The 115,343-nt window shown below is 71.2% G+C and carries 78 protein-coding genes and 2 riboswitches (1 of these 80 running past the window's edge); of the genes, 38 read left to right on the forward strand and 40 right to left on the reverse strand.

Features of this window, described 5'->3' with window-relative positions; all coding sequences use genetic code 11:
* The 3 genes from AB0F17_RS04985 to AB0F17_RS04995 form a co-directional block, all read left to right on the forward strand.
* Positions 1-167: the final stretch of an AraC family transcriptional regulator gene (locus tag AB0F17_RS04985; protein ID WP_358016393.1), read on the forward strand. 706 nt of this gene lie to the left of the window's left edge; only the last 167 of its 873 coding nucleotides appear in the window; the start codon falls outside the window, past its left edge; it ends in the stop codon at positions 165-167.
* A 126-nt stretch (positions 168-293) separates the two neighbouring features.
* Positions 294-1,568 carry an ABC transporter substrate-binding protein gene (locus AB0F17_RS04990; protein WP_358016396.1) on the forward strand — a complete coding sequence of 425 codons (1,275 nt, stop codon included), beginning with the start codon at positions 294-296 and terminating at the stop codon, positions 1,566-1,568.
* Positions 1,569-1,682: 114 nt separating this feature from the next.
* Entirely contained in the window at positions 1,683-3,125 is a 1,443-nt protein-coding gene (locus AB0F17_RS04995; protein WP_358016399.1) for an N-acetylmuramoyl-L-alanine amidase, read from the forward strand.
* Positions 3,126-3,237: 112 nt separating this feature from the next.
* Here AB0F17_RS04995 and AB0F17_RS05000 read toward each other — a convergent pair whose 3' ends face one another.
* On the reverse strand, positions 3,238-4,008 hold the full coding sequence (locus AB0F17_RS05000; protein ID WP_358016402.1) for a FadR/GntR family transcriptional regulator: 771 nt from the start codon (positions 4,006-4,008) through the stop codon (positions 3,238-3,240).
* A 97-nt stretch (positions 4,009-4,105) separates the two neighbouring features.
* Between AB0F17_RS05000 and AB0F17_RS05005 the strand changes: the two genes are divergently transcribed.
* From AB0F17_RS05005 to AB0F17_RS05020, 4 genes are read left to right on the forward strand one after another with little or no spacing between them, the layout of a single operon-like run.
* Positions 4,106-5,467, forward strand: a complete 1,362-nt coding sequence (locus AB0F17_RS05005; protein WP_358016405.1) for an extracellular solute-binding protein — start codon at positions 4,106-4,108, stop codon at positions 5,465-5,467.
* Entirely contained in the window at positions 5,464-6,363 is a 900-nt protein-coding gene (locus tag AB0F17_RS05010) for a sugar ABC transporter permease (protein WP_358016408.1), read from the forward strand. Before AB0F17_RS05005 ends, AB0F17_RS05010 begins: the two co-directional genes overlap by 4 nt.
* Complete coding sequence (locus AB0F17_RS05015) at positions 6,353-7,243, forward strand: carbohydrate ABC transporter permease (protein ID WP_358016411.1); 891 nt, start codon at positions 6,353-6,355, stop codon at positions 7,241-7,243. Before AB0F17_RS05010 ends, AB0F17_RS05015 begins: the two co-directional genes overlap by 11 nt.
* Before the next feature lie 14 nt (positions 7,244-7,257).
* A complete protein-coding gene (locus AB0F17_RS05020; RefSeq protein WP_358016415.1) occupies positions 7,258-9,174 on the forward strand; it encodes a hypothetical protein in 1,917 nt (638 codons plus the stop codon).
* Positions 9,175-9,184: 10 nt separating this feature from the next.
* Here AB0F17_RS05020 and cobF read toward each other — a convergent pair whose 3' ends face one another.
* A complete protein-coding gene (cobF, locus tag AB0F17_RS05025) occupies positions 9,185-9,928 on the reverse strand; it encodes a precorrin-6A synthase (deacetylating) (RefSeq protein WP_358016418.1) in 744 nt (247 codons plus the stop codon).
* A gap of 62 nt (positions 9,929-9,990) precedes the next feature.
* Here cobF and AB0F17_RS05030 point away from each other — a divergent pair, with 62 nt between their 5' ends.
* The 4 genes from AB0F17_RS05030 to AB0F17_RS05045 are packed head-to-tail and all read left to right on the forward strand — an operon-like array spanning position 9,991 to position 13,138.
* Positions 9,991-10,386 carry a pyridoxamine 5'-phosphate oxidase family protein gene (locus tag AB0F17_RS05030; RefSeq protein ID WP_358016421.1) on the forward strand — a complete coding sequence of 132 codons (396 nt, stop codon included), beginning with the start codon at positions 9,991-9,993 and terminating at the stop codon, positions 10,384-10,386.
* 40 nt (positions 10,387-10,426) lie between these two features.
* The gene (gene cbiE / locus AB0F17_RS05035) at positions 10,427-11,635 is read left to right on the forward strand and encodes a precorrin-6y C5,15-methyltransferase (decarboxylating) subunit CbiE (protein ID WP_358016424.1); all 1,209 of its coding nucleotides are present in this window, start codon (positions 10,427-10,429) and stop codon (positions 11,633-11,635) included.
* 31 nt (positions 11,636-11,666) lie between these two features.
* On the forward strand, positions 11,667-12,422 hold the full coding sequence (gene cobM, locus AB0F17_RS05040) for a precorrin-4 C(11)-methyltransferase (protein WP_358016427.1): 756 nt from the start codon (positions 11,667-11,669) through the stop codon (positions 12,420-12,422).
* Positions 12,407-13,138, forward strand: coding sequence for a cobalt-precorrin-6A reductase (locus tag AB0F17_RS05045; RefSeq protein WP_358016430.1), 732 nt, complete (start codon positions 12,407-12,409; stop codon positions 13,136-13,138). Before cobM ends, AB0F17_RS05045 begins: the two co-directional genes overlap by 16 nt.
* Here AB0F17_RS05045 and AB0F17_RS05050 read toward each other — a convergent pair.
* From AB0F17_RS05050 to cobG, 3 genes are read right to left on the reverse strand one after another with little or no spacing between them, the layout of a single operon-like run.
* Positions 13,129-14,607, reverse strand: coding sequence for a precorrin-2 C(20)-methyltransferase (locus AB0F17_RS05050; RefSeq protein WP_358016433.1), 1,479 nt, complete (start codon positions 14,605-14,607; stop codon positions 13,129-13,131). The genes AB0F17_RS05045 and AB0F17_RS05050 overlap by 10 nt on opposite strands.
* Positions 14,608-14,612: 5 nt before the next feature.
* Entirely contained in the window at positions 14,613-15,233 is a 621-nt protein-coding gene (locus tag AB0F17_RS05055) for a precorrin-8X methylmutase (RefSeq protein WP_358016435.1), read from the reverse strand.
* Positions 15,230-16,417 carry a precorrin-3B synthase gene (gene cobG / locus AB0F17_RS05060; protein WP_358016438.1) on the reverse strand — a complete coding sequence of 396 codons (1,188 nt, stop codon included), beginning with the start codon at positions 16,415-16,417 and terminating at the stop codon, positions 15,230-15,232. The genes AB0F17_RS05055 and cobG overlap by 4 nt, the downstream gene beginning before the upstream one ends.
* Before the next feature lie 13 nt (positions 16,418-16,430).
* A riboswitch (cobalamin riboswitch) is annotated at positions 16,431-16,638 on the forward strand.
* A 30-nt stretch (positions 16,639-16,668) separates the two neighbouring features.
* Here cobG and cobN point away from each other — a divergent pair.
* Positions 16,669-20,286, forward strand: coding sequence for a cobaltochelatase subunit CobN (gene cobN, locus AB0F17_RS05065; protein WP_358016441.1), 3,618 nt, complete (start codon positions 16,669-16,671; stop codon positions 20,284-20,286).
* On the opposite strand, the gene AB0F17_RS05070 is transcribed toward cobN, so the two are convergent.
* From AB0F17_RS05070 to AB0F17_RS05125, 12 genes are all read right to left on the reverse strand, one after another.
* A complete protein-coding gene (locus tag AB0F17_RS05070; protein WP_358016444.1) occupies positions 20,241-21,677 on the reverse strand; it encodes a cobyrinate a,c-diamide synthase in 1,437 nt (478 codons plus the stop codon). The two genes, cobN and AB0F17_RS05070, sit on opposite strands and share 46 nt — an antisense overlap.
* Positions 21,671-22,273 carry a cob(I)yrinic acid a,c-diamide adenosyltransferase gene (gene cobO, locus AB0F17_RS05075; RefSeq protein ID WP_358016447.1) on the reverse strand — a complete coding sequence of 201 codons (603 nt, stop codon included), beginning with the start codon at positions 22,271-22,273 and terminating at the stop codon, positions 21,671-21,673. The genes AB0F17_RS05070 and cobO overlap by 7 nt, the downstream gene beginning before the upstream one ends.
* 1 nt (position 22,274) lies before the next feature.
* Entirely contained in the window at positions 22,275-24,395 is a 2,121-nt protein-coding gene (locus AB0F17_RS05080) for a magnesium chelatase subunit D family protein (protein ID WP_358016450.1), read from the reverse strand.
* Entirely contained in the window at positions 24,392-24,892 is a 501-nt protein-coding gene (locus AB0F17_RS05085) for a histidine phosphatase family protein (protein ID WP_358016453.1), read from the reverse strand. Before AB0F17_RS05085 ends, AB0F17_RS05080 begins: the two co-directional genes overlap by 4 nt.
* Before the next feature lie 57 nt (positions 24,893-24,949).
* A complete protein-coding gene (locus tag AB0F17_RS05090) occupies positions 24,950-25,699 on the reverse strand; it encodes a CbtA family protein (protein WP_358016455.1) in 750 nt (249 codons plus the stop codon).
* Positions 25,700-25,707: 8 nt separating this feature from the next.
* Positions 25,708-25,896, reverse strand: coding sequence for a CbtB domain-containing protein (locus tag AB0F17_RS05095; protein ID WP_214640246.1), 189 nt, complete (start codon positions 25,894-25,896; stop codon positions 25,708-25,710).
* A 44-nt stretch (positions 25,897-25,940) separates the two neighbouring features.
* Positions 25,941-26,025, reverse strand: a riboswitch (adenosylcobalamin (AdoCbl) riboswitch).
* A 125-nt stretch (positions 26,026-26,150) separates the two neighbouring features.
* Positions 26,151-28,022 (reverse strand): cytochrome c oxidase assembly protein, encoded by a 1,872-nt coding sequence (locus tag AB0F17_RS05100; RefSeq protein ID WP_358016459.1) that lies wholly within the window; start codon positions 28,020-28,022, stop codon positions 26,151-26,153.
* Positions 28,023-28,106: 84 nt separating this feature from the next.
* Positions 28,107-29,684, reverse strand: a complete 1,578-nt coding sequence (locus AB0F17_RS05105; protein ID WP_358016462.1) for a M28 family metallopeptidase — start codon at positions 29,682-29,684, stop codon at positions 28,107-28,109.
* Positions 29,685-29,844: 160 nt separating this feature from the next.
* Complete coding sequence (locus tag AB0F17_RS05110) at positions 29,845-30,651, reverse strand: DeoR/GlpR family DNA-binding transcription regulator (RefSeq protein WP_358016465.1); 807 nt, start codon at positions 30,649-30,651, stop codon at positions 29,845-29,847.
* 36 nt (positions 30,652-30,687) lie between these two features.
* Positions 30,688-31,473: a triose-phosphate isomerase gene (locus tag AB0F17_RS05115; protein WP_358016468.1), complete on the reverse strand. Its 786-nt coding sequence runs from the start codon at positions 31,471-31,473 to the stop codon at positions 30,688-30,690.
* Positions 31,470-32,981: an FGGY-family carbohydrate kinase gene (locus tag AB0F17_RS05120; protein ID WP_358016470.1), complete on the reverse strand. Its 1,512-nt coding sequence runs from the start codon at positions 32,979-32,981 to the stop codon at positions 31,470-31,472. Before AB0F17_RS05120 ends, AB0F17_RS05115 begins: the two co-directional genes overlap by 4 nt.
* Positions 32,982-34,619, reverse strand: coding sequence for a glycerol-3-phosphate dehydrogenase/oxidase (locus AB0F17_RS05125; RefSeq protein WP_358016473.1), 1,638 nt, complete (start codon positions 34,617-34,619; stop codon positions 32,982-32,984).
* A gap of 275 nt (positions 34,620-34,894) precedes the next feature.
* Between AB0F17_RS05125 and AB0F17_RS05130 the strand changes: the two genes are divergently transcribed.
* From AB0F17_RS05130 to AB0F17_RS05175, 10 genes are all read left to right on the forward strand, one after another.
* A complete protein-coding gene (locus tag AB0F17_RS05130) occupies positions 34,895-35,551 on the forward strand; it encodes a DUF2291 family protein (protein WP_358016476.1) in 657 nt (218 codons plus the stop codon).
* Positions 35,551-37,134 (forward strand): sugar ABC transporter ATP-binding protein, encoded by a 1,584-nt coding sequence (locus AB0F17_RS05135; RefSeq protein WP_358016479.1) that lies wholly within the window; start codon positions 35,551-35,553, stop codon positions 37,132-37,134. The genes AB0F17_RS05130 and AB0F17_RS05135 overlap by 1 nt, the downstream gene beginning before the upstream one ends.
* Complete coding sequence (locus AB0F17_RS05140; RefSeq protein WP_358016482.1) at positions 37,127-38,233, forward strand: ABC transporter permease; 1,107 nt, start codon at positions 37,127-37,129, stop codon at positions 38,231-38,233. The genes AB0F17_RS05135 and AB0F17_RS05140 overlap by 8 nt, the downstream gene beginning before the upstream one ends.
* A 65-nt stretch (positions 38,234-38,298) precedes the next feature.
* Complete coding sequence (locus AB0F17_RS05145) at positions 38,299-39,306, forward strand: D-ribose ABC transporter substrate-binding protein (RefSeq protein ID WP_358016485.1); 1,008 nt, start codon at positions 38,299-38,301, stop codon at positions 39,304-39,306.
* A 102-nt stretch (positions 39,307-39,408) separates the two neighbouring features.
* A complete protein-coding gene (locus AB0F17_RS05150; RefSeq protein ID WP_358016488.1) occupies positions 39,409-41,124 on the forward strand; it encodes a glycerol-3-phosphate dehydrogenase/oxidase in 1,716 nt (571 codons plus the stop codon).
* Positions 41,125-41,162: 38 nt separating this feature from the next.
* The gene (locus AB0F17_RS05155) at positions 41,163-41,927 is read left to right on the forward strand and encodes a DeoR/GlpR family DNA-binding transcription regulator (RefSeq protein WP_358016491.1); all 765 of its coding nucleotides are present in this window, start codon (positions 41,163-41,165) and stop codon (positions 41,925-41,927) included.
* Entirely contained in the window at positions 41,924-42,610 is a 687-nt protein-coding gene (locus tag AB0F17_RS05160) for an HAD family phosphatase (RefSeq protein ID WP_358016494.1), read from the forward strand. The genes AB0F17_RS05155 and AB0F17_RS05160 overlap by 4 nt, the downstream gene beginning before the upstream one ends.
* Entirely contained in the window at positions 42,607-44,358 is a 1,752-nt protein-coding gene (locus AB0F17_RS05165) for a dihydroxyacetone kinase family protein (protein ID WP_358016497.1), read from the forward strand. Before AB0F17_RS05160 ends, AB0F17_RS05165 begins: the two co-directional genes overlap by 4 nt.
* A gap of 38 nt (positions 44,359-44,396) precedes the next feature.
* On the forward strand, positions 44,397-44,876 hold the full coding sequence (locus tag AB0F17_RS05170; RefSeq protein ID WP_358016500.1) for an RpiB/LacA/LacB family sugar-phosphate isomerase: 480 nt from the start codon (positions 44,397-44,399) through the stop codon (positions 44,874-44,876).
* A gap of 32 nt (positions 44,877-44,908) precedes the next feature.
* Positions 44,909-46,450 (forward strand): FGGY-family carbohydrate kinase, encoded by a 1,542-nt coding sequence (locus AB0F17_RS05175; RefSeq protein WP_358016503.1) that lies wholly within the window; start codon positions 44,909-44,911, stop codon positions 46,448-46,450.
* Between the two features lie 4 nt (positions 46,451-46,454).
* Here AB0F17_RS05175 and AB0F17_RS05180 read toward each other — a convergent pair whose 3' ends face one another.
* Positions 46,455-47,393 (reverse strand): methionyl-tRNA formyltransferase, encoded by a 939-nt coding sequence (locus AB0F17_RS05180; protein WP_358016506.1) that lies wholly within the window; start codon positions 47,391-47,393, stop codon positions 46,455-46,457.
* 81 nt (positions 47,394-47,474) lie between these two features.
* Between AB0F17_RS05180 and AB0F17_RS05185 the strand changes: the two genes are divergently transcribed.
* Genes AB0F17_RS05185 through AB0F17_RS05220 form a run of 8 tightly spaced genes read left to right on the forward strand, consistent with a single transcriptional unit; the run spans position 47,475 to position 79,279 of the window.
* A complete protein-coding gene (locus AB0F17_RS05185) occupies positions 47,475-48,800 on the forward strand; it encodes a SidA/IucD/PvdA family monooxygenase (protein WP_358016509.1) in 1,326 nt (441 codons plus the stop codon).
* Positions 48,800-49,858 carry an iron chelate uptake ABC transporter family permease subunit gene (locus AB0F17_RS05190; RefSeq protein WP_358016512.1) on the forward strand — a complete coding sequence of 353 codons (1,059 nt, stop codon included), beginning with the start codon at positions 48,800-48,802 and terminating at the stop codon, positions 49,856-49,858. Before AB0F17_RS05185 ends, AB0F17_RS05190 begins: the two co-directional genes overlap by 1 nt.
* Positions 49,855-50,913 carry an iron chelate uptake ABC transporter family permease subunit gene (locus AB0F17_RS05195; protein ID WP_358016515.1) on the forward strand — a complete coding sequence of 353 codons (1,059 nt, stop codon included), beginning with the start codon at positions 49,855-49,857 and terminating at the stop codon, positions 50,911-50,913. The genes AB0F17_RS05190 and AB0F17_RS05195 overlap by 4 nt, the downstream gene beginning before the upstream one ends.
* An 11-nt stretch (positions 50,914-50,924) precedes the next feature.
* Positions 50,925-51,830 carry an ABC transporter ATP-binding protein gene (locus AB0F17_RS05200; RefSeq protein WP_358016518.1) on the forward strand — a complete coding sequence of 302 codons (906 nt, stop codon included), beginning with the start codon at positions 50,925-50,927 and terminating at the stop codon, positions 51,828-51,830.
* The gene (locus AB0F17_RS05205) at positions 51,779-52,048 is read left to right on the forward strand and encodes an MbtH family protein (RefSeq protein ID WP_358016521.1); all 270 of its coding nucleotides are present in this window, start codon (positions 51,779-51,781) and stop codon (positions 52,046-52,048) included. Before AB0F17_RS05200 ends, AB0F17_RS05205 begins: the two co-directional genes overlap by 52 nt.
* Positions 52,049-52,101: 53 nt before the next feature.
* Positions 52,102-53,802 (forward strand): ABC transporter ATP-binding protein, encoded by a 1,701-nt coding sequence (locus AB0F17_RS05210; protein WP_358016524.1) that lies wholly within the window; start codon positions 52,102-52,104, stop codon positions 53,800-53,802.
* Entirely contained in the window at positions 53,799-55,754 is a 1,956-nt protein-coding gene (locus tag AB0F17_RS05215) for an ABC transporter ATP-binding protein (RefSeq protein WP_358016527.1), read from the forward strand. Before AB0F17_RS05210 ends, AB0F17_RS05215 begins: the two co-directional genes overlap by 4 nt.
* A 5-nt stretch (positions 55,755-55,759) precedes the next feature.
* A complete protein-coding gene (locus AB0F17_RS05220; RefSeq protein ID WP_358016530.1) occupies positions 55,760-79,279 on the forward strand; it encodes a non-ribosomal peptide synthase/polyketide synthase in 23,520 nt (7,839 codons plus the stop codon).
* 10 nt (positions 79,280-79,289) lie between these two features.
* Here the strand turns inward: AB0F17_RS05220 and AB0F17_RS05225 are convergent, their stop codons facing one another.
* Positions 79,290-80,306: an iron-siderophore ABC transporter substrate-binding protein gene (locus AB0F17_RS05225; RefSeq protein ID WP_358016532.1), complete on the reverse strand. Its 1,017-nt coding sequence runs from the start codon at positions 80,304-80,306 to the stop codon at positions 79,290-79,292.
* 129 nt (positions 80,307-80,435) lie between these two features.
* Here AB0F17_RS05225 and panD point away from each other — a divergent pair, with 129 nt between their 5' ends.
* Positions 80,436-80,852 carry an aspartate 1-decarboxylase gene (gene panD / locus AB0F17_RS05230; RefSeq protein ID WP_358017357.1) on the forward strand — a complete coding sequence of 139 codons (417 nt, stop codon included), beginning with the start codon at positions 80,436-80,438 and terminating at the stop codon, positions 80,850-80,852.
* A 27-nt stretch (positions 80,853-80,879) separates the two neighbouring features.
* Here the strand turns inward: panD and ugpC are convergent, their stop codons facing one another.
* From ugpC to AB0F17_RS05260, 6 genes are all read right to left on the reverse strand, one after another.
* Entirely contained in the window at positions 80,880-81,989 is a 1,110-nt protein-coding gene (ugpC, locus tag AB0F17_RS05235; RefSeq protein ID WP_358016535.1) for a sn-glycerol-3-phosphate ABC transporter ATP-binding protein UgpC, read from the reverse strand.
* 22 nt (positions 81,990-82,011) lie between these two features.
* The gene (locus AB0F17_RS05240; protein WP_358016537.1) at positions 82,012-83,025 is read right to left on the reverse strand and encodes an NAD(P)-dependent alcohol dehydrogenase; all 1,014 of its coding nucleotides are present in this window, start codon (positions 83,023-83,025) and stop codon (positions 82,012-82,014) included.
* Between the two features lie 7 nt (positions 83,026-83,032).
* The gene (locus AB0F17_RS05245) at positions 83,033-83,977 is read right to left on the reverse strand and encodes a carbohydrate ABC transporter permease (protein ID WP_358016540.1); all 945 of its coding nucleotides are present in this window, start codon (positions 83,975-83,977) and stop codon (positions 83,033-83,035) included.
* Positions 83,974-84,906 (reverse strand): sugar ABC transporter permease, encoded by a 933-nt coding sequence (locus AB0F17_RS05250; protein WP_358016543.1) that lies wholly within the window; start codon positions 84,904-84,906, stop codon positions 83,974-83,976. Before AB0F17_RS05250 ends, AB0F17_RS05245 begins: the two co-directional genes overlap by 4 nt.
* Positions 84,907-86,256: an extracellular solute-binding protein gene (locus tag AB0F17_RS05255; RefSeq protein WP_358016546.1), complete on the reverse strand. Its 1,350-nt coding sequence runs from the start codon at positions 86,254-86,256 to the stop codon at positions 84,907-84,909.
* Positions 86,257-86,509: 253 nt separating this feature from the next.
* Positions 86,510-87,997 carry a mannitol dehydrogenase family protein gene (locus AB0F17_RS05260; protein WP_358016549.1) on the reverse strand — a complete coding sequence of 496 codons (1,488 nt, stop codon included), beginning with the start codon at positions 87,995-87,997 and terminating at the stop codon, positions 86,510-86,512.
* A 148-nt stretch (positions 87,998-88,145) separates the two neighbouring features.
* Between AB0F17_RS05260 and AB0F17_RS05265 the strand changes: the two genes are divergently transcribed.
* Positions 88,146-88,943 carry a hypothetical protein gene (locus AB0F17_RS05265; protein WP_358016552.1) on the forward strand — a complete coding sequence of 266 codons (798 nt, stop codon included), beginning with the start codon at positions 88,146-88,148 and terminating at the stop codon, positions 88,941-88,943.
* Here AB0F17_RS05265 and AB0F17_RS05270 read toward each other — a convergent pair.
* The 6 genes from AB0F17_RS05270 to AB0F17_RS05295 all read right to left on the reverse strand — a co-directional run bounded on the left by AB0F17_RS05270 (position 88,924) and on the right by AB0F17_RS05295 (position 98,686).
* Positions 88,924-89,211, reverse strand: coding sequence for a hypothetical protein (locus AB0F17_RS05270; RefSeq protein ID WP_358016555.1), 288 nt, complete (start codon positions 89,209-89,211; stop codon positions 88,924-88,926). The two genes, AB0F17_RS05265 and AB0F17_RS05270, sit on opposite strands and share 20 nt — an antisense overlap.
* Complete coding sequence (locus tag AB0F17_RS05275; protein WP_358016558.1) at positions 89,204-96,481, reverse strand: hypothetical protein; 7,278 nt, start codon at positions 96,479-96,481, stop codon at positions 89,204-89,206. Before AB0F17_RS05275 ends, AB0F17_RS05270 begins: the two co-directional genes overlap by 8 nt.
* A gap of 99 nt (positions 96,482-96,580) precedes the next feature.
* Positions 96,581-96,934 carry a hypothetical protein gene (locus AB0F17_RS05280; RefSeq protein WP_358016561.1) on the reverse strand — a complete coding sequence of 118 codons (354 nt, stop codon included), beginning with the start codon at positions 96,932-96,934 and terminating at the stop codon, positions 96,581-96,583.
* Positions 96,921-97,337 carry a YbaB/EbfC family nucleoid-associated protein gene (locus AB0F17_RS05285; protein ID WP_358016564.1) on the reverse strand — a complete coding sequence of 139 codons (417 nt, stop codon included), beginning with the start codon at positions 97,335-97,337 and terminating at the stop codon, positions 96,921-96,923. Before AB0F17_RS05285 ends, AB0F17_RS05280 begins: the two co-directional genes overlap by 14 nt.
* A gap of 99 nt (positions 97,338-97,436) precedes the next feature.
* Positions 97,437-97,829 carry a hypothetical protein gene (locus tag AB0F17_RS05290; RefSeq protein WP_358016567.1) on the reverse strand — a complete coding sequence of 131 codons (393 nt, stop codon included), beginning with the start codon at positions 97,827-97,829 and terminating at the stop codon, positions 97,437-97,439.
* Positions 97,826-98,686, reverse strand: a complete 861-nt coding sequence (locus tag AB0F17_RS05295) for an SseB family protein (protein WP_358016570.1) — start codon at positions 98,684-98,686, stop codon at positions 97,826-97,828. Before AB0F17_RS05295 ends, AB0F17_RS05290 begins: the two co-directional genes overlap by 4 nt.
* A 136-nt stretch (positions 98,687-98,822) precedes the next feature.
* On the opposite strand from AB0F17_RS05295, the gene AB0F17_RS05300 reads away from it, so the two are divergent.
* Positions 98,823-99,437: a zinc-binding dehydrogenase gene (locus AB0F17_RS05300; RefSeq protein ID WP_358016573.1), complete on the forward strand. Its 615-nt coding sequence runs from the start codon at positions 98,823-98,825 to the stop codon at positions 99,435-99,437.
* Between the two features lie 51 nt (positions 99,438-99,488).
* Here AB0F17_RS05300 and AB0F17_RS05305 read toward each other — a convergent pair whose 3' ends face one another.
* Positions 99,489-99,773, reverse strand: a complete 285-nt coding sequence (locus AB0F17_RS05305) for a luciferase family protein (RefSeq protein WP_358016576.1) — start codon at positions 99,771-99,773, stop codon at positions 99,489-99,491.
* A 160-nt stretch (positions 99,774-99,933) separates the two neighbouring features.
* Positions 99,934-101,337 carry an alkaline phosphatase PhoX gene (locus AB0F17_RS05310; protein ID WP_358016579.1) on the reverse strand — a complete coding sequence of 468 codons (1,404 nt, stop codon included), beginning with the start codon at positions 101,335-101,337 and terminating at the stop codon, positions 99,934-99,936.
* Positions 101,338-101,539: 202 nt separating this feature from the next.
* On the opposite strand from AB0F17_RS05310, the gene AB0F17_RS05315 reads away from it, so the two are divergent.
* On the forward strand, positions 101,540-102,727 hold the full coding sequence (locus AB0F17_RS05315) for an esterase-like activity of phytase family protein (protein ID WP_358016582.1): 1,188 nt from the start codon (positions 101,540-101,542) through the stop codon (positions 102,725-102,727).
* Positions 102,728-102,922: 195 nt separating this feature from the next.
* Entirely contained in the window at positions 102,923-103,276 is a 354-nt protein-coding gene (locus AB0F17_RS05320) for a luciferase family protein (protein ID WP_358016585.1), read from the forward strand.
* Positions 103,277-103,315: 39 nt separating this feature from the next.
* Here the strand turns inward: AB0F17_RS05320 and AB0F17_RS05325 are convergent, their stop codons facing one another.
* The 6 genes from AB0F17_RS05325 to AB0F17_RS05350 form a co-directional block, all read right to left on the reverse strand.
* On the reverse strand, positions 103,316-104,830 hold the full coding sequence (locus AB0F17_RS05325; RefSeq protein WP_358016588.1) for a CYTH and CHAD domain-containing protein: 1,515 nt from the start codon (positions 104,828-104,830) through the stop codon (positions 103,316-103,318).
* A gap of 63 nt (positions 104,831-104,893) precedes the next feature.
* Positions 104,894-105,985 (reverse strand): hypothetical protein, encoded by a 1,092-nt coding sequence (locus tag AB0F17_RS05330; RefSeq protein ID WP_358016591.1) that lies wholly within the window; start codon positions 105,983-105,985, stop codon positions 104,894-104,896.
* The gene (locus AB0F17_RS05335; protein ID WP_358016594.1) at positions 105,982-106,308 is read right to left on the reverse strand and encodes a hypothetical protein; all 327 of its coding nucleotides are present in this window, start codon (positions 106,306-106,308) and stop codon (positions 105,982-105,984) included. The genes AB0F17_RS05330 and AB0F17_RS05335 overlap by 4 nt, the downstream gene beginning before the upstream one ends.
* A 70-nt stretch (positions 106,309-106,378) precedes the next feature.
* Complete coding sequence (locus AB0F17_RS05340; RefSeq protein ID WP_358016597.1) at positions 106,379-106,762, reverse strand: YbaB/EbfC family nucleoid-associated protein; 384 nt, start codon at positions 106,760-106,762, stop codon at positions 106,379-106,381.
* Between the two features lie 132 nt (positions 106,763-106,894).
* Positions 106,895-108,724 (reverse strand): glycoside hydrolase family 15 protein, encoded by a 1,830-nt coding sequence (locus AB0F17_RS05345; RefSeq protein ID WP_358016600.1) that lies wholly within the window; start codon positions 108,722-108,724, stop codon positions 106,895-106,897.
* Between the two features lie 133 nt (positions 108,725-108,857).
* Complete coding sequence (locus tag AB0F17_RS05350; protein ID WP_358016603.1) at positions 108,858-110,975, reverse strand: DUF1996 domain-containing protein; 2,118 nt, start codon at positions 110,973-110,975, stop codon at positions 108,858-108,860.
* A 417-nt stretch (positions 110,976-111,392) separates the two neighbouring features.
* Between AB0F17_RS05350 and AB0F17_RS05355 the strand changes: the two genes are divergently transcribed.
* The 3 genes from AB0F17_RS05355 to AB0F17_RS05365 all read left to right on the forward strand — a co-directional run bounded on the left by AB0F17_RS05355 (position 111,393) and on the right by AB0F17_RS05365 (position 114,660).
* Positions 111,393-112,469, forward strand: a complete 1,077-nt coding sequence (locus tag AB0F17_RS05355; RefSeq protein ID WP_358016606.1) for a dihydrodipicolinate reductase — start codon at positions 111,393-111,395, stop codon at positions 112,467-112,469.
* Complete coding sequence (locus AB0F17_RS05360; RefSeq protein ID WP_358016608.1) at positions 112,466-112,972, forward strand: carboxymuconolactone decarboxylase family protein; 507 nt, start codon at positions 112,466-112,468, stop codon at positions 112,970-112,972. Before AB0F17_RS05355 ends, AB0F17_RS05360 begins: the two co-directional genes overlap by 4 nt.
* 65 nt (positions 112,973-113,037) lie before the next feature.
* Entirely contained in the window at positions 113,038-114,660 is a 1,623-nt protein-coding gene (locus tag AB0F17_RS05365) for a GMC oxidoreductase (RefSeq protein WP_358016611.1), read from the forward strand.
* A 121-nt stretch (positions 114,661-114,781) separates the two neighbouring features.
* Here AB0F17_RS05365 and AB0F17_RS05370 read toward each other — a convergent pair whose 3' ends face one another.
* Positions 114,782-115,276: a hypothetical protein gene (locus tag AB0F17_RS05370; RefSeq protein ID WP_358016614.1), complete on the reverse strand. Its 495-nt coding sequence runs from the start codon at positions 115,274-115,276 to the stop codon at positions 114,782-114,784.
* Positions 115,277-115,343 lie beyond the last annotated feature (67 nt).

The raw sequence follows: 115,343 nt of genomic DNA on the forward strand, positions 1-115,343 counted from the left end.
CGACGACGGAGGGCATCGGCCGGATCGCCCAGCGCTGCGGCTTCTCCGGCCAGTCGTACTTCGGCCGGCTCTTCCACGACAAGTACGGCATGGCGCCCCGCGACTATCGGGAGGCCACCCGGCGTGCGGTGGTTCCCGCGGCCCTGGACACCCCAGATATCAAGTGATTAGATGACTTCACTTGAGCGAAGGACGCAAAGTGCGGCGGCCCGCTCCACCTCAGCGGACGCGATCATGCGCTCCCCCCAGACGTTCAGGTAAGTCACCCCCCAAGATCGAACAGGAGGCCGGGCATGATCCGGTCGCGTCTACTGCGTATGGCCGCCATCTGCGCCACCGTCACCCCTCTCGCCCTCACGGGATGCTCCTCCGGCGACACGCCGAAGGGCGCCGCCAAGACCGAGCTGAAGCTGTACAACGACAAAGGCGCCTGGAGCAAGTACTTCAACGAGATGGGCGCCCTGTCCAAGCAGCAGATCGGCCTGTCGATGAAGCCGGTCGGCTATACCGACGAGCCGACGTACCAGGCGTTCATCAAGGCGTCCTTCCGCACCGACGTGAAGCCCGACCTGTTCACCTGGACGACGGGCGGCAGCCTGGCCGAGGTCGTCGCCCAGAAGCAGCTCGCGGAGACGACCCCGCTCTGGCAGGAGGCCATCAAGAACGGCGACCTCTCGGCGGACCTGGCGAAGTACTACACGGTGGGCGGGAAGCAGTACTGCGTGCCGCTGAACGCGGCCTATTGGGGGATGTTCTACAACAAGAAGGTCTTCGACACATACGGCCTGCAGCCCCCCACCACGTGGGACGAGCTGATCAAGATCGCCGACACGCTGAAGAAGAACGGCGTGCCCGCGTTCTACCACACCTCGGTGCTGTTCTCCTTCGTCTGGTTCGAGCAGCTCCTCGCCGGTACCGACCCCGACCTGTACGACCGCCTCTCCACCGGTCAGGCGAAGTACACCGATCCGGGCGTGGTCGAGGTGATGAAGCGGTGGAAGTCGATGATCGACGCCGGCTACTTCAACAACCCCGGCGACAAGACCGACCCGGGCGACGTCCTCAAGACCGGCAAGACCGCGATGGTGTCGTTCGGCACGTGGTTCAACACGAGCATGACGCAGCGTGAGATGAAGGCCGGCACCGACTACGGCTTCTTCACGATCCCGAACGTCACCGCCACGCTGCCCAAGACCTCGATGATCTTCGAGAGCGGCCCGCTGTGCTCGCTGGCCAAGGCGCCCGACCCCGCGGCCAGTACGAAGTACCTCAAATGGTGGGTGACCCCGGCCGCGCAGGAGAAGTGGGCCACCGCCAGGGGAGACGTCTCGGCCAACCCCAAGGTCACCATCACCGACGCGGCGATCGCGGAGGTCAGCAAGGCAGCGGGCAGCGGACAGTACCGCCTGGTCAACCGCTACTTCGAGGCCACGCCGCCGCCCGTGCTCACCGCCGCGCTGGACGGTTTCGGCGCCTTCGTCGTCAAGCCGGACAGCTACCAGAAGGTCCTTGAGGACATCCAGCGCGCCGCCGACGAGTACTGGAGCACCCACCAGCCGGGCAGCTGAGATCCGGGCCGGCCGGTCCTTGTACGAATTCTGTACGCCGAAGTCGCAGGCTTGATCAACAGCGGATGCCGCACGCGGCCTCCACTCCTTTCGCTGCCCCCCGAGGAGATTCCGTTGGTCCGACTCCGCCGTTCAGCCGCGCTGCTCGTCGGCGCGCTCATCCCCCTCTCGATGCTCACCGGGCAACCGGCCGGAGCCGTGTCCGCCGATCCCATGACCGACGCGTTCGCCCGCGCGGCCACCACGTACGACGTGCCTCGCGACCTGCTGGTGTCGCTCGCCTACTCCGAAACCCACCTGGACGGGCACCGCGGCGAACCCAGCGCGAGCGGCGGCTACGGGGTGATGCACCTGGTCAGCAACCCCGTCACGCACACGCTCGAGCGGGCGGCCACGCTGACCAAGCAGCCCGTCTCGGCCCTGAAGGCGGACGACGCGGCCAACATCACGGGCGGCGCCGCCGTGCTGCGCGCCTACGCCGACGAGCTCGGGCTGGACGCCGCGGCCCGCAAGGACGCCGGCAAGTGGTACCAGGCGGTGGCCAAGTACGGCCACGCCTCCTCGGCGGACGTCGCCCGGTTGTACGCCGACACCGTCTACGACCTGCTGTCCCAAGGGGTTCGCGCGACCACGCCGGCCGGCGAGACCCTCACGGCGGCGCCGCGGACCGTCCAGCCCGACCGTGGCGCCTACGCCAAGGCACAGGAGCTGGGCAAGACCAGTACGCTCGCGGCGGCGGTGGACTACCCGGGGGCGGCGTGGGCGCCGGCGCACAGCACCAACTTCGCCGTCTCCAACCGTCCGACCAGCGACGCGATCGACCGCATCGTCATCCACGTGGCCCAGGGCACGTACGCGGGGACGATCGACTGGTTCCAGACCGGGCCCAGGGAGAAGCCCACGTCGGCGCACTATGTGGTCCGTTCGTCGGACGGCGCCATCACTCAGATGGTCAGGGAGAAGGACCGGGCCTTCCACGCGGGCGACTACAACAGGCGCTCGGTCGGCATCGAGCATGAGGGATGGATCGACCAGGCCTCCTGGTTCACCGACACGATGTACCGCTCCTCGGCCGCGCTGACCCGCAACATCGCCGGCCGGTACGGCATCCCCCTGGACCGTACCCACATCCTCGGCCACAGCGAGGTGCCCGGCGCCGACCACACCGACCCCGGTCCGAACTGGAACTGGACCAAGTACATGCAGTACGTCACCCAGGGCGGCGGTGGGGGCAACCCGCACACCCCCGAGTCGGTGTGCGGCGCCGGCTTCACGGTGATCGACTCGGCGGCTCTGGGGACGGCGGGCACGGTCTACCTGACCTACAACTCGGCCACCGGCGTCAACTGCGTGGCCACGATCAAGCTGACCAACCTCGGCACGGCCACGGCCACCAGCGCCTACCTGGAGGTGGAGGACCAGACGCGCATCACCGACAGCGGTAACTTCAGTTACTACGCGGGCCCGGTGCGGGCCAGCGCCGCCGACAAGTGCGTCTATTGGGGCGGTAAGGCCGGTACGTCCACCTACGACAGCCCACTCGAACACTGCGGATAGCCGCGACCAGCAGCGATGACGATGGCCCCGACGTGCGATGCGCGTCGGGGCCATCGCGCTGTTCGCACTGCGCGGGACTTGCACTGCGCGGGACTTGCGCGGTGCGGGACTTTCACTGTGCGGGACGCCGGCGGTTCCAGGAGTCGAGGATGTGCGTGCGCATCGCCGCCGCCGCGGCCGCCGGATCGCCGGCCGAGATCGCGTCGCTGATCGCCTGGTGCTCGTCCAGCGTCTGGCGCATGACCGCCTCGTTGTACTCGCCGTGGTAGCGCATGCTGGTGCGGGCCTTGTCATGGATGCTGTTGACGATGGCCCGCCCGAGCCGGATGCGCGAGGCCGCCATGATCGCGTCGTGGAAGCGGACGTCCGCGGCGCCGAAGTCGGGGGCGGAGGCCAGGTTGGCCCGCATGACGCCCAGCGCCTCGGCGACGCGTTGATCGTCGTCGGGGGTGTGGGCCAGGGCTGCGGCAGCGGCCATCTCGGCTTCCAGCGCGGTGCGTACCGTGACCAGCTCGTCGAGGAAGGTCACGTTCTCGTCGTGCGCGATCACTGAGGTGAGCACGACGTCGTCGAGGAGGTTCCACTGCCGCGGGTCGGTGACCTGGGTGCCGCGGCCGTGCTCGATCCGGACGAGGCCCTTTTCCTGGATCACCTTGACGGACTCACGGATCACCGTGCGGCTGACGCCGAACTCCTCGCACAGCTCGGCCTCGGGCGGCAGCGTCGAACCGGGTCTCAGTGCGCCGCGGACGATGTCGTCGACCAGTTGCTCGACGACGGTCGTGCCCAGTTTGGGGGCCCGGACGCGGCGTGGCCGCTTCGCGGGTAGGTGTGGCCGCACCGGGTCGTCCGTCCATGGACCTTCCGCGTGCTGAGTCAACATGCCCTCCGCTGATTGCGACGGCTTCTGAGTATAGACCATTGTGAAGACGTCATAGGTATGATGTCATATCTCGAAACGTGGCGTTAACGGAGGCCCCATGAGACGACGCAGCCATGCCACCTACCTGTCGGTGGCAACCGCAGCCGCGGTGCTTCTCACCGTCGCGGCCTGCGGTCCCCCGAACCCCACGGCTTCTTCGAAGCCGACCAGTGCCGGCTCCCCGTACGGGTTCACCACCGCCGAGCAGAAGAAGGACGGCAAGCTCGTGGTCTGGGTGGACTCCACCCGGCTCGACGCCGCCAAGGCCTACCAGGCCGCGCACGCCGGCGTACCGCTGGACATCGTCACCTACGACGGCAACGCGAACGGCTCCAACACCCTCAAGACCAAGGTGCAACTGTTCAACCGGGCCGGCGAGGGCTGGCCGGATGTCGTGTTCACCACCGACAACAACACCGCCTCCTGGGCCTCGCAGGGTGACGACGCCTTCGTCGCCCCGCTCAACAAGGGCCTGCTCGACGACGCCACGCTCGGCGGCTTCGCCAAGGGCGCGCTCGACGTGTGCGCCGTCGACGGCACCGTCTACTGCCTGCGCAACGACCTGGCCCAGGTGGTGCTCTGGTACAACAAGAAGCTGCTCGACAAGTTCGGCTACACGCTGCCCACCACCTGGGAGGACTACCAGGCGCTGGGCGAGAAGGTGGCCGCCGAGCACCCGGGATACATCGTCGGCACGGCCGGTGACGCGTGGGCGCCGGAGATCTACATGTGGGGCGGCGAGTGCCCGGCGAACCAGGTCACCGGCGCCAAGGCGATCACCGTCAAGGCGACCGACGCCAAGTGCGTACGGACCGCGCGGATGCTGGACAAGCTCGTCGCGAACAAGACGATGTCCATGCTGCCGCTGTTCGGCCCCGACTTCGCCAAGAACCAGGGCGACAAGGTGCTCATGCTGCCCGGCCCGGCCTGGTACGGCGGGGCGGTGTTCCAGGGGACGCTCAAGACCCCGAAGGGCGAGCTCGCGGTCGGCGACGCGCTGCACTGGGCGGACCAGAACCCGCCGGTGACCGGCAACGTCGGCGGCGGCACCTGGTGGCTGTCGCGGCACAGCGCGAACCTCCAGGCGGCCAAGGACTTCATCAGCTGGGTCGCCACCGCCGACGAGTACCAGGTCGCCCTCTCGCCGGGCTACCCCGCCTTCTCGGCCGCGGCGACCAAGTGGATCAAGAAGCAGCAGGACAGCGGCTACTACGCCGGCGACATCGCCGCGCCGATCGCCGCCGCGGCCGGGCAGGTCTGGTCCGGCTGGGGCTCGCCCGAGTTCAGCCCGGAGGCGGTGTGGGCCAAGACCGTCATCCCCGGCCAGACCGCGGGCAAGACGATCGAGTCCCTGCTCCCGGACTGGCAGACGGCGATTGAGCAGCAGGCTCAAGTGTCCGGATACCAGGTCACCAAGTGAGCGTTGTTGCCACCCATGCCAGGGGCCGGTCCGGCCCCTGGCGGCCGGCCGCCGGGCACGTCTTCGTCTCCGGGTACGTGGTGCTCCTGATCGCGTTCGGGGTCGCGCCCACGGTGTACGCGCTCTACCTCGCCTTCACCGACGGCGACGGGCGCTTCGCCGGCGTCGCCAACTTCATCCGCACCGCCCAGGACTACCGGTTCCTGTCCGCGGTCGGGCATGTGGCCACCTACCTCGTGTTGTGGCTGGTCACCCTGACCGTGCTCGTCCTGGTGCTCGCGCTCGTGGTGCACCGGCTCACCTCGCGCTGGTCCCGGGCCGCGCTGCGGTTCGTCTACTACGTGCCGGGCGCGCTGGCCGGCGCGTCGAGCGTGCTGCTGTGGCTGTTCATGCTGGACCCGTCCGTGAGCCCGGTGAACGGTCTCGTCCGCTCGCTGTGGGGCGACACGCTGGTGCACGTGATCGCGCCCGGACACCTGCCGTGGATCTTCACCGTCATCGCGTTCTGGACCGGCGCGGGCGGCTGGATCGTGGTCATGTACGGCGCGTTGAACAGCATCCCGAACACGGTGATCGAGGCGGCCAAGGTGGACGGCGCCGGGCCGGTGAAGACGGCGTGGCGGGTGCAACTGCCGATGCTGCGCAAGTGGATCGTCTACATGCTGATCCTGTCCCTCGCCGCGGGCACCCAGCTCTTCGTCGAGCCGCAGCTCGTCTCGCAGGCCAGTTTCGGCGTGGTCGGCACCGACTACTCGCTCAACCAGCTCGCCTACCTGTACGCCTTCGACCAGAACGACTTCAACGGCTCGGCGGCGATCGCGATGGACCTGCTCATCGTGGCGCTGTGCTGCGCCGGACTGTTCGTCGCGAAGGGAGGTCTTTTCGATGCGGACTGATCCCACCGCCGGCGTCGCCCGTGTGGTGGGCCGGGGACTCATCGCCGTGCTGCTGCTGGCCTTCGCGCTGTTCTTCGTCCTGCCCATGGTGTGGCTGCTGCTCGCCTCGACCAAGAGCCCGGCCGACCTGATCCACGGAAACCCGCTGTCACCGGGCTCGATCGGCTCGCTCGTCACGAACTGGCAGCACCTCATGTCCTTCCAGGACGGGGCGGTGCTGACCTGGATGACGAACTCCGTCGTCTACTCCGCGCTCTCGGTGGCGCTGACCCTGCTGGTCGGCATCCCGGCCGGGTACGCGATGGCGCTCATGCGCTTCAAGGGCCGGCGCCTGCTGCTCATCGTCACCCTGGTCGTGATGCTGATGCCGGCGACCGCCCTGGTGCTGCCGATCTTCCTGGAGCTCAGCTACCTCGGGCTGGTCAACAAGATGGCCTCGGTCGTGCTGCCGATGTCGTTCTTCCCGTTCGGGGTGTACCTGACCTACATCTACTTCTCCACCAGCGTCCCCGGCGAGCTGCTGGACGCGGCCCGCCTGGACGGTTGCAGCGAGTCGGCGACCTTCTTCCGGGTGGCGCTCCCGCTGGCCAAGCCGGTGGTCGCGCTGGTCGCCTTCTTCAGCTTCGTCAACAACTGGAACAACTTCTTCCTGCCGTACGTGATGCTGCCCAACAGCGCCAACTACCCCATGCAGGTCGGGCTGACGCAGATGCTGGCCGCGACCCCCACCTTCAATCCCGTCGTCGGGGCCAACGCCGAGGTGCAGCCGCCCGAACTGGTGCTGGCCACCCTGGTCTCCATCGCCCCGGTGCTGCTCGTGTTCCTGTTCTCACAGCGCTTCCTGGTCGCCGGGCTGACCGCCGGCGCGACCAAGGGATGAGGAGTACGCATCCAATGACCAGTTCCGCCCGGCGCCCGCCGGTTGTTACGGCGAGCGTCCCCGTCATCGACCCCCCGGCGTGGGCGCTGTCCCAGCGCGCGCTGCTGGACCTGCTGGACAGCGGGTGGCGGCTGTTCGCCGACCGGTACACCCGGCCTGACGGCTCGCTGCGCTACACCGGCCGGCTGTCCACCCGTGACGGCGCGGACGACTTCTTCGAACCGTTCTTCAACTGGCCCCAGCTCTACCTGCTGGGCGGCGCGGACGACCTGCTACCGGCCTCCGCCCACCACTGGCACGGCGTGGTCGCCCAGATGACCGAGCTCGGCATGTTCGCCGAGGAGTTCGAGATCGGCTACGACTGGTTCCATCAGGGGGAGAGCCTGCTCTTCACCTACTTCCTCACCGCCGCCGACCCGGCGGCCTGGGCGGACCGGGCGACCCGGTTCGCCGACCTCTACCTCGGCCCGGCCAACTACGACCCGGCGCACCACATCATCAAGGCCCCGCACAACGGCAGCGGGGGAGCCCGGGAAGGGGTGTCCGACACCCCCGCCTATCCCTGGACCGAGGCGGAGGCCGCCCAGTACGGCTATCCGCTGGACTGGCTGCTGCCGGCCGGCGCGCCGGTCCCGGCACTGGCCGACGATCCGCGACTGGGCACGGAGATGCGGGAGCGCCTGGGCCGGGGCGACGCGGCCGGCAACCTGAGCGTGGCCGGCCTGGTCTGCAACGCCTTCCTGGTCTCCGGCGACGAGCGGTACGCCGGCTGGCTGCGCGAGTACGTCGGAGCCTGGCAGCACCGGGCCCAGGAGAACGGCGGCGTCATCCCGGACAACGTCGGCCTGGACGGTGTGGTCGGCAGCCAGTTGGACGGGCGCTGGTACGGCGGGCACTACGGCTGGACCTGGCCGCACGGCATGTACAGCGTCGGCCAGGCGACCGCCGTCGGCGCGCTCAGCGCCGCGCTGGCCACCCGGGACGACGGCTACCTGGACCTGGTCCGGTCGCTGCTGGACGCGGTCATCGGCCTCGGCGTCAAGCTGCCGTTCAGCCAGAGCGACTCGGCCAACCAGGGCCGCTGGCGCGCCCATCTCGGCCCCGAGGTGGACACCCCCACCCTTCTCGTGCCCTACCGGCACAGCGACAAGGGCTGGTTCGACTACAACCCGATCCAGACCTCGGTCCCGCTCGCCCTCTGGCACCACACCGGCGCGGCTGAGGACCGAGCCCGCCTGGACGCACTGCGCGCCGCGACCGGTTACGACTGGGCGACGGTACGGCCGTTCCGCGACAAGGAGGAAGCCGGGCACGAGGAGCCCTGGTACGCCTACCTGTGCGGCGACAATCCGGACTACCCCCAGCAGATCCTCGCCGCCGCGCACGCCCAGGCCCGCCGCCGCATCGCCCTGCTGGTCGCCAACGCCGACCGGGACCTGCCGGAGGAGGCGATCCACCTGTGGCAGAACGTCAACCCGGTGGTGACCGAGGCACTGGCCCAGTTGATGTGGGGCGGCCCGCAGGTCATCTACAACGGCGGCCTGCAGCAGGCGAGGGTCCGCTACTTCGACGCCGTACGCCGCCGTCCCGGCGTGCCTGACCAGGTCGCCGCCCTGGTCAGCGCCATCGAGCCGGAGGCCACCGTGGTCACGCTGGTCAACCTCTCGGCCACCGACGACCGCGTGATCGTCGTCCAGGCCGGCGCGTTCGGCGAGCACGAGATCGTCGCCGCCACCGCGACCGGCGCCGAGCCCGGCTGGACCGGCCGCGACACCGAGTACATCCACCACGAGCCGGTCCCGACGAGCACCGAACTCGCGGTGAACGGGCCGCACCTCACGGTGGAGCTACCGGCGGGCACGACCGTCACGCTGACCCTGCGGCTGCGGCTGCGGGCCTACCAGCCGTCGTACCGGCAGCCGTGGGAGTGAGGCGCTTCGCTCACGTGCGCCGCAGCAGGTAGGTGTCCATGATCCAGCCCTTGCGCTCCCGCGCCTCGGCGCGCAGGGCGCGGATGCGGTCGCCGACCTCGGCCACCGGTCCGGCCACCAGGATCTCGTCGGGCGTGCCCAGGTAGGCGCCCCAGTAGATGGTGAAGTCGTCGAGGCCGGCGAAGGAGCAGTGGGCGTCCAGCATGACGACCACGTCGTCGGCGGTGGCGCCCTCCTGGGCCAGGCGGCGGCCGGTGGTGAGATGCACGGGGCGGCCGACCTGGGTGAGGCTGGTGCGGTGGCGCGCGGTCAGCGCGGAGACGCTGCTGATGCCGGGGATCACCTCGTAGTCGAAGGCGACGTGCCCGCGCTCCAGGATCTGCTCGACGATGGCCAGCGTGCTGTCGTACACGCCGGGATCCCCCCACACGAGGAACGCCCCGGTCTCGCCGTCGGCCAGCTCGTCGCGGATGAGCGTCTCGCACGCCAGCGCCCGGCGTGCGCGCCAGTCTTCGACGGCGGCGGCGTAGGCGGGTGTGGTCCGGTCCCGCTCGGGGTCGCGGGCCTCGGCGATCCGGTATGGCGCCCGGCCGTGCTCCCGGATCAGCTCCTGCCGGAGCTCCACCAGGTCGTGCTTGACCTCGCCCTTGTCCACGATGAAGAAGACGTCGGCGGCGGCGATGGCCTTGGCCGCCTGAAGCGTGAGGTGATCGGGGTCGCCTGCGCCGATGCCGATGATGAGTAGCCGCTTCACCCGTAAGAGTGTGCCAGACCAGCCGCTATACGATGTTCATCGCCTATCACCCAAGGAGCCTCGTGAACCTGGTCGAGCAGGGCGAACCGTTCGCCGAGTTCTGGCAGGAGCGGCACCTGTGCACGCTCGCCACCGTCCGTCCCGACGGCTCGCCGCACGTGGTGCCCGTCGGCGCGACCCTGGATCTCGCCACCGGCACCGCCCGGGTGATCACCTCGGCGACCTCGTACAAGGCCCGGCTCATCGCGGCCTGCGGGCCGGACGGCGCGCGGGTGGCGCTGTGCCAGGTCGACGGCCGCCGCTGGTCGACGCTGGAGGGCCGGGCCGTGCTGCGCACCGAGCCGGAGCAGGTCGCCGACGCCGAGCGCCGCTACACCGCCCGCTACAAGCCGCCCCGGCCGAACCCGTCACGCGTCGTCGTGGAGATCCAGGTGCTACGCGTGCTGGGGAACGTGTGATCACCGTGGAGATCCAGGTGCTGCGTGTGCTGGGGAACATGTGATCACCGTCGTGGGAGTCGGCGCGGACGGCTGGGCCGGGCTGGCCCCCGACTCGCGGCGGGCGCTGGAGGCGGCCGAGGTGCTCATGGGCGGCCCCAGACAGCTCGACCTCATCCCTCCCTCAGCGGCCGAACGAGTCGCGTGGCCGTCACCGATGCTGCCCGCGCTGCCCGCGCTGATGGACAGCCACGCGGGCCGGGAGGTGTGCGTGCTGGCCAGCGGCGATCCCATGTTCTACGGCGTCGGCTCCACGCTGGTGCGCCTCCTTGGCACGGCCCGGGTACGGGTGCTGCCGCATCTGTCGTCGCTGTCACTGGCGTGCGCCCGGCTCGGCTGGCCCGCCGAACAGGTGACGGTGGTCAGCCTGGTGGGCCGTTCCCTGGCGACGCTGAACGCCGCCGTGCTGCCCGGACTGCGGGTCGTCGTGCTGGGCTCCGGTCTCGACACCCCGTCGCGGGTGGCCGGGCTGCTCGTGGAGCGCGGGTACGGCCCGAGCCCGATGACCGTGCTGTCGGACCTGGGCTCGGCGGCGGAGTGCGCGCAGGCGGGGACGGCCGAGAGCTGGACGGCCGCCGCCCGGTCCAGCCTGCACGTGATCGCCGTCGAGTGCGTGGCGGGGCCGGACGCCGAACCGCTCGCGCTGGTCCCCGGGTTGCCCGACACGGCGTACGAGCATGACGGGCAGCTCACCAAGCGCGAGGTCCGCGCGGTCAGCCTGTCGCGGCTCGCGCCCCTGCCCGGAGAGCTGCTGTGGGACGTGGGAGCGGGTGCGGGCAGCATCGCCATCGAGTGGCTGCGCGGCCACCCGTCGTGCGCGGCCGTGGCGGTCGAGAGCCGGGCCGACCGGGCCGCCGCGATCCGGCGCAACGCCGACGTCCTCGGGGTGCCCGCGCTGCGGGTCGTCATCGGCAGTGCTCCGGCGGCGCTGGAGGGACTGCCCGCGCCGGACGCGGTGTTCGTCGGTGGCGGCGCCACCGTGCCGGGGCTGCTGGAGCGCTGCTGGGCGGCGCTGCGCCCCGGCGGCAGGCTCGTGGTGAACGCCGTCACCCTGCAGTCCGAGGCCGTCGTCGGGGAGTGGTACGGCCGGCTCGGCGGCGATCTGGTGCGCCTGGCCGTACAGCGGGCCTCGCCCGTCGGCGCCTTCACCGGGTGGCGGCCCGCGATGCCGGTGACCATCTGGTCGATCACCAGGAAGGACATGCCATGAGCGGGTACTTCATCGGGGCGGGTCCGAGGCCATGACCGTGTACTTCATCGGGGCCGGCCCCGGAGCCGCCGACCTGATCACGCTACGCGGGGTGCGGCGGCTGGAGTCCTCGCCGGTGTGCCTGTACGCCGGTTCGCTGGTGCCCCGCGAACTCCTGGAGTCCTGCCCGCCGTCGGCCAGGCTGGTCGACACCGCGAACCTGACGCTCGACGAGATCATCACGGAACTGGTGACCGCGCACCGGGCCGGGCTGGACGTGGCGCGGCTGCACTCCGGCGACCCGTCCGTCTTCAGCGCCGTGGCCGAGCAGATGCGGCGGCTGGACGCGCTCGGCGTGCCGTACGAGGTGGTCCCGGGGGTGCCGGCGTTCGCGGCGGCCGCGGCCTCGCTCGGCAGGGAGCTGACCGTGCCCGGGGTCGGCCAGACGGTCATCCTGACGCGCGTCTCGGGGCGCGCCACGCCGATGCCCGACGGCGAGGACCTGGCGACGCTCGGGGCGAGCGGCGCGACGCTGGTGCTGCACCTGGCCGTACAGCGGATCGACGCGGTGGTCGCGGAGTTGCAGCCGTCCTACGGGCCGGGCTGCCCGGTCGCGGTGGTGGCGCGGGCCAGCAGGGCGGACGAGGTGATCCTGCGCGGGACGCTGGCCGACATCGCCGACCAGGTCAGGGCGGCCGGGATCCGGCGTACGGCGGTCATCGTCGTGGGCCGGGTGCTGTCGGCGTCGGAGTTCCCCGACAGCCACCTCTACAGCGCCGATCGGACGAGAACATGCGACGGGTCCTGATCCTCGGCGGCACGGCCGAGGCCAGGGCGCTGGCCGCGGAGCTGGCCGCCGACCCGGGCGTGCGCGTCGTGTCGTCCCTGGCCGGGCGGGTCACCAACCCGCGGCTGCCGGTCGGCGAGGTGCGCGAGGGCGGGTTCGGCGGCCCTGAGGGGCTGGCCGCCTGGCTGGTCGCCGAGGGAGTCGACGCGGTGGTGGACGCCACTCATCCGTTCGCGGCGCGGATGACCGCCTCGGCGGCCGTCGCGTCGGCGAGCACGGGTGTGCCGCTGCTGGTCCTGCGCCGGCCGGGCTGGCAGGAGGGGCCGGGCGACGCCTGGCAGCGGGTCGGCTCCCTGGGGGACGCCGCCGACCTCCTGACCGAGCCTGTGCGGGTGTTTCTCACCACTGGGCGCCGGAGCCTGCCGGTCTTCAGCGGGCTCGCCGGGGTGTGGCTGCTGGCCAGGTCGGTCGATCCGCCTGAGCCGCCCGTCCCCGCCAACGTGTACGTGCTGCTCGACCGTGGGCCGTACACGGTCGAGGGCGAACTCGCGCTCATCCGCGAACACCGCCTCGACGTGCTGGTCACCAAGGACAGCGGTGGTCAGCTGACCACCGCCAAGCTCACCGCGGCCCGGCGGCTCGGGCTACCCGTGATCATGGTGAACCGGCCGCCGCTGCCCGAGGGTGTCCGGCTGGTGGACACCGTGGCGGCGGCCGTGGAGTGGGTTCACGGGTAGCGGCGCGGGGTGTAGACGGTTCCGCTCTTCGTCACGCGGGTGGTCGAGGAGCCGACGATCAGCAGGCAGCGCATGTCCACGCGCGCGGGATCCAGTTCGCCGAGCGTGGTGACGGTGACGCTCTCGTGCGCGCCGCCGACGTCGCGGCCGACCACCACGGGGGTGGCCGCGTCGCGGTGCTCCAGCAGCACGTCACGGGCGGCGGCGAGCTGCCAGGTACGGCTGCGCGAGGCCGGGTTGTACAGCGCCAGCACCAGATCGGCCCGGGCCGCGGCGGCCAGCCGCTCGGCCACCACCTCCCACGGCTTGAGCAGGTCCGACAGCGACAGCACGCAGTAGTCGTGGCCCAGCGGCGCGCCCACCCGGCTCGCCACGGCCTGCGCGGCGGTCAGCCCGGGCACCACGCGTACGGGCACGTCGGGGAAGTCCGCCGCCGCCTCCAGCACGGCGCTGGCCATCGCGAACACGCCGGGATCGCCGGAGGAGACCACCGCCACCCGCGCCCCTTCGCGCGCCAGATCCAGCGCGTGCCTGGCCCGCTCGGCCTCGACCCGGTTGTCGGTGCGGTGGCGGCGCTGGCGCGGGTTGGGCGCCACCCGGTCCACGTACGGGCCGTACCCGACCAGGTCGGTGGCCGCCGCCAGTGCCTCCTGCGCTTCCGGCGTCAACCACGGCCGTCCGGCGGGGCCGAGCCCCACCACGGTGACCTCGCCGGCGACCTCGGCCGGCGCGGGCGTGGGGACGAAGGTCCGTTCGGCCGGGCTGGTGAGCAGGGCCAGCGAGAAGTACGGCACGTCACTGGGGTCCACGTCCTTGAGCGGCGCCACTCGCTCGGCCCCCATGGTGGCGCGCTCGACGTACCAGGCGTCGTCCAGCCGCCCGGCCTCGGCCAGCGCGTCGCGTACCTTCCCGAACGTCCTGCCCAGCTTGAGCACCGCGGCCGAGTCGGTGGCGCGCAACCGCTCGGCCAGCGCCTCGGCGGGCAGCGTGCCGGGCAGCACGGTGAGCACCTCGTCGCGTTCCACCAGCGGGCGGCCCAGCACGGCGGAAGCCGCGCTGACCGAAGTGACGCCGGGCACCACCTCGGTCGGGTAGCGGTGGGCGAGCCGCTTGTGCAGGTGCATGTAGGAGCCGTAGAACAGCGGGTCGCCCTCGGCCAGCACGACCACGGTCCTGCCCGCGTCCAGATGCGTGGCCAGCCTGGCGGCGCAGTCGGCGTAGAAGTCGTCGAGCGCGCCCTGGTATCCGCCCGGATGGTCGGTGGTCTCCGTGGTCAGCGGGTAGAGCAGCAGTTCCTCGATCTGCCCTTCCCTCATGTACGGCAGCGCGATGGAGCGGGCGATGCTGCGGCCGTGCCTGGCGGCGTGATAAGCGATCACCTCGGCCTCGCCGATCAGCCTGGCCGTCTTCACCGTGACCAGTTCCGGGTCGCCGGGACCGAGGCCCACCCCGTACAGCCGTCCGGTCATCGTGATCACTCCGCTTCGCTCGCGATGGCGTTGACCGCCGCCGCCGTCATCGCACTGCCGCCGCGACGGCCGTGCACCACCAGGTATTCGAGGCCGCTGTCGGCCAGCGCCCGCTTGGACTCGGCCGCGCCGATGAAACCCACAGGGATGCCGAGCACCGCCGCGGGTGTGCCCGCTCCTTCCGCGACCAGTTCGAGCAGCCGGAACAGGGCCGTCGGCGCGTTGCCGATGGCCACCACGGCGCCGTCGAGCCGGTCACGCCAGAGTTCGAGCGCCGCGGCGCTGCGGGTGGTGCCGAGCCGTTCGGCCAGCTCGGCCACGCCCGGAGCGCCGAGGGTGCACAGCACCTCGTTGCCCGCGGGCAGCCTGCGCCTGGTCACGCCGGAGGCGACCATCATGGCGTCGCAGAGCACCGGAGCACCGTGGCGCAGCGCCGCACGGGCCCGCGTGACGGCCGACGGTGACCAGTCCACGTCGTTCACCAGGTCGGTCATGCCGCAGGCGTGGATCATCCGCACCACCACCTGGGCCACCTCGGGCGGGATCCCGGTGAGGTCCGTCTCGGCGCGGATGGTGGCGAACGACCGTCGGTAGATCTCGGCGCCGTCTCGGATGTAGTCGGTCACTGCTGCCTTTCCTGGTATCCGTCGGCTGTGGCGACCATCTGAACGACCGGCCCTCGGGGCAGCCCACAGCGCCGCTCGCAGCCGGCCCAGTGCACGGGCACGGCCATGGGACCATCGCGGCCCGCCACCCAGCGCCGCGCGTCTTCCCGCACATCGGCCAGCGATTTGGCGCAGCCGGGGCGGCCGGTGCACGCGGTCACGCCCACCCAGGGGGACGCCGGATCGGTCACCAGCCCGGCCACGTCGAGCAGCCGCGCCACGCGGCCGGCGTCGGCGCGGGACAGGTCGAGGAACACCACGGTCCGCCACGGCGTCAGCCGCACGGCGACGCCGGGCTCGGCGGTGGCGATTGCGCGGGCCTGGACGGCGGTCAACCGGCCGAGCGGGACCACCGCCTCCAGCGTCACGTGGCCGTCCCGCTGCTCGGCGAGCCCCGCGCGCCGTGCCTCCTGGGCGGATGGCGGGCCGTCGATTGCGACGCCGCCCAGCCGGGCGGCGATTCTGGCGGCGCCGTCCGCCAACTCCCCGATCCGCCACGCGGTGCGGTCACGCTGGGCCTCGTCATCGCGCGCAGGGGTGGTCTCCCGTTCGTCGAGGAACGCCTCGGCTGCGGCGATCATGTAGGACACCGCCGTCTCCCCACGTACGGAGAGTCCGGCGTCGCTGCCCGCCAGCAGCAGCCGGGCGGTGCCCCCCGCGCAGGCCGCGAACGTGACATCCGCGCCGAGCCCCACCACGTCGCCGCTCCCGTCGTCCAGCGCGAACAGGAACCGACCCGGCAGCCCGGCCAGACGGGGACATGCGCACAGCGCCCGGTCCAGCGCCTCCACCAGCGGCTGCGTGTCGAGCAGGCCCGCCGGTCCGCGTCCGCTCAGGGGTGAGGCGACGATGTTGCGCACCCGCTCGTGCGCGGCCGACGGCAGCAACCCGGCGGCGGCGATCCGCTCGGCGAAGGCGGTGGCCGAACGCAGGCCGCGCACCTGGACGTTCGCCCGGGAGGTCAGCTCGATCACCCCTGAGCCCAGGTCGGTGGCGCAGGCGGCCAGCTCGCGAAGCTGGGCGGCCGACACCGCGCCGCCGGGCAGGCGGACCCGGGCGAGCGGGCCGTCGGCGGCCTCGTGCACCTGTAGCGCCCCCGGACAGGCGTCGGGGCGCACACGTCCGGAAAAGTCGGCTATGGACACGAAGAGGATGGTAACGCCAGTTTCTTGCGGTGGTTGCCCCTGCCGTGGTCTGATCGGGAGGCGATAGCAATGGGAGGAAGCCGGTGCGAAACCGGCGCGGTCCCGCCACTGTGACCGGGGAGCGAACCCCACGAAGGCCACTGTCCGGCAACGGATGGGAAGGCCGGGGTGAGCGCTGATCCGGGAGCCAGGAGACTCCTGCCGTCGTGACACCCACGACCGGGGCGAGGACCCCGAGGGAGGATTGCGCCGTGCTCGGCGACAGCCATACCGTCCTGCTGCTCTCGACTTCCGACACCGACCTGCTGAGCGCTCGTGCCGGCGGTGCCGCCTACCGCCTGGGCAACCCCGCCAGGCTGGCGGCCGATGACCTGCCCGCCCTGCTGGAGGGCGTCGACCTGGTCGTGGTACGACTGCTGGGCGGGCGCCGGGCCTGGGCCGAAGGGCTTGACCACCTGCTGGCCGGACCACGCCCGGTGGTGGTGCTCGGCGGCGAGCAGGCCCCCGACGCCGAGCTGATGGAGCTGTCCACGGTCAGCGGCGGCGTCTGCGCGGAGGCGCACGCGTACCTGGCGCACGGTGGGCCCGCCAACCTCACCGAGATGCACGCCTTCCTGTCCGACACCGTTCTGCTGACCGGCCGCGGGTTCGCCCGGCCCGAGCCCACGCCCACCTGGGGCCGCCTGGAGCGCGTCGCGCGGGGGGAGAGCGGGCCGGTGATCGGCGTGCTCTACTACCGGGCGCATCATGTGGCGGGCAACACCGCGTTCGTCGAGACCCTGTGCCAGGCCGTCGAGGACGCGGGCGGTCGGGCGCTGCCTGTCTTCTGCTCCTCCCTCCGCACCGCGGAGGCCGGCCTGCTCGACATCCTGCGCACCGCCGACGCGCTGGTGGTGACCGTACTGGCCGCGGGCGGCTCCCGCCCGGCCACCGCGGGCGCCGGCGGCGACGACGAGGCGTGGGACGTGGGCGCGCTGGCCGAGCTGGACGTGCCGATCCTGCAGGGGCTCTGCCTGACGACCAGCAGGCAGGCGTGGGCGGAGAACGACGACGGTCTCTCCCCGCTCGACGCCGCCTCCCAGGTGGCGATCCCCGAGTTCGACGGCCGGATCATCACGGTGCCGTTCTCGTTCAAGGAGATCGACGAGGACGGGCTGACGGTCTACGTCGCCGACGCCGAGCGGGCCGCCCGGGTCGCCGGTCTCGCCGTACGGCACGGCCTGCTCAGGCACACCCCGCCCGCCGAGCGTCACCTGGTCGTGATGCTGTCGGCCTACCCGACCAAGCACTCCAGAGTCGGCAACGCGGTCGGCCTGGACACCCCCGCCAGCACGGTGAGGCTGCTCGCCAGACTCGCCGAGGCCGGCTACGACCTGGGCGACGGCTTTCCCGGCGTGGCCGAGCAGGACGGTGACGCGCTGATCCACGCGCTGATCGCCGCGGGCGGCCAGGACCAGGACTGGCTGACCGAGGAGCATCTCGCGGGCAACCCCGTGCGCATCTCCGCGGAGTCTTACGGGCAGTGGTACGCCACGCTCCCCGGCGACCTGCGCGCGGACATGGAACGCCATTGGGGCCCGCCGCCGGGCGCGCTGTTCGTGCACGAGGGCGACATCGTGCTGGCCGCGCTGCGGGCGGGCAACGTGGTGGTGATGGTGCAACCGCCGCGCGGATTCGGCGAGAACCCGATCGCCATCTACCACGACCCCGATCTGCCGCCGAGCCACCACTACCTGGCCGCCTACCGCTGGCTGTCGAAGGAGTTCGGCGCGCACGCGATGGTGCACGTGGGCAAGCACGGCAACCTGGAGTGGCTGCCGGGCAAGTCGGCCGGCATGTCCGCCTCGTGCGCCACGGACGCGGCGCTGGGCGATCTGCCGCTGGTCTACCCGTTCCTGGTGAACGACCCGGGCGAGGGTACGCAGGCCAAGCGGCGGGCGCACGCGGTGCTGGTGGACCACATGGTGCCGCCGATGGCCCGTGCCGAGACGTACGGCGACATCGCCCGGCTGGAACAGCTCCTCGACGAACACGCCTCGATCGCGGCGATGGACCCGGCCAAGCTGCCCGCGATCAGGGCGCAGATCTGGACGCTCATCCAGGCCGCCCGGCTGGACCACGATCTGGGGTTGGCCGACCGGCCGCACGACACCGAGTTCGACGACTTCATCCTGCATGTGGACGGCTGGCTCTGCGAGGTGAAGGACGCGCAGATCCGTGACGGCCTGCACGTGCTCGGCCAGGCGCCCGAGGGGCAGGTCCGGGTGGACCTGGTGCTCGCGATGCTGCGGGCCAGGCAGATGTGGGCGGGCCGGGAGACCCTGCCGGGGTTGCGCGAGGCGCTCGGCCTGGCCGAGGACGGCACGGCGAGCCTGACCAGCGTGGACGCCGCCGAGGCGACCGCCCGAGCCCTGGTACAGGCGATGGAGGAACAGGACTGGGCACCGGACGCGGCGGCGGAGGTCGCCCGCACGATCCTCACCACGGCTGATCCGGCGCAGGCCGACCGTCTGGATCTTGTGACGCGGATCCTCACCTTCGCCGCCACTGAGGTCGTTCCCCGGCTGGCCCGTACCACCGACGAGCTCGACCACCTCCTGCACGCCCTCGACGGCGGGTATGTCCCGGCCGGGCCGAGCGGCTCACCGCTGCGCGGGCTCATCAACGTCCTGCCGACGGGCCGCAACTTCTACTCCGTCGACCCGCGCGCGGTGCCCAGCAGGCTCGCCTGGGAGACGGGCCAGGCCATGGCCGATTCGCTGCTGGAGCGCTACCGCGCCGACACCGGCGAGTGGCCGCGCTCGGTCGGCCTGTCCGTCTGGGGCACCAGCGCCATGCGTACGGCCGGCGACGACGTGGCCGAGGTGCTGGCCCTGCTCGGCGTCCGCCCCGAATGGGATGAGGCCTCCCGCCGGGTGACCACACTGACGCCGATCCCGCTCGCCGACCTGGGCCGTCCCAGAATCGACGTGACCGTCCGCATCAGCGGCTTCTTCCGAGACGCCTTCCCGCACGTGGTGAGCATGCTCGACGACGCCGTACGGCTGGCCGCCGGGCTGGACGAACCCGCCGAGGACAACTACGTGCGCGCCCACGTGGCCGCCGACACCGAGGCGCACGGCGACGAGCGCAGAGCCACGATGCGGATCTTCGGCTCCGCGCCCGGCGCCTACGGGGCCGGTCTGCTGCCGCTGATCGACAGCGGCAACTGGCGCGACGACGCGGACCTGGCCGAGGTGTACGCGGTCTGGGGCGGCTTCGCCTACGGCCGTGACCTCGACGGCGTCGCCGCCCGGCCCGACATGGAGAGCGCCTATCGCAGGATCGCCGTGGCGGCCAAGAACGTCGACACCCGCGAGCACGACATAGCCGACTCCGACGACTACTTCCAGTACCACGGTGGCATGGTCGCCACGGTCCGCGCGCTCACCGGGAAGGCGCCGGCCGCCTACGTCGGCGACAGCACCCGCCCCGACGCCGTACGCACCCGGACGCTGTCGGAGGAGACCTCGCGGATCTTCCGCGCCAGGGTGGTCAACCCGCAGTGGCTGGCCGCGATGCGGCGGCACGGCTACAAGGGCGCGTTCGAGCTGGCCGCGACCGTGGACTACCTGTTCGGCTACGACGCCACGACGGGTGTGCTGGCCGACTGGATGTACGACAAGCTGACGGAAACCTATGTGCTCGATCCGGTGAACCAGGCGTTCATGGCGAAGTCGAACCCGTGGGCGCTGCACGGCATCGCGGAACGCCTGCTGGAGGCCGCCGAGCGGGGCATGTGGGCGCACCCGGACCCGGAGATCATGGACGGGCTGCGGGAGGTCTACCTCAAGACCGAGGGCGACCTGGAGGACGACACCAGCCGCTGAGCCGACGCCGGGCTGCCGGCCCAGTGCAGGTGCAGGTAGGAGGCGGTGAGCAGGGGGTCACCGAACCCGTCGGCGCCGCCTGCCCAGCGGAAGAGCGGTTCGCCGACCGGTTCGACTGCGGCCGGTTCCACTACGGCCCGTTCGACCACGGCCCGTTCGACCACGGCCTGTTCGACCGCGGTCCGTTCCACCACGGCCCGTTCCACCACGGTCCGGTGGAACTCGTGTCCGCTGAACCGCTCGCCCGGCTCGGTCAGCAGCGATCGGCGGACGGCCACCGCGTCCCGGTAGCCCAGTGTGAGCCGGTCGCTCATCCGGGCGACGCCGGGCACGCGTCCGCACATCGGCTGCCCGTCCAGCTCCCGGCACAGGTACAGCAGCCCGGCGCACTCCGCCGCGATGGGGCCGTCGAAGGCCGCCACCTGCCTGCGCAGCGGCTCGTTGGCGGACAACTCCGCGGCGTACATCTCGGGGAACCCGCCGCCGATGACCACCGCGCCCGTCCCGGCGGGCAGGGCCTCGTCGCGGAGCGGGTCGAACACGGCCACCTCGGCCCCGGCAGCCCGCAGCAGCTCCACGTGCTCGGCATAGCCGAACGTGAACGCCGCCCCGCCCGCCACCGCCACCACGGCCCGCTCCGGGCCACGGCCCGCCACCTCCCCGATCGCCACGGCCGGATCCCAGGGGGTGACGGTCAGCGGAGGCGCCGAGCGGGCCAGACGTACCAGGGCTTCGAGGTCGCACGAGCGGGTCACCAGCGCGCTGAGCCGGTCCACCGTGGCCACCGCCTCGGCCGCTCGCTCCGCCGCGGGCACCAGCCCGAGATGCCGGGAGGGTGTGGAGACGGCGTCGTCGCGGCGGATCGCGCCCAGCACCCGTACTCCCGCCTCAGCCAGTGCGGCCCGGCACAGTTCCTCGTGCCTGTCGGACCCGACGCGGTTGAGCACCACTCCGCCCACGTGTACCCGCGGGTCGAACGTGGCGAAACCATGGACGACGGCGGCCACGGACCTGCTCTGCCTGGCCGCGTCCACGACCAGCACCACCGGCGCGCCCAGGAGGCGGGCGACGTGCGCGGTCGAGGCGAAGTCCGTCTCTCCCTTGCCGTCGAACAGGCCCATCACGCCTTCCACCACCGCGATGTCGCACCCCGCTGCCCCGTGCGCGAACAGCGGCACCACGCGTTCCTCGCCGGTCAGCCACGGGTCGAGGTTGCGCCCTGGCCGGCCGGTGGCGAGCGCGTGGTAGCCGGGGTCGATGTAGTCGGGCCCCACCTTGTGCGGCGAGACCGCCAGCCCGCGGGCCCGCAGCGCCGCCATCAGGCCGGTCGCCACCGTCGTCTTGCCGCTGCCCGACGAGGGCGCCGCGATGACCAGGCGCGGGACTACCACTCGATGCCCTTCTGCCCCTTCTGCCCGGCGTCCATGGGATGGCGTACCTTGCCCATCTCGGTCACCAGATCGGCCGCCTCCAGCAGACGTTCGGGCGCGTCCCTGCCGGTGATCACCACGTGCTGGCTGCCCGGTCTGGTGGTGAGCGTCTCCAGTACGTCGTCCAGGTCGAGCCAGCCCCACTTCAGCGGGTAGGTGAACTCGTCCAGCACGTAGAAGCGGTAGGTCTCGGCGGCCAGATCGCGTTTGATCTGCGCCCAGCCCTCGCGTGCGTCGGCGGCGTGGTCCTCCTCCGTGCCGGGCCGCTGGATCCACGACCAGCCCTCGCCCATCTTGTGCCAGGTCACCGGGCCGCCCTCGCCGGTGGCGCCGAGTACGGTGAGCGCCCGTTCCTCGCCGATGCGCCACTTGGCCGACTTCACGAACTGGAACACGCCGATCGGCCAGCCCTGGTTCCAGGCCCGCAACGCCATCCCGAAGGCCGCCGTCGACTTCCCCTTGCCGGGGCCGGTGTGGACCATCAGCAACGGCCTGGTGCGGCGTTGCCGCGTGGTGAGGCCGTCGTCCGGGACGACCTCGGGCCTGCCCTGCGGCATGTCAGACCGCCTTCCTGTAGTCACGTACGACCGAGCCGAGGTCGGACAGCGAGTCGAGCGAGATGACCGGCGCCCGCAGCCGGAGCGCCAGCTTGACGGCCAGACCGAGCCGGACCGGGCCGCTCTCGCAGTCGACGACCACGCTCGCCGTGCCGCCGAGCAGGGCCGCGGCCCGATCCACGTCCCCGCCCGAGGTGGCGCGGCCGTCGGTGACCACCACCAGCAGCGGGCGCCGCGCGGGGTCGCGCAATCGTTCGACACGCAGTACTTCCGCCGCGCGCGCCAGTCCGGCCGCCAGCGGGGTGCGGCCCCCGGTGGGCAGCGCGCGGAGCCTGGCGGCGCCCGCCTCGACCGACGAGGTCGGCGGCAGCGCCAGCTCGGCGGTGGCGCCCCTGAAGGTGACCAGGCCGATCTTGTCCCGCCGCTGGTAGGCGTCGAGCAGCAGGCTCAGCACGGCGGTCTTGACCGCGGTCATCCGCTTGCGGGCGGCCATCGAGCCGCTCGCGTCCACCACGAACAGCACGAGGTTGCCCTCCCTGCCCTCCCGCACGACCTCGCGCAGGTCGCCCTCGCGGAGCAGCAGGCCGGGTCCCGTTCGCCCGCGTTCCTTCTGGTACGGCGCCGCGGCCAGCATGGTCGCCGGCAGGTGGAGGTCACGGACCCGCCCGGCAGGCGGCCGCGAGCCGGTGGCGCGGCCCCGCGACGTCCGCGCCCGCGACCGCCGTCCCGCCGCGCCCTCGCCCAGCCCCGGCACCTTCAACAGCGGCACCCGGTACGGCTCCGCGACCACCGCCACCTGGCCGCCTCCCGGCGTCGCCGCTGAGGTCGCCGGAGCCTCGGGTTCGCCCTGGCCGGGGCCTCCCTGCCGTTCCATGGTCGAGTCCGCCGGATCGTCCCGGCGCGAGCCCGCCGCCTCCTGGGGGCGTGAACCCGCCGGGCTCCCCTCGCGGTCGCCGGGCCCGGCGTCTCCAGAACCGCCGTCCGGCCGGTCAGGGCCGGAGGCCGCAGGATCGCCGGGACCACCGGCACCATCGGGATCGTCGGAGTCTCCGGGATCGCCAGGGCGGTCGGCGCCTCCGGGATCGTCCGGGCCGTCGGGGCGTTCGTCCTCTCCCGTCCGGGCCAGCAGGTCCTCCAGCAGCGACTCGTCCAGCCCGGGCGCGTCGAACGGGTCACGCCGCCGCCGGTGCGGAAGCGACAGGCGGGCGGCGGCACGTACGTCCTCGGTCGTCACGACGTCCCTGCCCTGCCATGCGGCGTGCGCGATGGCGGCGTTGGCCGTGACCAGGTCGGCGCGGAGCCCGTCCACCTCGAACGCGGCGCACACCGTGGCGATCTGCGTGAGCCGGGCGTCGGGCAGCCGCACCTCGGGCACCCTGGCCCTGGCCCGCGCGATCCGGTCGGCCAGGGCCGACTCCTCCGCCGTCCACCGGGCGGCGAAGGCGCCGGGATCGGCGTCGAAGGCCAGGCGCCGCCGTACCACCTCGGCCCGTTCGCCGGGGTCGCGTGACGCCTTCACCTCCACCGTCAGGCCGAACCGGTCGAGGAGTTGCGGCCGTAGCTCGCCCTCCTCCGGGTTCATGGTGCCGACCAGGAGGAACCGGGCCGCGTGCCGTACCGACACCGACTCGCGCTCGACGTAGCAGATCCCGAGGGCGGCCGCGTCCAGCAGCAGGTCCACCAGATGGTCGTGGAGCAGGTTCACCTCGTCCACGTACAGCACGCCGCGGTGGGCGGCGGCCAGCAGGCCGGGCTCGAACGCCTTCACGCCCTCGGTCAGTGCCCGCTCCACGTCCAGCGAGCCGGCCAGCCGGTCCTCGGAGGCGCCGACGGGCAGCTCCACCAGCGAGGCGGGGCGGCGTAGCCACTGCTCGCCCGGCTCGTGCGGCCCGTCGGGGCACTCGTCGCCCGGCGCGGCGGGATCGCAGGCGAAGCGGCAGCCCGCCACGACGTCCACGGGCGGGAGCTGGGCGGCCAGCGCGCGGACGATGGTGGACTTGGCGGTGCCCTTCTCGCCGCGTACGAGCACGCCGCCCACGCGCGGTGAGACGGCGTTGAGCACCAGCGCCAGCTTCAGGTCCGCGAGCCCGACGACGGCACTGAACGGGTAGGTGACGATCAAAGGGTGGCCTTCCGGTTGACATGCGCGACGCGCCAGCCGCCGCGCGCGCTGGACAGTTCAGTGGTGGACAGCGGCGCCAGGTCGAAGCGGTTGGCGGCCAGTGGGCTCAGCCCGAGCGCGTGGCCGAGGGCGGCCCTGATCACCCCCACGTCGCAGACCACGATGGCGGGGGACCGGTGTTCCGCGTCGAGCCAGGCCGCGACGCGTGCCGCCAGCGCGGCCAGGCTCTCCCCGCCGTGGGGCGCGGCGTGCGGGTCGGCGAGCCAGCTCGCCAGGGCGTCCGGCTCGGCCTCCGCGACCTTCGCGTACGGCACGCCGCTCCAACTGCCGTGGTCGGCCTCCGCGAGAGCCTGGACCACCGACGGCAGCAGTCCCATGGCGACGGCGGTCTGGCCGGCGGCCCTGGCCGGGGCCACCAGCGCGCGACCCGTCCAGGACCTGGCCCTGGCCAGGGCCGTAGCTCTGGCCAGGCTCGACGGGTCGGCGTTCTCGTCCATGGGGAAGCAGGCCGACCGTGTTCCCGGTGTGCCGGCCTGCCGTACGAACAGCACCTCTCAGCTCGGCGTGGGCACCGCGACGGGAACCGCGGCCGGGCGGCGGGCCGCCCGATCGCAGGCCCAGCCGAAGAGCACGCCGAACGCGGTCCAGAAGACGAGCTGCGTACCCAGCGACGCGAGCCTGAACTCCCACAGCAGGGTCGCGGGGAAGTTCGCGGGCACCTCGTTGACTCTGGGCAGCAGCCACCAGGCGGCGACCACCGGCACCAGGAACGTCACCACCGTGACGATCCAGCGTGCCCACGGCCCGCCCTGCGTCCGCCGCCCACTCGCCACCGCGATCGCGGTCGAGGCCAGCCCGACCCCGATCATGATCACGTAGAGCAGGGTACGGCTGTTGATCGTCTCCGGATCGCCGACCGCTGGTGGATTGGCGGGATATTTCAGGAACGGAATGAGGATGATGGCCACGAAGGCGGTGGCGGCGGCGGCCAGCGCCAGCCCGCCCTCGGAGCGAGGACCGACCCGCCCCCTCAACCCCGCGAACACCAGGGCGAACACTCCGCCCACGGCCAGCCCGTACAGCCCGGTGGCCAGGAACAGCCCGGCTTTCTGGCCGGGTCTGCTGACCACCGCCTCCTCTCCATGATCGTGACCGGCCGCCTCGGCCGCGGGCGGCTGGGCGGCTTCTTCCAGGGCGATCGCGCTGTCCACACTCGGCTCACCGAAGGCGAACGCGAAACCACCGGCGATCAGTCCGGCCAGCAGGCCCAGAAGCAGCCCTCTGACCAGCAGGGTGCGTACCACCTCGCCGCCTAGTGGCACGGCACGCCGAGCAGGTGCCGCCCGTCATGCATGAGTTCGTGGAGGTAGTTGCCGGTCTGTGAGATCGCTCCGTTGTCCATCAGAACCAGATAGGCCACCAACAGGAGCAGGGGTACGGCCAGCAGCCATGGGCGCAGGCGGGGGAAGGGAACGGACGTGGGAGTGGTCAGGCCACTCATAGTGCCTCCTCGGGGATGACGCGTCCCAACTAACGAGGTCACGGTGGCCAAGCGACCTGGCTCCCGGGATCTATGTCCCGGATACAGTGGCGCGTCCGCACCGGCTTCTCACCGGATTTCCCTTGGCCAATCGTGAAATCTACCGGAACGTATCTCTTCATCCCGTTCGAGTCAACACGCACAACAAGAACGCCCAGCTCACGGACCCCTCGGCCGGACCGCCTCGACGCGGCCGAACGGATCCCGGCCGAGCCTCACACCCGCACGTCCACCTGGGCGACGAGCCGCAGGGCGCTCTTCCGCGACCGGGTCAGCCGTATGGCCAGCGCGGCGAGAGCCGGCACGGGCAGGGTCAGGTACATCAGTCCGGCCAGCCGCTGATCGGCCGCCACACCCGACGCGCCGCGCGGAGTCACCTGCGAGAACCACTCCTGGGCCAGCGGCGGCCCGGACAGCAGGAACAGGCCGACCACCACCTGTACCGCGACGACGGCCACGAGCACCCACACGCGATCCCGCCGCGTGATCGGCCGCGGCAGGGGATCGACCCCGGCCAGCAGCCAGCAGCACAGCAGCCCGGTGCCGAAGAACAGCACCTGGGTGAGCAGGTGGACCGCCTGGTTGGCGGCCGACCAGGCCAGCCAGCCGGTGCCGTACAGGACGACGATCGGCAGCACGTAGACGGCCAGGAGGGCGATCGGATGAGTGAGCCGCCCGGCCAGGCGGCTGCGCAGGATGGCCGAGGCGATGTCGCCGTACTGCGATCCGGGGGTGATGGCCCGCGCGGTCAGCGTCAGTGGTGCCCCCAAGGCCAGCAGCAGCGGCCCGATGACGTTGAGCACGGTGTACTGCAGGGCGTGCGCCGACGGCATCGCCCGCGCGTAGCCGCTCACGCCGCCCACGAGCACCGCCGCCAGCACCGCCAGCCCGGCGAACCAGGCGACGGTACGGCCGGCCGGCCACGGGTCGCCGGCCCGGGCGAGCCTGCGCAGCCCGGCCAGATAGCCGGCGGCCGGAAGCGCCAGGGCGAGCAGGACCAGCGGGTTCAGCCGGATCTCGGTGATCAGCGCGCCGACCGAGTAGGGCGCCAGGTCGTAGCCCAGAAGGTCGTTGTGGCCGCCGCTGGCGGGCGGCGCGGAGCGCGACAGGCCGGCGGCCAGTCCGGTGGCCGCGGCCATCACCATCATCTCGCCGGTGGCCAGCCGGGTGAAGGTGCCTCGTGTCGTACGTTCGGCGATCGCGGCGATGGTGCGGCGGCGGTGGATCACCCCGAACACGCCCAGGGCCACCAGCGCCGTCACCTTGGCCAGGACGAGCACACCGTAGCGGGTCGTCCACAGTTGCGACACCGTGTCCATCCGGACCCAGGCGCCGGCCACGCCGGACACCGTCACCGCGACGAAGCAGCACAGGGCGAGCGTGCTGAACCTGGACACGACGCTCTCAAGCCGGTCCGAACGGCGGAAGTGGACCAGCACGGCCGCCAGTCCGCCGACCCAGACGGCCGCCGCGAGCAGGTGCGTCATGAGCGCGGAGACCGCGATGTCGTGATCTCCGGCCGACGCGGCGTGACCGACGTAGACCGGAGGAAGCAGGCCGAACCCGGCGGTCACCAGCAAGGCGACCCCCGTCCACCGGGGGAGCCCGGCCTCCGCCATCCGGGAGGAGGCGAGCACCACGACCGTGGCCGTGCACGTCACGACGAGCATGGCCTGCGTCGGGGGGAGGGTGGTGCCGAAGTTCAACAGCGGGAAGTCGCGGAGTACCTCGTTCGCCGGCATGCTGAGGATGTTCGACAGCGTCAGCAGGTAGGTCATCAGCGCGCAGACCGCCCAGGCCAGCGCCCACCAGCCCGCCGCGCGCACGCAGGCGTGCGCCTCCGGCGCGTCGCGGGGGGCGAGGACCACTCCGGCGACCAGCGTTCCCACCGTGGCGATGGAGCACAGGTCCAAGGCCAGCCGCGTCACCGACAGTCCCCAGACGGTCAACGGGCCGGGAGTCGGCAGTCCCTTGATCGGCGGCGGCGGTCCGCCTCCGCCGATCCACAGAGCGCCGGCCAGCGCCAGGAGGCCGACCGCGATGGCCAGACCGCCGTACAAGAGAGCCCGACGCCCGGGTAATAGCACCGCGTCCTCCTTTGTCGGGAGCATCCCTCAGTTGGGCAAGCGTCCCCTATGGACGGGTACGTCCGCACCCTTATCGGGGTTCGACTATCGCGTGGATCTTCCGAGAAGCGCGGCACCGCCACCGGCATCGGCGGCGGCGGCGACCGCGGCGACCGCGGCGGGCGCTGTGGCTTTCGAAGCGGCGGACGGGCCGGGAAGGTCCACGCTGTAGGCGTAGACCGCGGCGGCGGTGGCGATGGCGCCGGTGTTCAACGCGAGGGCCTTGTCGTCGATGTTGGCCACGGTGTCGCAGGCCTTGTGGTAGCACGCGTCATAGGGCTGGCCCGCCGTGCCGCCGAACAGGGCCGCCTCCTCGACCGTCTTGATGCCCTCGCCTCCGGTGAACAGGCCGCCGGACGGGATGCCGGCGTCGATGAACGGGCCGTAGTCGGAGCGGCCGTCGAAGTCGGTGCCGCCGTGGCCCTGGTTCAGCGTGTCGAAGTACTTCTCAAACAGCTTCTCGATCTCGTCCGACCCGGCCGGCCCGGCCGGAGCGCCCGTGGCGTCCGAGTCGTCGCCGTCGTAGATCTTGAAGGCGTAGTTCGGCGAGGCGATCATGTCGTAGTTGAGGTAGAGCTTGATCTTGCTCCGGGCGCTGGAGCTCAGGCTGTTCACGTAGAACTTCGAACCGAGCAGGCCCAGCTCTTCGGCGCTCCACCAGGCGAAGCGGAGCCTGTTCCGGGTGGGGACCTTGCCGAGTGACTCGGCGACGGCCAGGAGCGCGGCGCTGCCCGAGCCGTTGTCGTTGATGCCCGGCCCGGCCGGCACGGAGTCCAGATGCGCTCCGGACATGACGACCTTCCTCGACTCGCCCCACGTGGAGTCGGCGATCACGTTGTCAGTGGCGCGGAGCTCGCTGATCGTGTCGGTCTTGAGGTGGACCACCGTGCCCGCGGGGGACGACAGCTCCTCGCCGACCGCGAAGCTCGCGCCGACGACCGGGATGGGGACGGGCGTACCGAGGTTGCCCTGCGGAGTCGTGGTCCGGCCCGGCTGACCCTCGTTGAAGATGATCGCGGCCACGGCGCCGGCCGCCTGGGCGTTCTGCGCCTTGAGCAGGAAGGTGCAGGTACCGCGCTGCAACAGCGCGATGTTGCCCGGCGTGAACCCGGCGAAGTCGGCGGCCTCGCAGCCGGAGGTGGAGGTGCTCGGCGTCGGGCCGGGCGGCAGGACCAGGTCGACGTTCTGCAGGGTCGCGGTGACGTCACCGGCTCCGGAGTAGCTCATCGTGGCGAAGTCGCCGAGGGAGGAGCCGTCGGGCGGAGTCGGGGCGTACAGCTCGGGTTCGGGGGAGAGCTGCTCCATCAGCGCGGTGGACTTCTCCTCGTAGTAGGGGAACTCGAACGACTGGATGGTCACCTTGTAGCCGGCCTGCTTGAGCCTGGCGGCCACGTAGTCGCGCGACGCGTCGTGGCCGCCGGTGCCCGCCGCGCGCGTGCCGTTGTTGGCGTCGGCGATGGCCTGCAACGCCCGCAGGTGCTGCTTGACCACCGGGATGGGGACGGAGTCGATCAGCTCCCGTTCGGACGGGACGGGGTCGGCGTGGGCGGCGACCGGAGCGAGGGTGAGTGCCGCGACGACGGCGAGGGCGCGGTAGACACCCGCGCGCGTGACAGTACGCATAGGGGCTCCTCCAACTGGCATGGGTGTAGTGCGGTCCGGACACCATCAGCCGGGAAGAACCTGGCGACCGCCAGGCAGATGATCACGTCATTCTAAGAGCCGACCACCTGAAGAACGGATATCTGCCTGCTCAGGCATGTCTTTGCCAACAACCAGGACGTCAATGACCGCGTGCCGCGGGTGCCACGGTGACGTCCACGCCCTTGCGCCGCAGCCGCTCCACGTGCTCCGCCGGCGTCCGCCAGTCCACGATGACCTGGTCGAAGTCGGTCAGCGGGGCGAGGGCGTGCAGGGCCCGGCGGTCGAACTTCGTGTGGTCGACGATCAGCAGCCGGGTGGCCGCCGAGTCGAACATGGCCCGCTTGGTGTCGACCGTCTCCTCGGTCTGGTGGAAGCAGATGTCGTCGGTGATGGCCGAGGTGGACATGATGACGATGTCGGCGCGCACCTGGCGGATCGCCGCGACGGTCATGTGCCCCATGAACGAGTTGGCCCAGGGGTGGAACCGGCCGCCGAGCGCGATGAGCGTGAGGTCCGGTTCGCCGGTCAGGTCCTCGATGATGGGCACGAAGTTCGTGATCACCGTCAGGGGCGCCTTGTCGCGGAGCAGCGGGACGAGGGTCAAGGTGGTGGTGGAGTCGTCGAGGATGACGGAGTGTCCCGGCTCGATCCACGCGCAGGCGGCCCGGGCGAGCGCCGCCTTCTCGGCCTGCTGACGGCCACGCCGGAACAGGTCGCTGGCCTCGACGAGGCTGGACGGCAGGGCGGTGACCACGCCCCGGCTCTTGCGGACGATCCCCCGGGCGACGAGCGCGTCGAGGTCGCGGTGGGCGGTCATCAGGCTGATCCCGTGCTTCTCCACGAGTGCCTCGATGCGGACCGAGCCGTCCGCCATCACGTCCGCGGCGATCGCGCGCTGGCGCGCGCGCTGCCGATCCAGGCGGCCCTCCGCGGGCAGCTCCTTCATCACACCTCCTGCCGGATCGGGATATCCCGCCTCCGACTATCTCGCATCCCGCGGTCCCGCGGCACCGGCCCGAGCCCCGATGCGCACCAGCTCCACGAACTCCGCGACGTCCCACGCGGCCCGGCCGACGAACAGGCCGTCGGTTCCGGGTACGCCGAGCAACGCCGCCGCGTTGAGCCGGTTGACGCTTCCCCCATAGAGAACGGCCGCGACCCCGAAAGGCGCCTCCCCATCCGGTCCGAAGCGGGCCGACAACATCGCCATGACGGGGGCGATCTCGTGCGGCAGCGCCTCCCGGCCGAGGTCGCCGATCGCCCAGACGGGCTCATAGGCGACGACGACCCGGTGCCGGTCATGCGCGGCGATCCGGGAGAGCCCCCGGCTCACCTGCCCGGCGACCCAGTCGATCTCCTCTCCTGCGGCGCGTACCCCGGCCGGTTCACCGACGCACAGCAGCGGCGTGAGACCCGCCGCGACGGCGGCCTCGACCTTGAGCGCCACGGTGTCGTCGGTCTCGCCGAAGCACTCCCTGCGTTCGGAGTGGCCGATCTCGACGAGCGTCGCGCCCGCGTCGGCGATCATCCCCATCGACACCTCGCCGGTGTAGGCCCCGGCGGGTGCCCAATGCGCGTTCTGGGCGCCGATGAGGAGGGGGACGTCGGACGGCAGGCGCTCGCGTACGGCGGCGATGGCGGTGTGCGGCGGGATGACGAAGGCCCGGACCCCGTCGAGCGCGCTCCGGGCGGCGACGAGACCGTCGACGAACGCGCGTGCCTCGGCCAGCGTCTTGTTCATCTTCCAGCTGGTGCCGATCCACGTCATCGGTTCTCCTCGAGCTCGGCCCAGACGGCCGTCATCTTCTCCACGACGCGCTGGTGGCGCCGGTAGTTCTCCTCCTGCTGCGCCACGCCGCCGGGCGTGGGCTCGCAGATCACCTGCTCCGTGCCGACCGCCGCGGCGGCCTGCGGCAGGTCGGCGTAGAGGCCGGCCGCGATGCCGGCCAGCATGGCCGAGCCGAGCGCGCCCGCCTCCCGCACGGTGCTCACGCCCACCGGCGCGGCCAGGCTGTCGGCGAACAACTGCACCCACCGCGCGCTGTTGGCGGCCCCGCCGGTGAGCCGGATGTCGGTGACGTCGAACCCGTCCCGCAGCGCGTCGACGTGGTGGCGGTGGTTGAAGACCACCCCTTCCATCACCGCGCGGAGCAGGTGGCCGCGCTCGTGCCACCCGCGCAGTCCGACGAAGGCCGCACTCGCGTCCACCGGGTAGGGGGAGCCGTAGAGGAAGGGGAGGTAGACCAGGTCGCTGGGGGTCGACTCGATCGCGCGGAGATCCTCCTCCACGAAGCCGAACGGCCGGCCGGCGGCGCTGCCCGCCCGCATGTCGGTGGCGGCGAGCCGGGTGGCGAACCACTCGAGATTGGCCGCGCTCGACGGGGAGAGCGACATGTTCATCCACTGACCCGGTACGACGAACGCGCGGGCGTGCCACCGCTCGTCCACCCGGGCCGCGTCGGAGATGACCTCGTTGATGCTGAAAGTGCCGGCGATCATCGCGAGCTGGCCGGGGAGCACCGTGCCCATGCCGATGGCCCCGCAGTCGACGTCGTGCGCCCCCGAGGCGACCGGCGTGCCCGGGAGGAGGCCGCACCGCTCCGCCGCCGCGCCGGTGACCTTACCCGCGACCTCATGGGAGGGGATCACCTGCGGCAGCAGGCGGAACAGCTCCTCGACTCCGAAGACGCGCAGCGTCTCGCGGTCGTACTCCTGCGAGTGCACGTTGGTGAAGGACAGGCTCGACTCCGTCGGGTCGGTGGAGAAGACGCCGGTGAGCCGCTGTTTGATGACGTCCTTGCCCGGCAGCGCGTAGGCCGTCCGGGCCATGACGTCCGGTTCGTTGCGCAGCAGCCAGGCGAGCACCGAGACCGGTGAGCCCGGCCAGGGCTTCTGCCCGCTGAGCGGGAGGACCGCGGCGCAGTGGCCGGTGCGCTCCCAGTCCGCGACCAGGTCCGCCGCGCGGGTGTCGAGGGAGAGGATCCCCGGCCGGGTCGGCCCGCCTCGCTCGTCGACCAGGTAGATCCCGTCGCCGTGGGAGGTGACCGCGACGCCCGCGATCTCCGAGGGCCGGACGCCGGTCGTGCCGACGACCTCCCGGATGACCGAGCAGGTCACCTCCCACAGCTCGTCCTGGTCGCGCTCGACGTGGTGGGGGCGCGGGTAGCTGTGCGGCACCCGCTGTGCGGCCTGGCCGATCTCACGGCCGGTCTCGTCGAAGAGCACGGCCTTGGTGACGGTGGATCCGGCGTCGACGCCGAGCAGGCAGGGTCCCATCTAGACCACGGACCGCGGCTCGAGTTCGCGGAACCTGCGGAGGTAGGCCAGGTAGGCGGCCTTCTGCCGGGCGGTCTCCGCGTCGTCCCAGCCGAGTTCGGCGGCGCAGACGGTGGCGACCGCGTCCATGGCCGCCTGGCCGAGGTCGGGCTCCAGGCCGATCATGGTCCGGCGGGCGAGCACGTCGGCGAGGCTGACGGCCTCCTCTTCCCTGATCGTGAAGACGACCTCGCCGGCCCGCAGCCCGATCGAGGGGGCGACGGTCTGGGACAGGGCCTCGTCCGAGGCGATCAGGGCGGCGACCCGGCGGGCGCGGGCGCCGTACACGCGCGCCAGCCGGCGTGCCTCGGCGGCCGGGAGTTCGCTCTCCCGCTCGAACGCGCGCCCGAACTCCGCCGGCCCCTCGGGTGGGCTGCCGGGGAGGTCGAGTCCGCGGGTCCGCGACGCCGTCTTCCTGCTCAGACGCCCGCTCACCTCGTCGACGGCGTGCTCGGCGAGTGTACGGAAGGTGGTCAGCTTGCCGCCGACGATCGAGAGCAGCCCGTCGAGCCCCGGCCGGTGGTCGTGCAGGATGTGCTTGCGCGTGATGTCTCCGGGGTCGCCGCTCGCCGCGAAGGGAAGGGGCCTGACACCTGTGTAGGTGTACAGGATGCTGTCCTCGCTCAGGTTCGCGGCGGGGAAGAGGCGGTTGGTCTCGGCGAGGATGTAGTCGACCTCCCCCTGGTCGGCCCCGGCCGTGCCGGGGTCGCCCTCGAACCGCTCGTCCGTGCTCCCGATGAGGTATCTGCCGAGCCAGGGGATCACCATGAGGGGGCGGCCGTCGCTGAGCGCCTCGTAGTACATCGCGCAGCCGGGCGAGCCGGGGAACGACTCCACGACGAGATGCGTGCCCTTGGTGCCGCCGATCAGCCGCTCGGGCGCGGGTAGCGAACCGGACAGCACGGAGTCGGCCCACGGCCCCGCCACGTTGACGGTGAAACGCGCCGACACCTCGTGGACCGTGCCGGTGATCCCGTCGCGAACCGACGCCCCGGCCACGCGGCCGTGCTCGACCCGCAACCGGGTGGACTCGGCGTAGTTGAGCGTGGTGGCCCCGGCCGCCCGCGCGGCGAGCATGATCTCGACCGAGAGCCGCTCGGCGTACTCCACCTGCGCGTCGTAGTAGACCGCCGAGCCCTGGAGGCCGTCCCGTGACAGGCCGGGCAGCAGGGCCGTGGTCTTCCTGCGCCCGTAGGTGCGGTGGATCGGCAGCGACTTGTCGAAGGAGAGGGCGTCGTACAGCACCATCCCCGCGCGCAACGCGAAGCGGTGGTGCGCGTTGTTCCGATAGAACGGAAGCGCGAACCGGAGCGGCGCGACGAGGTGTGGCGCGCGGCGCAGCAGCCACTCCCGGTCCCGCAGCGACTCGCGGACGAGTCCCACCTCGAGCTTGTCCAGGTATTTGAGCCCGCCGTGGATCATCCGCGACGACCACGACGACGTGCCGCTTCCCCAGTCTCCCTTGTCGATCACCAGCACCGACAGGCCGCGCTCGGCCGCGTCCCACGCGATGCCCAGCCCGTTCACGCCGCCACCGATGACGAGCAGGTCGAACTCGTGCTGAAGGCGCTGGAGGGAGCGGTGTCGGGAGCTGCTCATCACATTCCTGAGGGATCATCTCATGTCCGTATGAGATACGCGGCGTGATTTCTAACATGAAATCGCGAGGACACTATCGCGAGCCGCGTGATAAATCTAGCATGATGTGACCTGAGTCACAGTTTCCCGAGATCGACCGGCTCACATAACAAAAAAATCTTGATTGATAACGTTCTGTTCTGTTACGTTCCCATGAACGCGTGACAGGCACCCCGCATCTCGCCCTCCGCGTCGCCTCTCACCTGTGCGTTCCCGGAAAGGAGCCCCCGAGTCCGATGAGCACCGCAGCCGCCGCCCGCCCGCCTCGCCTGCTCGCGCGCCTCGTCTGGCCTGTCGTGATCGTGGCCGTCCTGGTCGCCATGGCCATGGACACCAGGTTCCTGTCCGGAAAAGAGGTCACCGCGCTCAACCCCGCGGAGTTCAACGCCAAGGACTTCGCCGCCGCCCAGTACCCCAAGATCGTGAGCGCCGTCGAGGCGAAGGCCGTGGATCTCAAGGAGGTCGCCACCGCGGTCGCCGCCGACCCCGAGGCCGCCGGCAAGAAGTACGGCAACATCGCGGGCACCGACAAGTACGCGATCCCGGTGCGCTTCACCGGCAAGATCACCGAGGCCGAAGCGGGTCTTCTCACCGTCGACGTGGCGGGGCTGCCCAAAGGCAGCGTGGTCCGCGTCGCGGTGGGCCAGGCCGCCAACGGCACGGCCCTGCGCGATGTCCCCGGCACCCTCAAGTTCAAGGACTTCCAGAACCAGACCGACTACCAGCAGGTCGCCAACGAGCTGAAGACCAGGATGCTCGCGGACGTGGCCGGCAAGGTCGACGTCGCCGCGGCGCGGGGCGCGAAGGCGTCGGTGGTCGCCGTCTACGTCACCAACACCGGCCCGGAGGGCAGCTACCTCGTCACGCCGGTCAAGATCGAGGTGGCGGGCTGATGTTCCGGGAAGCCGCGAGCCCCGACCGGTCCGACGTCGTCCTGCGGGCGGTCGACATCACCAAGCACTACGGCGCGACGCAGGCCCTCAAGGGGGTCAACTTCGAGGTGCACCGGGGCAAGGTCACCGTCCTGTTCGGCGAGAACGGGGCCGGCAAGTCGACCCTGATGAAGATCATCGCCGGCGTCGAATCCCCGACCTCGGGACATCTCGAACTCGATGGGAAGCGGATCGAGCTGAGCTCGCCCAACCAGGCGGTCGAGCAGGGCATCTCGATCATCCATCAGGAGCTCAACCTCTGCCCGAACATGAGCGTGCGCGACAACATCTTCATCGGCCGGGAGCACAGGGGCCTGTTCGGCACGGTGGACTACCGCAGTGAGCGCAAGGTCGTGCAGCGGCTCATGGAGCGGCTCGAGGAGGACATCGACCCCAACACCCTCGTCGCCGACCTCCGCATCGGGCAGCAGCAGATCGTCGAGATCGCCCGCGCCCTCGCGCTGGACGCCCGCATCCTGATCATGGACGAGCCCACCTCCGCGCTCAGCGCCCCGGAGGCCGAGGTCCTCTTCAAGGTCATCAAGGACCTCACCGGCAACGGGGTCGCGATCGTCTACATCTCCCACCACCTGGAGGAGGCGATCGAGATCTCCGATCACGCGGTCGTGTTCCGCGACGGCGAGCTGGTGGCCACCGAGGACGCGGCCCACATCGACCTGTCCTGGGTGGTCGGCAAGATGGTCGGGCGGGCCGCCGAGTACGACTTCCGCGACGCGGAGCGGGACCGCGGTGACGTCGCGCTGAGCATCCGCGACCTCAAAGTCGTCGACGCCACCGGGGAGGGCCGCCTCGCGGTCAACGACGTCTCGCTGGACGTCAGGTACGGCGAGATCGTCTGCCTGTACGGGCTCATGGGCGCCGGCCGGACCGAGCTGGTCGAGGCCCTGGCCGGCCGCGGGGCGATCGCCTCCGGCCGGGTCGAGCTCGGCGGCCGGGACCTGTCCGGCACGTCCATCGCGGAGCGGATCGAACTCGGCATCGGCCTCGTCCCCGAGGACCGGCAGCGTGACGGGCTGGTCCAGTCGATGTCCGTCGGCCAGAACCTGTCCCTGTCGAGCCTGCTGGAGTTGACGCGATCCTTCGTCGTCGCCGGCTTCATCTCCCGTGGCCGCGAGGCCGCCCGGATCAGGGACGGGATCTCCGAGGTCCGGGTGAAGACCGCCGGTCCCGCCGCGCCGATCACGTCGCTGAGCGGCGGGAACCAGCAGAAGGTGGTGATCGGCAAGATGCTGCTCACCGGTCCGAAGGTGCTCCTTCTCGACGAGCCGACCCGCGGCATCGACGTCGGCGCCAAGGGCGAGATCTTCTCCCTGCTCTTCCGCGAGGCGCGCAAGGGCCTCGCCGTCCTCTACGTGACCAGTGAGATCGGCGAGGCGATCACCGCGTCGCATCGCATCGTCGTGATGTCCAAGGGCCGGGTCGTCCGGGAGTTCGACCCGCGCACGGCCTCACGTGAAGAGATCATGGCCGCCTCAGGAGAATCCGAGGTCGGCATCCAGCCGATGGGAACCGCCAGTGAGTGAGTTGAGCCAGGCCGCCGTGAACGCGTCGGCGCCGCGCGCCCTCCGCAAGATCAACACCAGGGCCCTGATGATCGAGGGGCGCGCGCTGCTCGCGCTGCTCCTCATCGTGGTCGTCTTCTCGCTGCTGTCGCCCAACTTCCTCAGCGCCGACAACCTCATCGTCATGACCCGGCACGTCGCGATGAACGCGATCCTGGCGATCGGGATGCTCCTGGTGATCCTCAACGGCGGCATCGACCTGTCGGTCGGCTCGATCGTCGGCCTGTCCGGCGTCATCGCCGGCATGCTGCTCGAAGGGCTCAAGCTCAACAGCCTCGACCTCTTCGTCTACCCCGCCGTCTGGGTCGTGATCATCGTCTCCCTCGGCGTCGGGACCCTCGCCGGGTGGGTCAACGGGTTCGTGGTGACCCGGCTCAAGGTCGCGCCGTTCATCGCGACGCTCGGCATGCTGTACGTCGCCCGCGGCATAGCGCTCCTGATCACGAACGGCACCCCGTTCTCCAAGCTCGGCGGGCAGGCGGGGCTGGGCAACACCGGCTTCCTCACCTTCCTCAAGAGCTCGCCTCTCGGGCTGCCCATGCCGGTCTGGGCGATGATCCTGTTCGCCGTGGTGTTCGCGGTGGTGCTCAGCAAGAGCCCGTTCGGCCGCTGGCTGTACGCGACCGGCGGCAACGAGCGCGCGGCCGAGCTGTCCGGCGTCCCGGTCAAGAAGGTGAAGACCCGCATCTACGTCCTGTCCGGGCTGTGCGCGGCGGCCGTCGGCCTGCTCCTGACGGCCGACCTGTCCTCGGCCACCCCGGCGGCGGGCGAGTTCTTCGAGCTCAACGCCATCGCCGCGGTGGTGATCGGCGGCGCCGCGCTCTCGGGCGGTCGCGGCACGATCCGCGGGACCCTCATCGGCGCCTTCGTCATCGGCTTCCTCGTGGACGGCCTCGTCCTCGTCGGGGTCTCCCAGTTCTGGCAGCAGATCATCAAGGGCGCCGTGATCATCATCGCGGTCGCGCTGGACCAGCTCCAGCAGACCCTCCAGAAGCGCCGGTCCGCCAAGGCCGCGCTGTCACCCCCCAAGCCGTCGGAGCGCATGACCGCCACGGTGTGACCCGACGTACCCCGGACGGCTCGCTGCGCGCCGTCTGCACTACCAGTGTTCGCGAAAGGCTCCACATGTTCCGAAAGATCGCCGCCATAGCAGCGACGGGTGTGATGGCACTCGGCCTCGCCGCCTGCGGCTCCTCAGGCTCCGATTCCGCCTCGAGCTCCGCCAAGAGCGCCGCACCCGCCTCGGCCGGCGCATCCCAGGGCGGGACCATCGCCGTCATCACGGTGGACCTGGCCAACTCCTACTGGCAGGCGGAGGCGAACACCGCCAAGGCCGAGATCGAGAAGGCCGGCTTCCAGGCCACGGTCAACGCCCACGGGGCCGATCCCGACAAGCAGAACCAGCTGATCGACACCGCCATCAGCAACAAGGTCAAGGCCATCATCCTCGACCCGGCCGGTGCCGACGAGTCCGTGGCCGCCGTCCAGAAGGCGACCGACGCCGGCATCCCGGTGCTGCTGGTGAACGCCGAGATCTCCAAGCAGGGGATCGCCAAGTCGCAGATCATCTCCAACAACGCCCAGGGCGCCACGATCGGCGCCGAGGCCTGGGTGAAGGCGATGGACGGCAAGGGCAAGTACGTCGAGCTGTTCGGCAACCCGACCGACAACAACGCCAAGGTGCGCTCCGACGGTTACGCGGCCGTCATCTCCGCCTACCCCGACCTCAAGAAGGTCGGCCAGGAGACGGCGAACTGGGACCGCGCCCAGGGCAAGGACAAGATGGAGGGCCTCCTGGCCGCCCACCCGGACATCACCGGCGTCATCGCCGGCAACGACGAGATGGCCCTCGGCGCGATCGAGGCCCTCACCGACGCCAAGAAGATCAGCAAGGTGAAGGTGCTCGGCTTCGACGGGAACGCCGACGCGGTCGAGGCGGTGCGCTCCGGGACCATGGTGGCCACGGTGCTCCAGCCCATCGTCCAGGGGACGACGAACGCCGTCGCCCAGGCCGTCGAGTACCTCAAGAGCGGCAAGACCGGCGTCGCCGACGAGAAGCAGAGCATCGACTGCGTGCTCATCACCAAGGACAACGTCGACAAGTACAAGGCGCCGTTCGTCATGGACAAGTGAGCGGGAGTGACCCCGCCCGGGGAGCGGGCACCCGCTCCCCGGGCGTATGACGAGCCTGGAATCCAGCATCCCTACCATCTGTCAGAAAGGGCCCGATAGCGCATGCCGAACGGCCAGCTCAGCCCGGCGGGGCGCGCGGAAGCGCTGGCTCGACTCGCCCGAACGGAGTACGACGTCCTCGTCATAGGCGGCGGCGTCACCGGAGCCGGGGCAGCCCTGGACGCGGCCACCCGGGGGCTGGCTGTCGCCCTTGTCGAGATGCGTGACTACGCGGCCGGCACGTCCAGCCGATCGGGCAAGCTCATTCACGGCGGCCTGCGCTACCTGGAGCGGTTCGACTTCGGCCTCGTCCGTGAGTCGCTGCGCGAGCGCAGGCTGCTCCTGAAGGACATCGCGCCGCACCTCGTGAAGCCCATCCTCTTCCTCTACCCGCTCCGCCGGCGGCTCTGGGAGCGCGCCTACGTGGGCGCGGGCCTCCTGCTCTACGACACCCTGGGCGGCGCCGGCGCCGTTCCCCGCCACCGGCACCTGTCCCGCGGCGCGGTGCGGCGCCTCGCGCCCGGCGTCAAGCAGAGCGGGCTGATCGGCGCGATCACGTTCTACGACACCCAGGTCGACGACTCGCGCCACACCCTGGAACTCGTACGCACCGCGGCGGCTCACGGCGCGGAGGTCGCCTCCGCCGTCAAGGTCATCGGGCTGACCAGGTCCGATGGCGCCGTGCGCGGCGCGGAGGCGCAGGACCTGGAGACCGGAGAGACCTTCACCATCCGCGCCAGGCACGTGGTCAACGCCGCCGGCGTCTGGACCGACGGGCTGGCGAGGCTCGCGGGAGGCCGGCCGGGCTTCAGCGTGAAAGCCTCCAAGGGCGTCCACATCATGGTGCCGCGGGAGCGGATCCGCAGTGACGTCTCGCTCTTCGTCCGCGCCGAGGACAGTGTCCTGTTCGTACGGAGCTGGGGCCGCCATTGGCTGATCGGCACCACGGACACGGCGTGGACGGCCGGGCTCGACCATCCGGCGGCGACCTCGACCGACATCGACTACCTGCTGCGCAACGTGAACGCCGTCCTGGAGACCGAGCTCGGCCGGGACGACGTCGACGGGGTCTTCGCCGGGCTCCGCCCCCTCATCCACGGCGAGGCCGGCACGACCAGCGGGCTCAGCCGGGAGCACGCGGTGGAGACCTCCGTCCCGGGGTTCACCACGGTCGCGGGCGGCAAGTACACCACCTACCGGATCATGGCCAAGGACGCGATCGACGAGGTGGTGAAGGGGCTCGGCCGCGAGGCGCCCCCGTCGCGGACCCAGAGCGTCCCCCTGATCGGCGCCGTCGGCTACGCCGAGACCAGGGCGCGCGCGGCCGGCCTCGCCGCGTCCGGTGGCCTCACCCTGGAGCAGACCGGCCACCTCCTCGGTCGCTACGGCTCGCTGACCGAGGAGCTGATCGCCATGATCGTCGAACGGCCCGAACTCGGGCGGCCCATCGACGGCGCGCCGGACTACCTGCTCGCCGAGGCCGTCTACGCCGTGACGCACGAGGGCGCGCTCCACCTCGACGACGTGCTGACCCGCCGTACCCACATCGCGATCGAGACCCACGATCGGGGTGCCGCCGCCGCGCGCGCGGTCGCCCCGGTGATGGGCGCGGCGCTCGGCTGGGACGGCGAGCGGGTGCGGAAGGAGCTCGGCTTCTCCCTCGCCCGGATCGAGGCGGAACTGGCCGCCCAGCGGCTCCCCGACGACGAGTCGGCCGTGGCCGCCCGCGAGGTCGTCAGAGACCCCCGGCTTCGCATGGCCGACGGTGATCGACTATGACGAATCCTGAAACTGTCCCCCACGCCGAAAGAGCCCCCGTGCGAAAGAACAAGGCTCGTCAGAACCAGATCGCCGACCTCATCCTGGGGGAGGGGTCGATGACGGCGCAGGAACTCGCGGAGATGTTCGGCGTCAGCGTCATGACGATTCACCGTGACCTCGACGAGCTCGAGCGGCAGGGCGTCCTGCGCAAGGCGCGCGGCGTCGCGACCGCCCTGCCGAGCGGGGTGTTCGAGGCCCGCGTGGCGTTCCGGCACGCGACCGCCATCGAGCACAAGCGCCGGATCGCCCAGGCGGCGCTGCGCCACGTCGAACCCGGCATGTCCGTGATGCTCGACGACTCGACGACCGTCCTGCACATGGTCCCCGGCCTCGCGGAGTACGCGCCGCTGCACGTCGCCACGAACTTCATGGCCGCGCTCAAGGAGCTGACCGCCCTGCCGGACATCCGCGTCATCGGGATCGGCGGCGACTACGACCCGCTGCACGACTCCTTCCAGGGCATGCACGCCATCGAGGTCATCAAGGCCATTCACGCCGACGTGCTGTTCATGTCCACCTCGGCCGTCGCGGCCGGCCACGCCTACCACCAGGAGGAGCGCATCGTGGCGTTCAAGCGGGCGATGATCGGGTCCGCCTCCGTGCGCTACCTGCTGGTGGACAGCAGCAAGCTGGACAAGACCGCGCTGCACGGGCTGGCTCCCCTGTCCGTCTTCGACCTGGTGATCACCGACTCCGAGGCGAGCCCGCAGGCGCTCGAAGCCCTTGAGGCGGCCGGAGCGACCGTGGAGGTGGCCTCATGACCCATGCCCAGACCATCGAGGGGGTCGTCTTCGACCTGGACGGTGTGATCATCGAGAGCGAGCACCTCTGGGAGGAGGTCTGGCGCGACTTCTCCGAATCCCGAGGGCGCCCGTGGGAGCTGTCCGACACCCTGGCCGTCCAGGGCATGAGCTCGATCGAGTGGGCCGGCTACCTGGCTCGCCACGTCGGCGCCCCCGGCGACGCGGACGTGGCCCGCGACTACTGCGTGGACGGGCTGGTCGGCCGCATCCGGTGCGGTGCGGCCGAGCTGCTCCCCGGCGCGAGGGAGCTGGTCACCAGCGTGAGCGCCCGGGTCCCCATCGCGCTGGCCTCGTCGGCCGCTCGCCGGGCCATCGACGCGGTGCTCCACCATCACGACCTGGCCGGCCTGTTCACCGCGACCGTGTCGAGTGAGGAGGTGCCTCGCGGCAAGCCGAGCCCCGACGTCTACCTCCAGGCCGTCGCCCTGCTCGGGATCAGCCCCGGCAACGGCCTCGCCGTGGAGGACTCCAGCAACGGCATCCGGGCCGCGTACGCCGCCGGCCTGCTCGTCGTCGGGATTCCGAACGCCACCTACCCGCCCCAACCGGATGCGGCGGCGCTGGCGGACCACCTTGCCGCCGATCACGTCGACGCGCGCGCGTTCATCCTCGCGCAACTGCCGGAGGGAGTACGCCAGTGACCAAGATCTACAACGATCCCGCCGACTTCAAGAACGAGGTCATCAACGGGTTCGCCCTCGCCTACCCGGACTACGTCCGCCGGGTGCCCGGAGCCTCCGGTTTCATCCGGTCCGGCGGCCCGCGCGCGGGCAAGGTCAGCCTGGTCGTCGGCGGTGGATCGGGTCACTATCCGTCCTATTCGGGGGTGACCGGCGTCGGGTTCGCCGACGGAGCCGTGCTCGGTGACGTCTTCACCTCGCCCTCGGCCGAGCAGGTCTACCGGGTCGCGCGCGCCGCGCACGGTGGCGCCGGCCTGGTTCTGGCCTTCGGCAACTACGCCGGTGACCGGCTGAACTTCGCCGCCGCCGCCGATCGCCTGCGCGCGGAGGGCGTCGACGTCCGCATCGTGTACGTGACCGACGACATCGCCTCCGCCACCGCCGCAGAGGGGGACAAGCGGCGCGGGATCGCCGGCACGTTCACCGTCTACAAGGTCGGAGGTGCCGCCGCGGAGCGTGGCGACGACCTCGACACGGTGGAGCGGATCATGCGCGCGGCCAACGCCCGCACGTTCTCCTTCGGCGTCGCCTTCGCCGGCTGCACGTTCCCGGGGCAGTCCGGCCCGCTGTTCGCCGTGGCCGAGCGGACGATGGACTTCGGGCTGGGCATCCACGGCGAGCCCGGCGTCCGTTCCGACGCCTGGATGCCCGCGTCGAAGATCGCCGCCGCGCTGGTGGAGCCGCTTCTCGCCGAACGTCCGGCGGGCACGCGCCGCGCCGCCGTGCTCCTCAACGGCCTCGGGGCCACCAAGTACGAGGAGCTGTTCCTGCTCTGGAGCAACGTGTGGCCGCTGCTCGCCGACGCCGGTGTCGAGCCGGTCATGCCGGAGGTCGGCGAGCTGGTCACGAGCCTGGACATGGCGGGCTGCTCGCTCTCGATCACCTGGCTGGACGACGAGCTGGACGAGCTCTGGCGGGCCCCGGCGCGGACCCCCGCCTTCCGCCGGGGCAGCGTCCGCACCGACACTTTTGACAGCAGCGAGACCTTCGAACACGGCGAGAGCTTCGAACGCTACGTGCCCCCGGAACAGGCCGTCGTGGCGGGCGCGGCCGAGCAGGCCGGCCCCGAGTCGGAGTGCGCCGCCGCCGTCGTCCGGGACGCGCTCCGCGCGATGACCGCCGTCGTGGTCGAGCACGAGGACGAGCTGGCGCGGATCGACGCGGTCGCCGGCGACGGCGACCACGGCTCCGGCATGGTTCGCGGGTCGCGCGCCGCCCAGTCGGCCGCCGAGGCGGCCGGGGGAGGCGTCGAGACCGTGCTCGCCGCCGCCGCGAGCGCCTTCGGCGACCGGGCCGGTGGCACCTCCGGGGTGCTGTGGAGCCTGTTCCTGCGCACGATCGGGGAGTCACTCGGCGACGTCGAGCCCGTCGACCCAGCTCGGCTCGCGCGGGCCGTGCGGCGGGGCGCGGCGGCGATGAAGGATTTCGGCGGCGCCGAACTCGGCGACAAGACCATGCTCGACGCGCTCTTCCCGTTCGTCGACGCCCTCGACGCGAACCTCGCCGCGGGCGCCGCGCTCGCCGACGCCTGGGCCGCCGCGGCCCGCTCCGCCGTCGAGGCGGCCGACGCCACCTCGCGGCTCGTGCCCAGGATCGGCCGGGCCCGGCCCCTGGCCAAACGCAGTGTCGGGTCCCCGGACGCCGGCGCGACCTCTATGGGCCTCATCCTCACCGCCGTCGGCGACGTACTCGCCCGGCACCGCGGCTGACGCCCGCCCGAAGGAATGTACGAAGGAGACGACTGTCCATGGTTTCCAAGCGCTGGCGGATGGCTATCGGTTGCGACGTCGCCGGGCTCGCCTACAAGGAGATGATCCTCGCGGACCTGCGGGCCGACGACCGCGTGGAGTCGGTCCGCGACCTCGGCGTCCCCGCGTCGGATCCGGAGAGCGAGTCCTACGGCGAGGTCGGCATCAGGCTCGCCGAGCTCGTCGCGGCGGGGGAGATCGACAGGGGGGTGCTGATCTGCGGCACCGGCATCGGCATGGCCATCAGCGCCAACAAGGTGCCCGGCGTGCGCGCCACGGTCGCTCACGACTCCTTCAGCGCCGAGCGGTCGATCCTGTCCAACGACTGCCAGGTGCTCACGCTCGGCCAGCGCGTGATCGGGCCCGAGCTGGCCCGCCGCCTGGTCAAGGAGTGGCTCGGCTACGAGTTCGACAGTTCGTCCCCGTCGAATGAGAAGGTCGTGGTCATCACCCGCTACGAGGAACGCACCGCGAGCTAGGGAATGGGCGCGGTCACGAAGGAGCGAGAAGCATGGCCATCCTGTGCGTCGACGCGGGCACCACCATGGTCAAGGCCGTGATGTTCGACGAGGAGGGCCGCGAGCTGCGGGTCGCCCGCCAGGCGACGCAGGTCCGGCGACCTTCCCCGGGCTTCAGCGAGCAGGACATGTACGGCGTCTGGGACGCGGTCGTGTACACCGTCCGGTCCGTCGTCCACGGTTGCCGCGAGCCGGTGCGGATGCTCGCGTTCACCGGGCAGGGGGACGGCTGCTGGCTGGTGGGACCCGACGGCCGCCCCACGGGGCCGGCCATCCTGTGGAACGACGGGCGGGCCGCCGACATCATCGACGGCTGGGAGGCCGGCGGGGTGCTCGACGACGCCTTCCGGATCAACGGCAACTACGGCTTCGCCGGCACGTCCGGTGCCATCCTGAAGTGGCTGCGGGCCAACGACCGGGAGCGGCTCGACGCCTCCCACAAGGCGCTGTACTGCGGCGGCTGGCTGTTCCTGCGGCTCACCGGCGAGTACGCGGTCGAGGAGTCCGACGCCGCCTCGCCGTTCCTCGACATCCGCGGGCGTACCTACTCACCCGAGATTCTCGACCTCCTCGGCATGCCCTGGGCCGAACGCCTCCTGCCCGGCGTCCGCGGCGACGGCGACCGGATCGGCGAGCTGCAGGCCGTGGCGGCGACGGAGCTGCGGCTCCCGGCCGGGCTGCCGGTGGTCATGGCACCGTTCGACATCCCGGCCACGGCGCTCGGCATCGGGGCCGTCACCCCGGGACAGACCTGCACGATCCTCGGGACCACCCTGTCCACTGGGACACCCGTCGCCGCGGTCGACACCTCCGGCACGCCGGCCGGGATGACCCTGCCCTCCGGGGCGCCGGGCGGATACCTGCGCTCCCTCGCCGCCATGGCCGGGGTCGAGGCCATCGGATGGGGGATGAAGCTCATCGGCCTGGACAAGCCTAACTGGATCTCCGACCTCGCGCAGACCACCGATCCCGGCGCGGGCGGCATCTTCTTCCACCCGTACCTCAGTCCAGCGGGCGAGCGCGCCCCGTTCCGGGACACCCGGGCCCGCGGCTCGATGAGCGGGCTGTCCTTCGAGCACACCAGGTCCCATATCGCCCGCGCCATGCTGGAAGGGATGAGCTATGTCGTGCGCGAATGCCTGGAGTTCTCGGGCACCCGCGCCACGGAGCTGCGGATCACGGGTGGCGGCGCGAACAGCGACTTCTGGTGCCGGCTGCTCGCCGACATCACCGGCGTGCCCACGATGCGCTCCGCCGATTCCGAGATCGGGGCCAAGGGCGCGTTCGTCAGCGCGCTCGTCGCCTCCGGCGAGGTGCCCTCCGTGCGGGCCGCGGTGGACCGGCACGTGGTGCCGCGCGACGTCTTCGAGCCCGACGCGCGGCGGTCCGCGCTGTACGACGACCTGTACGGGGACTTCCTGGCCATCCGCGACGGGGTGATGAACAACTGGGACCGCCTGGCCGTGTCCCGGGCCCGATACCAGGCGGCCGACCCGGTCTCCTGGGAGGACCCCGGCCCAGTCGTTCTTGCCTGAGCGACTACCCGAGATAGCCGCCCATGGTGCGGAAGTAGTCGGTGGCCGCGTGCTCGACGCCGTCCGGCGTCCGCAGCCGTCTCACCACCAGCCCGCGCCGCTGCCCCTTCCGGGCGTCCGTGCCGGAGACGATGGTCACGCCGTCCCCCTCCCGGATGAAGATCCGTCCTGGGGTGCCGCCGTAGCGGGCCTGCGACACCGCGGCCGAAAGGATCTCGATCCGCTCCCCGCGATGGTGGGTGAAGGCGTTCGGGTACGGGTCCGACTGGGCGCGGATCAGCCGCTCCAGGTCCTCCGCCGGCCAGTTCCAGTCGATCCGGCCGTCTTCGACCGACCGTTTGTGGAAGAAGCTGGCTTCGGCGCGGTCCTGGGGGACCCACCGCGCCCGGCCGGAGGCGATCAGGTCGAGCGACTCCCGCACGATCGGCTCGATCAGGTCCACCGTCCGGTGGAAGAGGTCGGTCGCGGTGTCGCCTTCCTGCACGGGCACGGCCCGTTGCAGCAGGATGTCGCCCGCGTCCAGCTCGGCGTTCATGCGGTGCGCGGTGACGCCGACCTCCCGCTCGCCGTTGATCAGGGCCCAGATCAGCGGTGAGAAGCCCGCGTACGACGGCAGCAGCGAGTCGTGGACGTTGAGCGTGCCGTGCGGCGGAAGGTCGAAGATCTCCGGCGGCAGCCAGGTCCGCCAGTTGTTGGCGACGATGATGTCCGGCGCGGCGTCCTTGAGCGTCTGGAGGAGCCCGGCGTCGTCGGGCCGGTTGCGCAGCAGCACCGGCACATCGTGCTCGGCCGCGAGCTCCGCGACCGAGTCGTCCCAGATCTTCTCGTAGGCGTGCTCGCTCTTGGGATGGGTGACGGCGAGGATCACGTCATGCCCGGAGCCGAGCAGGGCACGCAGCGTCCGATGACCCCAGGTCTGGTACCCGAACATGACCACTCGCATGATCGACCCTCTCCTTCATGATTATTGAAAGGTTAGCCTAACCTTATCTACTATGACCACGATGAGGGAGGCGATGCCGCGGTGGACACACTGCCGAGTGGGCCGGACAGCATCTACGACATCCTTGGCGTAGGTTTCGGGCCATCCAATCTGGCGCTGGCCATAGCCGTTGACGAGCACAACGCACGGGTTCCGGAAGCCGAGCGGCTCCGCGCCGGGTTCCTGGAGAAGCAGCGAGCCTTCGGCTGGCACCGGGGGATGCTGCTCGACGACGCCACCATGCAGGTGTCGTTCCTGAAGGACCTGGTCACCATGCGTGATCCGGCGAGCGACTTCAGCTTCCTGTGCTACCTGAAGGAGCGCGGCAGGCTGGTGGACTTTCTCAACCACAAGACGCTGTTCCCGTTAAGGATCGACTTCCACGGCTACTTCGAGTGGGCCGCGGCCCGGATGCGGGACCTGGTCGAGTACTCCGCCGAGGTCGTGTCCATCGAGCCGGTCGTCACCGACGACGGAGGGGTCCGCCTGTTCGACGTGATCAGCCGCGACCCCGCCGACCCGGATCGTCTCATCGTCCGCCGGACCCGCAACATCTGCGTCGCCACCGGTCTCGAACCGCACCTGCCGCCGGGCGCCGCCCTGTCGGACCGGGTGTGGCACAACAGCGAGCTGATCCCGCGCGTGGCCGCCCTCACCGAAGCCGGTGTCCCGGTGCGCCGGATCCTGGTGCTCGGGGCCGGGCAGAGCGCGGCCGAGACGGCCGACTATCTCCACCGGACCTTCACCGGGGCCGAGGTGTGCGCGGTGTTCGCGAAGTACGGCTACACCCCCGCCGACGACAGCCCCTTCGCGAACCGGATCTTCGACCCCGAAGCCGTCGACACCTTCTTCCAGGCTCCGGCCCCGGTCAAGCAGGCGCTCTACGAATACCACCGCGGCACCAACTACTCGGTGGTCGACATGGACCTCATCGAGTCCCTGTACGCGACCATGTACCGCGAGAAGGTCCAGGGCAACGAACGCCTGCGCATCCTCAAGGTCTCCCGCATCAGGGACGTCGACGTCGTGGGCGACCGCCTGGACGTCACGGTGGAGTTCCTGCCCACCGGCGAGCGGGAGGTGCTGGCCACGGACATCCTGGTGCACGCCACCGGCTACCGCCCCCAGGACCTCGGCACCGTGCTCGGCGAGACGGCCAAGCTGTGCCTGCGGGACGAGGAGGACGAGGTACGGATCGGCCGCGACTACCGGGTCGAGGTGCCCTGGAACGTGTCCGCGGGCATCTACGTACAGGGGGCCAGCGAACACACCCACGGCATCACCTCCACGCTGCTGTCCACCACGGCCGTCCGCGCCGGTGAGATCCGCGACTCCCTGCTCGCCAACCGCGCACGAGCCACGAGCTAGTGGTAGCTCTGCGCTTACGTCCGGGACAGGCCGAGCAGGCGGTGAGCGGCGGCGTCGCCGCGACCAACGCGGGCCGGAGCGCGTGGCTGGCGGTGTGCGTGGCGCTGCTGGCCGCCGCCTGCGTCCTGAGCATCGTGATCGGCACCAAGAACATCGCGCCGGCCACGGTCTGGAACGCCTTCGCCCACTTCACCAACACCGACGACCAGGCACTCGTACGCGAGCTGCGCGTCCCCAGGACCGCGCTGGGCCTGCTCGTCGGCGCGGCGCTGGGCATCTCGGGCGCGGTCCTCCAGGCCGTGACCCGCAACCCGCTGGCCGACACCCAGATCCTCGGCATCAACGCGGGCGCGGGCCTGTTCGTGGTCTTCGCGATCGGGGTGCTGGGGCTCACCGGCATCTGGTCGTACGTGTGGTTCGCCTTCCTCGGGAGTGCCGTGGCGATGGTCCTCGTGTACGCCCTGGGCTCGGCGGGACGCAGGGGCGCGACGCCGGTCCAGCTGACGCTCGCCGGTGTGGCGCTCGGCGCGGTCATGGAGGGCGTCTCGGCCGGGATCCGGCTGCTGAAGCCGAGGGCGTTCGACTACCTGCGGTTCTGGGACGTCGGCACCCTGGCGGGCCGGCCGCTGTCGATCGCGGGAGCCGTGGCGCCGTTCGTCGTGGCGGGGCTGGTCCTGGCGCTGGCCGTCGCGCGTTCGCTCAACGCCATCGCTCTGGGCGACGATCTCGCCCGGTCGCTGGGGACGAACATCGCGCGGTCTCGGGCGCTGTCCATGCTCTCGGTGACCCTGCTGGCGGGAGCGGCGACCGCGGCGGTCGGGCCGATCGGGTTCGTCGGGCTGATGGTGCCGCATGCCGCTCGCTGGATCGTCGGGCCGGACCAGCGCTGGATCTTCGCCTACACGGTGGTCTGCGCGCCGATTCTGATGCTCGCCGCCGACGTCGTCGGCCGGGTGGTGATCCGCCCGGCTGAGCTGCAGGTGGGGATCGTGACGGCGTTCGTGGGCGCCCCGGTGCTGATCTGGCTGATCCGCCGCAGAACGGTGAGCGGGCCATGACCGGCCCCACGCGTTCCGAGCTCGACTTCGGCAGGCGGGTCGTGGTCGTGCGCCGCGCGTCGCTGTCCCTGCGGCTGGGCGTGCGTACGGGGATCATCTGCGGGGTGCTGGGCCTGGTGGCCCTCGCGGTGGGCGTGCTGGCCCTCGGTACCGGCGAGTTCGAGGTACCCGTGGGGGAGGTCGTTCGCGCGCTGCTGGGCGAGCCCGGTCCCGCCCGGCTGGTGGTCGTGGAGTGGCGGCTGCCACGGGTGCTGCTGTCACTGATCATCGGGATGGCCCTGGGGCTGAGCGGTGCCGTGTTCCAGTCGCTGATGCGTAATCCGCTGGGCAGCCCCGACGTGATCGGCTTCAACACCGGGGCGTACACCGGAGTGCTCGTCACGATGATGTTCGTGGGCCGCGACTACTACCAGACGGCCGCGGGTGCGCTGGCCGGCGGCCTGCTCGCCGCCGCGGTGGTCTACCTGCTCGCCTACCGGAAGGGCGTGCAGGGGTTCCGGCTGATCATCGTGGGGATCGCGGTCGGCGCGGTCCTCGGGGCGGCCAACCAGTGGTTCGTCATCAAGGTGAACCTGCAGACCGCCGTCGCGGCCGCGATCTGGGGACAGGGCAGCCTGAACACCCTGAGCTGGGACCAGGTCCTGCCCGTGGCCGTCTCGGTCGCGCTGCTGACCGCGCTCCTGGTGGCCCTCGGGCCGCGCCTGTCCCTGCTGGCGATGGGGGACGACGCCGCCGCGGCGCTCGGCGTGCGCGCGGAGCGGTCCCGCCTGGCGTACCTCGTCATCGGGGTCGCGTTGACGGCGGTGGCGACCGCGGCCGCCGGGCCGATCTCGTTCGTCGCGCTCGCCGTCCCGCAGCTCGCCCGCCTGCTGACGCGGACGGCCGGCATCGCGCTGGTGCCGTCCGCGGTCACGGGCGCGCTGCTGCTGGCCACGAGCGACTGGCTCGCGCAGCGGGCCTTCGCCCCCACCCAGCTCCCGGTCGGCATCGTCACGGTGTCGCTGGGTGGCGTCTACTTCGCCTGGCTGCTGGCCAGGCACGCGCGCAGCCGATGAGGAAGCGAGTCATGCCGAGCACACCGCTCACGCCGAGCACGCCGGCGCTTTTGCCGAGCACACCGGCGCGCCTGAGCGCCCGGGACATCACCGTGGGATACGGCCGGCGGCCGATCAGCGAACACCTGAGCGTGGACGTGCCCGACGGGCGGTTCACCGTGATCGTCGGGCCGAACGCGTGCGGCAAGTCCACGCTGCTCAGGGCGCTGTCACGGCTGCTCAAGCCGGACGCCGGGCAGGTGGTGCTGGACGGCAAGGACATCCACGCCTATCCGGCCAAGGAGGTCGCCCGGCGACTCGGTCTGCTGCCGCAGTCGTCGATCGCGCCCGACGGCATCACCGCGGCCGACCTGGTTGCCCGCGGCCGGTATCCCTACCAGAAGCTGATCAGGCAGTGGTCCGCCGAGGACGAGGCCGCCGTGGTGGCCGCGATGACGGCGACCGGCGTTCTCGACCTGTCGGGCCGGCTGGTGGACACGCTGTCCGGCGGGCAGCGCCAGCGGGTCTGGGTCGCGATGGTGCTCGCCCAGCAGACCCCGATCGTGCTGCTCGACGAGCCCACCACGTTCCTCGACATCGGCCACCAGATCGAGCTGCTCGAACTGTGCCGGCGCCTGAACCGCGAACACCGAAACACCACCGTCGCCGTGCTGCACGACCTCAACCAGGCCTGCCGGTACGCCGACCACATCATCGCCATGAAGGCGGGCGCCATCGTGGCGCGGGGCGACCCCAAGACGATCATCACCGCCGAGCTGATCGAGGACGTGTTCGCCCTGCCCTGCCGGATCATCGACGACCCGGAGACGCACACACCCCTGGTCATCCCGCGATCCCAACCCATCCCCGATGCCGAGGAGGCACAGTGTCCGACAACCCCTTCGACGACGAGAACGGCACCTTCTACGTCCTGGTGAACGACGAGGAGCAGCACTCCCTGTGGCCGACCTTCAAGGAGGTCCCCGCCGGCTGGCGGATCGTCTTCGGTGAAGGCGGGCAGAGCAAGCGGCAGGAGTGCCTCGACCACGTCGACCAGAACTGGACGGACCTGCGTCCCAAGAGCCTGCGCGAAAGCATGGCCCGCGCGTCGGCTCATTCTTCGGCCCGCGCGTCGGTGCAGGTGAACGACAGCTGAACGCGTCAGCGGCAGCGCGGCCCTGGACGGGGTGGCGCATCCTTCTGCGTACGGTGACCCGCAACCGGCGGCGGCTGGGCCTGGGAACCGGCCTCATCAGCCTCCACCAGGTGTGCGAGTCACTCGTGCCGATCTTCATCGGGGTCATCGTCGACCGGGCCATCGGTCCCGGCGACGGCGGCGCCCTGGCGCTCTGGGTGGCGGCCCTGGCGGTGCTGTTCGTCGTGCTGACGACGGTGTACCGGTTCGGCGCCCGGCAGCTCATGCTCGCCATCGCGGTGGAGGCCCACACGCTCCGGGTCGAGGTCGCGGCGAAGATCATGCATCCGCATGGCATCCGTACCGACCAGCGCGCCGGCGACCTGCTCACCGTCTCGACCACCGACACGGACAACACCTCCTACCTGCTGGACTACGTGCCGCGCATCGCAGGCGCGGTGACGGCGACGGTGGTGAGCGCCGTCGCACTGCTCGTGATCGACGTCCGGCTCGGGCTGGCCGTCCTCGTCGGAACGCCCGTGGTGCTCCTCGCACTGCAGGCGGGTACGCCGCTGATCACCAAGCGGGTGACCGAGCAGCAGGAACGCGCGGCCGAGGCCACGTCACTGGCGACCGACCTGGTCAGCGGGCTGCGCCCGCTGCGCGGCATCGGCGCCGAGGAGGCGGCCGCCCAGCGTTACCGGGAGGTCAGCAGGCGTTCGCTGCGGGCCATCGTCCGGGCGGCCCGCACCCAGGGCGTGTACGTGGCCGCCTCGACGGTCTGCGGCGCGCTGCTGGCCTGCGGCATCGCGATCCTGGCCGGATGGTTCGCGCTGAACGGGCGGATCAGCGCCGGGGAGCTCATCACCGTCATCGGGCTCGCCCAGTTCCTGATGGAGCCGATAGGGCTGCTGGCCATCGTCCCGAGCTGGGTCGCCGAGGCGCGGGCGTCGGCCGATCGCGTGGCCGTCGTCCTGGACGCGGACCCGCTGGTGCCCGAGGGCGTCGAGGAACTCGCCGGCGCAGCGCCCGGACTGGAGGTGCGCGCGCTCAGATACGGCACGCTCGAGGGGGTGGACCTGGTCGTGCGCCCCGGCGAGTTCGTGGGCGTGGCGGCACACCGCGCCGCCGACGGGGAGGCGCTGGTCAAGATCCTTTCGGCGCGGGTGGCGCCGGAGGAGTACGACGGCCAGATCCTCGTCGGCGGCCGGCAACTGGCCCGCGTCCGGCTGGCGCAGGTCCGACAGACGATGCTGGTGGAACCCCATCACACGGACCTGTTCACGGGCACGATCGGCGACAACGTCACCGCCGGCGCACCGCCGAAGAACCTGACCGAGAACTCGCCACTGGCCGAGGGCCCGCCGCTGGCCGGGGTCCTGGCCGCGTCGGCGGCCGACCAGGTGCTCTCCGCGCATCCCGACGGCCTGGAGCACCTCGTCACCGAGCGGGGTGCCAGCCTGTCGGGCGGGCAGCGGCAACGCGTCGCGCTCGCCCGGGCGCTGATGGCCCGGCCGCCGATCCTCGTACTGCACGACCCGACGACGGCCGTGGACGCCGTCACCGAACACGCGATCGCCCAAGGCGTACGGGCGCTGCGGCACCCACCGGACGAGACGGATCCGTTCACCACCGTCGTGATCACGAGCAGCCCCGCGATGCTGGCCGTCACGGACCGGGTCGTCGTCATCGACGGCGGCCGGGTGGTCGCCGAAGGAGCCCACGCCGAGCTGGCCGCGACAGACATGAACTACAACCGGGCGGTGCTGAGATGACCGGACCAGACGGCGACGACACGGCCGCGGAACACGACCACGAGCCGCCTCCGATCGCCGCCATGCCCGACCGCGAGCTGCTGCCGATCGCGGGCGCGCGCCTGACGTGGTCGTGGTTGTGGCGCGAGCTGCGCGGCCGGTGGCCGAACCTCGCCTTCGCGCTGCTCGTGGGCCTGCTGGGGGCGGTCGCCTCCGTGGTCCCGGCCTACGCGCTGGGCGCGCTCGTGGACCGGGTGCGGGAGCACGCGCCCGGCTCCGCGATCGTGCCCATCACGATCGTGATCACTGTCGCCGCCGTGGTCGGGGGCGTGACCACCGGCCTGTCCACGTACCTGATCGGCCGGTTGTGCGGGCAGATCCTCGCGGTGCTGCGGGAGGCGACCGTGGCCCGGGCACTGACCCTGCCGGCCACGACGCTCGAACGCACCGGCAAGGGCGACCTGCTCTCGCGGGTGGGCACGGACGCGGCGTCGATCGGCAAGGCCGCCTCCGACGTGATCCCCACGATGATCTCGGCGTTCCTGCTGGGCGTCCTGAGCGTCGCCGCGATGGCCGGGATCGACTGGCGGCTGGGGCTGGCCGGCGCGGTCGCGGTTCCGTTGTACGCGGTGGCTCTGCGGTGGTACCTGCCGCGGGCGGCGCCCCAGTACGCCAGGGAGCGGCGGGCGGTGGCGGACTCCTCGCAGCTCCTGGTCGAGAACATGCAGGGCGTCCGTACGGTGCACGCCTACCGCCTGGAGCAGGCCCGCCTGCACGACATCGGGATCGCCTCCGGGCGGGCCCGTGACATCTCGGTGTCGGTCTTCACGCTGTTCACCCGGTTCGTCGGGCGGGTCAACCGGGCGGAGTTCTTCGGCCTGGCCGCGATCCTGATAGCCGGGTTCCTGCTGGTGCGCGGCGGGTCGGTCACGGTCGGCGAGAGCGCGGCGGCGGCGGTCCTCTTCCATCGCCTGTTCAACCCGATCGGGATGCTGCTGTTCACCTTCGACGAGGTACAGGCGGCGGGCGCGAGCCTGGCCCGCCTCGTCGGGGTGGTCGAGCTCACCCCGGCGCCGCCCCCGGTCACCGGCGACGACCCGGACCGAGAGCCGCGCGTACCGGCGGACGGCTCGCGGGGATCGTCCGATGAGCCGCGCGTACCGGCGGACGGCTCGCCGGAATTGTCTGACGTGCCGCGCCTGCCGGTGGACGGGTCGTTGGAGCTGTCCGGCGTGCGCTTCAGCTATGACGGCCAGGTCGATGTGCTCGATGGCGTGAGCGTCCGGGTCGCGGCGGGCGCGCGGGTGGCGCTGGTCGGATCCACGGGGGCGGGCAAGTCCACCCTCGCCGCCATCGCGGCCGGGATCCTGCGCCCCGGCCACGGTGAGGCGCGCATCGGCGGCGTGCCGCTGGCGGAGCTGGCTCCGGCCGACCTGCGCGAGCGGGTGGCGATCGTCACCCAGGAGACGCACGTCTTCGCCGGGCCGCTGATCGAGGACCTGCGCCTGGCCCGGCCGGGGGCCTCCCCGGACGAGGTCGCCGCCGCGCTGGCCACCGTCGGCGCCCTCGAATGGGCCCAGGGCCTGCCCGACGGCCTCGACACGGTGGTCGGCGAAGGCGGTCACGAGGTCACCGCGGCCCAGGCCCAGCAACTCGCCCTCGCCCGGCTGGTCCTCGTGAACCCGGCGATCGCCGTCCTGGACGAGGCCACGGCGGAGGCGGGCAGCCTGGGCGCCCGTGACATCGAGGCCTCCGCCGCCGCGGCGACCCGGGGACGGACCACCCTGATCGTCGCCCACCGCCTCACCCAGGCGGCCTCGGCCGACCGGGTGATCGTCCTCGAACACGGCCGGGTCGTCGAGGAGGGGCCGCACCACGAGCTGGTCGCCGCCGGCGGCCGGTACGCCGAACTGTGGCGGGCCTGGGAGACGCGTACCCCCACTTCCCCATCTGGTAAGGCTAGGCTAACCTAAGTTGCGTGGCGAATACCGTGAACCCAGGACGTCAGGACGGCATCGCGGAGCGACTTGAGGCATTGCGCAGGTGGAACAACGCGACCACGCCTGAGACGGTCACCACGGTCGCCGACCTGTTCACCGCACAGGTACGCCGAACCCCGCAGGCCCTCGCGGTCGTGGCACCCGGCGCCCGCCTGACGTACGCCGAGCTGGGCACGTACGTCTTCCAGCTCGCGCGCCACCTGCGCGGCCGTGGCCTGCGGGCGGAAGACGTCGTCGCCGTGTCCACCCCCCGCTCCGCCGAACTGGTCGTCGCCGTGCTGGCGGTCATGGTCGCGGGCGGCGCCTTCGTGCCGGTCGAGCCGTCCTGGCCGGCGGACCGCCGGGCCCAGGTACGGGCCGAGGCGGGCGCGGGCCTGGTCATCGCCGCCCCCGGCATGGAGACGGGTGACTCCGTCGTGGAGGTGGACCTCGGCTCCTGGCGTTACGGCCAGGAGCCGGCCGAGCCGCCGTCGCTGCCGCCCATCGGTGGGGGACGGCTCGCGTACGTGATGTTCACCTCCGGCTCCACGGGCAAGCCCAAGGGCGCGATGATCCGGCACGAGGCGATCAGCACCCGGCTGCTGTGGCAGGTCGACGAGATCCTCGGGTTCGGGCCCGGCGACGCGTCGCTGTTCAAGGCGCCGCTGTCGTTCGACATCTCGGTCAACGAGATCCTGCTGCCGCTCGTCTCCGGCGGCTACGTGGTGGTCGCCGAGCCCGGCGGCGAACGCGATCCCCAGTATCTGCTCGACCTGATCGCGGGGGAGCGGGTGACGTTCGTCTATTTGGTGTCGTCGATGCTCGACACCCTCCTGGAGATGGCCCACGGGACCTCGCTGCTGTCCGGGCTGAAGCACGTCTGGTGCGGTGGCGAGGTGCTCACCCCCGAGCTGTTCGACCGGTTCCGGAACCAGCTGTCCACGACCCTCTACCACGGGTACGGCCCGGCCGAGGCGACCATCGGCGTCTCACACGTCATCTACCGCGACACCGCCGAACGCATCGCGACCTCGATCGGCCGCCCGAACCCGCACACCCAGCTCTACGTCCTCGACGACCGGCTGGAGCCGCTGCCGGTGGGCGAGGCCGGCGAGCTGTACGCCGCGGGGTTCCTGCTCGGGCGCGGATACATCAACGCCCCCGCGCTGACCGGCTCCCGTTTCGTGGCCAACCCGTTCGGTGACGGCGGGTCCCGGATGTACCGCACCGGCGACCTCGCGCGCTGGAACGCCGACGGCTCGCTGGAGTTCGTGGGGCGGGCGGACAACCAGGTGAAGATCCGCGGCATGCGGCTGGAGCCGGAGGAGGTGGAAGCGGCGCTCGCCACGCACCCGCGGGTCCGCCAGGCGACCGTCACCGTGGGTACGAACGCGGCGGGCGCGCGGCACCTCATCGGGTACGTGACCTCCCACGACGACCTCCCGGCCACCGAACTACGGCGCTGGTGCGCCGACCGGCTGCCCGAGTACATGGTGCCGAGCGCCTTCGTCGTCCTGGACCGCTTCCCGCTCACCGCCAACGGCAAGGTCGACCGCCGCGCCCTCCCGGAACCCCAAGCGCAGCGTCGGGCTCTGCCGGAGCCGAGGACGGATGGTGGCGCTCTGTCGGCGCCGAGGGCGGGCGGCCGGGTTCTGCCGGAGTCGGAGGCGGAGGCGGACCGCCGCGCCTTGCCGGAACCGGACGGACCGGGACAGGAGCGCGCGCTCGAGCCGCAGACCGCCCGGGAACGCGTCCTGTGCGAGATCTTCGCGCGGGTCCTCGGCCTCGAGGAGGTGGGGGCGGAGGAGGACTTCTTCGCCTTGGGCGGTGACAGCATCGTCGCGATCGGCGTGGTCCGGCAGGCGCGGCACGCGGGACTCGTGGTGCGAGCGCGCGACCTGTTCGCCCATCCCACCCCCGCCGCGCTGGCGGTCACGGTGACCGAGGTCACCACGACCGCCGGCCCCGCCACCGGCGCGGTCGGCGAGGTGCCCCCGACCCCGATCACCGAGTGGCTCCAGGCCACCGGCCCGTCGATGGACGGCTTCATCCAGTCGATGACGGTCCACACGCCTGCCGGTATGACCGCCGACCAGCTCGAACACGTCGTCGACGCCGTACTCACCACCCACGACCTGCTGCGGGCACGGATCGACGGCGCGGCCCCCTGGACCCTGTCGATCCAGCCGGTGGGCTCACCACGAGCAGCCCAGGTGATCACCCGCGTAGACGTGACCGCCGGCGACGCCGCGGCGATGGACACGGTCGCCGACCGTGAGGTCGCAGCGGAGATAGACGCCATTGCCGAGCGGGAGGTCACGGCGGCGATGGAGGCGGTCGCCGGCAGGGAGGTCACTGCGGCGGCGGGACGGCTTGACCCGGCTGGTGGCCGGATGATCGAGCTGGTGTGGCTGGATGCCGGGGAGCACGCGCGGGGCCGGCTCGTGGTGGTGATCCACCATGTGATCGTGGACGGCGTGTCGCTCCGGGTGCTCCTGGAGGACCTCGGCCACGCATGGGCGGCGGTTCGCGACGGGCGTGCGGTGTCTCTGCCCGGCGTACCCACTTCGTTCAGGCAGTGGGCGACAGTGCTGCGCGACCGTACCCGCGCGGGCGCGTTCACCGCCGACGAGGCGTACTGGCGGCAGGCGGCGGCCACCCCTGACCCGATGCTGGGGGAGCGGCCTCTGGACCCGCGCCGCGACGTGGTGGCCGCCGAGGAGTCGCTGACGGTCGCGCTCCCGTCCCCCGTTGCCGCCCGCCTGCTCGGCGCGGTGCCCGCGTCCATTCACGGCGGCGTGAACGACGTACTGGTCGCGGCGGCGGCGATCGCCCTGGGCCGGTGGCGGGCCGACCACTGCCCCGACGCGGGGTCCGAGGTGCTGCTGGAACTGGAGGGACACGGCCGGGAGGAAGACGCCGTCGGCGCCGGGGACGTCGACCTCTCCCGTACCTTCGGCTGGTTCACCACGCTCTTCCCGGCCGTACTCGATCCTGGGCCGGGCGACGCCGCGCTCGGCGACGCGGTGAAGGCGGTCAAGGAGCAGCTCCGTGCGGTGCCCCGGCGGGGGCTGAGCTACGGTGCCTTGCGTTACCTCGGCGGCGAACCCCGTCCTGACCTGGCCGTCGCGCCGCAGGTGCTGTTCCACTACCTCGGGCGGTTCGCGGCCGGATCCACCGAGGAGTGGACGGCCGTCGGCGATGGCGGTGGGGTCGATGGCGACGGTGGTGGGATCGGCGGCGCGATCGGTGATGGGGATGGCGGTGTCGGTGGTGGCGGCAGTGGCGGTGGCGGCGGCGAGATCGTCGTTGAGCGGCGTGACCCGCGCATGCCGCTGCCGCGCGTGCTGGAGATCAACTCGGTCGCCGTGGACACGGCCGACGGGCCGGTGCTGGAGACGAGGTTCAGCTGGCCCGGTGGCGTGCTCGACGGCGGCCGGGTGCGGGCGCTGGCCGAGCTGTGGACCCAGGTGCTCACCGGCATCGCCACGAGCGAGTCGGTCGCCGGGCATACCCCGTCGGACTTCCCCCTTGTCGCCCTGGAGCCGAGCGACGTGGCCGCGATCGAGGCCGCGGGACCGGATCTCCGGGAGGTTCTTCCCCTGTCACCGCTGCAGACCGGCCTCTACTTCCATGCCACCTTCGCCCGCGACACCGACCCGTACGTCGTCCAGCAGATCATCGAGCTGACCGGCCCGCTGGACGGCGACCGGCTACGGCTGGCCGCGGACCGGCTGATCGACAGGTACCCCAACCTGGGCGCGGCGTTCCGTACCGTCGGCGACGGGCAGGTCGTGTCCGTGATCGCGGGCCGTCCGCCGGTGCCGTGGCGGGTGGGCGATTTCAGCGGGCTTGGCGCAGAGGGTGCCGTCTCGCGGGTGGCCGCCGTCGCGGAGGTGGAGCGGTCCTCGCCGTTCGATCTGAGCCGGCCCCCGTCCATGAGGTACGCGCTGCTCAGGCTCGGTGAGCGGCGGCATGTGCTGATCCACACCGTGCACCACATCCTCGCCGACGGCTGGTCGGTGCCGCTGCTCCTGCGCGACCTGCTGGCGCTCTACGAGGCCGCGGGACGGACCGAGGCGCTGCCCGCGCCCCCGCATTACCGGGAGTTCCTGCGGATGCTGGCGGCACAGGACCCCGACGTGGCGACCGAGGCGTGGGCGGGCGCCCTGGCGGACGTGGACGAGCCGACCAGGCTCGCTGATGCGCTCGGCGGGCCCGAAGAGGCCGGCTTGGCCGATGCGCCGGGTGTCCCGGAAACGCTCGCGCTCGCTGACCCGCTAGGCGCCCCAGAAGCGACTAGTTCTCCAGAAGGGACCGGGCAGGTCGCCGGTGGGTTCGGGCGCGTCGATCGGGAGCTGTCCGAGGAGGTCAGCGACCGGGTGAGCGCGTGGGCGCGGGAGCACGGGCTGACGGTAGGGGCGGTCATCGGCGCCGCTTGGGGCATTCTCGTCGGACGGCTGGCAGGTCGGTCCGACGTGACGTTCGGTTCGACCGTCTCCGGCCGTGGGGCTGCCGACGTCGTGGGTATCGACTCCATGGTCGGTCTGCTGATCAACACGGTTCCCGCGCGGGTACGGTGGAGTCCCGCCGAGTCGCTCGCCACCGTGGTACGCCGCTTCGCGCGCGACCGGCGCGAGGTGGTGGAGCACGAGCATGTCTCGCTGGCCCGGCTGCAGCGGCGGCTGGGTGTGCCTGAGCTGTTCGACACGCTCGTGGTCATCGAGAACTACCCGGCGCCGCCCACCCCGGCAGGGGAGATCCAGATCGCCGCCGTGCACACCGTCGAGGCGCCTCACTACCCGGTGACGCTGATGGCCAAGCCGGGCGCGCGGATCGCCGTCACGCTGACCCACGATCGGCGGGTGGTCGGTACGAGTGCCGCGGCCCGGCTGGCCCGCCAGTACGAGATGGTGCTGGCCGCAATCGCCGAGGACGCCGAGCAGGCCTGTGAGCTGGTCGAGTTGGTGACCGGGGAGGACCGCGAGTGGCTGATGGCCGCCGGTTCCGGTGCCCCGGCGCGGCGGACCGGCACCACGGTCGTGGATCTGTTCGCGGGTCAGGTGGCCCGGCATCCGGCGCGTACGGCCGTCGTCTGCGGCGACCTCGCGCTCACCTACGCCGAGCTGGACGATCGCGCAGGACGGGTGAGCCGGGCACTGACCCGGGCGGGTGTGCGACGTGGCGACATCGTCGCGGTGGCGACGAGCCGCTCGGCGGACATGGCCGTGGCCCTGCTCGCCGTCATGCGTGCTGGGGCCGCCTATCTGCCGGTCGATCCCGGCTATCCGGCGGCCCGGATCGAGTTCATGCTCGGGGACGCGCGGCCGGTGTGCGTGCTCACCGACGACGCGAGCGCCAGGTCACTGCCGCCGCACGACCTGCCGACACTTACCGTACGGGCGGCGGCCGACGCGAACGTCACCGGCGACGCGACGAGAACAGATCCGCTGGATGCGGTGTCGGTCGTCTACACCTCCGGCTCGACGGGGCGGCCGAAGGCGGTCGTGGGGACGCAGGAGGCGCTTGCCAATCGACTGGCCTGGGCGGCGCGGGAGTGGGTGGCCGATGTCCGGGTGGCGAAGAGTTCGCTGAGCTTTATCGACGGCACCACGGAGCTGCTCGGTGGCCTGGTCGCGGGGGCGACGACGGTCATCGCCGACGCCACCGAGGCCACCGACGGCGCCGCGCTGGCCGGGCTCGTCGAGCGGTCCGGGGCGACCCAGTTGCTCGCCGTGCCGAGTCTGGCCGGCGCGCTGGCGGACACGGAACCGGAACGGCTCAGGACGCTCAGCCGCTGGATCTGCAGCGGGGAACCGCTGGACCTGGCCTGCGTGAACGCGCTCCGGCAGGCGTCCCCCGGTGCCCGGATCGTCAACTCCTACGGGTCGTCGGAGGTGGCGGGTGACGTGTTGCAGGGTGAGGTGGAGGCGGCGGGGCCGGTGACGTTGGGAACGCCTGTGCCCGGGGCGCGGATCCATCTGCTGGATGCCGCCCTTCACGTCGTCCCGCCCGGCGCGGTCGGGGAGATCTACGTCGGTGGCGCTCAGCTCGCCCTCGGCTACCTGGGCCAGGGCGGTGCGACGGCCGCCCGATTCGTCGCCGACCCGTACAGCGACGGCGGCCGGCTCTACCGCACGGGCGACCTCGGCCGGTGGACGGCCGACGGGCGGGTCGAGTTCCTCGGCCGGGCCGACGACCAGGTGAAGATCAACGGCTACCGCGTGGAGCCGGGCGAACTGGAGGCCGCTCTGATGCGCCGCGCGGGTGTGGCCGACGCCGTGGTCGCCGTACGCGCCACGAGCGGTCATGCGAATGGCGGCACGACCGCCACGACCGCCACGACCGCCACGACCGCCACGAGCGGCACGAGCGGCGCGGGCGGTGGTGCGGGTCGCGGTACAAGCGGCGGCACGCGTTCTCTGCACGCCTACGTCGTGGCCGCCCCCGGCGAGGAGGTCGACCCCAACGCCCTCCGCGCGACACTACGCGCCGAACTACCCCCCTACCTGGTCCCCGCCACGATAACCATCCTGGACCACCTGCCGACGCTCCCCAACGGCAAACGAGACCGCAAGGCGCTCCCCGCCCCCGAGCCGATCGCCAGGGGCGGCCGCCCGAGCACCCCAAGGGAGGCGCTGATCTGCGCCCACTTCGGCACGGTGCTCGGCCTCGACGGCATCGGCGTCCACGACGACTTCTTCACGGCCGGGGGCGACAGCATCCAGGCCATCCGCGTCGTCAGCCTGCTCGCCAAGGACGGGATCGAACTGACCACAGAGGACATCTTCCGCATGCGTACCCCCTCCGCCATCGAAGCCCACCTGGCAGGCGGCGAGCCGGCGGCGCGACTGCTCCCCGCCGAGCTGACGACCGTGTCGCTGACCCAGGCGGAGATCGACCACGTCGTGGCGGCCAGCCCGGTTCCGGTGGCCGACATCTGGGCGGTGTCGCCCCTCCAGGAAGGTGTCTACTACCAGGCGGCCTTCTCCGAGGGCGCCGGCACCTACATCGCGCAGAACGTGTTCGACTTCGACCGCCGCCTCGACGCCGAGGCCATGACCACGGCGTTCGCGGCGCTGCTGCGACGCCATCCCACCCTGCGCGCCGGGTTCACCGGCGACGGCGTCCCCGGCGTCGTGCAGTACATCGGCGCCGAGGTCCCGGCCGAGGTCACGGTCGTTGACCTGTCCACCGGCTCCGGGGACGCCCTCGCGGAGCTGATGCGGTCCGATCGGGAGGAGCCGTTCGATCTCACCCGGCCGCCCCTGGCCCGGCTGACCGTCGTACGCCTTCCCGGCGGCCGGGACCGGCTGCTGCTGACCGCGCACTTCCTGCTCTGGGACGGCTGGTCGCGTGAGCTGGTGCTGCGCGAGCTGTTCGCGCTCTACGACTCCCGGGGGGAACGCGGCGCGTTGCCGCCGGCGCGGGCGGCGTTCACCGACCACCTCGCCTGGATCGCCGCCCGTGACCGCGACGCCTCCACCGCCGCCTGGGCCGCCGCCCTCGCCGACGTCTCCGAGCCGACCATCCTGGTCCCGGAGGCGGCCGGCCGCGAGCCGATCCCGTCCGAACGCGTCCTGGCGGCACTCCCGGCCGAGGTGACGACCCGGCTGGGGGAGCAGGCCAGGCGTGGCGGGGTCACGCTCAACTCGCTGCTGACCGCCGCGCTCGGGTTGCTCCTCGGTTACGAGACCGGGCGCACCGACGTCGTGTTCGGTACGACGGTCGCGGGCCGGCCCACCCAGTTGCCCGGGATCGAGGACGTGATCGGCCTGTTCCTCAACACCGTCCCGGCCCGGGTGGCCGCCGCGCCCGAGATGACGGTGATCGAGCTGGCGCGCCGGGCGCAGGAGGACCGCATCCGGCTCGCGCCGCACGAGTACCTCGGGCTCGGCGACATCCAGCGGGCCGCAGGTCACGAGCAGCTCTTCGACACGCTGTACGTCCTGCAGAACTTCCTGTCCGACACCACCTTCACCGAGCTGGAACGCGAGCAGGGCATCGTCGGCGTGGAGTACGTCGACACCACCCACTACCCGTTCACCTGGGTGCTGACCCCCGGCGCCAACCTGCGGATCAAGCTCGAATACCGGCCGGACGTGGTGGCGGAGCAGGACGCGCGGCGGCTGGTCCGGCGCTTCACGCGGCTGCTGGAGTCACTCGCCGGCGGCCTGTCGGTCCAGGCGGGCGCGCTCGACCCGCTGCTCGGCGAGGAGCACAACGAGCTGGCCGGGCAGTGGGCGGCCACGGAGCATCCGATCGGCTCGGCCACCATCGCCGACCTGCTGGCCGAGCGGGCCAAGGGCTGCCCGGACGAGGTCGCCCTGGTGTTCGGGGAGCTGTCGCTGACCTACGCCGAGCTGGACGGGCGGATCAACAGCTGCGCCCGGCTGCTGCTGTCCAAGGGCGCGGGACCGGGCCGGATCGTGGCGCTCGGCCTGCCCCGCGGTGTCGAGATGGTGGTCGCGCTCTTCGCCGTCCTGCGTACCGGCGCCGCCTACCTGCCGCTCGACCTCGACCACCCCGTGAACCGGCTCGCCGGGATGCTCGACGACGCGCGGCCGGTGCTGCTGGTGTGCGCCGACGCGGGCACACCGCTGGCCGAGGCGCAGCGGCGGCTGGGCGGGGAATGCCTGGTGCCCGGCGACACGCTGCCCGCCCATCCGCTGAGTGACGCGGAACTGGGGGCGTTCGCCGCCACGATGCCGGGCAGGCTGGAGCATCCGGCGTACGTCATCTACACCTCCGGCTCCACCGGCCGCCCCAAGGGTGTGGTCACGCCGTACCGCGGCCTGACCAACATGCAGCTCAACCACCGGGCCGAGATCTTCGACCCGGCCGTCGCCCGCGCCCGGAGCGCCGGGCGGGACCGGCTGCGCATCGCGCACACGGTGTCGTTCTCCTTCGACATGTCGTGGGAGGAGCTGCTGTGGCTCGTCGAGGGCCACGAGGTGCACATCTGCGACGAGGAGCTGCGCCGGGACGCCGCCGCCCTGGCCGCCTACTGCCGCGCGAACCGCATCGATGTGATCAACGTGACCCCGACGTACGCCCACCTCCTGTTCGAGGAGGGGCTGCTCGACCGGGACGGACACCCGCCCCGCCTGGTGCTGCTCGGCGGCGAGGCGGTGAGCGAAGCCGTCTGGAACCGGCTGAGCGAGCCCGGCGGCGCCGAGGGCTACAACCTGTACGGCCCGACCGAGTACACGATCAACACGCTCGGCGCGGGCACGGGCGACAGCGCCACGCCGACCGTGGGCCGCCCGATCTGGAACACCCGCGCCTACGTGCTCGACGCCTGGCTGCGCCCGGTCCACCCGGGGGTGCTCGGCGAGCTCTACGTGGCGGGCGCGGGGCTCGCGCACGGCTACCTGCACGCGCCGGACCTGACCGCGTCGCGGTTCGTGGCGGACCCGTTCGTGCCCGGCGGGCGCATGTACCGGACCGGGGACCTCGTACGGCAACGCCAGGACGGCAACCTCGACTTCCTCGGCCGTGTCGACGACCAGGTGAAGATCCGCGGCTACCGGGTCGAGCTCGGCGAGGTGGAGTCGGCCCTGACCGCGCTGCCGCAGGTCCGGCAGGCCGCCGTCATCGCCCGTACCGACTCGGCGGTGACCGGGCTGAAGAAGCTGGTCGCGTACGTGGTGCCGGCGGAGAGGGCCGACCACGTCGCGGACCTGCGGGCAGGGGCCGGCCAGGCCGCCCTTGTCGCGGACCTGCGGGCCGCGCTGGCCGAGCGGCTGCCCGGCTACATGGTCCCCGCGCTGTACGGCGTCGTCGGCGAGCTGCCGCTGACCGTCAACGGCAAGCTCGACGTCGCCGCGCTGCCCGAGCCCGTGGCACCCGTCAGCGCCGGCAACGGGCCGCGCGACGACCGCGAGCGAACCCTGTGCGCGATCTACGCGGAGGTGCTCGGCCTCGCCGAGGTCGGCATCGACGACGACTTCTTCGCCCTCGGCGGCGACAGCATCTCCTCGATCGCCGTGACCGGCCGCGCGCGCAAGGCGGGCCTGCACCTCACCCCGCGCGACGTCTTCCGCCGCCGCACCGTACGCGCGCTGGCCGCGGCCGCCCCACAGGCGCGCCCGAGCGGACCGCGGGACAGCGGCGAGGGTACGGTCGCGCTCACCCCGATGCTGGTCGAGACGATGCGGGCGGCTACGCCCCTGGAGAGCTTCTACCAGTCGATGATCCTCCGCACCCCGGCCGGCATGACCCACGCGCAACTGGAGCGGGTGCTCCAGGCCGTCGGCGCGCGCCACGATCTGCTGCGGGCCCGGCTCGACCGCGACGGCGCCGCATGGGTGCTGTCGGTGCCGCCGCCGGAGGCGTTCCGCGCGGCGGACGCGCTCACCAGGGTGGACGCGTCGGCCGACGTGGAGGAGGTCACCGGGCGGGCCGCCGACGGCCTCGACCCGGATCGCGGGGTCATGCTGCGGGCGGTCTGGTTCGCCGACGAGTCCGGGCCCGGCCGGCTGCTGCTGGTCATCCACCACCTGGTGATCGACGGCGTCTCCTGGCGGGTGCTCGCCGACGACCTCGCGCGGGCCTGGGCGGAGGTACGGGCGGGCCGCGAGCCCGTGCCCGACGAGGTGCCGACCTCCTTCCGTACCTGGTCGAAGCTGGTCGAGGAGGCGACCGGGAAGGGCACGTTCCGCGACGAGCTCGACCACTGGCGGGCCGTCCTCGCCACCGAGGACCCGCACCTGGGTACGCGCCCGCTCGACCCGGCGATCGACACGGCCGCCACCGTGGAGTCGCTGACGGTCTCGCTGCCCGCCGAGGTGAGCACGGCCCTGCTGTCGGCCGTGCCCGCCGCGATGCACGGCGGCGTCAACGACGTCCTGCTGACCGGTTTCGCCACCGCACTCGCCGAGTGGCGGCGCGGCGAGAGCGCCGTGGTCCTCAGCTTGGAGAGCCACGGCCGCGACGCTCTCGACGGCGTGGACCTGTCGCGCACGGTCGGCTGGTTCACCGCCATCTACCCCGTACGCCTCGACCCGGGACCGCTGCGCTGGGCCGAGGTCACCGCGGCGGGGGCCGCCCTCGCGGCGGCGGCGAAGCGGGTCAAGGAGCAGCTCCGCGCCGTGCCCCGGCAGGGACTGGGGTACGGGATCCTGCGCTACCTGGACGGCGAGGCGGACCTGCGGGGCGAGCCGCCGCAGATCCTGTTCAACTACCTGGGGCGGTTCGCCGCCGACGAGGGCGGGGACTGGGCGGCGGCGGGCGCGCTGCGCGAAGGCGTCCACCCGAGCAACCCCGCGATGGGGCTGGAGATCAACGCGCTGGCCAGGGACGGGCGGGCGGGCACGGTGTTCTCGGCCACGCTGACCTGGCCGTCCGGCGTCATGACGGCCGGTGAGGTGGGCCGGCTGGCCGAGCTGTGGATGGCCGCGCTGACCGCGCTGACCCGCTGCGCCGAACTCGCCGGGCGTACCCCTTCCGACTTCCCGCTGGTCGAGCTGACCCAGGGGGACGTGGACCGGCTCGCGCCGTCCGGTGTGCTGGACGTACTCCCGCTGCTGCCGTTGCAGCAGGGCATGTACTTCCACGCCTCCTTCGCCGAGGACCAGACCGACACGTACGTGGTGCAGCAGGTGGCCGAGCTGTCCGGGCCGGTCGATCCGGCGGCGCTGCGCCGCGCCGTGGAGGCGGTGGTCCACCGTCACGACGCCCTGCGCGCCAGCTTCCGTGAGCTGGCCGACGGCCGGGTGGTCCAGGTGATCGCCGGTGCGGTGGACGTGCCGTGGCACGAGGTGGACCTGACCGGTCTCGGTCTCGATGACGAGGCGGCGCGCGAGCGGCTGGCCGAGGTCACCGCCGCCGAGCTGGCCGAGCCCTTCGACCTGGCCGCCGCGCCCCTGCTGCGTTACGCGCTGGTCTCGCTCAGCCGGACCGACCACCGGCTGGTGGAGACCATGCACCACATCCTCGCCGACGGGTGGTCGTACCCGCTGATGTTCGGTGACGTGATCGAGTCCTATGAGCGGGGCCGGGCCGGAGCCGGGTACGAGCTGCCCGCTCCTGCGGTGACGTTCCGCGACCACGTCGAGGCGGTGTGCGCCGTGGACCGCGCACACGCCCGCGACGTGTGGGCCCGGGCGTTGTACGGCGTCGGCTCCGCCACCCGACTGTTCGGCGCCGTGGAGAAGGTTTCCCGGCATGACAGCGTCCACGTCGCGCTGCCCGCCGAGCGCACGGGCGCCCTCGTCGAGGCCGCTCGGGAGCAGGGGGTGACGCTCAGTACGTTCGTGCACGGCGCCTGGGGTCTGCTGCTCGGCAGGCTGCTCGGGCAGGAGCGGGTGGTGTTCGGCTCCACGGTGTCGGGGCGGGGCGGGGAGCTGCCCGGCGTCGAGTCGATCGTCGGCCTGCTGATCAACACCGTTCCGGTGCCGATGTCCTGGCGTCCCGGCGACACGCTGCGCGAGGTGCTCGCCCGGCTGCAGGAACAGCAGACGGACCTGCTCGACGTGCAGCAGGTGGGGCTCGGCGAGCTCGCCGCCGTCGCCGGTGTCCGTGAGTTCTTCGACACGATGGTGGTCGTGGAGAACTTCCCCACCGTGCGGGACGGCGGGCGGGACGGGCTGAGCGTGCGGGGCTTCACCGGTACGGATTCGCCGCACTATCCGGTGTCGCTGGTGGCCTTCCCCGGCGAGCGGCTGACGCTGGAGCTCAAGTACGACGTCGAGCTGGTCGGGGAGCGGGCGGCCCGGCGGCTGCTGGACCAGGTGGGGCGGGTGCTCGACCAGTTGGCCACGGCCCCTGGCCTGCCGGTCTCGCGGCTGGACCCTGTTGTGTTGTCCGGGGCGGTTGTGTCACGGGTGGAGGACAGTGCGACGCTCGCGGGCGCGTACGCCGCCGCACCCGTCCGGCCGGGCTCCATCGCCGTCACCTCGGGCGATGTTTCACTCACGCACGCCGAACTGGACGCGGCCGCCAACCGGCTGGCCCGCGCCCTGATCGCCGGAGGAGTACGGCCGGAGTCGCGGGTCGCCGTCGCGCTGCCACGCTCCGCCGACCTCATCGTGGCGCTGCTCGCGATCGTGAAGGCGGGCGGCTGCTACGTACCGCTGGACATCGGCGCCCCGGCCGGACGGCTCGGCTACATCCTCGCCGACTCGAACCCCGTGTGCCTGCTGACCGACAGCGCGACGCTGGCCTCGCTGCCCCCTGCCACGGTGCCGGTCATGATGCTGGACGACCCGGACGTCATCGCGGGCCACTCCACCGCCCCGCCGCAGCCGGTCACGCTGAGCGCGGACAACGCGGCGTACGTCATCTACACCTCGGGTTCGACGGGGCGGCCCAAGGGTGTGGCGGTGACCCATCGCAACGTGCTGTCGCTGTTCGCGGCGGCTGAGGAGCCGTTCGAGTTCGGTCCGGCCGATGTGTGGACCATGTTCCACTCGTACGCGTTCGACTTCTCGGTGTGGGAGCTGTGGGGCGCGCTGCTGTACGGCGGGCGCCTGGTCGTCGTCTCCCACGACGTGGCGCGCGACCCGCGACGCTTCCTGGACCTGCTGGAACGCGAGCGCGTGACCGTGCTGAACCAGACCCCGTCCGCGTTCTACCCGCTGATCGAGGCCGACCGCGCGCGGCCGGGCGAGCTCGCGCTACGGTACGTGATCTTCGGCGGCGAGACGCTGGACCTCGCCCGCCTGGCCCCGTGGTACCACCGCCACGCCGACGGAGCACCGCGGCTGGTGAACATGTACGGCATCACCGAGACCTGCGTGCACGTGTCGTTCCGCGCCCTGACCTCGGACGACGCGAACGGCGACAGCGTCATCGGCGGACCGCTGCCCGGCCTCGGCGCGCACCTGCTCGACCGCCACCTTCAGCCGGTCCCGCCCGGCGTCACCGGCGAGATCTACGTCTCGGGTGACCAACTGGCCCGCGGGTACCTCGACCGCCCCGGCCTGACCGCCGAACGGTTCGTCGCCGACCCGAACGCCTCCGGCGCGCGGCTCTACCGCACCGGCGACCTCGCGCGGTGGACTCCCGACGGCGACCTGGTCTACTTGGGCCGGTCCGACCAGCAGGTGAAGGTACGGGGCTACCGCATCGAACTCGGCGAGATCGAGTCCGCGCTGCTGACACTGGACGGAGTCGTGAACACCGCCGTCACCGTGCGCGAGGACGAGCCCGGACGGCGGCGGCTCGTGGCGTACCTGGTCGCGCGGGCCGGGGTGCGCATCGGTGCCGCCGAGGCCCATGCCCACCTGGCCGAGAGGCTGCCTGGCTACATGATCCCGGCGGCGTTCGTGCCGCTCGACGCGCTGCCGCTCACGGTCAACGGCAAGCTCGACCGCGAGGCCCTGCCCGCTCCGGCGACCGCGCGGGCCGCGGTTACGGGCGAGCTTGCTCCCGAGGCCACCCCGGCGACCGCTCGGGTTGAGGTCCTTCCTGGGGGAGCGTCGCCTGTGGTGGTGGTCTTGCGGGCGCTGTACGCGGAGGTGCTGCGTCTGGACGACGTCGGCCCCGACGACGACTTCTTCGTGCTCGGCGGCGACAGCATCATCGCGATCCAGCTCGTCAACCTGGCCCGGCGCCGGTCATTGCGGCTGTCCCCGAGGGACGTGTTCGTCCACCGCACTCCGGCCGCGCTCGCCGACGCGATCGGCCACTCCGGCGCGGACGCCGAACCTGGCCAGGAGCCGGGTGCGGACAGTGGACCCGGCCGGGAGCCGGACGAGGTCGTGTCCGACGGGGTCGGCGAGGTCATGCTGATGCCGATCGTGCACCGGCTGGCCGAGCTGGGCGGGCGGATCTCCCGGCTGAACCAGTCCGAGCTGCTGCTCACCCCGCCGGGAGCCACCCACGAGCAGGTCGGCACGCTGATCCGCGCGCTGGTCGGGCGGCACGACGCGCTCCGGCTGCGGCTGAACCGGCCGTCTCCGCTGCTGTGGTCCCTGGAGGCCCGGCCGGCCGCCGACGTCCCCGATCCCGGCGTGACCTCGGTCGACGCGGTGGGTCTCGACGAGGACGCCCTGCGCGCCCTCGTCGCCGCCGAGTCCGACGCCGCCGCAGACCGGCTGGACCCCGACGCCGGCGATGTGTTGCAGACGGCGTGGTTCGACCGGGGGCCCGAGCACCAGGGCAGGCTGCTGCTCGTCGCGCACCACCTGGTGGTCGACGGGGTCTCGTGGCGGATCCTGGTCGACGACCTGCGAGACGCCTGGGACGCCGTGAGCATCGGGCAACACGTACGACTCGAACCGGTCGGAACGTCGCTGCGCGCCTTCGCCCGGTCCATCACCGAGAACGCCACCCAGTCGGCCCGGCTCGCCGAGTTCGACCATTGGACGGCCACCCTGGCGCCGGGCGGCGAACTCGATCCGGCGACCCCGGCCATCGGCCTGACCGCAGGCCAGACCCGGGACCACGTCGTACGCCTGCCCCCAGAGGTGACCGGCCCGCTGCTGACCACCGTGCCGGCGACCGCCGCGACCGGGCCGGCCGCCCCCGTGGCCGACGTGACCGATGTGCTCGTTGCCGCGCTGCATGTCGCGGTCTCGCGCTGGCGGGCGGCGCGTGGCGGCGACCCCGCGGCGCCGCTGGTGATCGACCTGGAACGGCACGGGCGCGAGGAGATCGCGGACGCAGAGGACCTGTCCAGGACCGTGGGGTGGTTCACCGCCATCGCCCCCGTACGGCTGCCCGCGGTCTCCGGTGGGGCCACCGCCGTGCTCGGCGACGTGTGCCAGGTGCTGCGGGCCGTTCCGGACGGTGGTCTGGGGTTCGGGCAGTTGCGTTACTGCAACGCGCGCACCGCCCCCGCGCTCGCCAGGCTGGGAACGCCCCAAGTGCTGTTCAACTACCTCGGCCGATTCCCTACCGGCCGATCCGGCGACTGGGACACCGCGCCCGAGGCTGAGGCGCTCCGGGTGCACCCGGACTCGGATCTGGGCACGCCGTACCTGCTGGAGATCAACGTCGCCTGCCACGACACGGCGGCGGGGCCCGAACTGCACGCCGTGTTCACCTATGCGGACGGCGGCCTCGGCGCGGACGACGTGGACGCGCTCGCCGACGCCTGGGCCGCGGCCGCGCGCGAGCTGGCCGCCGCGTCGCCTGGCCATGGCCGCGAGCATGGGACGGCTCACCCACCTCGGCCCGCCTCGCCGAGCAGCTCCACCTCGATGGGCAACTCCTCGCCAAGCGGCCCCATCTCGCTGAGCAACCCCACCTCGCTGACTCACCCCACCCTCACCCCCGACGAGGTCGCCCGGGTGCTCGCCGCAGCCCCGGTCGCCGTGCAGGACATCTGGCCCTTGTCACCGCTCCAGGAGGGCCTGTACTTCCAGGCGGGCTACGCGGGCGACGCCGACGTGTACGTGGCGCAGAACGCGTTCGACTTCGCCGGGCGGCTCGATGTCGCCGCCCTTCGCCACGCGTATGCCGCCGTGCTCGATCGGCACGCGGCCATGCGGCTCGGCTTCACCGCCGAGGGCACGACCCGGCCCGTAGCCCTGGTCGGCACCGGCCTGGACAGCCCGGTCGACGTGGTGGACCTGTCGGACGCGGAGGACGACCATCGGCTCCGGGCGCTGATGGAGGAGGACCGTCGCCGGCCGTTCGAGCTGGCCCGGCCGCCGCTGTGCCGCCTGACCGTGGTCCGCCTGCCCGGCGGGCGCGACCGGCTGCTGCTCACGTACCACCTGCTGCTGTGGGACGGGTGGTCGCGGGAGCTGGTCCTGCGCGAGCTGTTCGGACAATACGCCCTCGCCCGCGACGGTCACCCCACCCAGCGACCAGACGCGGAGACGGCGACGTTCCCCGATTACCTTGCCTGGCTCGATCGCCAGGACGCGGACGCGTCGGCGCGGGCCTGGGCGCGGGCGCTCGCCGGGCTGGAGGAGCCGACCATCCTGTTCCCGGCGGCGGCGGGGACCGCGCCGGTGCTGGCGACCAGCCTGTCGTTCCGGCTGAGCCGGGAGCAGACCGGCCGCGTCGCCGAGCAGGCGCGTCGCGCTGGGGTGACGCTGAACGCGATGCTCAGCACGGCGCTGGCGATGGTGCTGAGCCATGCATCGGGACGGCAGGAGGCCGTGTTCGGGACGACCGTCGCCGGACGGCCGACCGAGCTGGACGGCATCGACTCGGTGATCGGGGTCTTCCTCAACACCGTTCCCGTCCACGTACGCCTGGCCCCTGGCGAACCCGTGCTGGAGGTCATGCGGCGCGTGCAGGCCGACCGCGTGGAGATGATGGCGCACGAGTACCTCGGCCTGGGCGACATCCAGCGCGCGGCGGGCCGTGACCAGCTCTTCGACAGCCTCTACGTCCTGCAGAACTTCCTCGACGACGACACCTTCACCGACCTGGAGGAGGAGCACGGCATCGTCGGCGTGGAGAGCGTGGACGCCACGCACTACCCGCTCACCTGGGTGGCCACGCCGGGGGCGCGGCTGGCGGTGCGGCTGGAGTTCCGGGCCGACGTGGTCGCGCCGGAGCGGGCGCGAGCGCTGCTGTCGCGGCTGGAGCAGGTGCTGCTCCACCTCTCGGAGCAGGCTGCCGCGACGGTCGCCGATGTTCCCGTCCTTCTCCCGTACGAGCTCGCGGAGCTGGCGGCCGGATGGGACGCGGTCACCCATCCCATCGGCGCCGAGACGATCGCGGAACTGATGGGCGCCCAGGCCCGGCGGACACCGGACGCCGCGGCCCTCACCTCCGGCACACGGACGCTGACCTACGCCGAACTCGACGCGCGCGTGAACCAGCTCGCCCGCCTGCTGCTCGACCGGGGAGCGGGCCCCGAGCGGATCATCGCGCTGGCCGTGCCCCGATCCATCGACATGGTGGCCGCGCTGTTCGCGGTCCTCCGTACCGGAGCCGCCTACCTTCCCCTCGAACTGGACCATCCCGACGACCGCCTGCTGGCGATGCTGGCCGACGCGGGGCCGGTCCTGCTGGTCACCACCGAGGCGGTGGCGCCGCGACTCGCTTCCCACCGGGTGCCGGTGCTGTGCCTGGACGGCGCCGCCGCGCGTACCGGATCGTCGGAGCCGATCGAGGACCGCGAGCTGGGCGACTTCGCCCCCGGCAGTCCGGGACGGCTCGACCACCCGGCGTACGTCATCTACACCTCCGGCTCCACGGGACGGCCCAAGGGCGTGGTCACGCCGTACCGGGGGCTGACCAACATGCAGCTCAACCACCGCGAGGCCATCTTCGCCCCCACGATCGCCGCCGCAGGGAACCGGATCCTCACGATCGCCCACACGGTCTCGTTCTCCTTCGACATGTCGTGGGAGGAACTGCTGTGGCTGGTCGAAGGCCATCACGTACACATCTGCGACGAGGAACTGCGCCGCGACGCCCGCGCGCTCGTCGCCTACTGCGACCGGCATCGCGTCGACGTCGTCAACGTGACACCGACCTACGCCCAGCACCTGCTCGACCAGGGGCTGCTCGACGGCGCACGGTATGGGGGGCCGCCCGGTTCGTACCGTCCGGCTCTGGTGCTGCTCGGCGGCGAGGCGGTGCCGCAGACGCTGTGGACCGCGCTGCGCGAGGCCGAGGGGGTGGATGGCTACAACCTGTACGGCCCGACCGAGTACACGATCAACACCCTCGGCGCGGGCACCGAGGACAGCACGGGCACCACGGTCGGGCGGCCCATCTGGAACACTCGCGGCCACATACTGGACGCCGCCCTGCGGCCGGTGCCCGCGGGCGTGCCCGGCGAGCTCTACATCAGTGGGGCGGGGCTGGCGCGTGGATATCTCGACCGGTTCGGGTTGACCGCCTCGCGGTTCGTGGCGGATCCGTTCGTGTCCGGTGGGCGGATGTACCGTACCGGCGACCTGGTGCGAGCCCGTGCCGACGGGAACCTCGACTTCCTGGGCCGTACTGACGATCAGGTCAAGATCCGCGGTTATCGGGTGGAACCGGCCGAGGTCGAGGCTGCCGTGACGGCGCGGCCGGGCGTGCACCAGAGCGCGGTGCTCGCGGTTCCGGGTCCTTCGGGTGGCAAATGGTTGGTGGCCTATGTCGTTCCTGACGAGCCCGGTGATGGGGACTCGCTGCTGGTGGCCGTTCATCGTGAGCTGAAGTCGGTGCTGCCCGGGTACATGGTGCCGTCGGCCTTCGCGGTCGTGGAGGCGCTGCCGTTGACGATCAACGGCAAGCTGGACACCGCTGCGCTGCCTGCGCCGCGGTCGCTGCCGTCGAGTTCGAGGGCGCCGGTGGGCGAGCTGGAACGGCGGCTGTGCGCGCTGTTCGGCGAGGTCCTCGGCGTCGGTGAACCGGATGACCCTGGCTTCGGCGACCTCGGCGGTTTTGGTGCCGAAGACGACTTCTTCGATCGGGGCGGGCATTCCCTGCTCGCCATCCAGCTGTTCGGGCTGGTGCGGGCGGCTCTGGGCGTCGATCTGTCGTTGCGCGACCTGTTCGACACGCGCACGCCCGCGCGCCTGGCCGCCCGTCTCGCCGACCGAGCCGGGAGCACACCCCCCGAGCTCGTCTCCCGCCCCCGACAGGAGCGCCCGCCCTTGTCGGCGGCCCAGGAACGGCTCTGGCTGCTCCAGCAACTGGACCCCACCTCGACGGCGTACAACTACCCGCTGCTCGTCCGCCTCCGCGGATCCGTCGACCACGACGCCCTCCGGGCCGCGCTCGGCGACGTGGTGGCGCGGCACGAGGTGCTGCGGACGCTGGTCACGGTCATCGACGACCAGCCGGTCCAGGACGTACTCGACCCGCCCCCGATCGACGTCGCGGTCGTGGACTGCCCGGCCGCCGAGACCGGGAACGCGGTGTCGGCGGCGGTGGCCCACCCCTTCGACCTGGCCACCGACCCGCCGTTGCGGGTCACTCTGATCCAGGAGCAGGACACCGGGGACAGCGTGCTGGCCCTGATCCTGCACCACATCGCGATGGACGAGTGGTCCGACCGGCCGCTGCTGCGCGACCTCGACACCGCCTACGCCGCACGGCGGGCCGGTCACGCCCCACGCTGGGAGCCGCTGCCGGTGCAGTACGCGGACTACACCCTGTGGCAGCGCGAACTGCTCGGTGACCCCGGAAACCCGGCCAGCAGACACGCCGCCGAGCGGGCCTACTGGCAGGAGCACCTGCGCGGCCTACCGGACGAGATCCCCCTCCCCGCCGACCGGCCCCGGCAGGCGCGCGCCGCCCGCCGAGCCGATCAGGGCCACGACGACCGTCGAGTCCATCAGGATCGTGACGCCCGCCGGGCCGGACAGGTGTCCGCGCCGCTCTCGCCGGAGCTGATCGACCCGCTGCGGGAGCTGGGCAGGGCCGAGTCGGCGAGTCTGTTCATGGTGCTGCACGCCGCACTGGCTACCTTGCTGCACCGCCTCGGCGCCGGCGCCGACGTCCCGATCGGCAGCCCGACCTCCGGCCGCGCCGACGCGGTGCTGAACGACCTGGTCGGCTTCTTCGTCAACACCGTCGTACTGCGCGCCGACCTCTCCAGCTCGCCGTCCTTCACCGAGCTGCTGCGCCGGGTACGCGAGACCGACCTGGCCGCGTTCGAGCACGCCAACGTGCCCTTCCAGCAGGTCGTCGAGGTGGTCAACCCGGTACGCGAACAGGGCCGCAACCCACTGTTCCAGGTGATGATCGGCTTCCTGCACCGGCCGACCGGCCACGACACCGTCCTGGGCCTGCCCACGGGCGACGCGCCCTCGTACCTCTCCGACCCGAAAGTCGACCTGAACTTCACCTTCGTCGACGCCGGCCCGCGACAGCCGGTCGACATCACCCTGGAGTACGACGCCGCACGCTTCCACGACGGCACCGCGCGGCGCCTGCTCGACCGCCTCATCGTGCTGCTCGGCGAGCTCGCGGTCCGGCCGGAACAGCCGGTCGCCACAGTCCCGGTACTCGCCGCGGGCGACCTCGACGACCTCACGCGGTGGCGGTCCGGCGGTCCGGTGGAACTCGATGACCTGCCCTGGGACGTGCGCTTCTCCGCGCGGGCGAAGGTGGCACCCGACGCGGACGCCTGTGTGTCCGGCGGCCGGACGATGAGCTATGCCGAGCTCGACGCGGCCTCGAACGCGTTCGCCGCCAGGCTCGCCGACCTCGGCGCCGGTCCGGAGAGCCTGGTCGGGCTCGCCCTGCCGCGCTCGGCCGACCTGCTGGTGGCTGTACTGGGCGTCGCCAAGGCGGGAGCCGCGTACCTGCCGCTCGACCCCGCGTTCCCGGCCGAGCGGCTACGATTCATGATCGACGACGCCCGGCCCGCCGTTGTGGTCGCCGACGAGCGATCGCGCGAACTGTTCTCCGCGACACCCCACGGCACGACACTCATCAACTTCGACGGCACACCCACGCGCCCCGTCCACCGAGCCCCGCGTGATCCGGACTCCGCGGCGTACGTCATCTACACCTCGGGATCCACCGGCAGGCCCAAGGGCGTGGTGGTCACCCATCGCGACCTGGAGACCTTCCTCGCCGCCGTGGCCGACGCCGTCCCGATCGGCGACTCCGACCGGCTGCTCGCCGTCACCACCCTTTCCTTCGACATCTCCGTACTCGAACTGATGGCACCACTACGCGCCGGCGGGTGCGTGGTGATGGCCACGGAGGAGCAGGTACGCGACCCGCGCCTCCTCGCCGCGCTGGCGGCGGCCGAACGCGTCACGGTCCTGCAGGCGACCCCGTCGCTGTGGTCGGCGCTGGCACAGTCGCCGGACGCCGACCTCAGCGGCGTGCGGGCGCTGGTCGGTGGCGAGGCGCTGCCGACCACACTCGCGGGGGAGCTGGTGGGTCGGGCTAAGAGCGTCATGAATCTGTACGGCCCCACAGAGGCGACCGTCTGGGCCACCGCTGCCCCTGTGGACGACGGTTGGTGCGACCGCCCCACGATCGGCCGCCCGCTGCCCGGCACCACGGCCCACCTCCTGGACGCGGCACTGTGCCCGGTTCCTCCCGGCGCCATCGGCGAGCTGTACCTCGGTGGGGCGCAGGTCACCCGCGGCTACTTGGGGCGTCACGGCCTCACCGCGTCCCGGTTCGTCGCCGATCCGTTCGGCGACGGCGCTCGGCTCTATCGCACCGGGGACCTCGCTCGCTGGACCTCTGACGGCTCGCTGGAGTTCCTCGGCCGCTCGGACCACCAGGTCAAGGTACGCGGCTTCCGCATCGAACTGGGTGAGATCGAGTCGGTCGCGGCCCAGCATCCCGCCGTCCGGCAGGTCGCGGTGATCGCGCGACAGGACTCACGCGGCGAGACCCACATCCTCGCGTACGTCACCACGTCCTCGCTGCGGGACGGCTTCGCCACCAGCGACGCCTCTGCACCCCTGCGGGATGGTGTCGTTGCCGGCGACGCCTTGTCGTCGCTCCAGTTCCGGGACTACCTTGCCCAGCGCCTGCCGGCGTACATGGTTCCCGCGGTCGTGACGGTCCTCGACGCGTTGCCGCTCACACCGAACGGCAAGGTGGATCGCTCGGCACTGCCGGACGTCGACTTCGCCCGGATGGCCACCCGTACAGAGCCGCGGTCGCGGATCGAGGCGGCCGTCTGCGCCGTCATCGCGGAGGTGCTGGGGCTCGACTCGGTCGGCGTGGACGACGACTTCTTCGTCCTCGGCGGGCACTCGCTGCTGCTGGTACGACTGGCCGCGGGCCTGCGCCGGGACCTCGGCGTCGCCCTCCCGATCGCGGACCTGTTCACCGCGCCCGCGGCCGCCGCCCTCGCCCACCGGATCGGCGACGCCGCGTCCGCCGGCGACGCTGTGTCCGCCGGCGATGCGATGGCTCCCCTGCTGGTCCTGCGGGCAAGCGGTGAGGGTCCGCCGCTGTTCTGTCTGCCGCCCGCCAGCGGCCTGAGCTGGCAGTTCGCCGGGCTCAAGCGTTACCTGCCGCCGGACGTCCCGCTCTACGGCCTGCAATCACCCCTGCTGAGCCGTACCACCGACCTGCCCGTCACGATGCGCGAGCTGGCCGACGAGTACGCCGACCTGATCGGCCGGACCACCCCCGAAGGGCCGGTCGCGTTGCTCGGCTGGTCGTTCGGGGGCGCGGTGGCGCATCAGGTGGCGATCCGGCTGGTGGCCGGCGGACGTGAGGTCACGTTCCTCGGCATGCTCGACACGCGCAGGGACCTCACAGAGAGGCCCGCGGGAGCATGGGACCGGCCCGCGGCGATAGCCGATCTGCTGATCGAGATGGGCTGCCAGGTACCGGAGGAGCGGCGTCCGACGTTGTCCGTCGCCGACGCGGTCGGGTTCGTCCGCGAGCTGGGCGGCGGGGTCGCCGCGCTGGAGGACACGCAGATCGCTCAGGTGGTCGAGAACTACCTGGCCAGTGACCGCATGATGGAGCGGGCCGAGTACGGCGTCTTCCCCGGAGACGTGATCTTCGTCGACGCGACCGTGCCGGAGCAGGGGTTCACGGGGACGGCCTCCGACCAGTGGAGCCGGTACGTCGGGGGAGAGCTGCGGACGTTCGCCATCGAGTGCGGGCATTCCGAACTGCTGGACACCCGCACTCTGGAGATCCTCGGCCCGCTGGTCGGCCGTCACCTTGTCCGGTGAGAACAGGCGGTCAGGTGAGGTTGGACAGGTCGGTGACCGGGGTCGACGGCTTCATGTCGGCCGCGTTCGCCAACTGCGGCACGAGCACGTCGAGCGCGTAGAGCAGGGCGTCCGGGCCGCTGTACGACAGCGCGCCGCCGAGCGGGGTGGAGAAGTCCGTATAAATGGTTCTATCGGTCTTGACCACTTTCAGCCGGGAGAAGACCGGCGACGAGGCCATCTTCGCCTTGGTCGAGCCGTTGACGAACAGCACGTCCCGGTCCAGCAGGTCCAGCCGCTCCTCGCTGATGTCGCCGTTCTGGCTCTGGGCGGCGAAGCCGAGCGCGTCGAACAGCGCGCGGCGCGGGTCGCGGCCGGGGATCAGGTAGTGCTGTCCGTTCTCGGGGCCGTAGTCCACCACGAGGACCTTCCCGGCGAACTCGGGATGCGCCTGCTTCGCCTCGGCGATCTTGGCGTTGACCTTGTCGACGAGCGTCTGCGCCTCCGCGGACCGGCCCAGCGCCTTGCCCGTGGTGAGCGTCTGGACGTCCCACGGGGTCTGCTCGTCCGGGTACTTGCTGGACTGGACGACCGTGGGGGCGATCTGCGAGAGCTTGTCGTACGTCTGCTTGTTGACCGTCTCGTAGATCGCGATGATCAGGTCGGGCCGCTGCTTGATGATGGCCTCGAAGTTGATCTCCGCCGAGAACGTGGGCAGCGGCTTGCCGCCCAGCGCCGTCTTGACCCACGGATAGGTGAGGTACTCGTCGAACCACTGCCGCGTGCTCACCGGCACCACGCCGAGGGCGAGGGCGAAGTCCTGGTCGTTCCACCCGACGGTGACCACCCGGGTGGGCCTCGACTTGATCGTGGTGGACCCGAACTTGTGGTCGATGGCGACGGGGAAGGCCGGATCGGCCGTCGCCGTCGCCGTGGCCTTGGGGGCCTGCGCGGGGCTCGAACACGAGACCAGCGAACTCACCATGAGGGCGCAGGCCGCGGCGATCGCCGCGACGCGCGAGAGGCGGACGGTGCCGGGAGGAGTCATCTGAGGTCCTTGTCTCTGTGCCCTCCGGCGTCTCGGTGACCGCTGGCCGGGGGGTTGCACAGGCGGGAGTCGATGGATGTACTTAGGATAGCATTACCTAACTTTCACCATCCTTTGGAGGGCATGGACATGCAGCGCACCCTGCTCGGCGGAAAGATCCACAGGGCCACCGTGACCCAGGCCGACCTGCACTACGTCGGCTCGATCACGATCGACAAGGTCCTCATGGACGCGGCCGATCTCGTCGAGGGCGAGCGGGTCGACGTCGTCGACATCACCAACGGGTCCCGGCTGACGACCTATGTCATCGAAGGGCCGGCGGGTTCGGGCGTGATCGGCATCAACGGCGCGGCCGCGCACCTCGTGTCCCCGGATGACCTGGTCATCATCATGTCCTACCGGCAGGTGGACGAGAGCGAGGTCAAGTCGTATGTCCCGTCCGTCGTCCACGTCGACGGGCGCAATCGGATCGTCGCCCTCGGATCCGACCCGTCCGCCCCGGTTCCGGGCGCCACCGATCAGAAGTCCGGCTCGGTGGTCGGCTGACCGGGCGGCAGGCCTCGGCCTTACCGGTCAGGCGGGCAGTCGCCGGCCGGTGACCGCCGAGAAGAGCCGCTCCTTGCCCGGCAGGATGCGCAGCCGGACCCGTTCGCCCTTGGCCGGCGGCTGGTTGGGGTCGACACGGGCGATGACGGTCTGTTCGAGGCGTGCCGGATCGGTCGTGTCGGCGTACTGGCCGTAGAGGAAGGCGTCCGAGCCGAGTTCCTCCACGACGGTGACGGTGACCGGGAAGCTCCCCTCCGTGCCCTCGCTCACCACCTCGACGCTCTCGGGCCGGAAGCCCAGGACGACGCGGTCGCCGCCCTCGTCCTTGAGCGCGTTGAGCGTCTCGCGGCTCAGCGGCACCCGCGTGTCGTTGAGGACCGCTTCGCCGCCTTCGACCGGGTACTCCGAGAGGTTCATCGACGGGGAGCCGATGAAGCCGGCGACGAAGACGTTGGCCGGGTGCTGATAGAGCCGGAGCGGCGTGTCGACCTGCTGGAGCACCCCGTCCTTGAGGACGGCGACCCGGTCGCCCATGGTCATGGCCTCGACCTGGTCGTGGGTCACGTAGACCGTCGTCACGCCGAGCCGGCGCTGCAGCGCGGCGATCTGCGTGCGGGTCTGTACGCGTAGTTTGGCGTCCAGGTTGGACAAGGGCTCGTCCATGAGGAACACCTTCGGTTCGCGGACGATCGCCCGGCCCATGGCCACGCGTTGCCGCTGCCCACCGGAGAGCGCCTTGGGTTTGCGGTCGAGGAACTCGTCCAGGTCCAGCAGGTGGGCCGCCTCACGGACCCGGCGGTTGATCTCGTCCTTGGGCGCCTTCATCACCCGCAGGGCGAAGCCCATGTTGTCGGCCACCGACATGTGCGGGTACAGGGCGTAGTTCTGGAACACCATCGCGATGTCCCGATCACGCGGCGCCAGGTGGGTGACGTCGCGCTCGCCGATGGCGATGCGCCCGCCGTCCACCCTTTCCAGCCCGGCGAGCATGCGCAGGGAGGTGGACTTCCCGCAGCCTGACGGGCCGACGAGGACCAGGAACTCACCGTCATGGATGTCGAGGTCGAGCGCGTCGACCGCGGGCCGGTCGGATCCGGGATAGACGCGGGTCGCCTCTTCGTACAGGACTCTGGACATGATCTCTCCTTAGGATGCGCCCTCACTCCTGCGGCCGGACGACGGCCTTGACCAGCTTGGGGTCACGGGTTCCGGCGGTGAGTGCCTGCTCGACGTCGGCCAGGCCGTAGTGGCCGGTCACCAGCGCGTCCAACTGGACGCGGCCCGCGGCGGCCAAGGCGATGGCCGCCGGCCAGGTGCCGGCATAGCGGAACGTGCCCGTCACCTCGAGTTCGCGAGTCTGTACGTGGGAGAGCGGCAGCGGGATCTCGTCCCCGCCCATGCCGATGAGGACGACGCGCCCGGCCCGGCCCACCGCGCGGACGGCCTCCCCGATCGCGGCCGGATGACCCGAGCATTCGAGCAGCACATCGGGCTCGAACCCGGCGTCGGACAGCCGGGTCTCGCCCACGTTGAGGGTCTCGCTCGCGCCCAGGTCACGGGCAACGGCGAGCCGGACGGGGTTCACGTCGGTGATCAGGACGTCGGTGGCGCCGAAGGCCAGCGCGGTCTGCATGCACAGCAGCCCGACCGGGCCGGCGCCGGTGACCAGCACCCGCGTGCCCGGCTCGACCCGGGCCTTCCAGCAGGCCCACACGCCCACCGACAGCGGCTCGATCAGCGCGGCGGCGTCATCGGACAGGGTGTCGGGGACGGGGTAGGCGAACTCCTCATGCACGACGACGTACTCGCAGAAGGCGCCGTCGATCGGCGGGGTGCCGAAGAAGCGCATGCGCGGGCAGAGGTTGTACCGCCCGGACCGGCACTGCCGGCAGGTGAAGTCGGGCACCCCGGGCTCCACGGAGACGCGCTGCCCCACACGCCGGCGGCTGACCCCCGGCCCGGTGACGACCACGGTGCCGGACGGCTCGTGGCCCAGCACCAGCGGCGACTCCACCACGAAGTCGCCGATGCGGCCGTGTTCGTAGTAGTGCACGTCCGAGCCGCACGTCCCGACCGAGGCGACCCGCACCAGCACCTCTCGGGGACCGGGCTCGGGCCGTGGTCGCTCCTCCAGTTGGATCTCGCCGACACCCTGCAGTACGGCCGCGCGCATGGCCCACCTACTCCCCGGTGATGGCGCCGAGGGTGAGTCCGGTGACCAGCCAGCGGCGCACGGCGAGACCGGCGAGCATCATCGGCACGACCACGATCGTGCCGATCGCGGTGAGCTGACCCCAGTCGATGCCGGTCTGGGTGACCAACTGGGAGGCGGCGATGGGCAGCGTCTGGGAGTTCGGGCCGGAGAAGACCACGGCGAAGGCGTAGTCGTTCCAGGCGAAGACCAGGCACAGGATGAACGTGGTGACCAGCCCCGACTTGGTCAGCGGCAGGATGACCATGCGGAAGGCCTGCCAGCGGGAGCAGCCGGCGACCAGCGCCGACTCCTCCAGCGACGACGGCACCTCGGCGAAGAACGCGCTCATCAGCCAGATGGCGAAGGGCAGGTTGAAGGTCAGGTAGGCCAGGATCAGCCCCGGGATCGAGTCGATCAGGCCGAGCCCGCGGAAGATGAGGAACAGCGGCACCACGACCGCCGCGATGGGCGCCATACGCGTGGAGATGATCCAGAACGCCAGGTGCTTCTTCCCGCGCATGTGGGTGCGCGCCAGGCCGTACCCGGCCAGCGCGCCCAGGCCGACCGCCAGCAGCGCGGAGATGCCGGCGGCGAGCACGCTGTGCAGGATGTACGGCCCGAGGTTGTTGGCCCCGCGGAACAGGTTGCGGTAATTGTCCAGGGTCGGCGAGAAGAAGACCTGTGGCGTGGCCGAGGTCACGTCCTGGGCGTTCTTGAACGACGACATCAGCATCCACACCAGGGGGACCAGCGTCCAGAGCAGCGCCACCACGATGAGCAGCGTCACCATCCACCGCGTACGCCGGCTGCTCTCCTCCAGCGGCGACTGCGCCTCTCCGCGCGGGGCGGCGGTGACCGGTTCCCGCGGCGCGGCCCCACCGGGAACGGCCTGCTGAGGCGGGGACGACGGAGGCGTCATCGAGGTGCTCATCGGGTCAACCCCCGCACATCCAGCAGCCGCACGAACGTACGGGCGATGAAGATCGAGAAGGCCAGCATCGCCAGGCCGATGGCGGCGGCGTAGCCCAGGTCGAAGAAACGGAACGCGGTCTCGTACAGCCGGATGGGCACGATCTTGGTCGCGTCCGCGGGGCCGCCGTTGGTGGTGACCCAGATGATGTCGAAGAAGCGGATGGCGTCCATCGAGCGGATGAGCAGCGCGACGAGCAGCACGTTGGAGATCGCCGGGAAGAGGATGTAGCGCAGCGTCATCCACCCGCGGGCGCCGTCGACGGCGGCGGCCTCCCGCACCGACTGCGGCACGCTGGACAGCCCGGCGAGGGTGATCAGGGCGATCAGCGGGGTCCACTCCCACACGTCCATGAGGACGACGGCGGCGAAGGCGCTGAGCGGGGCGCCGAGGATGTCGCCGCTGTAGCCGAACGCGCGCAGCACCCACGCGTAGAGCCCGAAGGTGGAGTCGGTGAGGTAGCGGCCCAGCAGGCCGACGATCGACGGCGCGGCGAACATCGGCAGCAACAGCAGGGCGAGCAGGATGTTGCGGCCGCGCAGCACCCGGAACAGGCACAGGGCGATGCCGATGCCCAGGACCATCTCCAGCCCGACGGTGAGCACGAAGAAGATGATCGTCCGCAGCCAGGACATCCACATGTCCGCGTCGGTGAAGAAGCGCGCCCAGTTGGTCAGGCCCACCAGGTCGAGCCGTACCCCGCCCAGCAACCGGACGCGGGAGAAGCTCATCGCGATCAGGGCGATGAACGGCACGATCGACAGCGCGGCCAGCAGCAGCAGGCCGGGAGCCATCATCAGGCCTTCGAAGCCGATCCGCGGCTCCTTGCGCGGGGTGCTCTTCAGCCTGGCCGATCCGCGTACCGCCGAGGTCTCCGCCGCGTGCGTCATCTAGGCCACCCACCCTCGCGCCACGATCTGGTCCACCCGCGACTTGATCGAACGCATCGCTTCCGCCGGTGACTCCGCCCCGCTGAGCATCGTGGAAAGCTGGGTGAAGATCGCGGTGTTGCACTCGTTCCACATCGGGATCTTGGGCCGCAGGCCGATCCGGTCAGGCTGCCAAGCCTCCCGTACCGCGGCGGCCGCGAGCATGTTGGGCATCGGCGACGGCCGCTTCTCGGCCGCGCGCACTTCCGGCATCTCGTACACGGAGGTGCGTGTGGGGGTGCCGCCACCGGCCTTGCTCTTGAGGTTGGCGAGCTGGGTCTGGGGGGAGGTGGCCCACACGAGGAACAGCCAGGCGGCGCCGCGCTCGTTGGGCATCGTGTTCGCGCTGATCCCGATCCCCGTTCCGCCGTACATGTTGGCCGTGGCGACCGGGCCCTTGGGCAGCACCGAGTAGCCGACCCTGCCGGGCAGCACCAGCTCGTTGCTGGCCGCGAACTCATGCCAGTTCGGGCACATCGCCAGCCGGCCCGCGCGGAAGGCGGCGCCGACGCCGTCCCAGTCCCACGTCTTCGAGGCGGGATCGGCGATGGACAGCAGCCGGTTGTAGAACTCCGCGCCCGCGATGGCGGCTGCGGAGTCGAGCCGGCACGGTCCGGGATCCCGCGACCCCAGACGCCCCACTTCCTTGCCGTGGTCGAAGTAGTTGCCGCCGTAGGACCACAGGACGTTGCTGAAGTCGTTCATGAGGGAGTCGTGCTGCCTGGCCTGGTGGCCGGTGCCGTACTTGACGTCCTCCATCCCGTTCTTGTTGAACCACTGGGCGATTCGGAAGTACTCCTCCCAGGTCCGGTCACCGCTCGGGGTGGGGTCGAACCCGAGGTCCTGCGTCATGCGGTTGTGATACTTGGCGAACAGGTCCTGCCGGTACTGCCAGATCATCGTCGGCGCGTCGTAGGGCAGGGCGTAGTAGGGCGCGGGTTCGACGAACCGTCCGGCGGCATCCATCTGGACGGGGATGAAGTCCCCGACGCCGCCGGGCAGCTTGGGCAGGTTCGGATCCGCCTCCAGCGACCGCAGGTCGACCAGCCCTCGCTGGTACGGCGCGAGCACCTGGTAGGGGTCGGCGTAGATCACCTGGTACTGGGCCCGGCCCGAGGCCAGGTCCAGGGCGACCCGCTGGACCAGGGCGGACAGCTCGAGCGTCACGATCCTGACGTCGATCCCGGTCAGATCGGTGAACGGCTTGGTGTTCGCGGCGATGGCGGCGGTCGGGGCGGTGTTCTCGGAGATGAAGTTCAGGGTGGCGCCCTGGAACTGGCGCCACTGGTCGCTGGTAACGGCTCGTGTCACATCACCGTGAGATCCACACGCACTCAGGCTTCCGCCGATGGTCACCGCTGCCCCGGCGGCCAGGGCCCCGCGAAGAATGTCGCGTCGGCTCGGCTGATGTGGATAGTTCACTGCCCACTTCACCCCCGGTACCGCTTAAGAAAAGGGCGATGAGACCAGGTTTATCCCTTATCGACATTGCTTTAAATGGTGCATGTGAGATTTTCGCCGGGATTATAGAATATTTTGGCTTTTCATGAGTTAAGTAAAATTGTCAAGTGCGGTGCTCCACGAGCTCCCGCACCGTGGCGCGGGCGCCCTTGGTGTGCAGCGATTCCAGCGCCTTCAGGTACGGCTCCACGAACCGCTTGTCGTCGACCAGATCGCCGAAGAGCTCCCGATTCGCGATGAACGCCGTGGGCTCCCGGCGCTGCGTGCCCGCGATGGCCGTCAACCGGTCCTTCAGCCGGTCGACGATCGCGATGGGCGCCCCCGATTCGTCCACGCCCTCGGCGTAACGCGCCCAGCTGGCCACCACGGCGGCCGCGCGGGCGACCTCCCCGCCCTGGGCCAGTTGCTCGCGTATGACGGGAAGTAGCCACTTCGGGATCCGGTCCGACGACTCGGCGCAGAGTCGCGCGACCGTGTCGCGTACCTCGGGATTGGCGAAGCGCTCGATCAGGGTCCGCTTGTAGGCGTCCAGATCGACGCCCGGCACCGGGCGCAGCGTGGGTGTGGCCTCGACGTCCATGTAGGCGAGCAGGAACGCCGCGATCGCCGGGTCGGAGGCCGCCTCGTGGACGTAGCGGTATCCGCTGAGGAAACCGAAGTAGGCGAGCGCCTGGTGCCCGGCGTTGAGCAGGCGCAGCTTCATCAGCTCGTACGGCTCGACATCCGCGACGACCTGCACCCCCACCTCTTCGAACGGCGGCCGGCCACCGGGGAAGTCCTCCTCCAGCACCCACTGCGTGAACGGCTCGCAGATGACCGGCCACTCATCCCGCACCCCGAACGTCCGGGCCACGGCCTCGCGGTCCTCGTCGGTGGTGGCCGGGGTGATGCGATCGACCATGGAGTTGGGGAAGGCGACCTCGCGCTCCATCCAGGCGGCGAGCTCGGGATCGGCGAGCCGGGCGAAGGCCGTGAAGGTACGGCGGGCGACGTCGCCGTTTCCCTGGATGTTGTCGCACGACATGACCGTGAACGGCGGCACCCCCCGATCGCGCCGGCGCCGCAGCGCCTCGGTGACCAGGCCGAACACCGTGGCCGGGCGCGCTCCGGGTGCCAGATCCGCGCGGATCGCCGGTGTCTCCGTGTCGAACTCACCGGTGACGGGGTGGAAGTTGTAGCCCCCCTCGGTGACGGTGAGCGACACGACGCGCACGGCAGGCTCGGCCATCTTCTCGATGACCGCCTCGGGATCGTCGGGGGCGAAGAGATAGTCGACGATCGACCCGATGACCCGGGCCTCACGCGTCCCGTCAGGGTGCTTCAGCACGAGTGTGTAGAGGCCGTCCTGCGCGGTCAGCACGTCGCGCATCCGCGCGTCGCCGGGCAGGACCCCGACCCCGCAGATCGCCCAGTCGAACGCCTTGCCCTGGTTCATCAGCCGGTCGAGGTACATCGCCTGGTGCGCGCGGTGAAACCCGCCCACCCCGAAGTGGACGATGCCCGCCGTGAGCAGCGACCGGTCGTAGGAGGGGACCGCCACCTGCTCGGAAAGGCCGGTCAGCGTCTCCTGCGTCAGTGTCGTCACAGCCATCGGTCCCCCTCACCGGCCCCCCTACGCTCAACATGGCCAACTCCGCCCGCTTCAAACTCCTGACCTGCCTGTATGCCCGTGAGCCCCGGCCGCCGAGGCCAAGACGGCTAGGTTGTCCTTGTCACGCGGGATCTTTGGTGGAGGAATGATGTGGGAAGAGCAGTTCGCCACGCTTTCGGCCGTCGCCGCGCGCCAAGGAGGGATGATCACGGAGGCGCAGGCCGGTCGGCTGGAGATCGGCAAGCAGGATCTGCTCCGGTTCGCCGAGTCCGCGTTGCTGGTCGAACTGGATTGGGCGGTCTACCAGTTCGCTTGGTCGTCGACGGGGCCGCGCTACGCCTATCCGCTGGCCGCCTGGCTGGCGATCATGCCCGAGAGTTTCCGCTGGGAGCGGTCGAAGTCCCCCCATGAGGACGCCGTGCTCTCGCACGAGTCGGCCTGCGGGCTGTACGGGCTGGGACCGGTGCCGAGCCCGTTGGTGAACTTCACCGCCCCGGACGAGGTCGAGGGTCCCCGGGCGACGAAGATCCATGTCGCGGCGCTGAAGCCGGACGAGGTGCGCGTGGTGGAGGGGATTCCGGTGACGACCCCTGCCCGCACGATCGTCGATCTCGCGGCCGGCTGGGCCGATCACGGTGAGCTGCGCCGCGTCCTCATGGACGCCGTACTGAAGGATCTGGTCGATCTGCGGCAGATCCACGCGGACCTGGCGCCGCTGGCGGGACGGCACGAGTTCCCGGAGGACGGCCGGGAGTTCGTGGCGTATTTCCTCCCTGACCTCGCCCCGGCCGGTCTGTCGCCCCGTAACCAGCGGAGCTACGCCGCCCTGGCCTACCCGGACCGGGTGGCCCACCTCCAGCCCGGAGTGGCGCGGCTGATCCCGGAGACCGGCGACGAGGCGCTGAGCTGGGACATAGCCGCCGAGATCATCGGGCGGACCGGCTAGGCACCGGCTCGTCCGGATAGAGGTCACGCCACAGCCGCCGCAGGAACCGCTGCGTGCTGCCGTCGCTGTACCGCACGGCCCGGTACAGCGACGGCGCCTCCTCGGGAAAGTCGAGGGCATGGCGCAGTTCGGCCTTGAACCGGGCCATCTCCGCGTCTCCCGGCCGTCCGGCCAGCCGCTTCAGGCTGTCGTAGGCCCCCTCGTCGGCGGCGGGATGGCAGTGGACGGCGCAGAGGCGCACCAGTGTCGAGTCCGTCAGCTCACTCACCTCCAGCCGGTGGCGGATCCACGAACATCGTGGAGATCTCGTACCCGTCCCCTTGCCGGTCGACCTGGAAGAAGAACTCGACGGTGCCGCCGTCGAAGCTCTCCATGGGCGCGGCCCGCGGCTCCGGCACGGTCGGGACCTCGCCCGCGCGCAGCGCCCTGACCCAGACCGACCGGTTCGCGACGGCGGTCTCCGGGCTGCCGTCGACCGGCACGATCCGGAATCCGGCGCAGTACAGATGTCCGTCGGGGCCGAGCAGGTCATCGATCGACAAGGACACCCGGCCGGGACGCCTGTCGGGGTCGAACGGCGTCGCGAGGGCATCCCGCATGACCGGGTGCTCCAAGCTGCGGGCGAAGGCGACCGCGAAGGCGACCGGATCGTGGATGGCCGTGGCCGTGTCGGGGCAGCGGTGCTCCCTGTCGCCCGGCCGGAACGCGTCGGTGGCGCGCCCCCGCTGCTCCTCGTCGAGCTGGGCCGGATCTTCGAGCCGGGCGACGCGGCCGTGGAGCCTGCCATCGGCGGCGAACGCCCCATGCCGGGCGAGATGATGGCCCTGTCCCTGGTCGATGGCGACGAGCACCCGCTGGACGGCGGGGTCCAGGCGGGCCGCGGCGGCCAGCCACGGCCGGGCGGCGGCGTTCCGCGCGATGTAGGCGGCCGCCTCCCGCGTGCTCACGTCCGGCAACCCCGCCGTGGCGGGGTCGAACCGGTCGAGCACCTGCCGGGGCGTCGGCTGCCCGTCGCCCATGGGGACGTCGAGCCGGTCGGCATAGGGCCGTACATCCGGCGCCGTGACGCGGGCGACCGCCTCGCCCAGGTCGCGGATCTCCGAGGAGTCGAGCTGGAAGAGCCGCAGGTCGTCAAGGGCCCGGCGGGCGAAGCCGGGCGAGTCGAGCAGGGCCTTGACGGCGTTCGTCACGGCGGTGGCGCGCTCGCCCGGATCCAGGTCATAGGCCCGGGAGATCCGGATGGCGTCCACGTCGATGCGGGACCGCTCAAGGTGCAGCACGGTGTACGGATGCGCCAGGGACACGCCTTCGTACTCCTGATCGACGGTGAACCGCGGCTCCAGCACGCCCAGCAGGGCGAGCCGGATGCCGTGCCACTTGCGGCCGGCCTCCTCGGGCGTCCGGGCGTCCACGCGCACCCACCGGCGTAGCTGTTCGGCGTAGTACGCGCTCCGCTTCCAGTCCTCCTCGCTCCAGTACGTCCAGCGGTCCCCGTCGAGCGTGGCGCTGCGGCCCAGCCGGTCCGGCCACTGATCCAGCTCACCGCTGCTCACGAGCCGGTTGATCCGGTCCACCGTGACCGCGACCCGGGCCGGGTAGTAGACGGCGACGGGCTGGCCGCGCCGATTGGCCGGGTCGGGCAGGTCCGGACCGAACAACAGCCGCCGCATCGCCGGAAGCGGCGCCTGGCCGGTCCGCGCCGTGACGAACCTCGTGACCGGCCGCCCGCTCGCCTCGAAGCGCGGATTGCCCTGCTCGTCGAGGACCTGCTCGGCGTGGCCATAGGCCCAGTCCTGCCAGTAGAGCTGCCAGCGGTTGCCCTTGTTCCCGTCGTGCTCCCTGGCCTCGAAGTAGACGGTGGGCACGCCGAGCATGGCCGGGATCTCCAGCGCCCCGCTCTCCATCCCGATCTGCACGACGTCGCTCTGGGTCGTCAGGCGATGGAAGAACAGGCCCTGCTCGGCGTAGCTCAGCGCCTGCCCGCCGTTGCGCGCGGCCGTCCAGAACTCCACCAGCGTCCGGGTGTCGACCCCCTCCAGCACCCCTTCCTGGCGCCAGGCCTCTTCCAGCTCGGGACGGCCCGCGAATACGTCGTCGCCGAGCAGGACGACGCGCCGTCCGGGATGCCGCGCGCGCAGCGCCTCGATCGTCTGGCGCAGCACCTCTGGCCGGGTGTCCAGGTGCGGGCCGTGCCTGCCGCCGACCGGCTGGCCCCGGGTGTCGCGGACCCAGAGCAGGGCGTACTCGCCAGCCTGGCCGTTCGCCTGCCCGAGCCGGTCGACCACCGCCTGGGCCCGCGCCGCCCGCCGCGCGGCCGTCGTCTCGTCCGGCCCGAGCATCGCGTCCACCATGCGCTGCCGTGCCCGAACCGGGTCGGCCTGGATCGCCTGCAAGGCGAAGAGCTGGGCCCGCATCCACTGCGACTCGGTGTAGTGGCTCTTCTGGCTCGTGTTGGCGAACGCCAGCCGGACCCGGTGCGGTTCGACGCCGTAGTCGTTGATCAGCCGCTGCCGCAGGGCCAGGGCGTCCCGCAGCGGCTTGGCATGGAGCTCGATGAGGTCGTCGATCAGGGCCGCGGGGTCGGCGCCGTTGACGCTCCGTCCCTTGACCATCCGGTGCATCGCGGCGGCGTTGGCCTCGTCCAGCGTGATGCCGTCCGGCACGGCGCCGAGGTAGGCCAGGTGGGACTGATGGGCATCCCACTGGAAGGTCTTGAAGCCGCGGTCCGGTTCGTAGGCGATCTCCACCGTGGTGTCCGGATCGGCCATCAGCGCCGCCGCGTGGCTGTACAGCTCGCCGCGCTGGTGGGCGTAGAAGCGCAGGTGCTTGAAGTTCTCGTGGTCCGGGCCGGGGACGCGGGTCAGCTCGACGTACCCGCTGTCGTACATCATCCGGCCGCGGATGAAGTCGATCTTCTCGGCGGGGGAGAGGTCGGTACGCTGCTTGAGCTCGCGCAGCTCCGCGTCGAGGTCGCCCGCGGACAGCCGGTCCCACGTCGCGATCATGTCCGGGCTCGCGTGGACCGCCGACGCCGGCGCGGTGCTGGGAACCTGGAGCTGCCGTACGTCCGCGGTCCCGCCCGGCGCGACCGTGTCGCCGGCGACGTCCGGCGCCGTGACGTCGTCCGTCTCCACCCAGCGCCGGAGGTTGGGGTCCCAGCGGCTCGGCGGCGGCGCCTCTTCACGCAGCAGGGGATCGAGGAACGCCCGCGCCACCGGAACGGCCTCGGTGAGCCCGGCGTACGGCAGGCCGGGCGTCGTCCTGGCGTACTGGTCGAACTTCCGGAACCAGTCCGGACTCGGGATCTCGAAGGCCGACGGCACCTTCAGGTTCTCGCCCTGCTCCAGCCGCCAGGCGAACTCCGCGTGCAGCATCGCGTGCGTGGCCGGGCCGTCCCACGAGGAGTTCAGGATGATCATCAGGATGTCGACCAGGTCCTGGCACCGGTACGGCAGGTCGCCCGCCTTGCAGCTGAACAGCCCCTTGCCGCGGGCGATGCAGTCGTGGCAGCGGGTCTCCAGCGTTCTGATGCCGTGGGTGTAGATGCCCGACACCTTGTGCGCCAGCGTGTCGTGGTAGGAGATGACCCGCAGGCCGGGGCTCTCGTCGGGGTGTCCCGTGGAGAGGATCTGCTGGGGGAAGGGGATGATCTCCGGTTCCTTCCACACCGCACGGGTACGCGGCGGGGCGAGGTCGACGCTGAGCTGCATGATCTCCATGTCGCCGCAGTAGACCGTGTGCGCCATCCTGACGGCCTTGCCGTGCAGGATGTAGGTCTTGGACTCCCGGACGAACCTGAGCTGGTCACCGTGATCGCGGGCGAGCGCGGCCTCGTACTCGTCGGCCATCGCGTCCGGGTCCGGGTTCCCCGACATGCGGACGAGATCGATGTCGGTGCTCGCCCGGCCGCCCGGGTTCCTGGAGAGCATCGCCTGACCGCCCTTGAGCATCCAGTCGTCGGGGTTGGCGGCGAAGATCCGGCCGATGGCGCGCTGGAGCGCGAACTGCTGCAGCTCGTCGAGCGGCGCCGTCCCGCGCCGGTGGGCCTCCGCCCGTACCTGGCTCATCAGGTCACGCCAGAACCCGAGGAACTGGCGGGGCGCACTGTCCGCGTTCCGGTCGCCGGCCGGACTGAGGCTGGAACGGAGCCCATCGGTGGGATCCGCCTGTGCCGGAGCTGCCTGTGCCGGAGCCGTCGGCAGGGTGATCCCCGCGCGGCGGAGCTGGATGAGGCCCGGCATCGAACGCCGATGGCTCTGGATGGCCCGGCGCACCGCGTCCGCGCCCGTCTCGCCGGGATGGGGTGCCACGGTCGCCGCGAGACCCACCAGCGTGTGGATCTTCTGGGTGTCCACGGCGGCGGCCGCGTCCTTGCCCAGCAGCGCGTTGATCGACGCCCGCAGCAGGTCGATCCGCGGAACGGCATCGCCGAGCAGCAGCTCCGACAGGTGCCGCACACCGGCGAGCTCTGCGGTGGCGAAGGAGTACTCCGGTCCGGTGCCGTAGATCTCCTGCGCCATCTGGACCAGCGCGTCCGTGTACGCCAGGTGCTGGTTCGTCAGGGGACGCCCGTCGCCGAACAGATTGTCCATGCGTTCGAGGAGCCGGAGATGCTCCAGCAGCGGGCGCCCGTCGGACGGGAACTCCTCCGCCAGCCTCAGGACGTTGCCCGGCAGGCGGCCGGCCGGCGCGAAGTCCGGCCGCGACCACTCCTCCGCCGGCGCCGCCGGGGCGGGCCGGGTGAGCGGCACCTTGGGCTGCTGGTCACTGTCCTGGACGAGCGCGAAAAGGTGTTCCAGGTGCCGGTCACGGAGCCCGGCCGTCTCGGCCACCGTACGGCCGTCGCGATCGAGCACGGGCCGGCCATCCGACCAGAAGAGCTGAGCCTGACCCAGCAGGTTGGAGTCGGCGTGGACGTCGGTGGCCGCCAGGTCGCGCCGGGCGTCGATGAGCGGGTGGGCGTATTCGTCGAGCATGCCGAGGAGATGCAGCGTCTCGTGCGCGAACACGACCGGCTCCATCCCCGCGTACCAGCTCAGGTAGTGGATCGGCGGGCGGTCGCGGTAGGACCGTAGCTGGTCCAGCGGGGTGCGGATCACCTCGCCGTCGCCGTGCCAGCTCCGGCGGTCGGCGAAGTCGGCGGCCCGGGTGCCGGTGCCGGGGTGCAGCCGGACGACCGTGCCGTCCGGGGCTCCGTCGGGCGCGGGCACGAGCTCCATCCGTACGTGGAGGAGCGAGCCGTCGGGCAGTTGGTGCTGGTAGTTGTAGTAGAGGTCGATCCCTTCGAGCAGCCGGGCGTGCGCGTCGGCGATCTCCTCGGGGGTGAGGCGGGGATCGGCCCGATACTGCGCTCGTACGGTGAACTCCGTGACGGGACGTAACTGACCCTTGTACGGGACGAGCAGCCTGCGCGCCTCCACCCGGGCGGCTCCCGAGGTGACGGGGACGGTGACCGGCTCGGGGATGGCCTCTTCGCGCAGAGCCTCCCATTGGTGGGCCGGCGGGACGTCGCGCGGGTCGTAGGCGTTGGCGAGGGCCTGGCCGGACCTGGAGGGCGGGTCCATGTTGAGCTTCGGCGTCCGGGTCGCGTGGTCCAGGTCTGTCTGGGGTGAGGCGTCCCGGTTGATGAGGTCATCGATACTGCCGGACCGTCGACCTCCGGCGGCGGTGCGGCGACTCTGGGAGTTGGGGCCAGCCTGGCCGTTGGCCGTTACGGCGGACGCGGCGGAAGTGGCGGCGGCCCCAGTGGGCGCGGCATGCACGGTGGGCACGGCCATTGGGTCGGACGATGCCCGTGCGCGTGGGCCGGTGGGGGCGTCGGTCGCCGGGAGGGTGGGGTTCGGGCCTTCCGGGTGGGCCGCCGCCGACAGACCGGCAGGACCGTCGGTGGCGAGCACCGTCTTCGGCGCCCCGCTGGAGGGCTGGTCGGCCGGTGCCGTCTCCGCCCGGCCTGCTTCGGCCGCCGTTTCCTCCACTGCCGGTGCGGGATCGGCCGGCGCGGAGTCGGTCGGTGCGAGGTCGGTGGGTTGTGCCGTCTCAGCGGGCGACGTGCTGGGGCGCGGCTGGCCTGGATCTCCGGCCGGAGTGCCGGGCTGCCTCGCCTGGGATGCGTCGGAGGCGGTCGGGGGGACCGCCGGCCGGGACCCGTGCGCCTGTGGCTCGGCCGCCACCCGGACAGAGTCTCCCTGCGTGCCCTGAGAGGGGACCGTGGGGGAGGCCGGTCCGCCCGACGGCGTCCGCGGACCGCCGGACGGGCCGGAGGCCCCCGCCCCGTCCGGCGGAGCCTGCGGACCGACGACGGGTCCCTGACCGGCGCCCGGCCGCCCATCCGTGCCAGGCCGCACGTCCGTGCCGGGTCCCGTGTCTGTGCCGGGCCGCGTGTCCGTACCAGGTCGCGTGTCCGTGTCGGCGCCCGCCAGATCCGTGGTCGCCAGGTCGGCGCGCGCCTGATCGGTGGCCGCCGCGGTATCGAAGGCCGAATTCAGCGCGCTCACCGGATGCAGCACCGCCCCGGCCACGCCGGGGTTGAACGGGCTGATCGTGTTCGTCCGTCCCGCGCCGCCCATGAACCCACCGACCAGGGAGTCCGCGGTCGGCGGCGCCCACTGCCCGTACACCAGCCCGTTGGCCACGAAACTGCCCGCTGGCGAGGCCACCACGTTGTTCAGGCCCGTGTTCAACGCCCGCCCGGGGAACCGCCGGAAGGCGTTGCCCCACCCGGGCAGGTCCCCGGCCGTCCGGTTCAGGCGGCCGATCCCCGGGACGGCGTTGGTGAGCCTGGACACCGGAGCGCCCAGCTTGGTGCCGGCGACCGCACCCACGCCGGCGCCCACCGCCGCGGCCACGGTCTTGTCCCAGTCCCAGCTCAGCCGGGTGCCCATCTTGATCTGCTTGTACTGGGTGTAGGCGTCGATGAAGACCTCTTCACCGATCTCCTCGATCAGTTCGTGCGTCAGGGCGGACGTCATCAGCCGGCCGGCCAGCGAGCCGCCCGCCAGGGTGGTCAGCCTGCCCGCCGCGGTGACCCCGGCCGGGCGGGACGCCGCGATCCCCAGGCGGGTGAGGATGTTCCTGATGGCCACCCGCAGGCTCGTCGCCGCGGGGCCGACCAGCGGCGCGGTCGCCCCGGCCGAGAAGAACGAGACGAGCAGCGCGACGGCGATCGCGATGACGGCCACCCAGAAGGCCACGTTGATCGAGATCTTGGAGTACTGGGTCTCCAGCGCGAAGGCGTCCGCCTGCTGGGCGTACTGATGGTGGGCGGCCATCTTGGACAGTGCGCCGGTCCGCTCGTCGTACATCTGCCCTACGCGGGTGAACGTGACGGGTTTGGCGGGAGACTCCCACTCCGCGGAGATGGTCCGAACCGCCGTGCCGGTCGGCTCGAAACTCTCGGCGTAGGTGTCGACGGCCCGCTGGTGCGCTTCGCGCAGCAGCCACAGGCCGCTCTCGCTGGCCTTGGGCCACGCCTGTCCCGACATGAGCATCGGGATCAGCCAGTAGACCACCCAGTCCGGCAGTTGCTCCGTCTCCCACACCGGGCGCACATCTGTGGTCGAGATCCCCCCGAACCTGTCCGATGGCAACCCATCCGGTGTCTGTGAATTGACCTCACCCCGACCCGCCACGCTGGTCCGTCACACTTCCTTTCTGGTCCGGCCGCCGGAGGCGAGATCCTGCGCGATCGCGGCGTCCGTGGCGCGGGAGTTGGCGATGGTCTCGCGGAGCAGCGGCCCGGCGTCCACGATCTCGCCGACCAGTGCGGTCCCGGATTCGACCAGCCTGCTCGGGCCGTCATCCTTGAGGTACGCCTGCGCGAACATCCGGCCTTCCGCGCCGTCCCCCCAGGGGGCGGCCGCGTTGAGCGCCTTCAGCTCCGCCGACACCTCCGGCCACGCCTGCTCCAGGTCGAAGGCCATGGTGTCCCATTGGGCGATCCCGCTCTCGATGAACGTGCCCAGATACAGGTTCTGGGGGCTACGAGTCGGCAATCTCCCTCCCCGCCATCTGGTCCGCCAGCTGCGCCAGCACGGTTTCCACGTCGCCGTCGAGGTGCGCCCGCATCTGTTCGGCGGGGATCACCGGCTCGAAGATCTCCACGACCCGCTGCCGCATTCTCGCCGCCGCGTGATGAGTGGTGTCGGTGATGACATCGGCCAAAGTACGCGCGTCGGGACGGCGGTAAATCCGGGGGTCAAGATCCAGCCGGACGAGGTCGCCGCGCGAATCAACCGTGACCGCGACCAGGCCGTCCTGGGATTTCTCCGTCACCTGTACGGTCTTTGCCTCCGCCAAAAGACGAAGGCCGTCGTCCTGTAATCGCAGAAATGCCTTCCGTAGTTCATCGGCGTAAGCCTGCATGCCCGCCGCATCCGTTTCCTCGATCGATTGCACGTGCCGTTATCTCCTTATTACAGAGAGGTAACACCCGCTCTTCGAGTAACGGATCATATAGGTGACATTCGCCGTCGTTCACAGCGAATTCACAAAATATTAGAGTTTTCCGAGGTCAACGGCCTGCTCGCGCAGGGCCGCCACGTCGTCGCGGGCGACCCAGCGGCGGTACACGCCTCGCTCGACCCGCTCCAGCCCGAGCTCCACGGCCACGGGCGCCGACCCACCCGGGTACTCCAGCAGAACCTCGCCGTCCCTCTCCGCGATGACCAGGAAGGACACGCCTTTCCACGCGCAGACCGTCGTGACGAGATCCACCCGCTCGCACTCCGCGGCGGGCACCGTCCTGACCCAGCGTCCGGGCGCGACCTCCGCGAACCCCGGGCCCGCGGCCGAGCCGCGCAGGCGCAGCCACACCCCGTCGGCGCGCAGCTCCGGAGCGGCCTCGTAGTCGGTCCCGTCCCAGCGGACGCGGTAGAAGGACCGCGTCATCGCGCCGCCTCGGGAAGGAGCCACCGCCCGAGGTCCCCGTCGAAGACCGCGCGGCGCCGGGTCACCCCGTCGATCCCCAGCTCCACGATCTCCGCCCCGTACGGCAGCGCGACGCCCGTCACTTTGTACTCCCTGATCGTCTGATCGACGCTCGGCACCAGTCCCATGCCGACGAAGGGCGGCTCCTCGACCACCCAGCCCGCGACGGCGCGCATCCCCTCCTCGTCCATCCCGCCATAGGGCGTCCGGTAGAGGTCGAAGCCGATCGCGGGCCAGCGCAGGATGTTCACGGCGCCCCGGTCGGTGAGGGCGTCCTCCCGCGACAGCGCCTCGGCCAGCACGGAAGGCGTCGCGATGTGGGCCACGTCGAGGGCGTGGTGGCAGTATCCGGACACCCGTGGCTCGCCGTCGTCGAGCAGCGCCTGGATCTCCGCCGGTCCCAGCAGCTTCTGCACGATCGGGACGCCCGGCTCGACCGCGTGGTCCTGGGCGAGTGTGGGCACGGCGAGCCTGGCCACCGTACCCGGCTCCAGGAAGAACGCGAGGTCGAGCCCGGCGTTGATCGCCAGCCCCCAGCGCGGGTCCGGCCAGCCCGCGGCGAGCTCCACCAGCGAGACGACCCGGTAGTGGGCGACGCCGGTGGCGGCCCGAAGGGCGGCCTCCGAGGTGTAGGCGATCAGCCAGGTGCGCTCGCCGTCGTCCCGGGCGGCCCAGGCCATCGGCTCGGCTCCGGCGGCGGCGGCTTCCCTGATCGGCATGGCGAAGTCCGCCGCCCGCAACAGGCCGAGGCAGAGGGCGAGGTCTCCTTGCGCCTGTGCCGCCGCAAGCTGTTCTTCGAAAGGACTGGCCTGCCACACACGGCACACCCTACAAGCGCGCGGCCGCCACACCGCTCGCCGATGTCACCACCGAGGCGACTGGGCCCGGCGGGTGGCAGGTGCGAATATCGGCTCGACCGGCGCCAAGCCATCGGCGAAGGGCGGGCGGATTTTCATGAGAGCAGTTGTTCACGACCGGTACGGGCCGCCGGACGTCCTGCGGCTCGAAGACGTCGAGCGGCCCGTACCCAAGGAGGGCGAGGTCCTCGTCAGAGTCCATGCGACCACGGCCGGCACGAGCTTCGAGGAGGCGGCGGCGGTCTGCGATGGGGTGACCCTTGCCCTGATGGGCCTGAGGCCGGCGGATCTCCGGAAGGGGCGCGCGATCCTCGTCCACGGCGCGTCGGGATCCATCGGGACGGCGGCGGTTCAGCTGGCCAAGCACTTCGAGGCCGAGGTCAGGGACTCCCTCGGACCGGGCGGGATCTACTTGGCGACCGACGGTTTGCGGAACGTGATGCTGGCCTGGTGGACCGCGCGGATCGGCGGCAAGAGGGTGGTGTTCCCGATACCTCCTCGGTACGAGAAGCAGGACGTTCTCTTCCTCAAGGGGCTCATCGAGGCGGGGAGATACCGGGCGGTCATCGACCGGCGCTACCCGCTGGCGGACGTGGTCGAGGCGACCAGGTACGTAGAGACGGAGCAGAAGACCGGAAACGTCGACGTTTTCGGCACGTTAGGCGCAAACAATGAACCGGCCGTGAACTCCCCGCGGAAACCGGATAAATGACGGCAGAAGCTGACCGCCGTTTCCGTTAACCTCTCGGTCATTCTGGAGTCTTTATGGTGTGTGCGCTTTGATGGCCACGCTGGTCAGCGCGAGCACCAGGTCCAGGTCGAGCTCGGCGTCCACGTGCACGGCCACCCACGCGCGGTCGGCGCAGCTCTGTACCTGGTCACAGCCGCGCAGGTGCGGCTGTAGCCGGTTGATCGCCGGAGCGGTCAGGCGCAGGCGCACCTCGTCCCTGCCGGTCAGGCGGACGATTTTCGTCCTTCCGACCGTGAAGGCCACGCCTCGCCGCGTGTCGCTCAGGGCCAGAGCCGGCCAGGAGCGCAATTCAGCCATCGCCCGGGCCACAAAAGGCCCGTGACGAAGGCTCGTCTGTCGCCTGACGGAAATTCCTGCCATACCCCCTAATGCTGCTCCACGGCACACCGTGCCGCCATCCTGTGTTCCTCAACTGTTATCCGCGGGCCGTAAAGACGCCGATCGTGCGCCTTGAATATCAGCCGTCGGTGTTGGCGGGCCGGCGCCAGGGGCCGGTGATCGCGAAGACGTGCCCGGGGGTCTGGATGTTGGCGAACAGGATCCGGCCGTCGGCGCTGAAGGTGGGGCCGGTGAACTCGCTGTCGTTGTGGTCGTTGCGCGCCATCGGGTACGCCTTGCCCTTGTCGGTGACGCCCACCAGGTGCTGGATGCCCTCGCCGTCCTCCGCGAGGATCACTCCTCCGTACGGCGAGACGGTGATGTTGTCCGGCCCGTCGTAGTTCGTGTCCTGGGTGGGGTCGGGGTTGACGCCGAAGAGGGTCTTCAGCGTGACCGTCTGGTGGCGCGGGTCGTAGAACCACACCTGGCCGTCGTGCTCGTTGACGCTGCCGTCGGTGTGGCGGGCGAAGCTGGCGACGAAGTACGCGCCGCCGTCCGCCCACCAGGCGCCCTCCAGCTTGCGGCTGCGGGTGACCTGGTCGTTGGTGAGTTGCACGCGCACCGACTGGGTGCGCGCGTCACGGTCGGGCACCTCCACCCACTGGACCCGGTAGCAGGTGCCGGGGGTGGTGGCCTCCGACAGGTCGGCGACGTGCGTGCCGTCGTGGTAGCAGCTCATCGCCTCCAGCTTGCCCGCGGTGTCGCCGCCATCGGACAGCGCCAGCTTCCGCAGGGCGCCCCGGCCGCCGCGGAAGCCTTTCGGCGGCGTCCAGCGGTAGTACAGCCCGTTCGGGCCGCCGGCGTCCTCGGTCAGGTAGATCGCCGACGTGTGCGGGTCGACGGCGACGGCCTCGTGCGAGTAGCGGCCGAGGAACTTCAGCGCCACCGGGTCCTGGTTGGCCTTCCGGTCGAACGGGTCGACCTCGAACACGTACCCGTGGTCCTTCTGGAAGGCGCCACCGGCCCGCTGCTCGGTCTCCTCGCAGGTCAGCCAGGTGCTCCAGGGCGTCTTGCCGCCCGCGCAGTTGTTGTGCGTGCCGGCCAGGCTGACGTACTCACGGATCCGCTCGCCGTGCGCGTCCACGTCGATGTTCGTGGTGCCGCCGCCCGCGCCCGTGTCGTAGGTGAGACCGGGCAGGGCGGGCACCCGGTACGGCTCGCTGCCGCCGATCTCATGGTTGTTGACCAGCGTGGCGCCCCGGCCATGGGAGAAGCTCGCGGTCCCGTCCGCGTCACTCGGCGTCGGCTCGCCGCTCTCCAGCAGCGTCACCCCCGCCTCCGCGACGATCCGGTACGAGAACCCGGCGGGCAGGGCCAGAATCCCGGCGGGATCGGCGACCAGCGGGCCGTAGCCGAGCGGGGGCCGCGTGGCCGCGAACGCGGGGGGCCCGGCGATGGCCTCAATGCTGCCGGCGAACACGATACCGAGGCCACCGGCGGTGCCGCGGCTGATGAAGGAACGGCGGGAAACAGGTGCGGACATGGGACATCTCCTCCAGCGTCGAACGTCTGCAGGAGCCGACCCAACTGCCTCCGGGAGAAGGCCGGCACCCCGCACTCCGCCCCTATGGTGAACGCTGGATGAAGAAACCGGCAGACCCGGCCTGGGAAGATCGTCCGAAGATGAACGACTCGTACGTGCTGCGTTTGGAAACACGACATGTGACACTCCTAGCGTGCCGGGCATGAAACGCATCTCCCTGGCGGTGGGCGCCGTCGCGCTGGCCGTGAGCCTCGCCCCCTTGACCGGTCCCGCGTCCTACGCCGCCGCGCAGGACGGTACGGGCCGCGCCACGCTGACCGGATTCGCCGCGCTGCCCGCGCAGACCTTCGTGCCCGGCAGCGAGCCCTCCGGCGCCCAGCTCGGCACGACCCCGATCAACGGCGTCACCCCGCCCTTCGCCGGCCAGCCGGTCCAGGGCTTCAGCGGCATCGCCCGGCGCGGCGACGGCAGCTTCGACGTGCTGTCCGACAACGGCTACGGAGCCAAGAACAACAGCGCCGACTTCCTGCTGCGCGTGCACCGGATCAAGCCCGACTTCAAGGCGGGCACCGTCCAGGTGCTGGGCGGGTTCAACCTGTCCGACCCGCGTGGCCGGGTGTCCTGGCCGCTGACCAGGGCGGACCGGGTGCTCACCGGTGCCGACTTCGACGTGGAGTCGATCGTCCGGTCGGCGGACGGCACGTACTGGATCGGCGATGAGTTCGGCCCGTTCCTGCTGCACTTCTCCGCCACCGGGACGCTGCTGGAGGCGCCGATCGAGCTGCCCGGCGTCAAGGCGCCGGAGAACCCGACACTCAACGGCGCGACCCCGAACCTGGCCGGCAGCAAGGGCTTCGAGGGCATGGCCCGCTCCGCCGACGGGCGGTGGCTCTACCCGCTGCTGGAGGGCGCGGTCAGCGGAGACCCGGCGGGCACGCTGCGGATGAACGAGTTCGACGTCCGCAAGCGGGCGTACACCGGCAAGCGCTGGACGTACAAGCTGGACAGCCCCGCCAACGCGATCGGCGACGCCATCGCGGTGGACGAGCACCGCTTCCTGATCATCGAGCGGGACAACAACCAGGGCGACGCCGCCGCGCTCAAGCGCGTCTACCTGGCCGACAACCGGGACCGCGACCACGACGGCGCGCTGGACAAGACCCTCGCCGCCGACCTGCTGGACCTGGCCAACCCCAAGGGCCTGGGCGGATTCGGGGAGACCTTCCGCTTCCCGTTCCAGACCATCGAGGACGTCGTGATCCTCGACGACCGCACGCTCGGCATCCTCAACGACAACAACTTCCCGTTCTCGTCCGGACGGACGCCGGGCCGGCCGGACAACGACGAGTTCATCACCGTCCGCCTGCCCTTCCGCCTGCACGCCCGTTGACGATGAGGGGGCGGGCCCGGCCCGCCCCCTCCAGCATTCGAGACGCTCGTCTATGCGGATGGCACGTTCCGATAGCATTGCAAATAGTACTTTTGACTATAAAACGGTCAGGAGGGGTCGCGGGACTGTCAGGGCACCATAACGGTTGAAGAACGGCAGGCGTCACATGAGCAACGGGCACTCAGCATGGGTCGCATGGCGGTCCCCTTGAGTGCACGTGGTGGCAGCCCGACGTCCTACATGGAACGAGCCAAAACCGAGTTCGGCACCTGGCCCGTCCTGGCCATGGCAGAGGCCTCCGACGCCGTCGTCTTCAACGTGGGCGACATCGAGATCCTCCGGCTGATCGGCCGCGACACCGCCCATCTCCACCTGACCCGGCCCGTCCTCGAACGCCTGCATGAGGCGCTTGCCGTCTCCGCGCACGTTCACCTCGCCACCCAGGAACAGGACGGGTGGATCACCCTCCGTCTCGACACGCGCGCCGATTTCGATCTCCTGGTGGCGCTGGTCAGCCTCGCGATCAAGGCCAACATCGACCCCGCCTGACGCGTTCGCCGGGCGGTGCGGCCGCGACGGCGGCCCGGATCAGGCGTTGAGCGCTTTCAGGAGTCCGGGCTTGGCGGCCTTCTTCCAGACCGGCGCGAGGTCGCGTAGTGCCGCGTCGGCCGCGTGGCGTTCGTCGGCGAGCAGCAGGCCGAGGGTGAAGGCGTCGGCCACCCGCAGGCCCGGCCGGGTGGCGAGCTGAGTGAGTTCCTGCTGGGCGACCAGCGCGTCCTGGCGGCGGCCGAGGGTCTCCTGCAGCCGTTCGGCCTGCTTGGCGAGCTTCTTGGCGGGGATGCCGAGCACCGGGGCGGCGGCTTCGGCGGTGTAGCGGGCGCGCTTGGCCGCCTTGCGGGTGGAATGCAGGGCTCTGTCCCGCTCGGCGCCCTCGGGCAGTTTCTGGGCCTCGGTGTACCTGGTGAGCACCTTGCGCCAGCTCCTGGCCACCAGGCGGGGCGTCTGGCGGCTCGCCTTGCGCCCGGCCCGGTCCTGGAAGGGCGGGTCGGCGATGAAGTCGTCGACGGCGGCCAGCAGGGTGAGGTAACGCGGCGCACCCAGCGTCCGCTTGAGCACCTGCCGGGCCTTGCGTTCCCGCGCGGCCAGCAGAGCGGGCCAGCGCGCGTTCCGGGGGCCGTCCTGGGGCCGGCCGGTCAGGCGCTGGTCGAACCGGGCGGTGAGCACTTCGAGATCGCGCACCGTGCCCAGCTCGCCGGCCAGCCATCTCAGCTCCGCCTCCAGCGGGGCGACCCGGTCGCCGTCCAGCAGCCGGGAGTGGGTACGCAGGACGCTGCGGATGCGCCGTACCGCCACGCGCATCTGGTGCACCGTGTCATCGTCGTGATCGGCCAGCCGGACCAGCGGGTCGTTGCCGAGCAGCTGCTCGCGCTGTCGCCGCAGGTACGCGACCAGGGCCGCACCGGCGCTCCGCCCCGAACCCCGGTCCGCGGCCGGGGGCAGGTCGTCGCCCAGCACGCGCGCCAGCTTGGACACCGACGGGGACGGCGTCGCCCCGGCCGCACGCAGCCGGCTCTCGACGGCGTCCAGGAGGCCGGTGGACCCGTCGACCAGCTCGACCTCGATCTCGCGCCACGACGCGGGCCGGCGGTCCCGGCCCAGGCGGCGGCCCACCACCTGGTCGTCGGCCACCTCGGCCAGGACCTTGCCGCCGTGGTCGTGCAGCCGCCGCACCGTGCGGGTGGTCTCCAGGACGACGACCGGGACGAGCTCATGTCCGCGTACGTGGGCCGCGACGAGTTCGGCCAGCTGGGCGGGTATGTGGTGGACGTCCGCGCCGAGCGGCGCGTGCACCTCCCGCCTGGCCCCCTTGGCCATCGGCAGCTTGAGATGCCACCCGGCGTCCGCGCCGCCCTGGCGACGGCGCAGGGTGATGCCGTGGGCGGCGAGGGTCAGGGCCGCGGTGTCGACGTACTCCGCCACGAGTTGCCACGTCTCCGGCTCGTCCGCCGTGACCTCGCCGTCCGGACCGGTGAAGCCCTCGATCGTGATCTCGGCGCCGCCGTCGACATCGTACTTGCGTTCGATCTCCACATGGGTTGTCATCACAGCGCTCCTCGACTGCAGACAAGTCGGCGAGCACCCACCTACCCCAGCGAAGGGCGCCAATCAGGTGAAGTCGAGGGGCCCGTCGTTGAAGAGCTTGAACGGTCCCCCCAATATAGCCTGCTGCAACCCGTCATCGTGCTCTCGCAAGTGGCGCTGGTAGCTGGACCCGTAACCGCTGTCGACGTACGTGTCGCGAGCCTCCTGCTCGTGGCCGAGCTGACTCCCCATCCGGTAGGCCTCCTGGTTGGCCGCCTCCTCCTGCTTGTCCCGCGCGCTGCTGTATTCGTCGAACCCCGTGCCGACCGGACTGTTGCCCCAGCGGTCCTTGGCCATGTGAACCTGGCGGACGAACTCCGCCGCGAGCGCCTCGGAACCGGCGGTGTCGGCTCCGCCGATGCGGATGACGTTGAGCTGCCGGTTGTAGTCGGACCACTGGATGTTCTCGCCGCTCTGATAGAGCGTGGTGATGCCGTGTTCCCTGGCGTAGGCCAGCGCCTCCCGCCCGGCGGCGGTCTCGTTCAGGACCCTCTCGGTGTCCTCCCGCGCCTGCGGGATGTCGTCCCAGGGGTTGAGCGTCATCGTGTTGACTCCGGCCAGGGCCGTCTGCGCACCCGGAATGATCATGGCGCGGGTCAGCATGCGCCTCGCCAACTGGAGAGACGTGACCGCGCCCCGGGCGATGTTGCCCTCCACCTGGGCGAGGGCCACGGCGAGGGCCTGGCGCGTCTCCATGATCCGCCGCCTGCCGAACAGCACCCCCAGCACCGGCCCCAGCCGGAACCCGCGGATGAGGGCGAGCAGCAGCACGATGAGCGTGATGACGACCAGGTACTTCCACGCGGTCTTGAACACCACCAGTGCGGCCGTGCCGGTGCCGACCAGCGCGGCGGCCACGAAACCGTCGTCCATCCGCTTCGACTCGAGGCCGTAGTCGTCTTCGAAGACGTTGACGTCGCCGCTGTGGTTGCCGGCCGCCCGCACCTGCGCGGCGGCCGGGTCCGCCTGTGCCTTGCCGTCCTTGGCGGCGGACGCGAGATCCATCCAGGAGCCCGACCCCTGAAGGCGGGACATCTCATCAGAGCGCGGATAAGGCGCGTCCGCCGCGACGAAGCTGTGCACCATGCGCAGCCCGGCCGGCAGTTCCCCGTTCACAGCGCCCGCGTCGGGTTCACGGCCGCCCAGCTGGACTCCTCGGCCTGGGCGAAGTTCGTCTCCGACTGGGCGTGCTTCGACGCCATCCCGCGCAGCCGCTCGGCGGCGCCACCGAACGCGCCCTGCGCCAGGTCGACCAGTCCGGCGAACTCGACATCGAACCGCCCGCCGGGCCGATCGGGACCGCCGGCCGCCGCCGCTCGCCCGGCGCCGTCGAGCGAGCCCCACATGGAGCGCTCAAGCCGGTCGGCGGTCTCCGCGAACCCGCTCGCCGAGACGAGCCGGCTGCCGAAGACGATCCGCACGTCATCCCTGTCTTCCATCAGCGTTTCCACCACTCCGCTAGTGACCGGCCGTACGCACGCGGTCGTGGTACGGCCCTTCGCCGCGCGCTCATGGGGCCGGCCGCATCAGCCGGTCCAGCCTCATGGTCAGCTCGTTCGCGACGGAGAGGATCTCGTTCATGTTGCCGTGAGCGTCGGCCTTGATCTCCTGAAGCATGGCGTTCAGCTCGGGCGCGTCCTGCCGCAGGGCGTCGGGGACGGCCTGCGCCGCCCGCTCCTGGGCGGCGAACCGGGCCTGGCCGAACGCCACCCTGATCGCGGCGGCCAGCTCGTACGAGGAAAGACGCATCCCCCTCGGGTCGATCACCAGCTCGGCCAGGTCACTGGTGCCGTCGACCGTCACCTTGACGAAGCCGTTCGCCGCCACGCCGGTCTCCCGGATGGCGGCGAACCGGTCCATGAAGTCCGGCTCATCCGAGGGCTGGTCGTTCATCCGCGGCGTCTCCCCGATCTCTTGGCGCTGCCGAGATCCTAGAAGGAGGCGTCGGCGGCCTCCGTACATGATCATCAGAGTTCATCGACGGTTCACCACGCGTTCTGGCCCCCTTCGCGGCGCACGCCGTGCCTAGCCGAGGGCGTGGTCGAGGTTGAAGGCGGCGCTGATGAGCGCGAGGTGGGTGATGGCCTGCGGGAAGTTGCCGAGCTGCTCGCCGGTGTGGTCGATCTCCTCCGCGTACAGCCCCAGGTGGTTGGCGTAGGTGAGCATTTTCTCGAAGGCCAGGCGGGCGTCGTCGAGGCGCCCGGCGCGGGCCAGGGCTTCGACGTACCAGAACGAGCAGATCGAGAACGTGCCTTCCTGCCCTTCGAGCCCGTCCGGGCTGGCTTCGGGATCGTAGCGATAGACCAGCGAGTCGGAGACCAGCCCGCGGCCGAGGGCGTCGAGGGTGGACAGCCACTTGGGGTCGGTGGGCGAGACGAACTTGGCCAGCGGCATCATCAGGATCGACGCGTCCAGGACGTCGTCGTCGAAGTGCTGGACGAACGCCTGCAGCGTGGGCGACCAGCCGCGTTTCATGATGTCGTAGTAGATCGCGTCGCGGGCCTGCCGCCAGTGCCGTATGTCGGCGGGCAGCCCCCGATAGGAGGCCATGCGCATGGCGCGTTCGATGGCCACCCAGCACATCAGCCGTGAGTAGACGAAGTTCTTGCGCCCGCCGCGGGTCTCCCAGATCCCTTCGTCGGGTTGGTCCCAGTTCTCGCAGACCCAGTTCACCAGCACGCAGACCTGCTCCCAGCGGTCGCTGGAGATCGGGTTGCCCCACTTGTTGTAGAGGTAGATGGAGTCGAGGAGTGCTCCGTAGATGTCCAGTTGGAGCTGGCTGACGGCGGCGTTCCCCACGCGTACCGGGGCCGAGGCCCGGTAGCCCTCCAGGTGGCTCAGCTCGCTTTCGGGCAGGTCGCTGCGCCCGTCGATGCCGTACATGATCTGCAGCGGGCCGGTATTGCGGTCGCCGCTGGAGCGGACGTGCGTGGACAGGAAGCCCATGAAGGCCTCGGCCTCCTCGGTGAAGCCGAGCCTGAGCAGGGCGTACACGCAGAACGCCGCGTCGCGGACCCACACGTAGCGGTAGTCCCAATTACGGCTGCCCTTGAGCCGCTCGGGCAGGCTGGTCGTGGCCGCGGCGACGATCCCGCCGGTCGGCGCGTAGGTGAGCAACTTCAGCGTGAGGGCCGAACGGTGGACGACCTCCCGCCACCGGCCCCGGTAGCGGGAGGCGGACAGCCAGTTCCGCCAGAACCGCACCGTGGTGGCGAACTGCTCCTCCGCCTCCTCGATCGGGCAGCCTCGTGACGTGATCCCCTCGCCGACCCGGTCGAGGGCGAACACCGCGTGCTCGCCCTCCTGGAGTTCGAACCGTGCCCAGGCGTCTCGCCCGTCGGTGTCGACTGGCACGCTGGCGGACAGTTCGAGGGAGAGGCACTCCGACTCGAAAATCGTCGAAGCGCCCTGCTGGCGGACCGTGTGGGATTGCCGGGCGTAGTCGAATCGGGGAGCCACCCGGGCGCGGAACGGGAGCGTGCCGCGGACGCAGGCGACCCGGCGGATCACCCGATGCCGATCGGCCTCGCTCGAGTCGCCCTCGATCGGCATGAAGTCCTGAATCTCACCCACCCCGTCGACGGCGAAGAAGCGGGTGATCAGGACATTGGTGTCCGGGAAGTAGAACTGCTTGGTCTTCGCCGGGGTGTCGGCGTACAGCTCGAACGAGCCGCCCTTGTCGGCGTCCAGGATCGAGCCGAACACGCTCGGGGCGTCGAAGCTCGGACAGCAGTACCAGTCGATCGTGCCGTTGGTGCCCACGAGCGCGACAGTGCGCAGGTCACCGATCAACCCGTGCTCTCCGATCGGCAGATACCGGGAGTCCTCGGGGTAGTCGCCTGGTCCAGCTGTCATATCCGTTTTCTGCCACTATGTCGGCAAAATATGCAGGTTGCGAGGTTGGGACATGGCCAGACGAAGCAGCGGACGCTGAGCACGGAAAGGGCCACCCGAATCCTCGGGTGGCCCTTTCCGTCTCCGCTTCCGGCTAGGAGCACCTCCTGCCGCTGTTGATGCATCGGACGACGGTGTTCATGAGCTGCTTGGACATCACCTCGATGGCGCCCGCGTGGTCGGTGTTCGGGCTCTGCTGCTGGCTGGCGACCCCATCCAGTGCGAACGGGACGTCCGTACCGTTGGGCTGGGTGTTGGGCACGTTGCTGTAGACCAGCGTCATGCGGAGCTGCGGTACGGTCTTGGTCCCGCTCGGGCAGGCACCGTTCTCGTCGGGGAAGACGACGTGGGTACGGTGGTCGGCGCTGTCGAGGTTCTGGCCGTCCCAGCAACTGGGCATGTCGAGGATCCGGACGACATCGCTGCCGTCCGGGCAGATCGGATACTTGTCGGTCAGCCTGTCGGTGAAGCCGGTGCAGCTGAACGTCGGCCGGGCGTTGTCCGCGCTGGCGGCCGGGGCATCGGCTGGGGCATCGGCTGGGGCGTCGGTCGGGGCGTCGGCTGCGACGTCAGTCGGGAGGTCGGTCGGGACATCGGTGGGAAGGTCGCTCGGAACGTCCGTGGGGAGGTCGCTCGGAGCGTCGGTCGGGACGTCGGTCGCGGTGTCGGCCGGGGCGTCGGCCGCGCTGTTGGTCAGCGCCATCGCGTCGCCGGTGACCAGCCTGAGGAAGCGGGGCGCCGCCGTGACCCGCGACGTGGCATTGCCGCGGAACTGCAACTGCACCGCGGAGGGCAGCACGGACGTGCTCTTGTCCCCGGTGCGTACCTGCAGGGACGGCCAGAAGTACGTCGACTGGTCGGCGCTGATGCGGCAGGTGGTGTCCGCGGCGGCCAGGCTCTCGTTGGTGGAGAAGGCGTCGGTGGACTCGTTACCCACGTAGTTGTTCAGGTGCTGGGCGCCGTTGGACACGCCCGGAGCGGTGATGACGTTGTCGGAGTTGGTGTGTCCCTCCTGGTCCGTACCGCACTTGGAGACGAAGGTGCCGCTGGACGCGATCCTCTTCGGCTGCTGTACGGGGGAGACCGCCTGAATGTCGATGAAGTCGTCGGCCGACGGGCCGGCGGTCTTGGCAGCGGCCGAGGTGGAGGCGGCGCTCAGCTTGCAGGTGGACAGCGCTTCCACGGGGAGGTTGGGGCGTGCCGCTGTTCGGCCGATGGCTGTGGCGATGCGGTTGATGGTGGCGGTTCGTTTGTCGGCCAGTGGGCCGAGGATGGCGTTCTGGATGAAGTTGGGGCCGCCCTCTCCTGCCGAGGTGACCAGGCGTTTGTTGGCTTCGGCGATCTGGGTGTTCAGCAGGGCGAGGTTGCGGTCGACCTCGGCCTTCGCCGTTGCCGGGATCTCCGGGAGTTTGTCCGCCACGCTTGGGCAGGTGATCGTCTTGCTGCCGGTGCTGGGGGGCGCGGTTCCGTTGTCGGACGGAGGCGAACTGGGGGAGTCACTGGGGGACTCAGGGGGCGAGGTGGAGGCGGCGCCGAGCTTGCAGACGGACAGTGCTTCCACGGGGAGGTTGGGGCGTGCCGCTGTTCGGCCGATGGCTGTGGCGATGCGGTTGATGGTGGCGGTTCGTTTGTCGGCCAGTGGGCCGAGGATGGCGTTCTGGATGAAGTTGGGGCCGCCCTCTCCTGCCGAGGTGACCAGGCGTTTGTTGGCTTCGGCGATCTGGGTGTTCAGCAGGGCGAGGTTGCGGTCGACCTCGGCCTTCGCCGTTGCCGGGATCTCCGGGAGTTTGTCCGCGACACTCGGACACGTGATCGTCTGAGCTGTGCCTCCGGGCGCCGGCGCATCAGAGGTCCCCGGTGTCGCCGAGGCGGAGGCCTCAGGCGCCGGGGCGGCGGTGGCGGCGGCGCCGCCGAGCTTGCAGGTGGACAGGGCTTCCACTGCGAGGTTGGGGCGTGCCGCCGATCGGCCGATGGCCGTGGCGATGCGGTTGATGGTGGCCGTGCGCTTGTCGGCCAGTGGGCCGAGGATGGCGTTCTGTACGAAGTTCGGACCGCCCTCTCCGGCCGAGGTGACCAGCCGGTTGTTCGCTTCGGCGATCTGGGTGTTCAGCAGGGCGAGGTTGCGGTCGACCTCAGCTTGCGCCGCTGCCGGAATCTCCGGAAGTTTGTCCGCCACGCTTGGGCAGGTGATCGTGTCTGCGCGGGCGGACATGTTCGCCAAGGTCAGCGACTGCCCCGCTGCGGGGGAACCCGCAAGGACGAGAGTGATACCTCCGACTACGGAAACAGCAGCTAACCATGGCCTGAATGGCCTGCTCCCCGAGGCATTCGCCATACGGAACTCCTCTCGGGTTAGGAACGTGAACCGGAAAGCCCGGTTTTCGTGAGATACGGGATGACAAGCGGCATGGTTCACCCACCAGCAAATTCCCTCGCCGGCGGGAATTGCCGAAATAAATCCTGCGCGCATTGAACTGATGTCCGTTATGTCGCGTATCTCGCTCCTATTACGGCGCCGGAGTTTCGCCACAGGCAGGGCGAGGACCGTGGCCGGGACGATCCTCACACGATCATCAGCGAGGTCGTGATGACCCTATGCACCTAACCAAGCGCTTGCTACGCTCCGATCATGTTGTCCACGATCGTCTGGGGCACCGGCAACGTCGGCCGCGCGGCCATCCGTGCCGTCGAGGCCCACCCGGCGTTGAGACTCGCGGCCGTACTCGTCCACGACCCCGGCAAGGTCGGCCGCGACGCCGGCGCGCTCGCCGGGCTCGGCGATCTGGGGATCGCGGCGACCGACGACGTCGACGCGGTGCTGGCCACCGGCCCCCGCGCCGTCGTCTACGCGGCCTCCGGCGACATTCGCCCCGATGAGGCCCTCGCCGACATCATCAAGGCGATTCGCGCCGGAGCCGTGGTCGTCACCCCCTCGTTGTACGCGCTCTACGACCAGCGCAACGCCCCGCCCGAGCTGCGCGAACCGGTGCTGGCTGCCATCTCGGACGGCGGCGGCTCGCTGTTCGTCTCCGGCGTCGACCCGGGCTGGGGCAACGACGTGCTGCCCCTGCTGATCAGCGGACTGGGCGGCACCGTGGACGTGGTCCGCTGCCAGGAGATCTTCGACTACTCCACCTACGACCAGCCCGACTCGGTCCGGTACCTGGTCGGCATGGGCCAGCCGATGGACTACGAGCCGCCGATGATCGCGCCGACGATCCCGACCATGGTGTGGGGCGGGCAGGTACGGCTGATGGCCAGAGCCCTCGGCGTCGAACTCGACGAGATCCGCGAGACCGTGGACCGGCGCCCGCTCGACTCGACGGTGGGCACCGAGACGATGGGCGAGTTCGAGGCCGGCACCCAGGGCGCGGTGCGGTTCGAGGTGCAGGGCATCGTCGAGGGCGAGCCCCGCATCGTCATCGAGCACGTCACCCGCATCCACCCGTCCTGCGCACCGGACTGGCCGACCCCGCCCGACGGCCAGGGCGCGCACCGGGTGATCATCGAGGGCCGCCCGCGCATCGAGGTCACGGTCGAGGCCACCGACGAGGGCGGCAACCGGGCCGCGGGCGGGAACGCCACCGCGGTCGGCCGCCTGGTGAACGCCATCGACTGGCTCGTGGACGCCGAACCCGGCCTCTACGACGCGCTCGACGTCCCCCTGCGCCCCGCGATCGGCAAACTCGGGAGGAAACACCCATGAACCTCGACATCCCCGAGGGAAAGGACGCGATCGAGTACGTGTGGGGTGAGATGGTGCCCGGCATCGGGATCGCCGCCTCGCACTTCTCCCTGTCGGTGTACGCCCACACGACCCTCGGGCTCCGCGAGTTCGAGGCCGCACGGCTGCGGATCGCGCAGATCAACGGCTGCGCCTTCTGCCTCGATTGGCGTACCGAACGGGACGGGCAGAAGGTCGAGGAGGAGTTCGCCGACGCGGTCACGCAATGGCGTACCACCGGCGCCTTCGACGATCGCACCCGGCTGGCCGCCGAATACGCCGAGCGGTACGCCCTGGATCACCACGGCCTCGACGACGAGTTCTGGACGCGGATGACCGCGCACTACAGCCAGTTGGAGATCGTCGAGCTGAGCATGAGCATCGGCTCCTGGCTGGCGTTCGGACGGCTCAACCACGTACTGGGGCTCGACACCGTGTGCAGGCTGCCCAGCGGCCCGTCGCCCGCCCCTAGACGGGCGTCCTAGCTGACACAAAGGCGCGAGCAACATGCAGGACCTGTTCTCATCCCACCGAGAGTAAGGACCATCGGATGAGTGACAACACCCCGCGCGGTACCGGTTCCAGAGGTGTCTCGCGCCGCGGATTCATCGCGGGAACCGTGGGAGCCCTGGCCCTCACAGCACACCCCACCGCGGCCCGGGCGGCAGCCGGCCCGATCGGCGACGGGGCCCACGTCGCGGCCCTGGTGATCGGTACCGGATACGGCGGCTCCGTCGCCGCGCTGCGTCTCGCCCAGGCGGGCGTCGACGTACACATGATCGAGATGGGTATGGCCTGGGACACCCCCGGCTCCGACGGCAAGATCTTCTGCAGCACGCTCTCGCCGGACAACCGGTCCTACTGGTTACGCACCAGGACCAAGGCACCCCTCAACTACTTCCTCGGCTTCCCGATCGACAAGGACATCTCCCGCTACACCGGGGTCCTGGACGCCGAGGAGTTCAGCGGCATCACCGTCTACCAGGGGCGCGGTGTCGGCGGCGGCTCGCTGGTCAACGGCGGCATGGCGGTCACCCCCAAGCGGGAGAACTTCGCCGCCGTCCTCCCGTCGGTCAACGCCGACGAGATGTACAACACCTACTACCCGCGCGCCAACGCCGGGCTCGGGGTCGGCACGGTCAGATCGGCCTGGTTCGACTCCACCGACTGGTACCAGTTCGCCCGGGTCGGCCGTAAGCACGCCCAGCGCTCCGGCTTCCCGTTCGTCTTCGTGCCCGACGTGTACGACTGGAACTACATGGAGCAGGAGGCGGCCGGCACCGCCACCAAGTCAGCCCTGGCCGGCGAGATCCTCTATGGCAACAACTACGGCAAGAAGTCCCTGCAGAAGACCTACATCGCCCAGGCCAAGGCCACCGGCAAGGTCACCATCTCGCCGCTGCACAAGGTCACCTCGGTCGCCCCGGCGGCCGGTGGCGGCTACACGGTCGTCATCCAGCAGATCAACACCAACGGCGACACCACGGCCACCAAGACCGTGATCGCCGACCGGGTGTTCTTCGCCGCCGGCAGTGTCGGCACCAGCAAGCTGCTGGTCAAGCTGAAGGCCACCGGCGCGCTGCCCAACCTGAACGCCGAGGTGGGCAAGGGCTGGGGCGACAACGGCAACGTCATGTGCGGCCGTGCCAACCACCTGTGGGACCCGACCGGCAGCTCCCAGTCGACCATTCCCTGCGCCGGCATCGACAACTGGGCGGCCGGTGGCGCGTTCGCCGAGGTCGCGCCGCTGCCCACCGGGATCGAGACCTTCGCCTCGTTCTATCTGTCGATCACCAAGAACCCGAACCGCGCCCAGTTCTCCTGGAACGCCACGACGGGGCAGGTCGATCTGAACTGGCAGACCGCCTGGAAGCAGCCGGGCATCGACATGGCCAAGACGATCTTCGACAAGATCAACTCGACGGAGGGGACGATCTATCGGACCGACCTCTTCGGCATCTACAAGATCTGGGGCGACCACCTCACGTACCACCCGCTCGGGGGCGCCGTCCTGAACAAGGCCACCGACAACTACGGCCGCCTGGCCGGCTACTCGGGCCTGTACGTCATCGACGGCTCACTGATCCCCGGCAACACCAGCGTGAACCCGTTCGTCACCATCACGGCACTCGCCGAACGGAACATCGAGAAGATCATCGCCACCGACCTGTAGCGATCGATCAGCCCTGTAGCGATCGGTTGGCCCTGTATCGATCGGTCAGTTCTGTAGCGACCGATCAGCCGAAAGGGGCCGCGGCTTGCCCGCCGCGGCCCCTTTTTCCGCGCTCAGTCGCCTAACCGAGATTCACCCGGGTGATCGCGTTGACCCGGGTCGCCATGATGTTCACGTTGAACACCGACATGTTGGTGGTGGCCGTAGTGGCGCCGCACCGCAGCCGAACCACCCCGGTGGTCGCCACGACGCGGGCGGTGCCCGTCGCCAGGCTCGCGAGCTGACCGTTGGGGCCGACCGTGGCGACGACACTGGTGTTGTTGGTGCTGCCCTCGCTGATGATCAGGAACGAGCAGGACAGGGCCGCCGCCGTGGCGGTGTTGTTGCGGGCCGTGAGCGTCGCCTCAGCCGTCCAATTGCCGGCCGGAACGTTGAACAGGTAGTCGGCAAAGGTGTCGGCCGTCACCGTCCTGGTGGCGAACGTGTCGGCGATGATCACCTCGGGCGGCACCGCGGCGTTCGCCGGAGCCGCCAGGCCGACGCCGACGATCAGAGCCACCCCCGCGACCAAGGCCACCCACAGCCCGCGCACCCTCGTGAGAATCGCAGTAAACATGAAACATCACTCCTCGCATCCGGGGCAGCGCCCGCTGCCCACCCGATGCTCAGATGGTCTCGATCAC

The organism is Nonomuraea sp. NPDC026600 (genome assembly GCF_040638335.1).
In the GTDB taxonomy this organism is placed as follows: domain Bacteria; phylum Actinomycetota; class Actinomycetes; order Streptosporangiales; family Streptosporangiaceae; genus Nonomuraea.

Bases quoted from the DNA above. Each gene is read 5' to 3' on its own strand.
- AB0F17_RS04990 (WP_358016396.1), top strand. From the start codon at position 294: ATGATCCGGTCGCGTCTACTGCGTATGGCCGCCATCTGCGCCACCGTC.
- AB0F17_RS05000 (WP_358016402.1), bottom strand. From the start codon at position 4,008: ATGTTGACTCAGCACGCGGAAGGTCCATGGACGGACGACCCGGTGCGG.
- AB0F17_RS05005 (WP_358016405.1), top strand. From the start codon at position 4,106: ATGAGACGACGCAGCCATGCCACCTACCTGTCGGTGGCAACCGCAGCC.
- AB0F17_RS05015 (WP_358016411.1), top strand. From the start codon at position 6,353: ATGCGGACTGATCCCACCGCCGGCGTCGCCCGTGTGGTGGGCCGGGGA.
- AB0F17_RS05020 (WP_358016415.1), top strand. From the start codon at position 7,258: ATGACCAGTTCCGCCCGGCGCCCGCCGGTTGTTACGGCGAGCGTCCCC.
- cobM (WP_358016427.1), top strand. From the start codon at position 11,667: ATGACCGTGTACTTCATCGGGGCCGGCCCCGGAGCCGCCGACCTGATC.
- AB0F17_RS05045 (WP_358016430.1), top strand. From the start codon at position 12,407: ATGCGACGGGTCCTGATCCTCGGCGGCACGGCCGAGGCCAGGGCGCTG.
- AB0F17_RS05050 (WP_358016433.1), bottom strand. From the start codon at position 14,607: ATGACCGGACGGCTGTACGGGGTGGGCCTCGGTCCCGGCGACCCGGAA.
- cobO (WP_358016447.1), bottom strand. From the start codon at position 22,273: ATGCCGCAGGGCAGGCCCGAGGTCGTCCCGGACGACGGCCTCACCACG.
- AB0F17_RS05085 (WP_358016453.1), bottom strand. From the start codon at position 24,892: ATGGACGAGAACGCCGACCCGTCGAGCCTGGCCAGAGCTACGGCCCTG.
- AB0F17_RS05095 (WP_214640246.1), bottom strand. From the start codon at position 25,896: ATGAGTGGCCTGACCACTCCCACGTCCGTTCCCTTCCCCCGCCTGCGC.
- AB0F17_RS05105 (WP_358016462.1), bottom strand. From the start codon at position 29,684: ATGCGTACTGTCACGCGCGCGGGTGTCTACCGCGCCCTCGCCGTCGTC.
- AB0F17_RS05110 (WP_358016465.1), bottom strand. From the start codon at position 30,651: ATGAAGGAGCTGCCCGCGGAGGGCCGCCTGGATCGGCAGCGCGCGCGC.
- AB0F17_RS05115 (WP_358016468.1), bottom strand. From the start codon at position 31,473: ATGACGTGGATCGGCACCAGCTGGAAGATGAACAAGACGCTGGCCGAG.
- AB0F17_RS05120 (WP_358016470.1), bottom strand. From the start codon at position 32,981: ATGGGACCCTGCCTGCTCGGCGTCGACGCCGGATCCACCGTCACCAAG.
- AB0F17_RS05125 (WP_358016473.1), bottom strand. From the start codon at position 34,619: ATGAGCAGCTCCCGACACCGCTCCCTCCAGCGCCTTCAGCACGAGTTC.
- AB0F17_RS05130 (WP_358016476.1), top strand. From the start codon at position 34,895: ATGAGCACCGCAGCCGCCGCCCGCCCGCCTCGCCTGCTCGCGCGCCTC.
- AB0F17_RS05135 (WP_358016479.1), top strand. From the start codon at position 35,551: ATGTTCCGGGAAGCCGCGAGCCCCGACCGGTCCGACGTCGTCCTGCGG.
- AB0F17_RS05145 (WP_358016485.1), top strand. From the start codon at position 38,299: ATGTTCCGAAAGATCGCCGCCATAGCAGCGACGGGTGTGATGGCACTC.
- AB0F17_RS05150 (WP_358016488.1), top strand. From the start codon at position 39,409: ATGCCGAACGGCCAGCTCAGCCCGGCGGGGCGCGCGGAAGCGCTGGCT.
- AB0F17_RS05160 (WP_358016494.1), top strand. From the start codon at position 41,924: ATGACCCATGCCCAGACCATCGAGGGGGTCGTCTTCGACCTGGACGGT.
- AB0F17_RS05170 (WP_358016500.1), top strand. From the start codon at position 44,397: ATGGTTTCCAAGCGCTGGCGGATGGCTATCGGTTGCGACGTCGCCGGG.
- AB0F17_RS05175 (WP_358016503.1), top strand. From the start codon at position 44,909: ATGGCCATCCTGTGCGTCGACGCGGGCACCACCATGGTCAAGGCCGTG.
- AB0F17_RS05180 (WP_358016506.1), bottom strand. From the start codon at position 47,393: ATGCGAGTGGTCATGTTCGGGTACCAGACCTGGGGTCATCGGACGCTG.
- AB0F17_RS05195 (WP_358016515.1), top strand. From the start codon at position 49,855: ATGACCGGCCCCACGCGTTCCGAGCTCGACTTCGGCAGGCGGGTCGTG.
- AB0F17_RS05200 (WP_358016518.1), top strand. From the start codon at position 50,925: ATGCCGAGCACACCGCTCACGCCGAGCACGCCGGCGCTTTTGCCGAGC.
- AB0F17_RS05215 (WP_358016527.1), top strand. From the start codon at position 53,799: ATGACCGGACCAGACGGCGACGACACGGCCGCGGAACACGACCACGAG.
- AB0F17_RS05225 (WP_358016532.1), bottom strand. From the start codon at position 80,306: ATGACTCCTCCCGGCACCGTCCGCCTCTCGCGCGTCGCGGCGATCGCC.
- panD (WP_358017357.1), top strand. From the start codon at position 80,436: ATGCAGCGCACCCTGCTCGGCGGAAAGATCCACAGGGCCACCGTGACC.
- ugpC (WP_358016535.1), bottom strand. From the start codon at position 81,989: ATGTCCAGAGTCCTGTACGAAGAGGCGACCCGCGTCTATCCCGGATCC.
- AB0F17_RS05240 (WP_358016537.1), bottom strand. From the start codon at position 83,025: ATGCGCGCGGCCGTACTGCAGGGTGTCGGCGAGATCCAACTGGAGGAG.
- AB0F17_RS05245 (WP_358016540.1), bottom strand. From the start codon at position 83,977: ATGAGCACCTCGATGACGCCTCCGTCGTCCCCGCCTCAGCAGGCCGTT.
- AB0F17_RS05250 (WP_358016543.1), bottom strand. From the start codon at position 84,906: ATGACGCACGCGGCGGAGACCTCGGCGGTACGCGGATCGGCCAGGCTG.
- AB0F17_RS05260 (WP_358016549.1), bottom strand. From the start codon at position 87,997: ATGGCTGTGACGACACTGACGCAGGAGACGCTGACCGGCCTTTCCGAG.
- AB0F17_RS05265 (WP_358016552.1), top strand. From the start codon at position 88,146: ATGTGGGAAGAGCAGTTCGCCACGCTTTCGGCCGTCGCCGCGCGCCAA.
- AB0F17_RS05290 (WP_358016567.1), bottom strand. From the start codon at position 97,829: ATGACGCGGTCCTTCTACCGCGTCCGCTGGGACGGGACCGACTACGAG.
- AB0F17_RS05300 (WP_358016573.1), top strand. From the start codon at position 98,823: ATGAGAGCAGTTGTTCACGACCGGTACGGGCCGCCGGACGTCCTGCGG.
- AB0F17_RS05305 (WP_358016576.1), bottom strand. From the start codon at position 99,773: ATGGCTGAATTGCGCTCCTGGCCGGCTCTGGCCCTGAGCGACACGCGG.
- AB0F17_RS05310 (WP_358016579.1), bottom strand. From the start codon at position 101,337: ATGTCCGCACCTGTTTCCCGCCGTTCCTTCATCAGCCGCGGCACCGCC.
- AB0F17_RS05315 (WP_358016582.1), top strand. From the start codon at position 101,540: ATGAAACGCATCTCCCTGGCGGTGGGCGCCGTCGCGCTGGCCGTGAGC.
- AB0F17_RS05320 (WP_358016585.1), top strand. From the start codon at position 102,923: ATGGCGGTCCCCTTGAGTGCACGTGGTGGCAGCCCGACGTCCTACATG.
- AB0F17_RS05325 (WP_358016588.1), bottom strand. From the start codon at position 104,830: ATGACAACCCATGTGGAGATCGAACGCAAGTACGATGTCGACGGCGGC.
- AB0F17_RS05335 (WP_358016594.1), bottom strand. From the start codon at position 106,308: ATGGAAGACAGGGATGACGTGCGGATCGTCTTCGGCAGCCGGCTCGTC.
- AB0F17_RS05340 (WP_358016597.1), bottom strand. From the start codon at position 106,762: ATGAACGACCAGCCCTCGGATGAGCCGGACTTCATGGACCGGTTCGCC.
- AB0F17_RS05345 (WP_358016600.1), bottom strand. From the start codon at position 108,724: ATGACAGCTGGACCAGGCGACTACCCCGAGGACTCCCGGTATCTGCCG.
- AB0F17_RS05350 (WP_358016603.1), bottom strand. From the start codon at position 110,975: ATGTCCGCCCGCGCAGACACGATCACCTGCCCAAGCGTGGCGGACAAA.
- AB0F17_RS05355 (WP_358016606.1), top strand. From the start codon at position 111,393: ATGTTGTCCACGATCGTCTGGGGCACCGGCAACGTCGGCCGCGCGGCC.
- AB0F17_RS05360 (WP_358016608.1), top strand. From the start codon at position 112,466: ATGAACCTCGACATCCCCGAGGGAAAGGACGCGATCGAGTACGTGTGG.
- AB0F17_RS05365 (WP_358016611.1), top strand. From the start codon at position 113,038: ATGAGTGACAACACCCCGCGCGGTACCGGTTCCAGAGGTGTCTCGCGC.
- AB0F17_RS05370 (WP_358016614.1), bottom strand. From the start codon at position 115,276: ATGTTTACTGCGATTCTCACGAGGGTGCGCGGGCTGTGGGTGGCCTTG.